Source organism: Chryseobacterium sp. KLBC 52, from assembly GCF_003347605.1.
GTDB lineage: Bacteria > Bacteroidota > Bacteroidia > Flavobacteriales > Weeksellaceae > Chryseobacterium.
The window spans coordinates 57672-139345 of record NZ_QDFZ01000017.1; the positions used below are offsets into that span (position 1 = coordinate 57672).

At 36.9% G+C, this 81674-nt stretch carries 68 protein-coding genes (1 of these 68 only partly in view); 36 read left to right on the forward strand and 32 right to left on the reverse strand.

Features of this window, described 5'->3' with window-relative positions; genetic code table 11:
* The 4 genes from DDF69_RS17330 to DDF69_RS17345 all read left to right on the forward strand — a co-directional run.
* On the forward strand, window positions 1–351 hold the final stretch of the coding sequence (locus DDF69_RS17330) for a polysaccharide deacetylase family protein (RefSeq protein WP_114821883.1). 519 nt of this gene lie to the left of the window's left edge; the window shows 351 of its 870 coding nt (coding positions 520–870); its start codon lies off the left edge, out of view; its stop codon occupies window positions 349–351.
* Between the two features lie 64 nt (window positions 352–415).
* Window positions 416–1075 (forward strand): YggS family pyridoxal phosphate-dependent enzyme, encoded by a 660-nt coding sequence (locus DDF69_RS17335; RefSeq protein ID WP_114821884.1) that lies wholly within the window; start codon window positions 416–418, stop codon window positions 1073–1075.
* 56 nt (window positions 1076–1131) lie between these two features.
* The gene (locus DDF69_RS17340; protein WP_114821885.1) at window positions 1132–2316 is read left to right on the forward strand and encodes a sigma-54-dependent transcriptional regulator; all 1185 of its coding nucleotides are present in this window, start codon (window positions 1132–1134) and stop codon (window positions 2314–2316) included.
* A gap of 101 nt (window positions 2317–2417) precedes the next feature.
* Window positions 2418–3779 carry an MATE family efflux transporter gene (locus DDF69_RS17345; RefSeq protein ID WP_114821886.1) on the forward strand — a complete coding sequence of 454 codons (1362 nt, stop codon included), beginning with the start codon at window positions 2418–2420 and terminating at the stop codon, window positions 3777–3779.
* A 164-nt stretch (window positions 3780–3943) separates the two neighbouring features.
* Here DDF69_RS17345 and DDF69_RS17350 read toward each other — a convergent pair whose 3' ends face one another.
* Window positions 3944–4447 carry a GNAT family N-acetyltransferase gene (locus DDF69_RS17350; protein WP_114821887.1) on the reverse strand — a complete coding sequence of 168 codons (504 nt, stop codon included), beginning with the start codon at window positions 4445–4447 and terminating at the stop codon, window positions 3944–3946.
* Window positions 4448–4788: 341 nt separating this feature from the next.
* Entirely contained in the window at window positions 4789–5352 is a 564-nt protein-coding gene (locus tag DDF69_RS17355) for a Crp/Fnr family transcriptional regulator (protein WP_114821888.1), read from the reverse strand.
* Between the two features lie 76 nt (window positions 5353–5428).
* Here DDF69_RS17355 and DDF69_RS17360 point away from each other — a divergent pair, with 76 nt between their 5' ends.
* The gene (locus tag DDF69_RS17360) at window positions 5429–6118 is read left to right on the forward strand and encodes an HAD family hydrolase (protein WP_114821889.1); all 690 of its coding nucleotides are present in this window, start codon (window positions 5429–5431) and stop codon (window positions 6116–6118) included.
* Window positions 6119–6254: 136 nt separating this feature from the next.
* Here DDF69_RS17360 and DDF69_RS17365 read toward each other — a convergent pair whose 3' ends face one another.
* The 3 genes from DDF69_RS17365 to era all read right to left on the reverse strand — a co-directional run bounded on the left by DDF69_RS17365 (window position 6255) and on the right by era (window position 10348).
* Window positions 6255–8657 carry a prolyl oligopeptidase family serine peptidase gene (locus tag DDF69_RS17365; RefSeq protein ID WP_114821890.1) on the reverse strand — a complete coding sequence of 801 codons (2403 nt, stop codon included), beginning with the start codon at window positions 8655–8657 and terminating at the stop codon, window positions 6255–6257.
* Window positions 8658–8975: 318 nt separating this feature from the next.
* On the reverse strand, window positions 8976–9404 hold the full coding sequence (locus DDF69_RS17370) for a DoxX family protein (RefSeq protein ID WP_114821891.1): 429 nt from the start codon (window positions 9402–9404) through the stop codon (window positions 8976–8978).
* Between the two features lie 68 nt (window positions 9405–9472).
* The gene (era, locus tag DDF69_RS17375; RefSeq protein WP_062670247.1) at window positions 9473–10348 is read right to left on the reverse strand and encodes a GTPase Era; all 876 of its coding nucleotides are present in this window, start codon (window positions 10346–10348) and stop codon (window positions 9473–9475) included.
* Between the two features lie 311 nt (window positions 10349–10659).
* On the opposite strand from era, the gene DDF69_RS17380 reads away from it, so the two are divergent.
* The 3 genes from DDF69_RS17380 to DDF69_RS17390 all read left to right on the forward strand — a co-directional run bounded on the left by DDF69_RS17380 (window position 10660) and on the right by DDF69_RS17390 (window position 12639).
* Window positions 10660–11223 carry a Crp/Fnr family transcriptional regulator gene (locus DDF69_RS17380; RefSeq protein ID WP_114821892.1) on the forward strand — a complete coding sequence of 188 codons (564 nt, stop codon included), beginning with the start codon at window positions 10660–10662 and terminating at the stop codon, window positions 11221–11223.
* Between the two features lie 232 nt (window positions 11224–11455).
* Window positions 11456–11788, forward strand: coding sequence for a DMT family transporter (locus tag DDF69_RS17385; RefSeq protein ID WP_089691156.1), 333 nt, complete (start codon window positions 11456–11458; stop codon window positions 11786–11788).
* Window positions 11789–11928: 140 nt separating this feature from the next.
* A complete protein-coding gene (locus DDF69_RS17390; RefSeq protein WP_114821893.1) occupies window positions 11929–12639 on the forward strand; it encodes a T9SS type A sorting domain-containing protein in 711 nt (236 codons plus the stop codon).
* Between the two features lie 57 nt (window positions 12640–12696).
* Here DDF69_RS17390 and DDF69_RS17395 read toward each other — a convergent pair whose 3' ends face one another.
* The 6 genes from DDF69_RS17395 to DDF69_RS17420 form a co-directional block, all read right to left on the reverse strand.
* A complete protein-coding gene (locus tag DDF69_RS17395) occupies window positions 12697–13464 on the reverse strand; it encodes a class I SAM-dependent methyltransferase (protein WP_114821894.1) in 768 nt (255 codons plus the stop codon).
* Window positions 13464–14273: a type I methionyl aminopeptidase gene (map, locus tag DDF69_RS17400; RefSeq protein WP_114821895.1), complete on the reverse strand. Its 810-nt coding sequence runs from the start codon at window positions 14271–14273 to the stop codon at window positions 13464–13466. Before map ends, DDF69_RS17395 begins: the two co-directional genes overlap by 1 nt.
* Before the next feature lie 157 nt (window positions 14274–14430).
* Window positions 14431–14862, reverse strand: coding sequence for a BT0820 family HAD-type phosphatase (locus DDF69_RS17405; protein ID WP_034696738.1), 432 nt, complete (start codon window positions 14860–14862; stop codon window positions 14431–14433).
* Window positions 14863–14961: 99 nt separating this feature from the next.
* On the reverse strand, window positions 14962–15939 hold the full coding sequence (locus DDF69_RS17410) for an acyl-ACP desaturase (RefSeq protein WP_034696739.1): 978 nt from the start codon (window positions 15937–15939) through the stop codon (window positions 14962–14964).
* A 150-nt stretch (window positions 15940–16089) separates the two neighbouring features.
* Window positions 16090–17631 (reverse strand): 2,3-bisphosphoglycerate-independent phosphoglycerate mutase, encoded by a 1542-nt coding sequence (gene gpmI, locus DDF69_RS17415; RefSeq protein ID WP_114821896.1) that lies wholly within the window; start codon window positions 17629–17631, stop codon window positions 16090–16092.
* A 151-nt stretch (window positions 17632–17782) separates the two neighbouring features.
* Complete coding sequence (locus DDF69_RS17420) at window positions 17783–18712, reverse strand: DUF2268 domain-containing putative Zn-dependent protease (protein WP_114821897.1); 930 nt, start codon at window positions 18710–18712, stop codon at window positions 17783–17785.
* Between the two features lie 165 nt (window positions 18713–18877).
* Between DDF69_RS17420 and DDF69_RS17425 the strand changes: the two genes are divergently transcribed.
* On the forward strand, window positions 18878–19201 hold the full coding sequence (locus DDF69_RS17425; protein ID WP_034696743.1) for a translation initiation factor: 324 nt from the start codon (window positions 18878–18880) through the stop codon (window positions 19199–19201).
* A 2-nt stretch (window positions 19202–19203) separates the two neighbouring features.
* On the opposite strand, the gene DDF69_RS17430 is transcribed toward DDF69_RS17425, so the two are convergent.
* Both DDF69_RS17430 and DDF69_RS17435 read right to left on the reverse strand, forming a co-directional pair.
* On the reverse strand, window positions 19204–20103 hold the full coding sequence (locus tag DDF69_RS17430) for a leucine-rich repeat domain-containing protein (RefSeq protein WP_114821898.1): 900 nt from the start codon (window positions 20101–20103) through the stop codon (window positions 19204–19206).
* 57 nt (window positions 20104–20160) lie between these two features.
* Complete coding sequence (locus DDF69_RS17435) at window positions 20161–22314, reverse strand: alkaline phosphatase PhoX (protein WP_114821899.1); 2154 nt, start codon at window positions 22312–22314, stop codon at window positions 20161–20163.
* Between the two features lie 435 nt (window positions 22315–22749).
* On the opposite strand from DDF69_RS17435, the gene DDF69_RS17440 reads away from it, so the two are divergent.
* Entirely contained in the window at window positions 22750–23160 is a 411-nt protein-coding gene (locus tag DDF69_RS17440) for a helix-turn-helix transcriptional regulator (protein ID WP_114821900.1), read from the forward strand.
* 253 nt (window positions 23161–23413) lie between these two features.
* Here the strand turns inward: DDF69_RS17440 and DDF69_RS17445 are convergent, their stop codons facing one another.
* The gene (locus DDF69_RS17445; RefSeq protein WP_114821901.1) at window positions 23414–25243 is read right to left on the reverse strand and encodes a cytochrome-c peroxidase; all 1830 of its coding nucleotides are present in this window, start codon (window positions 25241–25243) and stop codon (window positions 23414–23416) included.
* Window positions 25244–25576: 333 nt separating this feature from the next.
* Here DDF69_RS17445 and DDF69_RS17450 point away from each other — a divergent pair, with 333 nt between their 5' ends.
* Entirely contained in the window at window positions 25577–25957 is a 381-nt protein-coding gene (locus DDF69_RS17450) for a hypothetical protein (RefSeq protein WP_228412032.1), read from the forward strand.
* Window positions 25958–25978: 21 nt separating this feature from the next.
* The gene (locus tag DDF69_RS17455; RefSeq protein ID WP_114821902.1) at window positions 25979–26833 is read left to right on the forward strand and encodes a nucleoside phosphorylase; all 855 of its coding nucleotides are present in this window, start codon (window positions 25979–25981) and stop codon (window positions 26831–26833) included.
* A gap of 277 nt (window positions 26834–27110) precedes the next feature.
* Here the strand turns inward: DDF69_RS17455 and DDF69_RS17460 are convergent, their stop codons facing one another.
* Both DDF69_RS17460 and DDF69_RS17465 read right to left on the reverse strand, forming a co-directional pair.
* The gene (locus DDF69_RS17460; protein ID WP_114821903.1) at window positions 27111–27872 is read right to left on the reverse strand and encodes an NAD-binding protein; all 762 of its coding nucleotides are present in this window, start codon (window positions 27870–27872) and stop codon (window positions 27111–27113) included.
* Between the two features lie 52 nt (window positions 27873–27924).
* A complete protein-coding gene (locus DDF69_RS17465; protein WP_114821941.1) occupies window positions 27925–28482 on the reverse strand; it encodes a DNA-3-methyladenine glycosylase I in 558 nt (185 codons plus the stop codon).
* A gap of 139 nt (window positions 28483–28621) precedes the next feature.
* On the opposite strand from DDF69_RS17465, the gene DDF69_RS17470 reads away from it, so the two are divergent.
* Both DDF69_RS17470 and DDF69_RS17475 read left to right on the forward strand, forming a co-directional pair.
* Window positions 28622–28921 (forward strand): hypothetical protein, encoded by a 300-nt coding sequence (locus DDF69_RS17470; RefSeq protein ID WP_114821904.1) that lies wholly within the window; start codon window positions 28622–28624, stop codon window positions 28919–28921.
* A 120-nt stretch (window positions 28922–29041) separates the two neighbouring features.
* Entirely contained in the window at window positions 29042–29851 is an 810-nt protein-coding gene (locus DDF69_RS17475) for an enoyl-ACP reductase (RefSeq protein WP_034697597.1), read from the forward strand.
* Between the two features lie 176 nt (window positions 29852–30027).
* On the opposite strand, the gene DDF69_RS17480 is transcribed toward DDF69_RS17475, so the two are convergent.
* The 6 genes from DDF69_RS17480 to DDF69_RS17505 form a co-directional block, all read right to left on the reverse strand.
* Entirely contained in the window at window positions 30028–31467 is a 1440-nt protein-coding gene (locus DDF69_RS17480) for a glycoside hydrolase family 30 protein (RefSeq protein WP_114821905.1), read from the reverse strand.
* Window positions 31468–31509: 42 nt separating this feature from the next.
* Window positions 31510–32319, reverse strand: a complete 810-nt coding sequence (locus tag DDF69_RS17485) for a family 16 glycosylhydrolase (RefSeq protein WP_114821906.1) — start codon at window positions 32317–32319, stop codon at window positions 31510–31512.
* A 99-nt stretch (window positions 32320–32418) separates the two neighbouring features.
* On the reverse strand, window positions 32419–34641 hold the full coding sequence (locus tag DDF69_RS17490; protein ID WP_114821907.1) for a glycoside hydrolase family 3 N-terminal domain-containing protein: 2223 nt from the start codon (window positions 34639–34641) through the stop codon (window positions 32419–32421).
* Window positions 34642–34650: 9 nt separating this feature from the next.
* The gene (locus DDF69_RS17495) at window positions 34651–36075 is read right to left on the reverse strand and encodes a glycoside hydrolase family 30 protein (RefSeq protein ID WP_114821908.1); all 1425 of its coding nucleotides are present in this window, start codon (window positions 36073–36075) and stop codon (window positions 34651–34653) included.
* A gap of 3 nt (window positions 36076–36078) precedes the next feature.
* Complete coding sequence (locus tag DDF69_RS17500; RefSeq protein ID WP_114821942.1) at window positions 36079–37638, reverse strand: RagB/SusD family nutrient uptake outer membrane protein; 1560 nt, start codon at window positions 37636–37638, stop codon at window positions 36079–36081.
* Window positions 37639–37649: 11 nt separating this feature from the next.
* The gene (locus tag DDF69_RS17505; RefSeq protein ID WP_114821909.1) at window positions 37650–40571 is read right to left on the reverse strand and encodes a SusC/RagA family TonB-linked outer membrane protein; all 2922 of its coding nucleotides are present in this window, start codon (window positions 40569–40571) and stop codon (window positions 37650–37652) included.
* 176 nt (window positions 40572–40747) lie between these two features.
* Here DDF69_RS17505 and DDF69_RS17510 point away from each other — a divergent pair, with 176 nt between their 5' ends.
* The 8 genes from DDF69_RS17510 to DDF69_RS17545 all read left to right on the forward strand — a co-directional run bounded on the left by DDF69_RS17510 (window position 40748) and on the right by DDF69_RS17545 (window position 53166).
* Window positions 40748–41932 carry an MFS transporter gene (locus DDF69_RS17510; RefSeq protein ID WP_114821910.1) on the forward strand — a complete coding sequence of 395 codons (1185 nt, stop codon included), beginning with the start codon at window positions 40748–40750 and terminating at the stop codon, window positions 41930–41932.
* 16 nt (window positions 41933–41948) lie between these two features.
* Window positions 41949–42737, forward strand: coding sequence for an NUDIX hydrolase (locus DDF69_RS17515; RefSeq protein ID WP_114821911.1), 789 nt, complete (start codon window positions 41949–41951; stop codon window positions 42735–42737).
* A gap of 128 nt (window positions 42738–42865) precedes the next feature.
* Window positions 42866–44044, forward strand: a complete 1179-nt coding sequence (locus tag DDF69_RS17520; protein WP_114821912.1) for an acyl-CoA dehydrogenase family protein — start codon at window positions 42866–42868, stop codon at window positions 44042–44044.
* Between the two features lie 159 nt (window positions 44045–44203).
* On the forward strand, window positions 44204–46162 hold the full coding sequence (locus DDF69_RS17525) for a T9SS type A sorting domain-containing protein (RefSeq protein WP_114821913.1): 1959 nt from the start codon (window positions 44204–44206) through the stop codon (window positions 46160–46162).
* 294 nt (window positions 46163–46456) lie between these two features.
* A complete protein-coding gene (locus DDF69_RS17530) occupies window positions 46457–49252 on the forward strand; it encodes a TonB-dependent receptor plug domain-containing protein (RefSeq protein WP_114821914.1) in 2796 nt (931 codons plus the stop codon).
* A 21-nt stretch (window positions 49253–49273) separates the two neighbouring features.
* Entirely contained in the window at window positions 49274–50494 is a 1221-nt protein-coding gene (locus tag DDF69_RS17535) for a DUF4876 domain-containing protein (protein ID WP_114821915.1), read from the forward strand.
* 1 nt (window position 50495) lies between these two features.
* Window positions 50496–52010, forward strand: a complete 1515-nt coding sequence (locus DDF69_RS17540) for a DUF6850 family outer membrane beta-barrel protein (protein ID WP_114821916.1) — start codon at window positions 50496–50498, stop codon at window positions 52008–52010.
* 7 nt (window positions 52011–52017) lie between these two features.
* The gene (locus DDF69_RS17545) at window positions 52018–53166 is read left to right on the forward strand and encodes a cytochrome c peroxidase (RefSeq protein ID WP_114821917.1); all 1149 of its coding nucleotides are present in this window, start codon (window positions 52018–52020) and stop codon (window positions 53164–53166) included.
* An 88-nt stretch (window positions 53167–53254) separates the two neighbouring features.
* Here DDF69_RS17545 and DDF69_RS17550 read toward each other — a convergent pair whose 3' ends face one another.
* The 6 genes from DDF69_RS17550 to DDF69_RS17575 form a co-directional block, all read right to left on the reverse strand.
* On the reverse strand, window positions 53255–55618 hold the full coding sequence (locus tag DDF69_RS17550) for a patatin-like phospholipase family protein (RefSeq protein WP_114821918.1): 2364 nt from the start codon (window positions 55616–55618) through the stop codon (window positions 53255–53257).
* Window positions 55619–55787: 169 nt separating this feature from the next.
* Window positions 55788–58475 carry a PD-(D/E)XK nuclease family protein gene (locus DDF69_RS17555; RefSeq protein WP_114821919.1) on the reverse strand — a complete coding sequence of 896 codons (2688 nt, stop codon included), beginning with the start codon at window positions 58473–58475 and terminating at the stop codon, window positions 55788–55790.
* Window positions 58472–59008: a DUF922 domain-containing protein gene (locus tag DDF69_RS17560; RefSeq protein ID WP_114821920.1), complete on the reverse strand. Its 537-nt coding sequence runs from the start codon at window positions 59006–59008 to the stop codon at window positions 58472–58474. The genes DDF69_RS17555 and DDF69_RS17560 overlap by 4 nt, the downstream gene beginning before the upstream one ends.
* Window positions 59008–59412 carry a hypothetical protein gene (locus DDF69_RS17565; RefSeq protein ID WP_114821921.1) on the reverse strand — a complete coding sequence of 135 codons (405 nt, stop codon included), beginning with the start codon at window positions 59410–59412 and terminating at the stop codon, window positions 59008–59010. Before DDF69_RS17565 ends, DDF69_RS17560 begins: the two co-directional genes overlap by 1 nt.
* Window positions 59413–59474: 62 nt before the next feature.
* Entirely contained in the window at window positions 59475–60110 is a 636-nt protein-coding gene (gene rsmG / locus DDF69_RS17570; protein WP_114821922.1) for a 16S rRNA (guanine(527)-N(7))-methyltransferase RsmG, read from the reverse strand.
* A 98-nt stretch (window positions 60111–60208) separates the two neighbouring features.
* Window positions 60209–61546, reverse strand: coding sequence for a M20/M25/M40 family metallo-hydrolase (locus tag DDF69_RS17575; RefSeq protein WP_114821923.1), 1338 nt, complete (start codon window positions 61544–61546; stop codon window positions 60209–60211).
* A 312-nt stretch (window positions 61547–61858) separates the two neighbouring features.
* Between DDF69_RS17575 and DDF69_RS17580 the strand changes: the two genes are divergently transcribed.
* The 5 genes from DDF69_RS17580 to DDF69_RS17600 all read left to right on the forward strand — a co-directional run bounded on the left by DDF69_RS17580 (window position 61859) and on the right by DDF69_RS17600 (window position 67476).
* Complete coding sequence (locus tag DDF69_RS17580) at window positions 61859–63052, forward strand: pyridoxal phosphate-dependent aminotransferase (RefSeq protein ID WP_114821924.1); 1194 nt, start codon at window positions 61859–61861, stop codon at window positions 63050–63052.
* A gap of 34 nt (window positions 63053–63086) precedes the next feature.
* Complete coding sequence (locus tag DDF69_RS17585; RefSeq protein ID WP_114821925.1) at window positions 63087–66026, forward strand: M16 family metallopeptidase; 2940 nt, start codon at window positions 63087–63089, stop codon at window positions 66024–66026.
* 148 nt (window positions 66027–66174) lie between these two features.
* Complete coding sequence (locus tag DDF69_RS17590) at window positions 66175–66807, forward strand: peroxiredoxin (protein ID WP_034698496.1); 633 nt, start codon at window positions 66175–66177, stop codon at window positions 66805–66807.
* Window positions 66808–66919: 112 nt separating this feature from the next.
* Window positions 66920–67228, forward strand: a complete 309-nt coding sequence (locus DDF69_RS17595) for a thioredoxin family protein (RefSeq protein WP_034698499.1) — start codon at window positions 66920–66922, stop codon at window positions 67226–67228.
* Entirely contained in the window at window positions 67228–67476 is a 249-nt protein-coding gene (locus DDF69_RS17600) for a DUF6952 family protein (RefSeq protein WP_002980002.1), read from the forward strand. The genes DDF69_RS17595 and DDF69_RS17600 overlap by 1 nt, the downstream gene beginning before the upstream one ends.
* A gap of 684 nt (window positions 67477–68160) precedes the next feature.
* On the opposite strand, the gene DDF69_RS17605 is transcribed toward DDF69_RS17600, so the two are convergent.
* From DDF69_RS17605 to DDF69_RS17615, 3 genes are read right to left on the reverse strand one after another with little or no spacing between them, the layout of a single operon-like run.
* Window positions 68161–68850, reverse strand: coding sequence for a Bax inhibitor-1 family protein (locus DDF69_RS17605; RefSeq protein WP_114821926.1), 690 nt, complete (start codon window positions 68848–68850; stop codon window positions 68161–68163).
* Between the two features lie 37 nt (window positions 68851–68887).
* Window positions 68888–69325: a peptidylprolyl isomerase gene (locus tag DDF69_RS17610; RefSeq protein ID WP_228412034.1), complete on the reverse strand. Its 438-nt coding sequence runs from the start codon at window positions 69323–69325 to the stop codon at window positions 68888–68890.
* Window positions 69326–69372: 47 nt separating this feature from the next.
* Window positions 69373–70407 carry an acyl-CoA reductase gene (locus DDF69_RS17615; RefSeq protein WP_114821928.1) on the reverse strand — a complete coding sequence of 345 codons (1035 nt, stop codon included), beginning with the start codon at window positions 70405–70407 and terminating at the stop codon, window positions 69373–69375.
* Between the two features lie 59 nt (window positions 70408–70466).
* On the opposite strand from DDF69_RS17615, the gene DDF69_RS17620 reads away from it, so the two are divergent.
* The 8 genes from DDF69_RS17620 (at window position 70467) to DDF69_RS17655 (ending at window position 79849) form a co-directional block, all read left to right on the forward strand.
* Window positions 70467–70817 (forward strand): 4Fe-4S binding protein, encoded by a 351-nt coding sequence (locus DDF69_RS17620; protein ID WP_034698512.1) that lies wholly within the window; start codon window positions 70467–70469, stop codon window positions 70815–70817.
* Window positions 70818–70924: 107 nt separating this feature from the next.
* Complete coding sequence (serC, locus tag DDF69_RS17625) at window positions 70925–71989, forward strand: 3-phosphoserine/phosphohydroxythreonine transaminase (protein ID WP_114821929.1); 1065 nt, start codon at window positions 70925–70927, stop codon at window positions 71987–71989.
* A 108-nt stretch (window positions 71990–72097) separates the two neighbouring features.
* On the forward strand, window positions 72098–73063 hold the full coding sequence (locus tag DDF69_RS17630; protein WP_114821930.1) for a D-2-hydroxyacid dehydrogenase: 966 nt from the start codon (window positions 72098–72100) through the stop codon (window positions 73061–73063).
* 2 nt (window positions 73064–73065) lie between these two features.
* On the forward strand, window positions 73066–74310 hold the full coding sequence (locus DDF69_RS17635; protein WP_114821931.1) for a DUF1015 domain-containing protein: 1245 nt from the start codon (window positions 73066–73068) through the stop codon (window positions 74308–74310).
* Between the two features lie 54 nt (window positions 74311–74364).
* Complete coding sequence (locus tag DDF69_RS17640; protein WP_114821932.1) at window positions 74365–75768, forward strand: M28 family peptidase; 1404 nt, start codon at window positions 74365–74367, stop codon at window positions 75766–75768.
* Window positions 75769–75770: 2 nt separating this feature from the next.
* The gene (locus DDF69_RS17645; protein ID WP_114821933.1) at window positions 75771–77129 is read left to right on the forward strand and encodes a M28 family peptidase; all 1359 of its coding nucleotides are present in this window, start codon (window positions 75771–75773) and stop codon (window positions 77127–77129) included.
* Between the two features lie 3 nt (window positions 77130–77132).
* Complete coding sequence (locus tag DDF69_RS17650) at window positions 77133–78491, forward strand: M28 family peptidase (RefSeq protein WP_114821934.1); 1359 nt, start codon at window positions 77133–77135, stop codon at window positions 78489–78491.
* A 1127-nt stretch (window positions 78492–79618) separates the two neighbouring features.
* Complete coding sequence (locus tag DDF69_RS17655) at window positions 79619–79849, forward strand: hypothetical protein (protein WP_147367550.1); 231 nt, start codon at window positions 79619–79621, stop codon at window positions 79847–79849.
* Window positions 79850–80024: 175 nt separating this feature from the next.
* Here DDF69_RS17655 and DDF69_RS17660 read toward each other — a convergent pair whose 3' ends face one another.
* A complete protein-coding gene (locus DDF69_RS17660) occupies window positions 80025–80246 on the reverse strand; it encodes a hypothetical protein (RefSeq protein WP_114821936.1) in 222 nt (73 codons plus the stop codon).
* A 179-nt stretch (window positions 80247–80425) separates the two neighbouring features.
* Here DDF69_RS17660 and DDF69_RS17665 point away from each other — a divergent pair.
* Window positions 80426–81674 (forward strand): IS3 family transposase gene (locus tag DDF69_RS17665; protein WP_114820660.1). Its coding sequence is split into 2 segments (ribosomal slippage), with 1250 coding nucleotides annotated over them: window positions 80426–80753 and window positions 80753–81674; the frame shifts between segments, so codons are not numbered across the junction. This gene is flagged as partial in the annotation.

Consider the following 81674-nt stretch of genomic DNA (forward strand, 5'->3'; position numbering starts at 1 on the left):
TGGAGACTCAACAATATTAACGTAACAGATATCAAAAGCTCAACAGCTGCAGCAGATGGTCTTAAAAAAGCAGGTTACAAAGTAATTGGCTGGGATCTTGAATGGAGACCTTCTCAAAAAATGACTTTAAAAGGAAGTCATGAAGCCATGATCAAGAAAGTAGACAGTATTTTCCTGAACGACCTTGAGAAGACTTCAAGACACCTGGTATTCCTTACCCATGACCAGTATCTGAGAGATGCAGACTCTATCAATGAACTGGATATGTTTATTGAAAAATTGCAGAAGAGCAACAAGTTTGTCTTCAGAAAAATCTCTCAGTATCCCAAGATCAATGAGGTTTTGAATTAATAACCACTTCAGACCTGATATCACTACACTTTGAACATTCAGAGAATTTTCGGACATTTGTATTATGAGTATTAAAGAGAACTACAACGCTATAAAAAACCAGCTGCCATCCAATGTGCAGCTGGTTGCTGTTTCTAAAACCCATCCGGTTTCTGCAGTACAGGAAGTATATGATCTCGGGCAAAAGATTTTTGGAGAAAATAAAGTACAGGAGCTGATGGAAAAAGCCCCTCTCCTTCCTCAGGATATCCAATGGCATGTGATTGGTCATTTACAGACCAACAAAGTGAAGTACATTGCTCCTTTTATAGATACCATACAAAGTGTGGATTCTGAAAAATTATTGACAGAAATCAATAAAGAAGCAGGAAAACACAACAGGAAGATTAAAGTTCTCCTACAGGTAAAAATTGCGGCAGAAGAAAGTAAATTCGGACTTGAAATTTCTGAGGCAAAAGATCTCTTCCAACAATGTATTGCAGGCAATTTTCCCAATGTGGAAATGACTGGTTTAATGGGAATGGCAACATTCACCGATGACCAACAGCAGGTTAGAAATGAGTTTTCAACCCTTAAGAAGCTTTTTGATGAATTAAATCAACTAAAAACACTAAAGACCTTATCAATGGGAATGAGTGACGATTTCCCGATAGCGATCGAGTGTGGAGCTAACTCCGTGAGGGTTGGATCTGCCATTTTTGGGAGAAGAGACTACTCCAAATAGAATATTTAGGTACAGTTTTTGCTAATAATTGAAACAAAAAATTTAAATTTGCAACTATGCAAAAAATCCTTATAGTAGAAGACGAAAAAGCAATCTCGGGAGTACTTCACAGTATTCTTTCGGATGAACTCACCGATTATGAATTTGTTATTGCCGAAGATGGCCTTGAAGGTTACAAACAGGTAGAAAAAGAAGATTTCGCATTGGTGATTTCTGATATTAAAATGCCAAAGCTTTCAGGAACCGAGCTTTTGAAACAAAGTCTTGCCTTAAAACCAGAAACTACTTTTATCATGATCTCAGGACACGCAGACATCGATTCTGCTGTTTCCTGTTTGAAAGAGGGTGCATATGATTTTATTTCCAAACCCATTGATATCAACAGACTTATTACAAGTGTAAAAAATGCATTGGTGAAAGAAACCCTGAAGAAAGAAAATAAGAATCTTCAGACGGAAAATAAAACCTTAAAGAGAAAAGTAAGTAAGAAATACCAGATGATTGGTACTTCTCCTGCTCTGCAAAAGATTCAGGATATGATTGAAAAGGTAGCAGCTTCTGATGCGAGAGTTCTGATTACAGGACCCAACGGTGCGGGAAAAGAGCTGGTAGCTCATGCAATCCATAATCAGAGTGACCGTGCAAGAGGTCCTATGGTGGAGGTCAACTGTGCTGCTATTCCTTCTGAACTTATTGAATCTGAACTTTTCGGACACGTAAAAGGATCTTTTACCGGGGCTATTAAAGATAAACAGGGAAAATTTGAGCAGGCTAATGGTGGTACGATCTTCCTGGATGAGATTGGAGATATGAGCCTTATTGCTCAGGCTAAGGTATTGAGAGCACTTCAGGAAAGCAAAGTTTCTCCTGTGGGAAGTGATAAAGAAATTAAAGTTGACGTAAGAGTAATTGCGGCAACCAATAAAAATATGCAGAAAGAAATTGAGGAAGGAAAATTCAGAGAAGACCTTTACCACAGACTTTCTGTTATTGAAATCTATGTTCCACCGTTGGATGAAAGAAAAGAGGATATCAAATTATTGGTTGAGCATTTTTCGGGTATGATTGCTGATGAGCATGGTACTGCTGCGAAAAAGTTTGATGATAAAGCTATTGATGCTTTAAAAGCACTTTCGTGGACTGGAAATATCAGGGAGTTAAGGAATGTTGTCGAGAGGCTGATTATTCTTGGTGGAAACACTGTTTCCGAAGGTGACGTTGCAAGTTTTGTAAGGAAATAATACCTTATTATTTACCATATTATAAAAATTTGCAGTGTTACCACTGCAAATTTTTTTTTTGACCCTATTTGAATAATAAACTATATGAATCTTAAAATATTATGAACTTTTTAAACAAAAATTATACAAAAGAATGCCTGACTTTGGCTCTGCCTGTAATGCTTACTCAGGTGGGGCAAGTTTCAGTAAACTTATTTGATAATATTATTGTCGGTAAATTGTTGGGTGCTGATGCCCTGGCATCAGTTTCATTGGGAAACGCTGTGTTTTTCTCCATATTTGTATTAGCACTGGGCTTTTCATTTGCGATCCCGCCATTGGTTTCGGAAGCGCATTCAAAACAGGATCACGCTACAATCAATTCTGTGTTCAGCCACGGTTTTATTATCAATATGTCGGTTGGGATTATCCTGATGGTCATTCTCCTTTTAGGAATGCCGCTGCTCTATCATTCCGGACAACCCGCTAAGATTATTCCTGATACGGTAAGCTTTTTAAGCATCATGGTGATCAGTATGATTCCATTCATGGCATTTCAGACGCTTCGTGAAGTTTCTGAAGGTTTATCCTATACCATTGGAGTGACCAAAGCAACCATTATTGCCAATATCATCAATATTGCCTTAAACTATGTCTTCATCAAAGGACTTTGGGGAATTCCGGCAATGGGTGTAAAAGGATCTGCACTGGCTACTCTGATTTCCAGAATTTTCATGGTGGTTTTTCTTTATTTTGTTTTGGTGAAAGAAGAAAGAACAAGACGTTATATCAAAGATTTCTCTTTAAAAATTCAGGATTTCTCAAAGCAGATGTTTGATAAAATGGTGAGACTCGGATTACCTACAGCTTTACAGATGTTTTTTGAAGTAACCGCGTTTGCCGGAGCAGCATTTATCTGTGGACTGATTTCTGCTCACGATATTGCTTCTCACCAGATTGCTTTAAGCATGGCTTCATTTACCTTCAATTTATGTGTAGGATTCAGTGTTGCCTCTACGGTCATGATTGGTAGAAAACTGGGTGAACAGAATTTTGTGGAACTGAGAAAGGTAGGAATCAACAACCTGAAAATTGCCTTTATTTTTATGTGTATCTGCGGATTGGTATTTATTTTAGGCAGAAATATTCTTCCTACTTTCTTCACGAAAAAAGAAGAAGTAGAAGTTATTACCCTGGCTGCAAAACTGATGATCATCGCTGCTTTATTCCAACTTTCTGATGGAATTCAGGTAACCGCTTTGGGAATGCTGAGAGGGTTACAGGATGTGAAAATTCCTTCTATTTATACCTTCATTGCCTATTGGGTAATCACTATTCCTCTAGGATATTTCTTCTGTGTTACTTTGGAAATGGGTGCATTCGGAATGTGGATCGCACTGGGGCTGGGATTAACAGTCTCCGCTGTTTTCCTGGTGAAACGATTCCTGAATATGTCTGCAAAAAGAATTAAGCAGAATTCATAAAAGCAAAAAGCTGTTTCAATTTGATACAGCTTTTTTTATTCTTCTTAAAACAGAACATTGAATTATGTCCTTTCTCACATCTACAGGATTATGTGTATTTTCTAAACACCAATAGCACAAATTAATTCACAAATAGACACAAGGTATTTATTTTCATGTTCTATTTAATCTATCCTCTTCCCTAAAATCTTCAGACTTCTTTCAACACCATCCAGAATGGCTACATTAGGAAGACTTCCCCAATCTTCAAATCCAAAATGCCTGAATAGTTTTAAACTTGGCTCATTATGAAGGAAAATAAGCGCTACAAGGTTTTTTACTCCAAACTTTCCAGCGTTATCAATGCAATACTGAAGAATGATTTTCCCATATCCTTTGCCTCTTGAGGTTTCATCCAGATAAATGCTCACTTCTACCGTACCACTGTAAGCTGCTCTTTCATGGAATGAACTGAAGCTTACCCAACCAACGGTTTGCTTCTGGTCATCTTCAACTATCCAAAGAGGTCTTGTCTGAGAATTATGTTCTTCAAACCACTTTAACTTGCTTTCTACAGAGACTTCTTCCATATCTGCAGTGACCATTCTTGAAGCAATGGTTGAGTTGTAGATGGCTACGATTTTATTTAAATCTGCCAACTCAGCATTTCTGAATTTTAATTTTTCCATGAATATTAGATTCAACTAATTCTAATACAAAAATACAAAATTTTAAAAACACCCCTGTAGATTTCATCTATTTTATCCAAATTTTAATATTAAAACAGAAAAAACCCTTGAAATAACACCAACACTCAAATCTGTTTTAATGTTTTTGAATACGCAAAGGCGCAATAAGATTGAAAGCTAGAATATTTTTAAGGCGCAACGATTTTACCTCGCATAAAATTAAATTCTGATCATTTTATTGCTCGAGAATTATGCTGATTAAGATCGCTAGTGAAAAATCTGCGCAATCTCCTCAATCTGCGGGAAAAATTACCCTAATTCCATTAGCATATTCAACAAAATTATTTCAAATCTTTTAAAATTCTATTTAAACTTCTTACTGCAATTCCGAGATAGGCAGCCATATCTTCTTTGGAAATTTGAATATTTTGTTTAGACTGCATTTGAAGCAACTGTTTCAAAGTATGTTCTACCGTATAGAGTTGCTGATAGGATGCTCTGCTGGATGTATTAATAATCCGTTCTGCGAAAGACTCTAAAAGAAGATGGTTCAGCACAAGATCATTTTTAATCAAAGATTTAAAAGCAGGAATCTTTACAGCATATACGGTAACTTCCGAGAGTGCTTCAATGCTGCATAAGCAATTGATATTCTTGATAAGCTCCACTTCTCCTATTACCTCACCGCTTCCCAGAAATTCTACAATGTATTCTTTTCCATTCTCTTCCACGAAATAACATTTGACAATGCCTTCTTTAATCAGCATGACATGAGAAAGCTGATGATCCTGTACCAGTATTCTATCCCCTGCAGAGAAAGGTTTTACTATAATATCATCACTATCATTCTGCTTTTTATACAGTTCATCCAGATAGTTTAAAAATGTCCGATTCGTTCTTAGCATATTCACCCGGGACAAATGTCCTTTTCTTATTGACTTTTTATATTGAATTTTGCGGACAGAAAATTACAAAACAAAAATGAATAATCATATTACTACGATTGCCTTTGATGCAGATGACACGCTTTGGATCAACGAACCTTATTTTCAGGAAGCAGAAAAAGAATTCTGTATACTCCTTGAGAATTATCTTCCACAACATTCGGTATCACAGGAATTGTTTACAACAGAAATGCAGAATCTCCATCTGTATGGCTATGGAGTAAAAGGATTTATGCTGTGTATGATTGAAACCATCACTAGAGTTTCTAATAATACAGCTTCATTGGAATTAGTCAATAAAGCTATTATTCTTGGTCAGGAGCTTCTTCAGAAACCTATAGAATTATTGGATGGAGTTACCGAAACTCTTGAAAGTTTAAAAGGAAAATACAGACTGGTTGTGGCCACAAAAGGCGATTTGCTAGATCAGGAACGTAAACTGAAAAATTCAGGATTACAGGATTATTTTCATCATATTGAAATCATGAGTGACAAAAAAGAACACGACTACAAAAAGCTTTTGAAACATCTCGACTGCCAACCTGAAAACTTTCTGATGCTTGGAAATTCTATCAAATCTGATGTTCTGCCGGTATTAGAAATCGGTGGTTATGCTGCTCATATTCCTTATCATGTCACCTGGAGTCATGAACAGCATGATGTAAACCTTGAACATCCTAATTTTATAGAGCTTAAAAGTATTGATGAGATTTTGAAGCATCTTTAATTTTTAAAACCATTAAGTTTTATTAAGAGGATAAGATCATTAAGATGAGCTTCGCTTTAAGTTTTAATACAACTTCCTTATTATATTTTTTAATCAAAAAAAGAGACTGTTTATAGCAAACAGTCTCTTTTGTCATTTATTTCTTCAAACACTTTTCAAGGAACTGATCCTGTTCCCATAAAAGGTGTAAGATATTTTCTTTGGCCTGATAACCGTGGGCTTCTTTGGGAAGAAGAACCATTTTCACCGGAGCTCCAAGATTTTTCAGTGCCTGGAAGTATCTTTCCGTCTGCAATGTAAATGTTCCCGGATTATTATCTGCATCCCCATGAATCAGAAGAAGCGGTGTCTTCATTTTGTCTGCATGCATGAACGGAGACATTGTGTTGTAAATTTCCGGAACATCCCAATAATTTCTCTGCTCACTCTGGAATCCGAATGGTGTCAGCGTTCTGTTATAAGCACCACTTCTTGCAATTCCACAGGCAAAAAGGTTAGAATGGGTCAGAAGGTTTGCTGTCATAAATGCACCGTAGGAATGTCCTCCTACAGCCACTTTCTTTTTGTCGATATATCCTAAATGGTCTACCGCATCAATGGCAGCCGCTGCATTGGCTACGAGCTGAGGAATAAATGTATCATTAGGTTCTGTTTTTCCTTCTCCGATAATCGGGAAAGCAGCATCATCAAGAACAGCGTACCCTTTCGTCGTCCAGTATACAAAAGATCCGTAGTAAGGGAATGTAAAATCGTTAGGGTTTTGGGTATTCTGCCCTGCCGTATTTTTATCTTTATATTCTGTAGGATAAGCCCAAATTAACAGAGGAAGTTTCTCTTTTTTTGCTTTTCTGTCATAATTGGCAGGAAGATAAAGAGTTCCCGTTAACGTAACACCATCATTTCTTTTGTAAGTAATCACTTCTTTGTAAACATCTTTGATGCTTTCAAAAGGATTGGCAAAGTTGGTGACAGCTTCTGCTTTGCTGGATTTAATATTCTTTTTAAAGTAATTAGGATACAGGCTTGGTGACTGCTGAGTTGTAAGAATTTCACCTTTTGATGCATTAAGAATATCAATGATTTCTTCTTTACCATTTTTTAAATTCGAAGTGTAAAGTCTTTTCTTTTTCAGGGATTTTACATCCATTTCATCAATAAAAGGATGTTGTCCGTCTTTGGTAAACCCATCTCCTATCAGATAAGCTTTTCCACCTTTCATATCAATCACATATCTTCCGTATTGATTCTTCGTAGTGTTAAAGTTTCCGGGATCACTATAAACATCCTGGTAATTCCGGTCATCGAAAACTTTAGATTCTCCGTTGTTGAGATCCAGCAGATATGATTTTGTATTTCTTGTGTCATACCAGCCTTCAGAAACAATGGCATAATGATCATTAGTCCAGACTACGTCTCTATATCTTTGTTTTGTTTTGAAGAAGGATTTAGGAGATGCTGTAAACGGAGCTTCCCAGGTAAATATCTCATCTCTGAAATCTGCGCTTTTAGACTGATCTCCTCCATCCAAAGCTTCAGCAAAGGTAAGAGTGGCAGGAGCATCACTTCTCCATGCCATACTTCTTTTTCCGGTTCTTACAGAGGAGAATCCTTTTGGCATGATTTCATTCAAAGGAACATCATTTACTGTTTTTACAGTATTTCCTTTCATATCATAGACCAATGTTGCTGATGGAAATCTGCTGAGCGGCACTATGTAGGAGAATGGTTTTTTAATCACGGTAGCCAACAGGTAATTTCCGTCCGGAGAAAAACTTAAGCCGGCATACATATCCTGATCTTTCAGTTTCTTAAGATTTCCTGTAAGATCTACATTATAAATTTCAGAAGCAGTAAGGGTTTCAAAATTCTTTTCATCCTGAGGGTTCTTCAAAAGATCCTGATAGGTTCTGTTTTGAGAGACTTTACCATCAGCTGTAGAAACAATCGGACCTGTCGGAAGATCTTTGTCTGCATCTATAAGAGCGACTCTGTTTTGTGGAAGAGTTCTGATCAGAAAGTTTTGAGAGTCATTATACCAAATATAAGGCATTCCTAAGTTGGCGTTCAGATTATCGGCTGTAATTTTTTTGGCAGTTGCAGTTTCCATATCCACAATCCAAAGCTCCACTCCTTTAGCTGTTGTATTGGTAAATGCCAGTTTCTTTTCGTCCGGTGAAAAGGAGACGTAAGCAATTTTTGGATTGGAAGGCAGGTTTTTTACCTGAATCTCATTTTTATCATTGATCTTTCTAATCTTCAGATTATTTGAGTAGGTCATACTGCTTGAAATATTGGTTACCGGATTGATTCTCAGTCCGCCAAGTTTCATTTCATTCTGACTGAGATCTTCCAATGTTTTATATGTAGGGCGATAAGTAAACACTACCCAGTCTTTTTTACTGTTCATCAGAACACTTGGAGGTCTTTCATAATCTGCCAGTTTTAAAATCTCAGCAGAAGGTTTCTGATACGTAATATTTTCCTGTGCATCGTAAAAATTGAGAAATGCCAGAAGGCAAATAGTCAGTTTTATCTTCATATAAAATTCATTTTCTACGAATGTAGTGAATTTTAAAAGAATATTAACATTAAAATAAGACTCCTTTTGGTGTCATATTTATTTTTTGTTACATTGATCTTACAAATTAAAATAATATGAAAATTATCAAAGGTAAATTTAAAAAAGATCAACGGAGGAAGTGCTCCATTATGCGATTCAGGCTTTATGGCCTGCAGAGTAAGAGATGAAAACGGAGCCCTGATCTGGGAATGCTTACCTAACTGTAATTATTAATAACAGAAAAGGCACTCCATTTCCTGAAGTGCCTTGTTTATTTTATTTTATATTGTTGTAAACTTACCAATCTGAAGCTCTTTTTCTTCTTTCAATCATATGATCTACTGAAGCTTTTCCAGCTCCGATTACCATAAGCAAAAGATAAACGGAAAGATAGATAAGGCTCATTTCTCTTTTTTCGAATGGATCTGCTCCATGCACTACAAAACCTGCAATAATCATTGTAAAGATTAAAAATCCCAGAGCAACTCTTGTAAAAAGCCCCAATATGAGGAGTATTGAACAAACAAATTCAGCAAAAACCGTAAGGATCAATGACACCTGCGGTCCCAATCCCAGAAAATCAAAAAACTCGATTTTACCACCTGCCAGCAGCATCTGAAGTTTTGGAAAGCCATGAGAAAGCATGGCAAAACCTACAAACACTCTCACCACTAATAAAACAATATCTTTAGGTATTGAGCTTGAATTTGAATTATTATAGTTCATGTACTAAAAAATTTATACTAAGGTAGTAAAAAATCTTTTAATACAACGGGATTACAAGCTATTTTAGTCTATCTGTAACCGAAATTTTTAAGATCTCTATCGTTCTTTCGCCAGTCTTTTTTCACCTTTACAAAAAGGTTTAAATGAATTTTTTTGGTGAAAAACTTCTCAAGGTCTAATCTGGCTTCAGTTCCAACTTTTTTAATCGCTTCTCCTTTGTGCCCGATAATAATTCCTTTTTGGGTATCTCTTTCTACATAAATAATAGAGTCTATAAAGATAATTCCTTCTTTCTCCTTGAACTGTTCAGTCACAACTTCTACAGAGTAAGGAATCTCTTTATCATAGTTCAAAAGAATTTTCTCACGGATGGCCTCATTAACGAAAAATCTTTCAGGTTTATCTGTGTACTGGTCTTTATCGTAGTAAGGTGGATTCTCAGGAAGCAGAGATTTTATTTTAGGTAAAATAACTTCTGTATTGAAGGCATTCAATGCAGAGATAGGTAAAATTTCAGCCTTTGGAATTCTGGCATGCCAGTCTTCTACCAATTTTTCAAGACCTGCCTGGTCCGTCTGATCTACCTTATTTAGGAGAAGAAGTACAGGAACAGGGATTTTATTCAATTTATCAATTAAAAATTCTGATGGTTCTGCTTTATCGGTAACATCTACAATAAACAGGAAAACGTCAGCATCCTGCAAAGAGTCCTTTACAAAATCCATCATTTTCTCCTGCAGTCCGTATTTTGGATCCAATACTCCCGGAGTATCAGAAAATACAATCTGAAGATCATCTTCATTATAAATACCAAAAATTCTGTGGCGGGTTGTCTGAGCTTTCTGCGTTACAATCGCCAACTTCTCTCCCATCAATTGGTTAAGCAAGGTCGATTTTCCCGCATTGGGCTTTCCAACTATATTTACAAATCCAGCTTTGTGCATAAAAATAATATTACGAACTGCAAAGTTAGTAAAACAAAATTGGTCTTTACGGTTAATCTTGATTTTTAAAGAAAAAAGAGAGTTATATTGTGAAATACAGGATTGTAAAAGCTTAAACCACCCCGTCAAAAATTCTTTGAATTTTCGCCACCCCTCCAGAGGAGGGGAATTTTGCTCTTTCCTTTGTAATTTTGACGATAAATAAGTTGAATTCGGAATAATTTTATTACAATATTTCTAATAAAAAATATCTGATAATTTTGTATTGCATTACTTAAAACTGATATTTTTGACTATTAGAATTCATCTTTATGAATATAGACCAGATTCTTGATAAGGTTTACCTTCTTCCTGAGACCTCAAAAAACAGTTTAAAAGGGCATATCACCGAAGTTTCCCATCCTAAAGGCTTTTGTCTGATGGAAGCTGATAAAGTGATTCCTTATCTGTATTTTATAAGAAAAGGGATCGCACGCGCTTATTCTTCAACAGCTGACAATGATATTACTTTCTGGTTCGGAAGTGAGGGACAATGTATTCTCTCGATGAAAAGCTATGTAGAGGACAAACCTGGCTATGAAAGTATTGAGTTACTTGAAGACTGTGATCTGTACCGAATGGAAACGGAAAACCTAAGAAAACTGTTCAATGAAGATATCCATATTGCCAACTGGGGACGAAAGCTGGCAGAAGCAGAAATGATAAAATCTGAAGAACTGATTATTTCCAGGCAGTTCAAAACTTCTCTGGAACGTTATAAAGATATTATTAATTATCAGCCGGACTTACTTAAAAGAGTTCAGCTGGGGTATATTGCGTCGTATCTTGGGATTACTCAGGTAAGTTTGAGTAGAATACGGGCCGAAATCAAGTAGATTAAAAAATTCTTTGATCCTTAATTTATGTTTGGGCTAAAGCCAACGGAATGATCTTTTATATTATAAGCGGACTAAATTCCACTCCTATTGATCTGATGGCAGTCTCCTATTCAAATCCTCCAGCTTCCATCTTCCTTCCTTTACAACTATTCTCAATTTCATTTTTTAACAATTGTAAAATTTTTTCTCCTGTCAAATTCTGAAATTTGCAGTAGTAAAATTTTAAAAAATGAATTGGTTAATATTAGTTATCGCAGGATTATTTGAAGTTGCCTTCGCATCATGTCTGGGAAAGGCAAAAGAAACATCCGGAACTGAAATGTACCTTTGGTATGCAGGATTTCTGATCACAATGACAATCAGTATGCTTTTACTGATCAAAGCTACTCAAACTTTGCCTATTGGTACTGCTTATGCGGTATGGACGGGAATCGGAGCTGTGGGAACTGCCTTAATGGGAATTATATTCTTTAAGGATCCTGTAAGTTTCTGGAGAGTATTTTTTATTGTAACGCTTATTGGCTCTGTGGTAGGATTAAAGGCTGTTTCTTCCTCACATTAAAAAGCGCATAAATTTCTATCTATATTTAAAAATGGGAACCGTCTTCGTACTGAAGGCGGTTTTTTAAATCATTTTCAGGTTTTGATTTATTTGACAAGAAAAAGAAATTCTTTTATATCTTTACCGGAAACTTTTAATCTATGAAAAAAATTCTATTCCTTTTAGCAGGTGGTTTACTGACTGCCCAGCAAACCTCCGAATTGCTTTCCAACAACTGGTATATTTCCAAAATGGTAACAAGCAGCGGGCAGACTACCAATACACCTTTAATAGATAACGGAGTTCCCGCGACTACATTTAATTCGGCGGGAGGAACGAGCTATGTTATTAATTCCAGATATTACAACACTTCTATGATGGGTTTCGGGATTATGCCCGGAAGCAACAATCTGATCAAAACGTCAAACGCATGTACTCTTTTGTTCTATAACGGAGGAAATGCAGCGCCTGTGCGTGCCTATGATCAGAAAAACTGTGACATTTATGGCTTAGGAGCTTACGCCTCAATATACAGTTATCAGATCACAACCAACGGAAGTGTAAAGACTTTGGTGATTACAGATCCTTCGGGAAATAAAATCTACTATAACAATACTGACCAATTGAGCACTAAAGAAGCTGCTGCAGTAACGAAAAATTTCAAAGCATACCCTAACCCTGTAAAAGAAATTTTGCATCTTGAAAATATTGAGAAAAACCTTCCTCTTAAGATCTACGATTTGTCAGGAAAACTGGTGTTTGAAACCACAACTAACGGCAACAAAACATCACTTGATACTAGCAGTTTACAGAAAGGGCAATATATTGTAACGATAGAAAATTATAAGTCCTATCCTTTTGTCAAAGAATAAAAACAGAATATTTCATATATATAAAAAACCGTTTCAGTTATTGAAACGGTTTTTATCTTATTTTTTATAAACTACAGGTAAGATTTCATTATGTCTTATCCCGAATTTTTTTATTTCTTCTTCAGAGAATTTCTGTGAATAGAAGTTGGGGTCTATTTCGAAGCCTGCTTTTCTTAAGCGGTCAAAATAATCCATTCCATACCAACGAACATGATCGTACTGTCCGAAATGTTTCTGACGTTCTTTTGGGTCTTTTATCGTGAAGTCTTCGTAGGTTTTCTCCAACGAATTTTTCATCGGAACCTGAAGAATTCCCCATCCGCCAGGTTTCATTACCCTGTACAGCTCGCTCATTGCTTTGGCATCGTCTTCAATATGTTCCAGCACATGATTACAGAAAATGATATCAAAACTGTCATTTTCGAAAGGTAAATCCAGAATATCAGCTTTCACATCTACAATGGGAGAATAGAGGTCTGCTGAAATATAATTCAGGTTGCTCATTCTCTTGAACTTTCTCAAAAATTCCTGTTCGGGAGCAATATGCAGCACTTTATAATTTTTAATAAAAAAATCGGTTTCGTTCTGAAGATACAGCCACATCTGGCGGTGTCTTTCCAAACTCAACGTTCCGGGAGAAAGTGCATTTTCTCTTTGTTTTCCATATCCGTAGGGAAGGAATTTTCTGTAAGATCTTCCATCAATAGGATCAAAAAATTTGTCACCTTTGAAAAACTGATAAATAAGCGGTCTTGCCCAGATGCTCATTTTAATAAGCATAGGGCGTGGAATTTTATTCAGTAAAAGCTTCGTTACCTTTTTCATTAAAAATCCAGTTGGAACTGCTTTTCTTCATCACTTACAATCCCTAAAGCTTCGTATACATAATCAAATGTAGAAAGCAATACCGGCTTACCATTGATCACTGCTACATCATGCTCGAAGTGAGCAGATGGCATATTATCTAAAGTAGTTACTGTCCAGCCATCATTATGGAACTTTACTTTTTCAGTTCCCATGTTAACCATCGGCTCGATTGCAATGGCTAAACCATCTTTAATTACTTTTCCGCTTCCTTGTCTTCCATAGTTAGGAACTTGTGGATCTTCGTGCATTTTTCTACCCAATCCGTGTCCTACAAGCTCTCTTACTACTCCATATCCTTCTTTTTCACAATGTGTCTGGATGGCATGGGAGATATCTCCAATTCTTTTTCCTCTGACAACCTGCTCAATTCCTTTGTATAAAGATTCCTTGGTAACCTGCAATAATTTTTTAACCTCAGGTTTTACTTCCCCGATTTCAAAAGTATAGGCATGATCTCCTACGAAACCGTTAAGAATAACTCCACAGTCTACAGAAAGAACATCTCCTTCTTTCACTACATCTTTGTTTGGGAAACCATGAACTACCTGCTCATTCGGAGAGATACAAAGAGAGTTTGGAAATCCTCCGTATCCTAAGAATGCGGGTTCAGCACCATGATCTTTAATAAAATCATGAGCCAGTTTATCTAAATATAAGGTAGTAATCCCCGGTTTAATTTCTTTTGCCAACATTCCCAATGTTTTAGAAACCAGTCGGGCACTCTCCTTCATCAGACGTAATTCGTCTATCGTTTTTAATTGAATCATTGTTGTATAGATGTTAGATATTAGATGTCAGAAGCCAGCGTTATGCTTATTTTTACTTCCCATCATCTACTGAACTTTCTCCTATAAATTATAAAAGACCAAAAGCACTTGATATTAAAAAACTAACCTCTAATAGCAGGCTTCTAATTTCTATATTTTACCAAAAAAGTCCTTTTTTCTTTTCTTTTTTAAGTTTTGAATAAGCAAGAACTTCTTTTCCTTCAACGCGGAATTCTATTCTTTCCTGAATGATGTTGTAAATTTCGCCCCATCCCGGAAATCCTCCTAAGTTTCTGTCATCAATAAACCAATCTGCATCTAATTTTCTGGACTGATTTTCAGGATCAAAAACTTCTCCTTCAAAACTTGAGTTCACAGAATAGAATTCTATTCCATTTTTTTTACAAAATTCTACTGCTTCATCTAACGTTTTTCCGTGTCTGTAAGTCCAAAGTATCAATCTGAATCCTTCAGACTGAAGTCTTTTCAAAGTTTCGAATGCAAAAGTTTTCGGTTTTCCAATGGCCGGGTAAGCATCATCAACAATAGTCCCGTCAAAGTCAACAGCAATCTTTTTATTATTTAACATTTTGTTCTTTTTTTAGCTTTGCAAAGATAAGAAATAAAAAGAGTGCCAAAAAGAAAGGCACTCAATACTTTTATATTTTAAATAATAATAAAGATCTTATTAGCTTTTTACCCAGCTAAACTGGAACTGAAGATCCGGAGTAGAAACTCTGTCTGTGATCTTCTGCAGCCTTGCAGGAAGCTTCATCAGGTATTCCTGAGCTTTTTCTGCTTTTTCTGTAAGTCCTTTTACGTGCTCAATTTTCCATTCATCTAAAAGGTCTTTCATAATATTGATATAATCCTGACCTGTGTAGACCATACATCTTTGTGCTGCATCTGAGAAATGGCCCCAAAGTTCACCCGCTTTCTGTCCGGATTGTCTCATTAAGTGAGCAGGCATTACAATTTTCTTACGCATCATATCTTCAAAGGCAAGAATCATTTCTGAAGGGTCAACTTCAAGGATTTTTGCTACGAAATGTTTGTATGCTTTAGCATGTCTTGCTTCGTCTGCAGCAATAACCCCGCACATTTTTGCTAATTTTCCGTTTCCGGATTGTTTTGCCAATGTTCCAACTCTTCTGTGAGAGATATTGGTAGCGGTTTCCTGGAAGCTTGTATAAATGAAGTTTCTGTAGGGGTCCATACTTGTTCCCAGATCGAATCCGTCATTAATAAGGTATTGAGTCGTGATTTCCACTTCTCTCATGTTTACTCTTCCACACAGATAAAGATATTTGTTTAATAAATCTCCGTGTCTGTTTTCCTCAGCAGTCCATGCTCTTACCCAGTTGGCCCAGCCTACTTTTTCTTCCTGATTGATTCCGTCAACACCCATCAACCAGGACTCATAAGAAGGAAGTGCTTCTTCTGTGATACAGTCACCGATTAATGTTACAAAGAGATCGTAAGGCATTTCACGGGCAAAAGTCTGAATTTCTTCTAAGTCGTGTTTAAACTCATCGCTTGAAGGATCTGGTAAATAATCGGAAGGCTGCCAGATTTTTTCAATTGGCGTTAAAAATTTATCAAGAAAAGAACCTACTTCCTTTTCCAATAATCCCATTACTTCTTTCCTAACAAGCTTTTGATACATTTTACTATTCAGTTTTAATTTACAAAGATATGATTTATTTATTATTTAACGCATAATAAAGTATGCAAGTCATACCTTATCTGACATAAATCATAAAAAAAATGCCGCTACAAAAGCATAACGGCATTTTTTTAACAATATTATTGAATATTAATTAACCAAAACTTCTCCAGTCATTGCATCCGGTATTTCAACACCCATTACTTTAAGGATTGTAGGGGCTACATCACCCAGTTTTCCTGGTTTTAAATTCCATGTGTGGTCTTTATCCATAACGATAAAAGGAACCAGATTTGTAGAGTGCTGAGTATTTGGAGTTCCGTCCGGATTGATCATTACATCCGAGTTTCCGTGATCGGCAAGAATGAAAACAGCATATCCGTTTTCATAGGCAGCTGTAGCTACTTTTTCAATGCACTGATCTACCACCTCAGCGGCTTTTACAGCGGCTTCAAAAACACCTGTGTGTCCAACCATATCTGTATTGGCGAAATTCAAACAAACAAAATCAGCCGTTCCCTGCTCCAGTTCTGGCACGATAGCATTAGTAATATCATAGGCTGACATTTCCGGCTTCAGGTCATAGGTAGGAACGTCTTTCGGACTTGGGCAAAGAAGCCTTCTTTCTCCTGCAAATTCCTCCTCTCTTCCTCCTGAGAAGAAGAAAGTAACGTGCGGATATTTCTCTGTTTCTGCAATTCTGATCTGGGTTTTTCCATTTTTTTCAAGAATTTCGCCCATGGTTTCCGTCAGTACATTTTCATCAAAAACAACCTGTACATTCTGGAATGTTTTATCATAGTTTGTTAATGTGATGTAATACAGGTTCAGTTTCTTCATTCCAAATTCCGGGAAATCTTTCTGTGAAAGAACTTCTGTAATTTCTCTTCCTCTGTCTGTACGGAAATTGAAGCAGATCACCACATCATCTTCAATGATTCTTGCTACCGGTACTACATTTCCTGTAGCGGTAGTATTCATTAAAATAATAGGCTTCAGGAACTCATCGGTTACATTATTATCATAATACATCTTGATTGTTGCCAAAGCATCCGTTGTCTGTTCTCCTATCCCTTCTACAAGGGCACCGTACGCTAATTTTACGCGTTCCCATCTTTTATCTCTGTCCATGGCATAGTATCTTCCTACCACTGTTGCCAGCTTTCCGGTAGTGGCATCCATATGCTTCTGAAGTTCATCGATAAATCCTAATCCTGAATGCGGATCGCAGTCTCTACCATCGGTAAACGCATGAACAAAAACGTTCTCATTCAATCCGAATTCTTTTGCAGCGGTCAGTAATCCTTTTAAGTGATTGATATGGGAATGTACACCTCCATTGGAAACCAATCCGATAAAGTGTATTTTTTTATTTTCTCTTTTAGCATATTCAAAAGCATCCTGGATCACTTTTTCCTGCCCTAATGTTCCGTTTTCAACAGCCATATTCAGTTTTACCAGGTTTTGGTAAACGACTCTTCCGGCTCCCAGGTTCATGTGTCCCACTTCAGAATTTCCCATCTGTCCTGCTGGTAAACCTACAGCCAATCCACTTGCTTCAAGCGTAGTATGGGGAAATCTTTGGTAACAGCTGTCTATGAATGGTGTATTTGCTTTATCTATTGCAGAAACGTTGGGGTTTGTTCCCAATCCCCATCCGTCAAGAATGGCCAATATTGCTTTTTTCGACATTTTGTAAAACTTTTGTTAGACAAATTTACCTAATTTCCTATGAATAGAAGAATTTGAAGACTCGAATTTTATGGATTACTGATGATCAATTGATTGCTTTTGAAATTTTAACCTTGTCAAGGTTAATAATAATTACCCGCATTAATCCATTTTATTCTTTAAAAAAATCTTCGAATTTTATGTTTTTTTGCTTTGCATATTCTCTGATATACTGATCCAGAAAGCCACTCTCCTTAAGAAACAGAAGAGGATTCTGAATATGTAAGATATCGTCAATAGCTTTATGCTTATCTGACTGTTTATTAAAATAGGCCTCAGAAATCTTATATCCCATCCAATAGCCCAGATCGTTAGGCCTGTTATCTTTTTTACTGGTTCCGTACAGCCAGTCTGTAGGATCATTCTTCTTTAATACAGTTACAAATTCTTTATACAGTTTATCAGCATGGGCCTCTCCATATTGATAAAACGGGCTGTTATTGGTTTCTCCAGACACCAATTCACTGATAAAATCGGCACTTCCTTCGCTTAATGTGTATTTTAAAAGGTTATCAGTTCCTTTGATATCCTGTTGGAAATGAATCGTCTCATGGGAAACAAGTCCTGCAATACCATCCAGATTTTGAAGAGTTTCTGTACCGATCATAATTCCGTCTTTAGAAAATGTTCCTCCTGTATTAAACCTTCCGTATACAAAATATATTGGTGGAAATTTTGCCTGTGGATACCAGTATTTCAATGCGCTGTAAACAGCCCTGATTCTTTTTTCTTTCTGGTTGATTCCTGCCAGAACATGACGGCTTTTCAGATAGTCGTCTTTTCTCTTTTTCACCATGATATACAAAGAATCAGCATTGATTATGCGGTATTCCATAAAACCTTTTACGCCTTGAGATCCGTTGTTGATATAATCTCTAAAAGGGTTTTCTTTTGAGACATCCATTTTATCAAATGCTTTCCAGAACCGGTCTGTATCTTTAGTTTCGAAAACTGCGTTCAGGGGATCGGTGGAGAAATTTGTCTGTGCTTTTATAATTCCGGAAGCTAGAAGAAGACATGTAAAGATGTATCTGGTTTTCATATTAGTTTTTAAAGATATCTTATCAAACGGTTAAAAATATAAAAACTTATACAGAATCGAAATTAACTTGTATCAAATTTTTTGTGACCTTGACAGGGTTAAAAAAATTAAAATTTCGTTGATTATTCCCCTTCATTAATCAGTAAATCTTTTTAATTTTGCAGTATGGATTTACGAGATCAATTGAAGAATCTTTTTCCTGATCATGAAGAGCAGGATTTTGAGATGCCTGAAGAGCAATTCAAGCAGAAAGAGCCTTTGGTATGCAAATTTGAGAAAAAAGGAAGAAACGGTAAGCCTGTAACGATTGTTGAAGGCTGGGAAGGCAGTGAGGAAGACCTGAAAAAAATCTCAAAAAAAATAAAAACCACCTTGGGTATAGGCGGCTCTGAGAAGGATGGAACGATTATCATTCAAGGGGATAACCGTGATAAAATCATGAATATCCTTAAAGAAATGGGCTATAAAACCAAACGTGTTGGCGGATAGTTCTAGAAATAGATCTGGGTTCCCGACAGTAAGGTTTTTAAGTTTTCAATGGTAGATTTTTCTATAGGATTTCCTGTAAGAATCAATGTTTTCAGATTTTTAAGCTGTTTGATTTCTACAGGAATGTCTTTCAGATTATTGTTGGCCAGATTCATGCTGACAATATTTTTCAGCCCTTTTACTTTGGGCGATATTTCTGTGATATTATTTCCACTTACATTCAAAAATTCCAGATTCTTTGCTTTGAAAAGGTTTTCCGGAAGTTTCATAATAGCATTCTGTTGCAGTTCAAGATATTTTAAATTGTCAGGAAAAGACAAATTCCCAAGGTCATTGATCTGATTATCTGAAAGGTTGAGAAATTTCAGGTTTTTGATCTGATTAAGTCTGTCTGCAATAAAGCTGATCTGGTTTCCCTGAAGGTTTATTTCTTCCAGTGTGGGAATTTCCATAAGGGCTTCGGGAAAAGTGTTCAGATTATTGGCGTCAAAATGTACCACTTTAAGGTTCTGAAGTTTTGCAAGATTAGGATTAATACTTGTCAAACTGTTCAGATTCATTGAAAAAGTAGTCAGTTTCTTCAGATTGCTTACCTCATCCGGAATATATTTAATGCTGTTTTCATTCACATTTAAAATTTCCAGTTCTTTTAAGGTAAAGAGCTCATGATCCATTTTCTCAAGCTTATTGGCCATGATATTCAAAAAGAACAATGAATTCAGTTTTACGATCTGAGGAGGAATATTAAAAAGACCTTTCTCTCTGAAACTCATGCTGTAAACCGTTTTATCACTCCTTAAAGCCTCTTCAATATTGGTAAAAGTGGGATATTTCACCGGATCAATCTGTGCTTTGATCTGAGAAAGTGAGAGGATGGAAATCAATAAGAAAAGCTTTTTCATAAAAATAAAAGGTCTGCCAGCAACCCAAGCTGCCGACAGACAAGAATTATAAATAATTTATTTCTTTACAAGTTTAACTGTTTTCTGGAATCCTCCTTCAGCTTCAATATTTAAAACTAAAACTCGTGATCCTTCCAACTGCTGTGTGAAATCAAGGTCCAATACTTTGTTCGTTCCGTTGAATTTCTTTGTGTAAACGATTTTCCCATCCATGCTGTAAGCTGTTACAGAAATATCTTTCAATCCTTTTACAGAATTGATTTTTACGATTCCTGAAGTTGGGTTAGGTGCTACCGTTACTGTATTTTCTGCAGTTTTGGAATCAATAGTTCCCAAAGTACCTTCTGTTCCAAGGTTATTTTTAAGTGCAATGACAATCGTTGCTGATTTTCCTCTGTAATCAATTGTATTCCCTGTTGCATCTACATCTGTAGAGATTGTAGAATCCGGGTGTTGAATAGAGAAGAAACCAAATTTATGATCTGGTGTGAAAGTAAGACCTGTAGGCTCTGAACCTGCCGGCATAGAAGCAAACAATCTTACTTTAGGGTTGGCTTGTGTATGATCAGGAGCAATTACCCAGATATAGTTTTTTCCTCCGTCCTGAAGTACCCAAAGGTTTCCAAGTTCATCGAAAGTAAGGTTGTCATTTCCGTCTCCCCATGCTTCAGACTTCATTCCCTGAGCGGTATTGAAAGAATATACCGAAGAACCTCCTCCTACAAATGTTTCTACCTGAGAAGCCGTCGTTCCGTTATCCTGCAGACGATATACCCTGTCTAATCCTTTGGCTGTAAAATAGATTTTACCATCCAGCGGGCTGATATCAACATCCTCTACTCCATTAAATTTTGTTCCTCCCAAAGTCAGAGCATTGGTATTGGTATTATTCTGATCTGCTTTTTCTTTATTCGGAACCTGAATCCATGTTGCTGTAGTTCCTACCGGATCTCCTGCAGCCGTTAACCCCTGATCCAGTTTTAATACATAAAGGTTTCCTGAAGATAGATCATTAGGAGTATCCATTACATATTTGTACACCAGGTGAGTTCCACCGTCTTCTCCATAATAAGCTATAGTTCCTGCATTATTAATCACTACATTCTCATGATTCATGATGCCCATCTGCCATAGTTTTCCTTTGGTACCGTCAGCATTTTTAGAAATAACCTGTGCTGTAGCAGGATCAATTTCTACCAACCAACCGTAATCTTTGTGACCGTCATTGTTCACATCATTAGAAGTAACAGATTCTTCTGCCGTTACCACTGTTCCCCAAGGCGTAATTCCTCCTGAACAGTTTCTGATGGTTTGCACCAAACTTGGATCTGAGAAACTTACGGCTCTTGATTTTGTCAGCTGCCAAAGTTTTGAAGTCGCATTATAGTTAATTTCAGCCATGGTAACTCCTCCAGGATTCGTCTCATGGTTTACAGATAGATATCCATTGGTACTGCTTCCTGTTTTTGGAACATAAGCGGTAAAGTCATTCTGACCACCAACCAATCCTCCGCCTTCAGTATAGTTGTCTCCTTCTTTTAAAATCAGCTGGTATTTGTGTTCAGCAGGGAGAATTAATTTATTAGTCTGTGCTGTAGGAACAATGGAAGTAAAGCAGCTGATGTGTGTTCCGTTACAAGCTACAGGAATAGTTGTATTGGTGGTTGTTTTCAGATAAGCATCAATTCTTAAATCTGAACTGGTGGTACTTCTGTTGTGTAATTCAATAGAAAATCTGTTAACACCATTTACAAACTTGGATTTTGGAATAGAGAAAATGTTATAAACACTCTCTGCTGCCCCATCAATAGTAGTACTGGAGAAAGTATTGAATGTAACTGCACCTGCAGGCATATTATCTCTTACAACTTCTTCTCCGTTAAGGTACACAATGATACCATCGTCTCTCATTACTCCAAGTTCCATCGTATCGGAAAGTGTTGAAAGATCTACTGTAAAATCTTTAGCAAAATAAGCTGTCGTAAGCCCTGAATTGATGGTAGTAGTTACAGGATCTCCATATCCTAGCGGACCGTTTCCTACTGCCCATGTTGAAATGTCATACGTCTGAGCATTCCAACCGGCTGGCTGCGCCTGGTTGTTATCTTTATAGCTCCATGACGCATTCTTATTGAATATCAAGGTCTGCGCCTGAAGACCAGAACTGGCCAGTATAGCCAAAGCTCCCACTGTTAGTAGTTTTTTCTTCATTTTTTATTTGATTTATTAGACCTTGCAAAACTATTTTTTTAGAGCTTTTTCTCTGTTAATAGGATTTTAAATCTAAATCACCCAATATTAACTTATCAAAAACCTAATGTTAAGGGGATTAATTTTGTGTTAAGCGGTGAGGAGTTCGAGGGTTGGAGTGTGGGAGGGTTTTAGAGTGAGAGTGTTGAAGTTGCGGGATACAAATTGTGAGATGTGAAGTTTGGAATACGAGGTGCGAGGTTTTGGTTTGATGCATACATAATTTGGAATGAAGTGTAATTATTTTATTTATAGATTGATGGCAAGCACAATATATTCGACATAACAAATCTGTAAGAGAAAGGAAATTTTATTCAAAAACATGAGTATTTTAGAAGATAATTTATTTTAAAAACGAGCTTTATTCTTATCTCTTAAAACTTTATATTTGTTATTATGATTGACACAGCTATGCAAAACAAAAAAATACATCAGGGCAGAAATATTAAACGTTTCCGTGAAATGCTTGGTATCAAGCAGGAAGCTTTAGCTTTTGAATTAGGTGACGACTGGAATCAGAAGAAAATCTCTCTTTTGGAACAAAAAGAAGTTGTAGAGTCTGATGTTTTGGCGCAGGTAGCTCAAATTTTGAAGGTTCCGACAGAAGCTATTGAGAATTTTGATGAAGAACAAGCGATAAATATTATTTCTAATACAGCCTCTTTTGATAATTGTCAACAACCAGCCTTTTTTAATAACCAACCCACTTTCAATCCTCTTGACAAAATGGTTGAACTGTATGAGCGTATGCTAAAACAACAGCAGGAAATGATTGATAAGCTGGAAAAGCTGATTCAAAACAAATAAACAGACAGGTTGACCCAATCTGTAAAAATTTAGGCTACATTCTGAAACCTTCGTAGATCACATTTACACAAGTTTCAAAATTTAGCCTATTTTTATTAAAACCCTATCATTCCTACCGAATCTCAGCTCTCACAAACCCGAAATCCCGAATCTCTACACTCTCACTCTCACTCTCACTCTCACTCTCACTCTCACTCTCACTCTCAAACTCTCCCACACTCCAACCCTCAAACCCTCAAACCCCGTAACCCGCCTATTTCGCTTTACTCACATCCGTAAGAGCATTCAGAAAGGCAATGATCTGCTTTATTTCTGTTTCGGTAAGGTTTAATTTATCCGGTGCCAGCGTCTGGTTTTTCATTTTTAATCCCAATCCTTCTCCTCCTCCTTCATTATAAAAATCCAGAACTTCTTCTAAGGTATTGAAAGCTCCGTTATGGAAATACGGTTTGGTAAGGGCAATATTTCTCACCGTTACGGTTTTAAAAGAATAATCATAAATCCATGATTTTTCCTTTTTTACAGGGCTGTTTCCTCTTCCTAAATCCTGATCAAGCTCTACAGGAAGCTGTTTGATTGGCCTTGTAGTTATTCCCAGGACTTCAGATTCATTTTCATTAAAAAATGGAGGTACCAATCCGGAAAATGTGGGTGCAAAATGACAGGTTGCACAATTGGCTTTTCCCATAAAGAGGTTGAATCCTTTTTTGACATCATCGGAAACATTTTTTTCATTCCTCATAAAACGATCAAAATCGCTGTCAAACGAGTACAGGGAAGCCACATAAGAACTTAATGCTTTCGAGAAATTTTCTTTGCTGATTTTTCCATCCTTGAAGGCATTTCGGAATGCTTTTTTATACTCAGTTTTTGTTTTTAATTTCTGGATAATGCTTTCATAGCTGGTATTAAATTCCTGTTCATTATAAATAACATGCTCCGCCTGTTGTTCTAAATAGAAAGCACGAAGATCATAGAAAAACCTCTTGGCAAAAACAGCATTATATAAAGAGGGCGAATTTCTCAACACTGTTTTCCCTTCAACATTACTTTGTGATTTTGCTTTCAGATCTGTAAAGGCATTTTCCTGAAGGTGGCAGGTTGCACAGCTCATTTTCCCGTTACCACTTAAGTTCTGATCGTAGAAAATGGATTTTCCAAGGTTTCGGAGTTCAGGATTATCTTCAGAAGATTTCAATAAGGTATAAAAATAAGGATCCAAAAAATCACTGCTGAAAAAGTTTTTGTTTCCCACATTCCATCCTGAGAATTCTTTAAGGTCATCTGGTCTGCCATCCCATTTCCCGAACTCTTCGTATAAAGGCTGTACATATTTCTTATAAAACTCAATTCTGTCGAAAGTTTCAAAATCGGTATTCTTTGAAAGATAGCTGATAGCTTCTGTTAAAATCTGGTCAGCCTTTTCAGTATTATAATTTTTAAAATAAAGATCATCATTAATGTATTTCTGTATTCCTGCAAGAGCATGGCTTGTTTCCTCAGAAATATTCAGAGAACCAGGCGTATCAAAACCAGAAACCCCAAGGGAATAGATTCTGATCAGCTCTATACGCAAGGGCAATGTTTTGTTGTTGCCCTTGCTCAACCCATTTTTTAAAGCACTTAAATAAAAACCTGAATAGCTGTTATATAAAAAGGTGGTAATGGTTTTGATCTTTTCTTTCTCATTTTCTGCTTCCTCTGAAAATATAAGTTCATCAAGCACCTGCAATCCTTCCGGGGGAAGTGTATATGAAGATGTTCCAGCCGCCTCAATGTGAAACAAAGGTGCTGCGTTAAGATGGGTTTTGGTAAATTCAGGATAATGATAAGCGATATAGAATTCAACTTCTTTGAATGAATTTCTTGTACTGCTCAATGATTTTTGCAGTTCTTCCAGGGAAATACGGTCTTCGGAGAACTTATCAACATCTGATTTCAGCTGTTCAAGCTTGGTTTTAAAGTCGGACAACCCTTTATTGACAAATGTATTTTCACTTTCTTTTCCTTTATAAACAGGATTAAAAGACATTACTGCAAATCCTATCAGAAGGACGATTACAAGCAGTGGATAAGATCTCATGAATTTTTAGCGGCAAAAGTATTCATCTGATGTTATCTCAGTTTTAATAACAGATTAAATAATGTTTATATTTCTGATACAATATTTTTCACTAATTTTAAACCCCGAAATCAAATTCATTATTCTAAAGCGAACGGTTCTTCGAAATACCGGAAAATAATGGCGGGAGATTATTGGGAGAGGATTTTTTTAAATTAAATTCAACACATCAAAAAAACTAAATAGGAGTATGAAAACAAAACTATGGTTTGCTGTTATGGCAAGTTTCCTTTCTATGACGGCATTTTCCCAGAAAAAAAGCAGCCGGAAAGGTCAACCGGAAAACCTCAGGAAATGGCTGTATACGTAGAAAAAAGAGGATCTGATTATTATTTGGTCCGCCTGGAAAAAGATAAAAATATTCCCAATGTCTATGTACATTCCAATGGAGTAACCAAGCCTTATAAAAATTATTCTGATCTGAAAGATATTGTTACAGAGTTCCCCGGAATGATGACTTCCAACAATTCAACAAAGGAAGAACTGATTTCTATTCTTAAAAAAGAGGATCACTTCTACGAAATCACTTCACAGAGGAAAGATCCTAAAAACATTGAAAAGACGGTTATTACTGTATATGAGGTAATGAACGGCCAGAAAAGAATTGTAGAAGAATACAATGACATCTACGAGGTGATGGCATCTCCTTATAAAGAAGCCATTATGATTAATTAAAAAACAAAAAATATACATATTATGCTAAACAAACTTGCTGCCTCAGAACTTGTTCTGAATGAAGACGGAAGTGTATACCACCTAAATCTTTTACCTGAAGATATTGCTGACAAAATCATTCTTGTAGGTGATCCTGACAGAGTGGCAAAAGTTTCAAAATACTTTGATACTGTAGAAATCAAAAAAAATAAAAGAGAATTCTATACCCATACAGGAACACTTCGTGGAGAAAGAATTACCGTAATGTCTACCGGGATCGGAACTGAAAACATCGATATCGTGATGAACGAACTGGATGCTTTGGTGAACATTGATCTTCAAAACAAAGCATTCAAGACTGAGCACAAAGCGCTTGAGCTTTTCCGTATGGGAACTTGCGGAAGTGTAAACCCTGATGTACAGGTTGACAATATGCTGGTAACGCAGAATGTTGTAGGTTTAGACGGATTGATGCACTTCTACCAGGATTACAACTTCGAAAATGAGTTTTCTAAAAGCTTCATGGAAAAATTCCCTTACGAAAGAATCAAGCCGATGCTTTATTTCTCAGACTGGGCGGAAGAAATGGGAGCATACTACAAAGATGCCAAATACCACGGAAATACAGCTACATTCCCGGGATTTTACGCTCCACAGGGAAGACAGCTTCGTTTGAAAGCGGTAGATGATCAATTCCTTGAAACACTAAATGATCTTGGAATTACCAATTTCGAGATGGAAACTTCTGCCATCTATGCTCTTTCAAAATTATTAGGACACAAAGCCATTACGGTGAATAACGTGATTGCCAACAGAAGACGTGGAGAATTCTCTGCAGACCACCACGCTTCCGAGAAAAACCTTATTGAATGGGTATTGGAAAGAATTATTAAGTAATTATTTATTGATAATAAAGATAAAACCTCCGGAAGCAGATTCCGGAGGTTTTTTTTATTAGATTTTGGCTGAAGCCGATGGAATTTTATCTTTTTTGAAAACGGGCTAAAGCCCGTTGCTATTGAATTGTATCTTGCTGAAAATATTGATTCTTTCACGATGAATAAACTTACCACTCACCTTTCTCATTCTGTAGAGATCCAAATATAGAAGAGATTCCTGCGGAATGACATTGTCGTCAAAAGAAATTCTGCATGTAAAATAAATGAAACAACAATTACAAATGAAACGTTCTCGGATCCGGATACTGAAATACGTAATCCAGTTCTGAAACCAGCTTTGAAGACAGAACCTTCTTCCCTTTCACCTCAAATACTTCATCATCTTCAATATTTTTCTGTGCGTTAATCACCTGACTTTTTGCCGGATGAATGGGGGCGGTAACATTATATAGTTTCGATTCACTTTTCTGTTCAATCATTTCTGAGATAATCCCGCTGATATCAGCATAATGAATATGATTTACAGCGTGATCCAGATTTCCTACATTATACTTTTTCAGAAGTCTGTTACCTCCCATCAAACCGCCAAGTCTCAGAATATTGAGCTGCGGAAACTTATTTCTAAGCATTCTTTCCCCTGATACGTTCACTAATGGAACATCTTCCTCTGTAAATTCTTTGGCAATATCGGGGTAAACACCTGTAGAACTCATCAGAAACATCTGCCCTTTAAAATCACCGATAAAGGCTGACAAATTCTGAATTCTGTTATACAAAGAACTTACACAACAACTTTTTTCAGAAACAGGGATTGTAATAATCAAAGCGTCCATATTTTTTATTTCTTCCCATTTAGAAAGAGGTTCTGCCAGCTGATAATCCGGAAAAGAAGCTATCACAGCATGTATTCCTTTTGTACTCAGCTGATTTACTTTATTTTCGGTGGTTGTTGTCGCTGATAAAGCGTATTTTTCAGATAAGAAAGCAGCAAGTCTTTCTCCCAGCCATCCATAACCTATGATTCCTATTTTCTTCATATTTCAACAGAAGTTTTCATTTTTTTGATGATACAAAAATATCAATAAGTTATCATTTTCTGATAAAGCAGCTTTTTAAATGATCATTGACCATTCCTGTAGCCTGCATATGGGCATAAATAACTGTAGAACCAACAAATTTGAATCCTCTTTTTTTAAGGTCTTTGGAGATCAGATCAGAAATCTCTGTTGTCGCGGGAACATCAGACAATTTTTCGGGTTTGTTATCGATGGGCTTTCCGTCTACAAAACCCCAGATATAGCTGGAAAAGCTTCCAAACTCTTTCTGAATATCCATAAATCTTTGAGCGTTGGTAACCGCTGCCAGAATTTTAAGTCTGTTTCTGATAATTCCCTGATTATTCATCAATTCTTCAATCTTTTTGTCAGAATATGCTGCTACTTTTTTATAATCAAAATGATCAAAAGCGTTTCTGAAATTTTCTCTTTTGGATAAAATCGTATACCAGCTTAATCCGGCCTGAAAACTCTCAAGAATCAGGAATTCAAATATTGTTTCATCATCATAAACAGGTGTTCCCCACTCTGTATCATGATACTTTCTATAGAGGTCGTCTTTTTCACACCAGCCACAGCGGATAGTTTCCATAATTATCATATTTTATAGGTTAAAGTTACTACTGATTTTGAAAAATATAACAAAACATTATGAAAAGTTTAACAATGACCTTCAGTTTTAGGAATGGTTATTGTTTAATTACTTATACCAAATTAAAATTTATACTATTATGAACAATTCAGAGTACAACAAAGCGGAAAATGCAGTAAACAATGTAGAAAATTCTTTACAGAATGCAACAGACAAAGCCAAATGGAAAATCGATGAATTGGCAGATAAGGCTAAAGATTATATCAATGAGAAGAGGAATAATGATCAGGAAGCGAGCCAGGAAGACTGGCTGGATAGGGTAAAAGCTAATGTATCCGATGCCTGGGAGGATATTAAGGATAAAGCAGATGAAGCATGGGAAAAAACCAAAGATGCAGCGGAGGATGTAAAGGCAGAATGGAATAAGAAAACCAATTAGTAATTCAGTCATATAAATATTTTCAATAAAATGGAGTCTTAAATTGATAAGGCTCCATTTTTTATTATGCCATAAGCACAATTATTGTTACATTTGTAGTATAATAAACATTAAAAAATTATGTCATACGGTTTACTTAAAGGCAAAAAGGGAATTATTTTTGGAGCCCTTAATGAACAATCTATCGCATGGAAAGTTGCTGAAAGATGCCATGAGGAAGGTGCTGAATTCATTTTATCTAACGCTCCTATTGCTTTGAGAATGGGAGAACTTAATGGTTTAGCAGAAAAAACAGGTTCTGAAGTAATAGGTGCTGATGCTACTTCTATAGAAGATCTTGAAAAACTTTTTGATGCCGCTGTTGCAAAATTTGGAAAAATCGACTTTATCCTTCACTCTATCGGAATGTCTATCAACGTAAGAAAAGGAAAACACTATACAGAAATGAATTACGACTGGTTGGAAAAAGGCTGGGATATTTCCGCTGTTTCTTTCCATAAAGTAATGCGTGTAGCTTGGGAAAAAGACTGTATGAACGAATGGGGAAGTATTTTGGCCCTTACTTATATTGCAGCTCAGAGAACATTCCCGGACTACAATGATATGTCTGATAACAAAGCGTATCTGGAAAGTATTGCAAGAACTTTCGGAAACTATTGGGGTGAAAGAAAAGTACGTGTAAATACAGTTTCTCAGTCTCCAACAATGACTACTGCCGGTAGTGGTGTGAAAGGTTTCGGAGGATTCCTTGGATATGCAGAAGATATGTCTCCACTAGGAAATGCTACAGCTCTTGAATGTGCAGACTACTGCGTAACTTTATTCTCTGATCTTACGAAGAAAGTAACGATGCAGAACCTTTTCCATGATGGAGGTTTCAGCAGCTCAGGAGTTACTCAGAAAGTAATCAGCAAGTATGATGCTGAATAATCATCATTCCTGAAAAAATAGCGAACCGACAAAGTTTCGCTCACAATAAATAAAACTCATGAAAAACTTCATGAGTTTTTTGTTTGTATCATCTTGATAATTATCCTTATAAATAAATCCGGCGGCCTCGAAGAGGCCGCCGGAACTGTCAAAAATAATATTAAATTAATATGAATTTATAAAATTACAGTCTGTATAGAGTGTGCGGGCGCATTCAGCTTGGCAGCCATTCCTTCTATCCATAGATTGGTTTCAATATCATTGTCTGAATCGTTCATGATAACGGTTACCAACTGTCCGTTTTCATTCATAAATGCGGAAGACGTCAAAGCTGCTCTGTTGGAAGAACTTCCAATTCTCTGGGCATTCGGCTTAATGTATTTAGAGACATGTCCTATATAATAGTATTCATACGTATAGAACACCTCTCCTGTTTTGGTGTCAGCAATAATTGGGGCAAAGCAGAAATTTCCTTTGTGATTAGGTCCTCCGGTTTCATCCAATAGAATATTCCAGTCAGTCCATAAAGCATTTCCTTTATTGAAGTCGTTCAGCATATTTTTGCTGTACAGTTCTCCGAGGCTTACATCATATATTTTATCCATATTGAACTGTTCTTTGCATCCTTCGGTAAAAGCCAGGAATTTATCCGGAAAAGCTCTGTGTGTTTCTGCTAAGTTGTCAAAAAGCTGGGTTTTGTTATTCCATGTTTCGTACCAGTGATAACCGATACCATGGGCGTATTTTGAGGTTTCCGGATCACTTAAAGTGGTGGTTGCTCTCTGATAGATCAAGTCTCTGTTGTGGTCCCAGATCATTACTTTTTTATCTTTATATCCGTTCTTCCAAAGCGTTGGACCGAGATTCTTTTTCAGGAACTCTCCTTCTTCTTCAGCAGTATAAATACATGATTCCCAGCTTTGGGTAGCCATGGGTTCGTTCTGAACGGTTAATCCCCAGATATTAATCCCTCTCTTTTCATATTCTTTGATGAATTTGATATAATAATCTGCCCAGGTCTGGTAATACTGATTTTCCAATCTTCCGCCTTTATACAAGCTTTTATTTGATTTCATCCATGCTGGCGGGCTCCATGGAGAGAAATAAAAGGTAAAATTATTCCCAATGGCTTTCTGAGCTTCTTTAATCATCGGGATTTTATACTTTTCATCATGAGCTACATTAAAAGTCTTTAACGAAGTATCATTATCCTCTACATAGGTATAAGAATCACTGGAAAAGTCACAGGAATTCATATTGGTACGAACAACGGTGTATCCCAATCCGTTTTTTCCGAAATAAGCATCCAGAATTTCTTTCTGCTTATTCTTTGGCATTTTATAAAAAGTCTCTGCTGAGGCATCTGTAATCGCCCCGCCAATTCCTATCAGTTTCTGATATTTAAAATGGGGAGCTACAAAAATACAGGCATCCGTTTCTTTAGGCTGTCCGAACTGTTCAAATGTAACTGCTCCTTTATCCACCATCTTCTCATTTGCTTTTGAGTTGGTAAGGACCACTTTAGCTGTTTTTCCTGCATTTTTTTTCCAATAATTCTGAGCATTGATATTGATGGCAATGCCTACTACAAAACAACTTACAATTAGTTTTCTCATGATTTTTTTTCTGTTTCCGGACCCATTCGGTCCTCATTTTCATTATTTATTTTGATAAACTCTTACGTAATCTATATAATACTTCTGTGGAAAAACCTCATCATCAATGCCTTCTTTTCCACCCCAAAATCCTCCTACAGCAAGATTTAAAATGATAAAGTAAGGTCTGTCGAAAGGCCATGCTTCATTCTTTTTCTCTTTATTTTCGTAGGTGAAAAATTTCTTATCATCTATATAAACATCTATTTTTTCCGGTGTCCAGTCTGCTTTATAGACATGGAACTTTTCGCTTGCATCCTTCACAAACAAGGTATCTGTTTTCTGTGTTCCCTGAATATGATTGTATTTTTTGGTATGAACGGATGCATGAATATAGCCTTGGTGATAGCCGACATGTTCCATGATATCCAGTTCACCATCATCCGGCCATTTCTTCATATTTTCACTCATCATCCAGATAGCAGGCCAGGTTCCACGGCCTTTAGGAAGTTTTGCCCTGACTTCTACTGTACCATATTGAAAAGCAAATTTTCCTTTGGTTAAAAGTCTTGCAGAGGTATACTTATTGTTTTCCCAATTTTCTTTTTTAGCTTCAATAATGAGATTTCCCTTTTCCATTCTGGCGTTCTCAAGTCTGTTTTTTGTATAAAACTGAGCTTCTTCATTTCCAAAACCGCTTCCTCCGGTATCATAATTCCATTTTAATGAATCCGGAAGTCCTTTGCCATTAAATTCATCATTCCAGATCAGTGTTCTACGGGAATCTGGCTTGTTTGAAGCACAGTTGAAAGCAGAAAGAAAGAATATTCCTATTACACAGGTACTTATTGTATTTCTGAATTTGATTTTCATGTGTATTAAGTTTTGGCTAAAGCCGTTCTTTTTATATTTTCGTAAGTGGGCTTCCTTCGTCCATGCTCAGGATTATAACCCACTCCTATTGAATTCAATTTATTTCGTCCAGGTAATTCTTTTGGTCTGAACATGTTGAGAATCCGTACCGACCATAATATCAAATTCCCCGCCTTCCCAGTCAAAATTCAAGTTATCATCGAAGAATTTCAAATCTTCCGGTGTTAATTTAAAATCGATCTTCTTACTTTCTCGTTTTTTGATGAATATTTTCTGGAAGCCTTTCAGTTCTTTTACGGGTCTTACTACTTTTCCAAACAAATCTCTGATATACAGCTGTACCACTTCTTCCCCGTCATATTTTCCTGCATTGGAAACAGTAACACTGATGTTCAGCGTCTGATTTCCTGTAAGGTTTGTGGAACTTAGAACCATATCAGAATATTTGAAATCAGTATAGCTTAAGCCATATCCAAACGGATATTTCGGATCATTATCAAGATCTATATAGGCTGAAACATAGTTTCTGTCTGTATTATTTTTTGCCGGTCTTCCTGTATTATAATGATTGTAATAGACAGGAATCTGACCTTCAGTTCTCGGAAACGTCATTGGAAGTTTCCCTCCTGGATTCACCGTGCCGAACATAATATCTGCAATAGAGTTCCCCGCTTCTGTTCCCAGCCACCATGTATACATAATGGCAGGAATATTATCTGATGCCCAGTTGAAAATTAAAGGTCTTCCTGCATTGATCATAAGAATGATAGGTTTACCTGTTTTGGCAATTTCTTTTAACAAATCTTCCTGAACACCTGTAAATCCGATATTACTTCTGCTTTTTGCTTCTCCGCTCATCGCATGGCCTTCTCCCAGCGTCATGATGACAACATCTGCTTTTTTTGCCGTTTCTATGGCTTCAGCAAACTGGCCTTTATCCTGATCATCCACATTGCAGCCTTTTGCATATAATAAGGTAGAATTTTTATCCAGCTGGTTTTTAATTCCGTCAAATTGCGAAACAATTCTTTGATTATCATCTTTGAAAGCAACAGACCAGAAACCGTGATTAGCTACTGTTTCTTTACCAAAAGGGCCAATCAGAGCCACTGTTTTTGTCGTTTTTGAAAGCGGGAGAATATTTCCCTGGTTTTTAAGAAGAACGATACTTTTTGATCCGAATTCTCTCCCAAATTTTCTGTTTTCCTGATTATCGGTCTGTTCTTTCTGTCTTTTCTCATTACTGAACCTGTAAGGATCATCGAAAAGACCCATTTCGAATTTCTTGGTTAAAATTCTTCCCGTTGCGTCATCTACGAGTTTAGGATCTACTTTTCCTTCTTTAACCAATTTGGGAAGTTCTGCCATATAAACACGGCTTTCCATATCCATATCGCTTCCGCCCTGTATTGCTCTTTCAGCAGCCTCAGCACCATCTTTAGCATAACCATGAGGAACCATTTCTCCGATGCTTCCCCAATCTGACACGACAAAACCTTTATAATTCCATTTTCCTTTTAAAAGGTTTCTCTGAATATATTGATTGGCTGTCGCAGGAATTCCGTTAATATCATTGAAAGAATTCATGAAAGTGGCCACTCCTGCTTCTGCTGCCGCTTTGAATGGTGGAAGATACGTTTCATTCAATTGTCGGAGACTCATATCTACAGAATTGTAATCTCTTCCGCCTACAGCGGCTCCGTAGGCAGCAAAGTGTTTTGCACAGGCCATTACCGCATCAAGACTTCCCAAGCCTCGGCCCTGAAATCCTTTAATTCTGGCTAAACCTATTTTTGTTCCAAGATAAGTGTCTTCTCCTGAACCTTCCATTACTCTTCCCCATCTTGGATCTCTGGCAATGTCTACCATCGGAGCAAACGTCCAGTGAATACCGTAAGCGGCAGCTTCTGTTGCGGCAATTCTTTCTGATTTTTCAATCATGGCCAGATCCCAACTTGCCGCCTGTCCAAGATTGACAGGGAATGTGGTACGATAGCCATGGATAACATCCTGCCCGAACAATAAAGGAATTTTCAGTCTGGACTGCATCGCCAGCTTCTGAAAAGCTCTGGTTTCTTCAGAACCTGCTACATTCAGCATGGAACCTACTTTTCCTTTTTTAATTTCTTCTAAAACAGCAGCTGAATTGGAGTGCTGTGGTCCTGTGGCATATTCAAAGCCGCTATATTGTACCATCTGTCCGACCTTTTCTTCCAAAGTCATTTTAGACAATAGCTCTGCTACTTTCTGATCAATGGTCTTTTGTCCGTAAGCATTCAATCCCAATGCAGAAAATGCCAGTAAGAAATAAACTCTTTTCATAGTATCCAATTAAAAAATATAGGTTGCTGTAGAACGTCCTGAAATTGTTACTGCAGCGGATTTGCCGGCAAATTTAATATTAAAATTCTCATCTGCCTGATTATCGTTCTGTACAATTAAAACTATTTTCCCAAATTGAGTCTTAAAAGCAGCCGTTGAAAGTTTATCCGTCTGCGTGGAAGCGATGCGCTGAGAACCTGCAGGAATAAATTTTGAAGCGTGTGCAATAATATAGTAGGACACATTTCTGGTGAAATTCTCACTGTCGGAAACCGTTATGGCTCCTTTACATTCTGTACATCCGCCATCTGTATGAGGGGCAAATTTCGGATCGTTGGCAAGATTCCATTCCAAAGCTGTTTTACTCCAGTTTCTCATAGAACCAATAATTACATTTTTTGTATGCCAGTTCAGATCTTCGGTAAAAGTTCCTTTTGAACCTGTCCACTGCTCGGTAAAATATAAGTTTTTATCAGGGAAAGCATCATGTACTGTACTTAAAGCAGAAATATCTCCTTCGTACAGATGAAAAGCAGATCCATCTATATATTGATTGGCTTCAGAATCTTTTAAAATATCAATCGCATATTCAGGTTTGTTGCAATTGTGATCATACACCACAATTTTAGTAGTGATTCCGTTGGCTTTAAAAACCGGACCAAGATGGTTCTTAATAAAATCTCCCTGCTGCTCAGACGGCATATACAAACTTGGATTATTTCCAGGATGTAAAGGTTCATTCTGAGGAGTTACAGCATCAATGGTGATCCCGTTTTTTTTCATTCCCTGGATGTATTTTACAAAATATTGAGCATACGTCCCATAGAATTCAGGTTTTAAACTTCCTCCTTTTGACTTTCCATTATCCTTCATCCAAACCGGAGCAGACCATGGGGCAGCAATGATTTTAACAGAAGGATTGATTGCCAGAATCTCTTTCAACATTCCAATCAAAGCTTTGTCTTTTGAAAGACTGAATTTTGAAAGCGAAGGATCAATCTGCCCTTCAGGAAGATCATCATATGAAAACACTTCACCATCAAGATCAGATGCGCCTATGCTTACTCTTAAATAACTGATGGATATTGAATTTTTATCATTTCCAAAAAGTTCGTGAAGCAGCGCTTTTCTTTTGAAAGGTGACAACCGGTTGATTACCTCAACGCTTCCTCCTGTTAATGTATAGCCAAAGCCGTCAACATATTGAAACTTTTGAGTATCGTCAATTTCAATATTCTGAAAGCTGTTGGCATTGTTTACAAATTTAACGGAAGTCTGCTGTTGTAATTTTACACTTTCATCCCCTTTGGTAAGCCAGTACTGCACTTCGTTTCCTTTATTGGATGTCACTGACGTACATGATAAAGGAAAAAGGGCCACACCACTAAGTAGTGCGGCACCTCTAAAGAAACTATATAAGTTGTGAAACTTCATATTTTAGTAACCAGGATTTTGTTTTAAAACTGTATTCGGCAATTCATTGAACGGAATGGGAAGAATTTCATTTTTATTAGCCTTAAATCCTTTAAATGCAAGTACTGATGGGGCATCTCCCCATCTGACAAGGTCAAACCATCTGTGCCCTTCTCCTGCAAGCTCTCTTCTTCTTTCATCTTTAATAGCCTGTAAAGAAACAGGAACTGATGATAGGCCAACTCTTGCTCTTACTGCATCTAATAAAGCCTGGGCTCTTGCTCCTGAAGCTCCTAAAGCTTCAGCTTCCATCAGATAAGTATCCGCCAATCTGATGGCGATATAATTTTGTCTGAAATTCAGTTCAGGAGGCCCCGGAAGCGATGTTTTTAAAGCGTTTGTAGGTAAATACTTGTTAAGGAAATATCCGGTATCTGCAAAAGCAGGAGCATAAGTAACCTTACCTTCTGTCACCAATTTTTTTGCATTGAAAACGGTAACGTCCAGTCTTGGATCTCCCTGCATAAAAGTGACAAAGTTCTCTGTTACGGTATTAAATGCCCAGCCTGAATAGATATCCGGAGCATTATTATTTGGAATATTTTTTAATGAATAAGAACGAGGTCCTACCATCACATTGATAGAGTTTCCTTCGTCTTTTCCCTGCCCCCAGAATCCCCAGTCAGAACTTCCTTTATTGGTATGCATTACTTCAAGGATAGATTCTGATAAGAATTTGTATTTATTTGGATCCTGATCAGTTTCCAAGGCAACTTTAAATAAATCTGCATAATTTGCCACAAGTTTGTAGCCATACTGACTGGTTCCTCCTGGTATACCATTTACTTCAGCAAATTGAGCGGCGGCCTGAGGCATTTTTTTATCATAAAGATAAATTTTACCTAAAATAGCTCTGGCCGTTCCCTGCGTGATTCTCCCCTTATCACTGATACTCGGCGTCATCATAAGGTCTGGAATAGCAGCAACAATATCGCTTTCTATCTGTGCATAAACATCACTTGGCTTGGCCTGTGGAACGTTCCAATAATTATCATCAAACTTTATGGTATTAAGAATCAAAGGAATATTTCCAAACATTCTTAGTAATTCAAAATAATATAAAGAACGAAGAACTTTAGCTTCTGCGATATATCTTTTTTTAAGATCCTCATTCATATTTGCCCCCGGAACTCTTTCTATTAAAAGATTAGCACGTGCGACTCCCTGATAGTAATCCCTCCAGTAGCTGGCTGGCATTGTATTGGGATTGATCATATAGTTATTCATTCCCTGGATACCCGCTCCGTCATTGGAATTTCCCCCACCGGAATAAAAATCATCAGACCCCGCATTAAAGAAAGTAACGGTATTTTCAAATCCAGCCGAATACTTTCTTAAAGGATCATATACGGAAATCAATGCACTGAAAGACTGCTGCTCATTCTGAAAATACAAATCTGTATTAAAAGATCCTGAATTCTTTACATCATCCAGATAGGAATCACTACAACCGATATTGGTAAAACTCAGACCTGTCAGCAACGCTACGGCAAGTCCTTTATATATTAATTTTTTATTTTTCATTTTGTTGGTCATTAAAATTGAATATTAGCTCCTATAAGGAATGTTCTGGCTTGTGGATAATATGCTCTGTCTACACCGATAATATCCTGCTCAGAATTATTTCTTCCCGCAATTTCAGGGTCATATCCTGTATATTTTGTAAAAGTAACCAGGTTCTCTCCTGTGATGTACAGTCTTACCTTGCTCATTCCAAAACGTTTTGTAACATCCTGAGGAATAGTATATCCTAGCTGAACAATTTTCAGACGCACATAATCTCCTTTCTGAAGGTAATAATTTGACATCCATGAATAGTTGTGGTTAGAATCATTGCGGGTAAGTCTTGGATTATCATTGGTAGATCCTTCACCTGTCCATCTGTCCAGGATTCTTGTCTGGTAATTCGCATCAGGAATATCCAGTCTTCTTAACCCCTGGAAAATCTTGTTACCAGCCTGCCCTTGTGCAAACATCATCAGGTCAAAATTCTTATAGCTCATATTCACGGTAAGTCCAAAAGTATATTTTGGGATAGAGCTTCCTAGGTTTACTTTATCATTGTCATCAATTTTACCATCTCCATTATTATCCTGCCAGATAAAGTCCCCAGGTTTTGCATCGGGTAATAATTTTACACCATTGGCATTTACATAATTGTCAATTTGTGCCTGATTCTGGAAAACCCCACTATATGTTTGCCCGTAAAATGATCCGTAGGGCTGCCCTACTGCTACTCTGGATACCGCTCCCATGGTTTGGAAAGAAGCCAGGTTGAAGTATTCAATATCATCCTCTAGTCTAAGAACTTTATTTTTTATAGTTGCGAAGTTACCATTAACCGAAATGCTGAAATCCTCCCAATTTTTCTTGTAGCCAAGTTCAAGTTCAACCCCTGAGTTTTCCATATCTCCTACATTTGCCCAAGGTGAAACAGGAACTCCTACATAACCAGGGATATTGATTTGTCTAAGAATATCTGTTGTTTTCTTTTTGTACCAGTCTGCGGTAAGAGTAAAATTGGTGAATAATTTCAAATCTGCAGCAATATTCAGCTGGCTGGTCTGCTCCCACTTCAAATTAGGATTTTCCAGAGTACTTTTCGCATACCCAATGATAATATTATTACTGGAGTTGGTATAATTACTACCGGAAACCATGAAACTTGCAAATCTGAAGTTATCCATTTCGTCATTCCCTAACACTCCGTAACCTCCTCTTAATTTTAAGTTATTTACCACTTTATTCTCCGGCCAGAAGTTTTCTTTATGAACATTCCACCCTAATGACATAGATGGGAAAGTTCCCCAGTGTTGATTGGTAGCAAATTTTGAAGAACCATCTCTACGGATCGTTCCTGTAAATAAGTATTTATCTGCGTAATCATAAATGATTCTACCAAAATAAGATGCTTTACGGGTCTCGATTCCGTCCCATCCTTTTGCTGTGATATTTTCTCTGGGAATATCAAAGTTGAAGGAAGCATCCTGCCAGTTATCAATAGGAAGGTTACTGTAAGTCAAACTGGCACCGCCCGCAATGTTGTATCGGTAAACACCCTGCCCAACCATAATATTGATGTTGTGATCACCAAACTTATTCTGATAGGTCAATGTATTTTCCATGCTCCATTCGAACTTATTTTCGTCCACCTTATTCAAACTGTTAAAACCAGTATTATTAAAATTTGGACTTAAATAATATTTCGGTGTAAAAGAGCGGCTTCCCCAATAGGATTTCTTACCATTTAAACTTGTTTTGAAGGTGAAGTGATCAAGAAACTTAAGCTCTGCAAAAACATTCCCCACAAAATCATCAGACCAGTTATAATTGCCTTGTTGTATGTGACGGAAAGCCTGCGGATTGGTCATCTCGTTATTTACATATGGGGAAATTCCGTAAGGACGTCCCTCAGAATCACGGATGATATAAGGATTACTATAACCATTCGAATCTACCATTGACCAATCTGTCACGACAACCGGGGTGATAGGGTCCAGGTTAACGGCTGAAGCCAAAGGTCCTCCGAATTCTTCGTTTGCACTTATTCCCTGAGATTTCACATGGGTATAGGCAAAGGTTTGCCCTATGGTCAGGTAATCCGTAACTTTATGGGTTGAGTTGAATCTTGCGTTGATTCTTTTGTAGTAAGAAATATCACTCAATACAATACCAGACTGATCAAAATATCCGAATGATGTATAGTAGGTTGATTTTTCATTACCACCCGTAATGCTTACTTCGTGAGACGATTTTTCACCTGTTCCGAAAATAGCATCCTGCCAGTTGGTTCCTTTTCCAAATGATTCAGGATTAGTAAATCTGAGTGCTTGTCCATCATTAACAAAGCCTTCATTAATAATTTTAGCATATTGTGTAGCATCCAGAAGATCCAGCTTTTTTGAGGCATTTGAAAAACCGTAAAAACCATTATAAGACAAAGTCAGTTTTCCTTTTTTCCCTTTTTTGGTTGTTACCAGTATTACCCCTTTTGCAGCAGAGACCCCGTAGATCGCAGAGGAAGCACCATCTTTTAGCACTTCAATACTTTCAATATCCGACTGGTTAAGCCATCCGATATTGTCTACTACAATACCGTCTACTACCCATAACGGACTGTTACTTCCCGCTCCAAAACTGGTAATTCCTCTTACACGTACAGTAGCAGCAGCACCGGGCTGTCCTGAATTGGTAACAACAGAAACACCAGCTGCCCTGCCTTGTAAAACCTGTTCCGGCTTACCAGACGGAATATTTTCTATATCGCTGGCTTTAATACTCGCGATAGCTCCCGTTACGTTACTCTTTTTCTGAGTACCATAACCGATAACTACCACTTCGTCTATTTTGTTTTCTTTCGCAAGTGTGTCCTTCGCCTTGGTGGTCTGGGCACTGAAGTTGGCCGTAAAATAGAGGACGGCAACCACTCCTACGCTTCTTGATATTCTTACATTCATATACAGTTATTGTTTAATTCTCAAATTGAGACAATAAAAATATATTTTTTTTTAATTAATTAACATTCTATTCATAAATATTTTAATTTTTCTTTTATTTTTCAGGGTTAGAAGCCCTATCTTCGCATCAATATTTCATAAAATATCATAAAAAATTAATAAAGTTATCTCCCAAAATGATCGTCAAGTCCTCCAAAATTTCTCTCCCGTTAAAACTTACCTTTCTCATTTTTTCAATGGTTTTAAACTGCATGGGCCTTGTGATTCTGCAGTTGTCAGAAGAGAAAATCACCTATGGAGAACTGGGGCTTTTAGAATCTTTTAAAGATCTGCCCATTGCTTTTATTTCACTTTTTGCCGTGAGCTTTATCAACAAAACCGGTCCTAAAAAAGCATTGATTCTGGCCCTGGCTATTGTCGGATTCTGTTCCTGTCTTCTTCCTTTTGTAAAGGTCTTCTGGTTTTATAAACTGTGGTTTGCTATTATAGGAGCCTGTTTCGCTATTGGTAAAATCTGTGTTTTTGGGATTATAAGGAATAATATTTCAGATGAAAAATCCCTCGCAAAGACGATGAATAATGTAGAGGCCTCTTTTATGATCGGAATTTTCGTAGTGAATACAGGTTTTGGATGGGTGATTTCCAGTCAGTATTCAGAATTCTGGAAGTTTGGTTTCTTGCTGATTGCTTTATTATCAGTATTTACCATTTTTCTGCTTTCAAAGATAGAAATAGTAGAGTCAAAGCCTATGGAAAGCAAAAGTATTCTCTCAGAACTATCAGGATTTACCTCACCTGCAGTAGCTTTGTTTTTAGGAGTGGTCTTTTTTATCGTCTTTGTAGAACAAGGATTCAATTCATGGCTTCCTTCTTTTTATAAAAACCACCTGAAAGTCAATTCTTTTTTTGCGCTTCAGGCTACCTCTTTTCTATCCATTTTTTCTTATGCCGGACGAACGGTTACTGCCAATATTATCAAAAGGTTTTCATTACCCAGGTATTATATTACTTGTATGGCATTTATTATTACTTTACTGATCATTATACTGGGGATACAGTATTTTGATTCCGAAGATTCGAGATTCTTACTTTTTTTATTTCCGGTTATTGGCTTGTTCCTTTCGCCCCTCTACCCAGTGATCAACTCAAGAATGATTGCGCAGGTAGATAAAGATAAGATCAATCTTTTCACCTCTCTTATTGTTATTTTTTCTTCTCTGGGCAGCTCTGTAAGCTCTATTATTATGGCTGTTCTGTTTGAAAAGCAATTGTTGAATTATTATCCATTATACATCTTATCTTCTGTAATTCTGCTTTTTGTGATTAGTTTTATATATTTTACTGTCACAAATAGAAAATAGTTTTATTTTTACTCCCATGAAAATTAAAGACACAAAAAGTAAAGAAACGCTACAGGAACTCATTGACACGAAAGATTTCGTAGCGCATATTTCCGTTGACTGCACCATATTCGGCTTTCATAATAACATTCTGAAAGTTTTGCTTTTAAAATATCATGACCTGGATCTGTGGTCACTTCCTGGTGGTTTTGTTTTCAATGACGAAGACCTTCGGGAAGCTGCTGAAAGGGTTTTGTTTGAAAGGACCCATCTTAAAGGATTATTTTTGAAACAGTTTCACACTTTTGGAAGAATAGACCGTACAGAAAACAATGTACATCAGATTCTCCTTAAAAATAAAGGAATAACCGTTCCTGAAGATCACTGGATTTTCCAGCGGTTCGTTACAGTAGGATACTGCAGCCTTATCGATTTTTCACTGACTGACACTTTTCCTGACGCTTTTAATGAAAGCTGTGAATGGTTTGAGGTCAACAATCTGCCTAAAATGGCATTCGACCATGACAGAATTATAGAGACAGGCCTTGAATACCTGAGAATGAATATCAATACAGAGGTTGCAGCCAGTAACCTGCTTCCGGAAAAATTTACCATGAAAGATCTTCAGGCTCTTTATGAAACTATTTTAGGACAGAAATTCAGAAGAAATAATTTTCAGCGAAAGATTTTAAGTTTAAATATTCTGGACAGAATGGAAAAACTATATGACGGCTCGGCCAATAAAGCCCCTTATCTGTATAAATTTAAAACTAAAGTTCATAATTCTACCAATCAGTATCCTATCTCTAATGATGAGGAGTCATAAAAATATAAATTTAACTAAAATCATAAACAAAGTAGCAGTAGCCCTCTGAAAATCAATAGCAAAACAAGTTTTTAAAAAAATTTTCAAGACATCACGAAAAATGTTACTTTTAACCAAATCAAAAAATCATGTCATATTATCCTCTTACAAGCATCCCTGATTATTATGGAATTGATGCTTTACTTACTGAAGAACATAAACTCATCCGCCAATCTGTAAGAGACTGGGTGGAAAGTTTTGTAATGCCGCAGATAGATCAGGCCGCTCAAAATCATACAGATATTCCTAATCTTATGAGAGAATTGGGGAAAATCGGAGCGTTAGGACCTTATATCCCGGTTGAGTATGGCGGTTCAGGATTAGACCAGATTTCTTATGGTCTGATTATGCAGGAGTTGGAAAGAGGAGATTCTGCAGTACGTTCTGCAGCTTCGGTACAAAGTTCATTGGTGATGTTCCCTATCAACGAATTCGGTTCTGAGGAGCAAAAAAAGAAATATCTTCCGAAACTTGCTGCCGGAGAAATGATCGGATCTTTTGGATTGACTGAACCTAATCATGGTTCCGATCCGGGTTCTATGGAAACTTATTTTAAAGATATGGGAGATCATTATCTTTTAAATGGGGCTAAAATGTGGATCACCAACTCTCCTTTATGCGACATCGCTGTAGTGTGGGCAAAAAATGAGGAAGGAAAAGTACAGGGATTAATCGTTGAAAGAGGAATGGAGGGTTTCACCACTCCTGAAACTCACAATAAATGGAGTTTGAGAGCTTCCAAAACCGGAGAACTTGTATTTAATGATGTAAAAGTTCCGAAAGAAAACCTTCTTCCCGGAGTAACAGGATTAAAAGGACCTTTATCTTGTCTGAACTCTGCTAGATATGGAATTTCATGGGGAGTCATTGGTGCTGCTATTGACTGTTACTGTACTGCTGTTCAGTATTCTAAAGAAAGAAAACAGTTTGGAAAACCAATTGGTTCTTACCAGCTTCAACAGAAAAAACTGGCTGAATTCCTGACAGAGATTACAAAAGCTCAGTTATTATGTCTTCAGCTAGGAAATCTTAAAAATGCCCACAAGGCAACGCCTGCTCAGATCTCTATGGCTAAACGTAATAACGTACATATGGCCATTGAAATCGCCAGAGAATCCAGACAGATCCTTGGAGGTATGGGAATCATGGGTGAATTCCCAATGATGAGACACGCTGCAAATCTTGAGTCTGTAATTACTTATGAAGGAACGCATGATGTTCACTTGCTAATCACCGGATTGGATATTACGGGAATCAACGCTTTCTAAAAAAGATAAAAATATAAATAGAGAGTCTGGCCAATGGTCAGACTCTTTTATTTTACTCACTTTGCAGAGAATTTATATTCAATGAATAATTATTGATATCATAAAGTTTTTGTGATTTTATTAAAATTATTACTTTAATACCACATAAAAACAAACAATATGAGAAAAATTACAACTTTTTTATTAACTCTTACCGCTTCACTTTACTTTGCACAGCAGGCTGGTGATGTTGTAAGTGCCGAACAGAAACTGGATTTAACTCCTCAGGGAGTCATTAATTTTATCGCCGGTAATCTGGGTGATCAGAATACTCCGGAATTTGCCAACTACTTGAACAGCTTCAATCTTGGGCTGAAAGGTTACAAAATCACTTATTACACCAAAAATGAAAACAATGTCCTTGTAAAAGCTACAGGACTATTGATGTACCCTAACGTACCCTTCAAACTCTCAACAGTAGTATCCGATCACGGAACAACAGACAGCAGGCATAATGTTCCTTCTAATTTCAAAGGAGCTTTAACCGCTGGATTTGTTGTTGAGCTTTCCTATGTACTCAACGGATATATTTTGATGGCACCCGATTACGTTGGGATGGGAACTGGGGACGGAACTCACCCTTATGTAGATTACGCCACAGAAGCAGGTGCCACCATAGATTTTATAACCGCCGCGAATAAAGTATTGGCACAGCTGAATATTAAACGTTATGACGAATATTTCTTAGCCGGATATTCTCAGGGCGCTCATGCTGCGATGTCTACCTTAAAAAGATTAAGCATTTCAAATCCCAATAATATAAAATTTAAATATGCCTACATGGGTGACGGGCCGTATGATTTCTCAGGAGTAACTTTAAATAAAGGAGTTCTGGAAAAAGATATCTACCCTTTCACCTCATTCCTGGCCAATGTCCTTCATACCTGCAACAATACGGGATATAAAACCTATAATAATGACATCTCAGAAGTTATTTCTGCAGAATATCTCGATAAATACAACTATCATGTCGTTCAGGATAACGGCGGACTTTTGTGGGGCCCTGTTATATGGAGAAAGCTGTTTACCACCAACTTCGTCAATGATGTCACCAACAATCCAAACAATAAGCTCAGGCTGTGTATGAAACCTAAGGATGTCTATGACTGGTATAATAAAACACCTATGACATTAGGCCATTCAACCATAGATTTAGCGATCCCGCCTGAAAATACTTCTAAAACCATTGATGTTCAGCGTGGCTATTATCCATGGTGGGATCTGAATAAGTATAAGCTGGATTCTTTTTATTGGGGACCACTGGGCCATGTGGGAGGAATTCTTCCCTTTACATTAGCTTCCAATGCTAAATTCAATACGCTGCGAAGCGGTGGGCTTCTAAATGAATGGGCTATTGCAGGATCAATTTTCGGTAAACAATCAGCTGAGAAAATATCTGAAAAATCTTCCCTTCTTTCTTCACAGATCAAACCGGATTTAGGCAACATGCAACTTGTTGAAATTACAGATTTCAATAAAGAAAAAGCCCAGAGCAGAACGGCCGGTAACCAAAATTTATCAACTTTAAAAGACGGAGTTTATTTATTGAAAGTATCAGAAAACAATGAAAATAAAATCATTCCATACATCAAAAGCACACCTCAGGAAGTTACCGAAAACGAAATTGTACAATCTGTGACTGCATCGGTTTTGCAATTAAAAATAGATCAGGAAGAACTTACTGCAGTGAATATTTTTGATGAAAACAAAACCCTGATCAGAAGTATTTCCCAAAAACAATATCGTGAAACCGGAGGAATCAATGTTCAGGAGCTGGAAAACAAAAACTATACGTTTGAAGTGGTTACTCCTTACTACAATCTTCAGTTCAGTAAAGCGGTGGGTGGAACAATATCATCAGAAAACAGTACTGATATCTATGTTCAAAGACAGCAAATTGTAGCTAAATCCGGCAATGAAATTAAAAGCATTAGTATTTACAGCATTTCCGGTGCTCTGATTGTTCAGCAGGAAGTAAACAAACCAGTATTTGAATCCAGAAACCTGGAATCGGGAATATATCTGGTGCAGATAACTCTTTCTAATGGAAAAACTATTAATAAGAAAGTAAAACTATAAATCAATCACTCCTCTATATCTTTATTTCAAGTTAATTTTTGGCACTTCAGCAATGAAGTGCTTTTTTATGGATGAATAACTCCACTAAAAATAATTGGAGATAAATTTCATCTAAAAACATTTAAAATTACGTAATCCATTATTGTTTATCAGTTTACAGCATCCATTTTAAATTTTCATCAAAAATTATATCAAAATAACATAAATGATTCTTGTCATTTATTTTGAATTATTCTAAATAAAATTAGTAAACTTACATTGAGGACGCTACTTTTGCCGAAAGAATAATGCCAGATGGTACATCATGACTCCCGCTTTCCTTTGAGGCTTCGATTTTTCAGTTTTCTTATTTTTATCATTACGATGACAGCCGTAAAGGCACAAAACTTCCAATTCACCATCACTTTTGAAATAAAGAGTCTTGATTCAAACTTAATCAATGGCTCTGAAATCAGGATCTACAATGAAGAAAATTCCTATTCAGTTTCTACGAATGAAAAAGGAATAGCAGTAATTCCATTGATTCCCGGAAAATATAAAACAGAAGTCTGGAAAAATGAAATCCTTGAATATTCCGGTAAAATATCTATATCGAAGACAGAAACATTTATTTTACCCATTCAGGAGAAACTCAACACGATCGAAGAAGTGGTGATTACCGCCAAAGAAGGAAAAGGCCTTACCTCTTCCTCCATTATTAATCAGCGGGCTATGCAGCATTTGCAGCCGTCAAGTTTTTCCGATCTTCTGGAACTTCTCCCAGGGGGAAGATCCAATGATCCGGTTCTTAATCAGGCCAACAAAATCAGTCTCCGTGAAACCGGAAGGCCTGGTACTGATTACAATACTTCTTCCATGGGAACTACCTTTCTGGTGGATGGTGCTCCTTTAAATTCTACTGCTAATCTTCAGTATTCCTATGATTTTTTAGACAAAACCAATAACGGACTGAAGCGAAGGCTTACTGTAAACAGTGGTGTTGATATGCGAACCATTTCTACAGATCAGATTGAAAGTGTGGAAGTGCTCCGTGGAATTCCTTCCGTAGTCTATGGAAATCTGACTTCAGGAATTGTAAAAATCACCAACAAATCCGGATATACAAGATGGAAAGCAAGATTCAAAGCAGATGGTTACAGCAAACTCTTTGCAGTGAGCAAAGGTTTTGAAAATAAAGAAAAAGATCTGAAAATCAATACAGGACTGGATTATCTGAATGCAAAGACCGATCCAAGAGACCGATTGGAAAGCTATAAAAGAATCACCGCCCATCTTGGTATCATTAAAGAAAAAAAATATGATCATGGAACGGCAAAATGGCAAAGCAATCTCAGCTACACAGGCTCATTGGACGGTTCAAAATCTGATCCGGATATCGATTTGTCCGAACTCAATTCTTATGAAGTGAATAACCATTTCCTAAGCCTTTCCAATATATTCAATTATACTAAAAATGAACCGTCATTCTACCGCTCCACTGAAATTCAGGCAACGATTAACCAAAGATTTGACAAAATAAAACAAACCAAGTTTATCCAGCTTGAAAATGCAACGGCCTTTCCCCTATCCACAACTGTAGGAGAATATGATGGTTACTATCCTGAACCACGCTACATTTCAAATTATACAGTAGACGGAAAACCTCTTGATCTGTTTGTTAAAATGATTAATAATTTTCAGCTTAATTCCCAATCGATGACGCATGAGTTCAATGCAGGATTCGATTGGCAAATGAGCAAAAACTGGGGGAAAGGACAATTATTTGATATCTACAGACCTATTGATCCTAAAGCTACCTTCAGACCGCGTGCGTATCGTGATATTACTGCTTACATGACTTCTGCATTGTTTCTGGAGTCTATCAACTCATTGAATGCGGGTAAACACAAGCTTACACTTGCCCTAGGATTAAGAGGAAACACCATGATGAATTTACCTTCTTCTTTCAAGATGAACGGAAAGTGGTATGCAGATCCCAGAGCCAATTTTCAATGGGAACTTCCCTCTTTTGAGTTGATGCACAAAAAGACAGCCATAGCTTTAACCTTAGGATATGGTAAGCAAAGTCTGTTTCCCGACCTCAATCTCTTATATCCGGAGCTTATTTATAAAGATATCCAACAGTTAAATTATTTTCACAACAATCCAAACTACAGAAGAATCAATTATAAAACATTGATTTATAATCCGCAAAATCCAAACTTAGAACCGGCTATGAATGAAAAATTTGAAGCAAGAGTAGATTTCAGCCTCGGCGCACATCAGCTGTCTGTGACGGTTTTCAAAGAAAATATGCGTAATGCATTCCGTTCTATGAATGAATATGCTCTGTATCAGTATAAAAAATATGATACTTCAGGGCTGAATCATGATGCCATCACTTCCCCGCCGGACGTGAATACACTTCCCTATCATACAGTGAATGAAAACTTTCTCTATACGACTCAGCGAAATGGCAGCAAAGTAGATAAAGAAGGGATTGAATTTCAATATTCTTCCAACAGAATTCCCGTGATCAACACAAGGTTTACATTAAACGGAGCCTGGTTCCGGACAAAATATGGAAACAGTCTGCCCGTATACAGAGGACGAGATTTACTGATCAACGGAAGACCTTACCCTTATCTTGGATTATATGAAGGGATGGAACCCAATTCGGTGAATGAAGTTTTGAATACCAATCTGATGCTGGATACTTATATTCCCCGTCTGGATCTTGTTTTTTCTTCATCATTCCAGTTTTCCTGGTATTCTACGAGACAAATTCTTCCTATGAGCGGAATTCCAAGTCATTATGTGGATCAGAATGGCACTGTTCTCCCCTATAATCCGGATTCAGTAAAAGGAACTCTTCTGGAAAGCCTGATCATTGCTCAGAATGAGGATGTATACAATGCCACCAGAAGACCTATGGAAATGAATCTCAATCTGAAAGTAACCAAAAGCTTCAGAAATAAATCAGTGATCGTTTCCATGTTTGCCAACCGATTATTCAGTTATTATACGCCTTACAATATCAACGGATTTACCATCAACAGAAAAGGAGCTTATGATTCTTATTTCGGAATGGAAATCAATTTCAACTTATAAACAATTTTAATTCAATAAATTATGTTAAAACATGTATTAAGAACACTGTTCGTATTGTGTGCAGCTTTTGCCATTACAGCCTGTTCTTCAGATTCCAATGAAGCTTCGGAAGCAAAAACCTCATTAAAGCTGGAACTTAAAGTAGTTCCTGACCATATTCAGGTTAAAGAATATAAAAATATTACGATCAGCTTCAAAGAGTTAAACTCCGGATTTACGATTACTCAGGAACTTAAAAATAACAATATTTTGCAGGTTGTTCTTCCTTCTGGAACGTATAACATTACTGCAGAAGGAAGCATTGTATATGGTGACAACTCCGGATCGGTAGAATCTAAAGTTGCCGGTGTACAAAACGGAATCGTTATCAATGGTAATGAAACCAGCAAAACGCTGGATCTCTCTTTGAAATCTGGTAACAGCAGTGATCTAATCTTAGAAGAAGTCTTCTTTACCGGAACAAAAACACCACAGGGAGCCATGTATTTCGGTGATCAGTATTTTAAAATCACCAATAATACAGATAAGACCTTGTACGCAGACGGTATGCTACTAATCCAATCCAGTTTTATGACCAATGAAAAGCAGGATTACAGCCCGAATATCATGGGAACTACTCTATCTGCAGGTGCTATCATCAGAATTCCGGGAGATGGAACCATGTATCCCGTAAAAGCCGGAGAATCTATTATTATTGCAGAAGATGCTATTAATCATAAAGATTTTAATCCTTCTTCTATTAATCTATCCAATGCCAATTTCCAGATTTTCAAGGAAGACTCAGATGATATCGATAATCCTTCTGTTCCGAAAATGGTGAATGTTTTTGATAAAATGGTGATTCATACCCAAGGATATTACGCGTATGCATTGGCACGTATGCCTCAGGGAATGACTAATGAAGCTTTGATTACTCAAAACTCTTATACTTACACATATAACCTTACGATTGGCGGTGATATATATCCTATGGACGGAACCGCTGTTAAAATCCCCAATGAATGGATTACAGATGCCATTAATTTAAGTGTACAGGATTCATTCCAATGGCTGGTAACGTCACCTTCTTTGGATATGGGATGGACTTCCGTGACTACTTTTGACGGAGATAAAAACCGTTTCGGAAAAGCTGTCCGCAGAAAAGTGGCAGGAAAAACAATGGATGGTAAAAATATCCTTAAAGATACCAACAACTCCACTACAGACTTTGAACATGGTGTAAAGCCATCTTTATTCAATTAAAATGAAATATTTTCTTTCCATATCGATCCTGCTCTTCTCCTTTTCAGGGATAAAAATGCATGCCCAGATCAATGACACTATCACAGAGAAAGTACGCGAAGAATACAGCTTTCAAAGGCTTATCAAAAGCAGTCTTACCCTCAATCCAGCCAGTTATGCAGGAGCAAGGAAGCACAGCATCACAACCTTTACTATATTGACAGAAAAAAGCAACACTCCCAATCAGCTGCAGCAAAAAGGAAAAGGAAAAAACTTATGGGGCGCAGAAGTGTACAGCTTACAGAAGCTTGATGATAAAACATCAGTCTGGGGAAATGCTTCTTACACACAAGGGAAAAATAAGCAGGTGATATGGAATGAAAATTCAGATTATGACCTGATCTACCCTTATGTAGCTGCAGACAGCGTGGGTGGTGATATGAAATTTGAAAACTATAGTTTTTCAGGAGGGTATTCTAAAAAAATCAATACCTATACTTTAGGAATTGAAGGAAGTTACCAGGCAACATTGAGTTACAGAGATGCAGATCCGCGACCGAAAAATACTGCCGCTCATTTTTCTCTGGCAATGGGAGCTGATAAGCTTATGTTCCAGAAATTCAGAGTCGGAGCTCATGTACATGCTGAAAAATATACTCAAAAACATTATCTGAGCTTTGTCAGCAATCAGGGATATCCTATGATTTATAATATGAGCGGACTGGGAAATTACAACGAGCTGCTTTCCGGAAAACTTCGTCAGGCCTATTACGAAGGCTGGTCTTACGGAGGAGGTTTACAGATCTTTGAAGCAGACAACAGAAACTGGTATCTGAATATAGGTCTTAAAAAGTTTAATCTTGATAAATTATTGACAGAATACGCGGACCTCAATGCCTCAAAAATTGATGAACAGCAGCTTACCTTTTCAGCCGCAAAATTCTTTGATTCAGGGAAAACAGTCTGGGGAATTTCTGCAGAAGGAAACAGTACGGAAAGAAGAGGAACTGAAAATCTCTTTCTGAACGAGAACTCAAGAAATTATATACAGATTGGAAGTGTGGAAAAATACAACCATAAGATCAATACTATTATTTTCAAAGGACTTATACAGATGGGCAACGAAAAGGCAAAATCGTCTCTGCTTCCCTTCTTTGGATGGATTCAGGAAAAAGAAAAGTACAGTAGCCCACTATCAAGAATAGAATTAAGTAAGCTTATATACGGAGCAGATTATCAATGGCTGAAAACTTTCGAAAATTTACAAACACTGTCTGTTATAGCAGGACTTTCAGCAACCAATGTCTATCAAAAAGATGCGCTTTTCAATAATTCCGGAAAACCGTCCATCAATACGATGCTTCAGGAAAACTATGCCTTCCAGTCTTCGAATTTCTGGCAGGCAAAACTTGATATTCATTTTCATTTTAACTTCCCTGTCGTGAAAAATGCTTTCGTAGGAGGCAAGATGATTTACAGTAATTTTAACAATGGCAGCGATACTTTGTTTGCTATCAGTATAGGAAGTATTTTTTAAACATATGATGATAAAATTTTCAGATATTAAATTAGCCGTTGTTCTTGGAGGAATTTCCTTGTTTTTTATGCAACACACCCTCCAAAAGTACAAGGTAGATTATGGAGAGGCTGTAGAACAATATAAAAAGTCCATAAAATACTGGCCCAAACCTGCAGTAGATGCAGATGTCAACTGGAAAGAATTTGAAGCCATAGAATGGGATTCCAATTATTATGACACACAGGAACTTCCTGAAGTAATGCTTGGGAAAAAACTGTTTTTTGATCCTAAACTGTCACAATCCAGCCAGGTATCCTGCAGCAGCTGTCATAACCCGGAACTGGGTTGGGCAGACGGTCAGGAAGTGGCGCTGGGAACCGATCATTTGCAGGGAAAAAGGAATACACAGTCGCTTTTCAATATTGCAGACCGCCAGTCCTATTTCTGGGACGGAAGAGCCAAAACATTGGAAGAACAGCTTGTAGGACCTATTTCTGCTCATAACGAAATGAATATGAAACCGGAAAAGCTGGCCAGAAAACTTTCAAAATTTAAAGAATATAAAAAGCTTTTCAAAGAAGTCTATCAAACTGATAAGATTACCTTTGATAAAATCGCCAAAGCACTGTCTACTTTTCAAAGGACCATCAGAAGCCAGCCCAGCAAACTGGATAAGTTCATCAAAGGGGATTATAAAGCAATGAGTGATCAAGAAATCTACGGAATGCATCTGTTCCGTACCAAGGCAAGGTGCATGAACTGTCACTACGGAAAAAACCTTACAGACGAATCTTTCCACAACATAGGACTCACCTATTACAAACGGGAATATGAAGATCTTGGCCTCTATCATTTCACTAAGAATTCTGATGATACAGGTAAATTTAAAACTCCTTCCCTGAGAGATCTTGATTACACTGCCCCATGGATGCATAACGGACTGATGGATGATATGCACGGCATTGTCAGTTTATACAACAGCGGCATGCAGATGATTAACCCTACTCCGGAAGAAAAGAAAGCCGATCCTAACTTTCCGGTTACGGATCATCTGATAAAACCTTTACGTCTGAATGAGCAGGAAATAGATGCTATTGTAGCATTTTTAAAAAGCATGTCAGGAAGCTATTACAAAATGCCAAGACCGGAAATCCCAAGAAAACAGATTAAATAATTGATTCTATAAACAGTAAATCCTTTTATCTGAATAGTACTTTAGATAAAAGGATTTTTACTATCTTCTAAATTGATAAAAGTTTTGTTTAAAATTTGAAGCCGATACTGAAATAGATCCTTGAAAAATCAAGTTGGCTGTTTCTGGAAATATTCAGACCAATAGGACCAATGAGAGATTCATAGCCAAGGTTTAAACCGTACCCAAACATATCAAAACTGTCATTAAAAGGAGAAAGCTCTTCACTTACCTTTCCATAACTGAACGAAGGAGTAAGGTATAGTCTTTTCATAATTCTGTACTGAAATGCCACCGAAGCCTTAGCCACCGAAGTCATCGGAAGCTCTTTCTGACGAAGCCCATTGAATTCTGGGCTTAGCAGATCATAATTATATTCGCTTCCTCCCAGATTATATTTTTGATTCAAAAACAGATAGGGAACCTGATCTTCTTTCTTTGATCCAAAGCTTGTCCCCAGAAACACATTAGCTTTTACCGTCAGTCTTCTTGTGATGGGATGGAAAAAGTTCTCATTTAAGGTGAATGAAACAAGGTTTTTAGGTTCGGAATAGTAAGATTCTTTCGGGTTAAGGATCTGATACAGGAGAGGCTGTACAACGTTCAGATCATAAAGTTCATACTGATCTCCATAATAAAATCTTGTACTTACCTGCAGATGATTCCCCCTTGTTGTAAAATATCTTTTATTAAGATTGTTCTGCTCAAACTTAAGGAAAGTATTAAAATTACTATGGTTATACAGCTTTTTACTGTAATTATCTACTTTCGACTGGTCTACTTTATCCAGTAAGCTGTACATTCTTTCCGTACTGAATTCTGTTCCCAATGATATATAAGCGTTGGGGTTGATATTATAATTCAGCGCAATCTTTCCGGTTATATTACGGTACATATGGTTAGGAAAACGATCACCTCCATCTTCATTTACATCATACAACCTGAAGTTCAGGTCATTACTTTTAAGATGAACAATCTTAGCCTCCAGATCCAGCCATAGACGCTCTCCGCTATCCAGGAACTGCTGGTAAGCAAGTTTCGCTTTGAAACGTTCGGAAATATCTACTGTTGCCAGAAATCTTGATCGGTTCAGGAGAATATTTCTGTACGTATAATTGACAATAATTCCTACAGACTGTTCTGTATCATAGTGCAACGCAAGTTTAAATGCCCCTTTTTTCGCTCTTTTCACAAATACATTCATCACAAGACCATCGTTTACATTGGTGTAGGTATAATACACTTTAACGTACTGACGCATTCCAAAAACGCGGTCTATAGCTTCATTAACGGTTTTTGCATCGTAATACTTCCCTTCCGTAAGCCCCATCTGCTTTTTCAATACTTCGATTTCAGCCGCATCAGTAATAGGCGTTCCGTCTTCTTCGTTAAAAGTGAATTTTGTGGTAGGCAGTTTTACCTCTTCAATCATCGTATGCTCATATGTAATTCCGGCTTTTCGCTGCGCTTCTGCAAGAGCTACAAACTCAGGAAGATGTTTTCTCGCTTCAATCTCTCCTATTTTGATAATCTTTCTGTATCTGGCAAAATCCTTCGTGGTAATCTCTCCCAAAGGATCTACAAAGTCTACAAGAATATTGGAGAATTCTTTTTGATGCTTAAAGTCTTCCACGGAACGGATGGCATGAGTCTGATAAATCATCTTCATCGGGTTTTCAATCTCCTTTTTCGTAAAAAGCCTGAATCCGGTATAGCCTCCAATAACAAAATCAGCACCCATCTCACGAACTTCATTAGCTGGATAATTACGGTCCAAACCGCCATCTACCAAAAGCTTTCCATCGATATAAACAGGAGCAAACGCAGCAGGAATGGCCAGTGTAGAACGAATAGCCAACGGTAATGATCCTTCTTTCTGCATTACCAGACCTCCGTTTTCAATATCGGAAGAAGTAAGCTGCACAGGAATTCTCAGTTTGCTGAAATCATTAATATGTTTGGCATTGAAAGTAAGGGTATTAAGAACCTCTCCCATGTACTGACCTTCTATATAAGAACTTGGAAGAGTGGGAAATCCTTTGACAACAGGAAACTCAAGGATATACTTGTCGTATTCGTCTTTTTCACTGATATTGACTTTATTATAAGGAATTTTATTACTTAAAATCCTGTTCCAGTCCATTTTATAGATCGTATGTTTCAACTGGTCAGCATTATAACCCATTGCATATAAGCCTCCCAGAATTCCTCCCATACTGGTTCCAGTGATATAATCTACTTTTATTCCCAATGAATCAATCATTTTCAGAATTCCGATATGGGCAAACCCTTTTGCACCGCCACCACTGAGGGCAAGACCAAATTTAGTATCCTTCGTTACATTCTGAAGGGCCATATTCAGAGAATCATTCTTTTGCTGAGATTTGATAATAAGAGAAAAAGCAATAGCTAAAAATATCAGGATCTTTTTCATTGGTGCTGCTTAATGTATCTGATTTAAACTTTAAAAGTTTTTAATAAGTAATAAAGATACACAAAAAGTTACCTGATTTTAACACTGCATGGTATGAAGTAAACAATTCTAACCCAGCTTATTTATTAAGAATAAACAGAGAGAAAAAATCTACTAAGACTAAAAATTTTTAATATGTTTTTATCGTTTCCACGAAATTGATATCCGGATTCAGGATTTCAAGAATAAGACTTTTAACTGATTTCATCGCATCATCAATATTTCCTTTATCAAACTGTAAGGAAACCATTCCCTTCTTAGCATCTGCAAAGCTCCATATTCCTGTTTCAATCGGGAATCCCCAAAACTCAGGAAGATGCTGAACAACGTAATGATAGATACAAAGCTGAAGTGCCTGTTTTCTGTCGCTGTTATGAAAATATTCATCTACATTATCCTGATCAATCTTTACATTGAGGTTTTTAATTTTCGCTGTTTTGTAATCAATAATTCTTAGAGTACCATTCAGCCTGTCAATCCGGTCAATGAATCCGAAGAAAGAAATTTTATCATTTCCATCAAGAGGAAAATCTATATTTTCGAACCTTCTTTCAATATCAATAATCTCCAGTTTATTGCCCTGCCTTATGAGTTCAAGATCATGATTCAATACATTTTCAATCACCTTTTTAGCAATAGCCTTATGGATATAATTCATCCCTTTTTCATAGAATTCCGGCTGGTGTTTCAGTTTTTCAATAGCAATATTGATATATTCATCTACCGCTTTAACTGAATTCTTTAAATCACTTTCTTTTAAAACCTTACCCTTCAATACCTCATACACTTCTTGAAGTGAATAATGAACCAGATTTCCGTAATTTTTTATCGACAGTTCTTCTTCAATTTCATCCGTTTCCGAAGTGTTTAAAATCTTGGAAAGGTAAAAATCAATCGGATTGTAAAGATAACTCGTCAGGTGGGAAGCAGATACTTTTTCCTTCCATTTTTGAAGACGCTCCTGCACAATTTGTGTCTTGGAAATTTCTATCGGTTTGGTGGCAATAGGCTCTGAAGAATTTTCAATAATGAGATGTTCGATCTCATGAGAACTTTCCATTTCGATCTGGGTAATGAAACGGCTCTTCTCTCCGGTATTGACTCCGGAACTTAAGGCATTGTATAGTAAATGTACATTCTTCGCATCCTGAATCAGTCTGTAAAAGTGATAGGCATAAATGCTGTCATTTTCAAGAAAAGTATGAAGATCAAAGAACCTTCGGATATCAAAAGGAATATAGGTATTCTGAGAGTTTCCAAGCGGAAGTTTTCCTTCGTTGACGGAAAGCAGAATAACGTTTTCAAAGTTCAGAAGACGCGTTTCCAGTAATCCCATTATCTGAAGCCCTCTCAGAGGCTCTCCCTGAAAGTCAATACTCTCAGAATTGATATGCTGGTTGATCAGAATTTCCAGCGTTTCCATTTTAATTTCAATATTGTAGGGAGTCAGCTGGTTTTTGATGATTCTGAATGCATTTTCAAAGTGAGAGACATTCTCATACTGGATATCATCTATTTCAAGCCATTTTACCTGCTGGCAGAACTCAATAAGCATATCCAGGTAACCGTTGGTTCCTGTTGCTTTCTGAAGAAGACCATAATAAGACAGACCGCTCAGCAGTTCATGTAAAAGTTTCCTGGAAATATAAACAATATTCCGCTCTTCTACTTTGGCTTTAAACTCATTGATAATCTGCTCATCTTCTACAGATTTTGGTAGTTCTTCCAAAATGGGGAAAACATCTCTGTAATAATAAGACAGTTTGTTTTTTTCCAATTGTTTCTGCAGGTAGAAAAGACGTTTCACCGCATTGGAGAAAGATAAATTTTTCAACGGGAATCCCATTGTAATATTCAAATTATCAACGCCATGCATCACATCAAGACTGGCCGGAAGAAGATTTTCATCCAGCAGTACTACCGCCGTATTGGAGTAAGTTTTATTATTGATCTCTTTAAAGATCTCAGGCAGTACTTTGGTCTGGGTTACATTCCCGGACACTTCGTATACCTTAATTTTTTTAGGTTGGTTAAAATCGTCTTCTATCCATTGGAAAGCTCTGTTATCATCAAATTCTTTCCAGGTTTTATGATTTCTCAGAAATTTTCCGGCTTCCTGTCTTTCATCATTGAAATAATAGCGGTCTGCCTGAAAGAAACACTGCGCTTTATTCCACTGCAAAAGGCTTCTTACAAGCTTTTCTTCTACCGGAGTAAAGGCATTGAAACCACAAAAAACAAATTCTTCTTTGGTGTTTTTCGCAAAATCAACAATCCTGGCTTTAGCCGCCTCGTGAATCATTCCGGAAGTTGCCCAGTTTCTCTCCTGCAGTCTCTCCTTGAGCACAGGAAGAAAAACGTTCATATTCTGCCAGAAATTAAGAAACTTTTTTCTTGGGACATCATCATCTTCTCCAAGGTCCTGAGCCCATTCTTTGATCCTTTCCTCATCAAACATATACTGCAGAACTGCCTGATCACTATCCGAAAACTTGAGAATATCATCCCAATCTTTCTGTAAGGTGGGAAACCACTTTAGAAAATCGGAAAAATCATCTCTGGGGATAAGGTTCAGGCTTCGGTACACATCAAAAGAGAAAAGCCACAGCGGAATTCCCTGAATAGTCTGATGGTCCGCTATTTTATTGATAAGCTCCTCGATGGTAAAAAAGTTAGGAAGAAACCCTGAATAGTTATTTTCCTCCAGAATCTGTCGGATAAACACAATGGGACGTTTTCCGGGCAGAATGATATTAAACGCAGAAAGGTCAGTGTTTTGTGCCAGCAGTTCGTGAATGATCTTATTGAGGAATTTCAAAGGGTTTTATAGCTTTTTAAGTTGTCAAGTTGTTCAGAAATTGACTGATTATATTCGGTTTGTTTTTCTTTATCGATTCCATGGCGGGTTTCCCTGTCATAGGCCATCTGGAAGTTTTTATAATCAACGGATATCCCGTCATAAATAGATTGGAAATATTTATTATAATCTCCGGAATTTTTAATTCTCTCCGCAACTGCTTTTCTGAATTTTCTCACAAATAATTCTGCAATATCAAAATGCTTTTGCTCATGAAGAAGAATATAGTCATCCATTTTTTTAACATCTTTCCATGATTTATCTTCATGAAAAAGTGTTTTAATGGTAATTGTAACCGGCGCCTTCGGATTCGAAGATTTTTCAGCATAAAACTCCCAGCCACAATGGGTGTAAGCCGCTACATCAGGATTCTTTTTCTTGTTAACCGGGCTTTTAAAGTTCTCCCATGTTAATTTTTTGCCTTCTTCCCAGATAATTTTCTGTCCGGATACAGCCTGTGTTGCCAATAAACATAATACAAAAGTCAATCTCATTATTCCACTACAATTGTTTTGGTAATCCAGTTATTTCCTCCATTCCAGAATTTAAAAGTATAAGTTCCTTTTCTCTGAGGGCTGAAGTTGATTTTATTTGCACCCACGTAATTCCCCTGCGTACAAGGTCCGTTGGTGATATATTTGTAAGAAGTAACCGTTCTTTCCAGATTGGTATTGTAAACATAATCATATCCGTAAAAACCCTCACAATGAGACGGATAAGTGGAATACGTTTTGATGCTCTGTATGGCAAAAACATCCATGGTATCATTGACAATTTTGACACTGTCTATTTTGATTTTACCAATAGATTCAATGGTATGATAGTCATCATCATTACACGAAACCAGAAGCACGCTAAACACGAATACTGAAAATCCAATATTTAAAAGTTTTTTCATAACCTTTACTTTTCTGATTATTAACAAATATTAGCAAAAATTATTCCTTATTTACATAAAAATCAGGAATTAAAATTACCTTTTGATACATAAACTACTTTCTTCGTATCAAAAAACTCTTCATCAAAATAGTGTTTAAGATTGAAAATTTCACATTTAAGTCCGGCAAGTTCTTCTGCGAGATCGCCTCCTTTCAAATATAAAATTCCGTTATGTTTAGGGTTAAACTGTTCTTTTTCAAATTTCCCTTTCAGCCATCTTAAAAATTCCGGCATTTGAGTTACCGCTCTGCTGACTACAAAATGGAATTTTTCTTTAAGCTTTTCTGCTCTTCCATGGATAGCTGTTACATTGGTCAATCCTACTCTGTCTGCTACAGCCTGTACCACACTGATTTTCTTACCAATAGAATCGATCAGAGTAAATTCTACCTCAGGAAAGAGGATCGCTAAAGGGATACCTGGAAAACCACCTCCTGTTCCAATATCCAAAACTTTGGTTCCCGGGGCAAATTCCATCACTTTTGCAATTCCCAACGAGTGTAGAATATGCTTTTCATACAGTGATTCCATATCTTTTCTGGAAATTACATTGATCTTTTCATTCCATTCATTATACAGATTTTCCAGTTTTCCGAACTGTTCTTTCTGTTTTTCAGTAAGATCCGGGAAATATTTTAATAGTAACGATGCAGACATGTGAATTATTATAAAACGCAAAAATAAGTTTTATTTCTCTTGTATTCAAATCTACTTTTCCTGATCCGGCTGTAAATTCTGGTTTCCAGCACAATCCATCACTTTGCAATTCCTGGTATAACAGGGACACTCAGATTTCCTGACGGGCTTACGCTCTGTACAGCAAAAATATAATTGTCTTTCGAAAGCGGAATTTTCATAGAAAGTCCAGTGGTAAATATTTTTTTCTGCCATACCGCACTGTCCGTTTCTCTTGCCAGCACATAATATCCTGCGGGGATTCCGGATTTTGGTTTTTCCCAATGTAAAGTTGTTGAATTTGTCAGCTCTTTCACATCCATTTCAACTTTCTCCGGTTTCGAGGTAGATTTTGCAAGACTTGCCAACACGGCAACATTGGCTGCGACATTCTTTTTCAGGTATTTAAAATCTATAAACTCGGGAAGATCACCATACTGCTTATTGTTTTCAATTCTTATGTCCTGATGCTGATGATCGTAATTTTCATAATATTCAGTCAGTCTAACAGAAGGAAATCCGTTATTCACAAAGCTGGTGTGATCTCCTCCACGCAAAAATCTGTCATTCCTATAGATCAGTTTAATCTCCAATCCTTTGACATATTGTTCTGTAATTTCTTTGATATAACGAGCCAGCTGCCTGGATTCACTATCATTTTCAAAACCAAGATTTCTGATAGTCATTGCTTTTTTATCCAGATCTTTGTAAGGCAGACCTTCGCTGAATACACGAAGGATACGGGTATTGATTTCTCCCGTTTCTCCTGCTTTGGGATTACCGATCATATCATTGTTCAGAACCGCTTCCAGCTGTCCATTTTCTCTTTTAATTTTCCCGGCCAATTGCTTGGAGCCTAACAAAGATTGTTCTTCTCCCGAAAAGGCCACAAAAATGATAGATGCCGGAAACGAAGATTTGCTCAGTATTCTGGCAGATTCTATCACAGCACTTACTCCACTCCCGTCATCATTGGCACCAGGCGCTTTGGAAGTTCTGTTCATCATATCCGTTACCCTGGAATCCAGATGTCCTCCGATCAGAAAAATTCTCTTGTCATTCGGATCTGTTCCTTTCAGAAAAGCAACAGCATTTCCAAGATTTACAGGTTGGTCAATTCGTTTTCCATCCGGCTGAACGTCTTCGTGCTGCAGATACACTTCCATTCTTCCACCCGAATTTTTAGCATAATCATTGAATTTTTTGATCACCCAATTCCTTGCTGCACCTATTCCATGCTTAGAATCATCTATCGAACTCAAGGTATGCCGGGTTTCAAAACTCACCAACTTTCCGATATATGATTTTAATGAATCTTCATTCACCTGCGAGACATATTTTTTCACTTCGTCATCTTTTAACTGCTTCTGAGAAAAAACAGTACAGGAAATCAGTAATAAAAAAACGGAATATTTCATAGGACGGATCTTAGATTGTTTAAAGATACAAAACCCTACGCTGTAAAATCATTCCTTATAAGAATTTATTCCAATCTCTTTCAATAGATTTAGTGCCATTTTCAACATTTCCCGCATTGAATATCTTCTTCGCCGAATTAAGTTTTTTTGTTAAAATAAGATTAAAATCAGTCTTATACATCAAAAGAAAAGATTTTTATAACCTAAAAGAAGATTTGACTAAAACCTGACAAAAATCTTTAAAGTCCCCCTACTTTTATTACCTACACACCACGTTTTTATTATATATTTGTTAAAATTCAAAAAAATACAATGGATAAACTTTCAGATAGAGTAAAAAGATTAGGATACTCCCAGACATTTGTAATGTCTAACAAAGCCAGAGAAATGAAAGCCAGCGGAATAGATGTGATTAGCTTAACTCTTGGCGAACCGGATTTCGATGTTCCGGACAATATCAAACAGGCAGCATTCGATGCCATCAATCAAAATTACAGCCACTATTCTCCTGTTCCGGGATTTCTGGAACTGCGTGAGGCTATTGCATATAAATTAAAAAGAGATAATAACCTGGAATACAAACCTACCCAGATTTGTGTTTCCAATGGAGCTAAGCAGGCTATTATCAATGTTCTGGCAGCTATTATCAATGATGGCGATGAAGTTTTGCTTCCTGCACCTTATTGGGTAAGCTATGATGAAATGGTAAAAATGATGGGTGGAACTTCTGTAATGCTTCCTACGTCTTATGTTACCGATTTCAAAGTGACTGCTGAACAACTTGAAGAAGCAATTACAGAGAAAACCAAAGCCGTTCTTTTCAGCTCACCATGTAATCCTTCAGGAGGATATTATACGTATGACGAATTAAAATCAATCGCCAAAGTAATTGCCAAATACCCTCAGATAACGATCATTTCTGATGAGATTTACGAATATATCAATTATGAAACGAAAACCACTTCAATTGCTCAGTTTCCCGAAGTATATGAACAGACAGCCGTAATCAACGGAATGTCAAAAGCATTCGCGATGACCGGATGGAGAATCGGGTATTCTGCATGTCCGGAGTGGCTGGCAAAAGCTTGTGAAAAAGTACAGGGACAGATGACCAGCGGAGCCAATACCGTAGCACAGAGAGCTTCTATTGTTGCCCTGAAAACAGATTCTTCCGAATACAGATATATGATTGATGCTTTCAAAAAAAGAAGAGATCTTGTCTACGAACTGATCAAAGAAATCCCAGGATTCAAAGTGGTCCTTCCAAAGGCTGCCTTCTATTTCTTCCCGGATATTTCGTATTATATCGGAAAAACTCTTAATGGTACCGAAATTAAAAACTCTGATGACTTTGCCATGTTCATCCTGGAAAATGCTCATGTCGGATGTGTAGGCGGATTCTCTTTTGGAAGTCCGGAATGTATCAGATTCTCTTATGCTGCTTCTGAAGAAGATTTAAGAGAGGCAATGAAACGAATTAAAGATTTATTGGAGAAATTCAATTAACAAACTAATAACCCCCAAATAAAACACGACAGCAATGAATCTGTTAAAAAAACTAACCATCGCGACAAGTATTGCCGCTGCAAGTTTCACAGGATATGCTTTTGGCCAGGATTTCCAGTGGAAAGAAGCTACTTCCAATGGCTACAAGTATAAATATGTAACCAATGACCCAACTTCCGCAAGGTATTACACTTTGAAAAACGGATTAACTGTTATTCTGAGTCCTACCAATAAAGACCCGAGAATACAAACGTATATTGCAACAAAAGCCGGAAGCAAAACCGATCCTGCAGACCACACAGGTCTTGCCCACTATCTGGAGCACATGCTTTTCAAAGGAACCAACCAGTTTGGATCTAAAGACTGGGCAAAAGAAAAACCTCTTTTGGACCAAATTGATGCTCTTTACGAAAAGTACAACCAGACCAAGGATGAAGCCAAAAGAAAAGAGATCTACAAAGAAATTGACAGGGTTTCCGGAGAGGCAGCAAAATTTGCAATCGCAAATGAATACGATAAAATGATGGCTGGTATGGGAGCTGACGGTACCAATGCCTTCACTTCTTTTGAACAAACAGTGTACACGGAAGATGTGCCTGCCAATGTTCTTGACAAATTTCTTGCTGTACAGGCAGAAAGATTCAGGGAACCGGTTCTGAGACTTTTCCACACGGAGCTTGAAGCGGTATATGAAGAAAAAAACAGATCTCTTGATGATGACGGAGATAAAGTTTTCGATACCATGTTTGCCAACCTTTTCCCTAACAACAATTATGGAAAGCAAACCACCATCGGAACCATTGAACACCTGAAAAACCCTTCTCTGCATGCTATCAGAGAATATTATAACAATTATTACGTTCCGAATAACATGGGAATCATCATGTCCGGAGATTTTAATCCGGATGAAGTGATTGCAAAAATTGATAAGGCGTTCTCCTATATGAAGCCTAAAGCCATTCCTGAATATAAAGTAGGACAGGAAAAACCTATTACTACTCCGGTTGTAAAAGAAGTGGTAGGACCGAATCCTGAAAATGTAATGCTTGGTTTCAGATTTCCGGGAGCTTCTACCAAAGATGCCAGAATGCTGAACCTTGTTGGAAATATGCTTACCAATGGACAAGCCGGGTTAATCGACCTTGACCTGGTAAAAAAACAGAAATTACTGGGTGCGTACGCTGGGTCTTATGCATTGAAAGATTATTCCGTTTTACTTTTACAGGGTAAACCCACTGAAGGACAATCTCTGGATGAAGTAAAAAACCTTCTTCTTCAGGAAATTGACAAATTAAGAAAGGGTGATTTTTCTGATGATCTTATCCAGTCTATCGTCAACAACGAGAAGAAAGGTATTATTCAGAAAGATGAAAAATATTCGTCAAGAGCAAGTATCCTGATGGATGAATTCACTTCGGATATTGACCACAAAACATCGCTGGAATATGTGGACGAAATTTCAAAACTGACGAAAAAAGATATCATGGATTTTGTATCCAAATATCTTCAGAACAATAACTACGTTGCCGTTTACAAAAGAAAAGGAGAAGATAAGAGCATTGTAAAAGTTGACAAACCAACCATTACACCGGTTTCCGTGAACAGAGAAGACCAGTCTCCTTTCCTTAAGAAGATTGATGAAATGCCTGAAAACCCTATCGCTCCGGTATGGTTGAATTATGACAAAGACATCGCTAAAAACAAATTAGCTGCTGTAGATGTACTTTCTGTAAAAAATACGGACAATGCTTTGTTCAGAATGTATTATCACTTTGATTCAGGAAAATGGAACAACAAAATCCTTCCATTGGCAGCAGAATATCTTCAGTATTTAGGAACGAAAGACAAATCTTCTGAAATCATCAGTAAGGAATTCTACAAACTTGCTTCAAGCTTCAATGTAAGTGCAGGAAACGAGGAAACTTACGTATCACTGGAAGGTTTAAACGAAAACTTTGATAAAACCATTTCTTTATTTGAAGATTTAATCAAAAACTGCCAGGCAGACCAGGCTGCTCTTGATGCTTACAAAGTTAGGTTGAAGAAAGCCAGAGCGAACGCAAAACAGAATAAAGGAGTCATCATGTCCGGGTTGAGAAGTTATGCTCAATATGGCCCTCAGAATCCTTTCAACAACGTACTAAGCGATGCTGAACTTGATGCATTAAAAGCAGAAGACTTAATTAATGTTCTTCATGATTTGTTCAATTTCAAGCACAAAGTATTGTATTATGGACCAAAATCAGGAAATGATGTGGTAGCAGCTTTGAAACCTGTCCACAAACTTCCTGCCACCCTGAAAGATCTTCCTAAGTCTAAAACTTTCGCTCAGATTCCAACTGATAAAAACAAGGTTTTATTTGCTCATTATGATATGGTACAGGCAGAAGTATTCTGGGTAAGAAATTCTGATCCGTACAATGCATCCACTACTCCGACGGTAAGTTTATTCAACAACTATTTCGGAGGCGGAATGGGATCTATTGTATTCCAGACGATCAGAGAATCAAAAGCACTGGCTTATTCTACCTATTCTTATTTTGCCCTTCCAAGTAAGAAAACAGACAAAGACATGGTGATGGCTTATGTAGGAACGCAGGCAGACAAATTCAATGAGTCTACAACAGCTATGAATGAGCTTTTGACTACTCTTCCGAAATCTGAGCAGTTATTTGAAACAGCGAAAAGCGGATTGAAAAAATCAATTGCTTCTGAAAGAATTACTCAGGATGGAATCATCTTCTCTTATCTGAAATCTCAAAAGCTTGGAAACAACTTTGATATGAGAAAAAATGTTTATGAACAGGCACCAAAACTGTCTTTCACAGACATCAACTCATTCCATGATAAGGAAATGAAAAACAAGAACTACACCTACTGCCTTGTGGCTTCTCAAGACAAAGTGAATGAGGCCGATATGCAGAAATTAGGCGAAGTGAAAAAACTTAATTTAACTGAAATATTTGGTTATTAAAATAAACAAAAAGCCCTGATATCAGGGCTTTTTTATTTAACAACACACCAAAAACAATTATAGATTTTATTTATCGATTTTAGTTTGTTCGATAGATGAATCTTTCATATATTTGCATAAGAAATTTAAATATAAAAACAGAAAAATTATGTCTTTAGTAGGAAAAAAATTCCCAAATTTAACAATTGACGCAATGTCTGAAATGGGTGACGATTTAAGAATCAACATCCTTGATGAAGCAGTAAACAACCAGCAAAAAGTTCTTTTATTCTGGTACCCTAAAGATTTCACTTTCGTATGCCCTACTGAGCTTCACGCTTTCCAGGAGGCTTTAGGTGAATTCGAAAAAAGAAACACTAAAGTAATCGGTGCATCTTGTGATACTAACGAAGTACACTTCGCTTGGTTGAACACACCAAAAGATAACGGAGGAATTGAAGGAGTAACTTACCCACTTTTAGCTGATACTCACAGACAATTGGCTAACACATTGGGAATTGTTGATCAGGACTTCGAATACGATGAAGATGGAAATGAAGTTTTCACAGGTTCTAACGTAACTTACAGAGCAACTTACCTTATCGATGAAACTGGAAAAATCTTCCACGAAGCGGTAAACGATATGCCTCTAGGAAGAAACGTAAAAGAATTCTTAAGATTAATCGACGCTTACACCCACGTACAAAAGCACGGTGAAGTATGCCCTGCAAACTGGGAAGAAGGAAAAGATGCTATGAAAGCTGACAGAACTTCTACAGCAGAATACTTAGCGAAGAACTAATATAATGTGTTAATTTGAAAATGAGATAATTGGAGAATTATCAAAAGTTATCTCATTTTCTTTTTACAAAGCATTGACACATTTTCAAATTAACAAATTTCAAATTACAATCATGTACACAGAATTAACCGAAGATACATTACAAAATATAGTGAACGACAATGAAAAAGTAGTTGTTCAGTATGGCGCAACATGGTGCGGAAACTGCAGAATCATGAAGCCGAAATTCAAAAAATTAGCCTCTGAAAATGATTCTATCCCATTTTTATATGTTGATGCCGAAAAGCTTCCTGAAAGCAGAAAATTAGCAAAAGTAGACAACTTACCTACTTTCGCCATCTTTAAAAACGGAGAACTAGTGAACCAGGTTCAATCTAACCAGGCAGAAAGTTTAATTAACCTTTTTAATGAATTAGCATAATGAAATTACCCGTAATCAGACAGTTTTATCAGAATCAGACTCCTGAAAATCTTGAAAAGACTTTAGAAGTACTGGAAAGCTTCTGCGAATTCAGAGGAACAAGTGAAGAAGATCTGAATGTTGCAGGAGAATTGATCACCAACATCTGTGGAGCTCTGGAAGTTCACGCTAATGTACAAAACGGAATGAGCGAGAAAGATGCTTTAAACTCTTTTGCTCAGAAGGTTTTAGGATCAATTGACAAATAACTTCTTTCGATTATTTTTAATCAAAGACTGTAAAAACACAAACTATACAATACCTGAGGTTTTCCTCATTACTATACTTTTTTCTATTCTTTAAGAATCTTTTCTTTCAACTTAAAATGTACTTCAAAGGACTTTAACCGGTCACATGAGGCTGGAAGTTGTATGAAAAATTGTAAAGGATAACCCATTAAAATCCCGGTGATATTTTCATCAGGATTTTTTGGTTTTGGTTTAAAACACTAATAACACAAATGTTTTTCACAAATTTCACAAATATTAAAATTCGTTTTTAAAAAAAAATATACGCAATCATCCGTGTCAATCTGTGGAATCAGTGGGATACATATAAGTTTCGGCTAAAGCCGTTGGAAAAGATTCATTTAAAATAAACGGGCTAAAGCCCGTTCCTATTGATATTATTGAATTCGTGTTATTCGTGAAATCATTAGTGACATTTGTGTTTAATTTTTTAAAAACCACAAGTACCACAAATAAATTACACACAATTATCTGTGTCAATCTCTGAAATCTGTGGTTAAAAACAAACTAAAACCATTCCTATTGAATTCGTGTTATCCGTGAAATCATTAGTGACATTTGTGTTTAAATTTTGCATTTAAATAATAAAAAAATCCCGATGAAGAATCACCGGGACTATATTTTAAAGCTAAGACAACTTATCAATTAGCTTCTTCTATTCATCAAAATACTCAGAATATACCAGAATAAAAGCATAATCGAAGCAAAAAGCTGCAATGCCGCTCCTACATACTGATTCGTTCCAAATGAATCCTTTAATTTACTTGTCTGATAAAGAATAGTAACACATGCTAAAAGCACCATACCTACCGAGAACCACAATCCAAGGTTAAAACCGAAGATCATTCCCGCTACAATCAGTCCAATGGAAATAAATCCACCGATTACAATGAAGTTTCTCAGGAAGGAAAAATCTCTTTTAGAAGTGAATGCTACCGCAGAAATACCTGCAAACATAGCAACCGTTAATGTAGCAGCCTGAAAAATAACATTGGCTCCTCCTTCAATATTGGTCGCAATAAAAAGCAGCGGCATAAAAATAATCGCTTCCAGCAAGATGTAAAATCCTAATCCTAAATATTGGGTAGATTTACTTTGTGAAAGTGACCACTTGGAAGCTAAAACAGAAGCCAGCCAGAAAACCCCGATAATCAGCAGCCAGATGTATCTCTGACCGAACATCATGGCAATCAATTCTACAGGAACAGTTTTTAATAGTATCGTTTCAACTCCAATAAATGCAAGAATCGATAAAGCAACATGCAAATACGTCTTCTTGTAAAAATTCGCCTTCTCCACGTCCGAAGAATGAGCGACTAAAACATCTGTCATCATAGTTAATATTTTTTTAGTTAATCGAAAACAATTTCATCTATTTCGCAGGCAAAACACCCAGGATTTTACCATCATCTTCAAATACTGCTGTAATGGCCTCTTTCGAAGATGATTCTCCTGCATACTTATATTTAATACTTGGATGATTAGTACCGTCCATCGTTTTATAATACCCCGCTTTTAAAATTTCAAGCTTTTTATTGGGATCAATACCTTCTTTGACCTTCTTAAGAACATCATCCGTAACAATTTCCTTTACCTTATCAGAAAGTAATCCATTAATGGCTGTACGGTCAGAAGCCTGCAAAGCCTCAACAAACTTAAGGAAGTTATCATTGTATACACTAACCTTCTCCTTACTTATACTGGCCTGCTGTTCTTTTTTGGGACTGTTTTCAACCTTTGCACCTGTTATCTTCTGTGCAAAAATCAGCTGTCCGCCCACAAGAGCAAGTCCCAGCAATAATTTTTTCATAATATTCATTTTTGTTCTGGTGAAATAAGTGATGGAAGATACGAAAATCAGACCAGTTCTAAAAATTTCATTGTATCTACATTATCTGCATACGTATCAAGGCCTGGATTTTGAGCTTCACCAAAAGAAATAGCATTCAGTCCCAGCTCTTCCTTTGCTACTACACACTGAATATTTTCTTCATTTTCTGCGATAAAACTTTTCACTTCATCCAACGATTCATATCTGCTGAAATTGATTACAGAAAGCGGACTGAAGAGTTTGTCATCCTCTTTCAGCATTACAAAATTATTATCCCAGAATTTATCCTGATTCAAAAGATAAACCGCTCTGTTATAATCATAATTGTTAGCATATTTATTATGATTGATAATATCCTGGAAGCCTAAGAAGTTTTCAAACAACCTGTCAATTACAAAATCCTGAGGAATGAAAATTCTCGTCACATTTCTGCACCCTAATCCAAAATACTGGAAGATATCTTTTGCCAGAAGCTGCAGTTCCTCATTCGTTTCATCCCCTTTCAACACTGCAACAGAAGTTCTGTTCTTACGGATAATATTCAAATGATTTTTAAAATAATACTCCAGATATCTTGCTGTATTATTACTTCCTGTAGCAATAACGGCATCAAAATTTTCTAATTTTTCAACAAATTCAAACGCTACATTCTCATTGGAAAACTCATTCCACTTCTTTAACAAAAACGGAATCATATACTTATCCTTTGAAGACAGCTTAATGACAGGAATGTGATTACTTAAAACAACAGACATGACATCATGAAGCCCTACCAAAGGAATATTTCCAGCTAAAATAAGTCCAACTCTTTTAGAAATTTTAGAGATTGAATAATTTCCAAGCCAGTTTTTGATATTTTCTTCAGTCAGAAGATCTGTCCATTGCTGCAAAGCAAATTTCTGATTATCAATAGTAAACCATGGATTTTCTATTTCTGATCTTTTTAATAATAATTCAATATCAGAATCATCTTCATTGTGATCTTCCGGTTTCTTCGCTAAAAACGCTTTTATATAACCACTTAATTTAATAAGTCCTAAAACTTGATTTTCGGTATTCATAATTACTTTAAAATTGGGTAAAATTTTGTAATTTTGTGCAAATTTAAAAAAAATTAGCGATGGCTATTAAAATAACTGATGAATGCATTAACTGTGGGGCTTGCGAACCGGAATGCCCAAACAATGCAATATATGAAGGAGCTGTAGATTGGAAAGCTTCTGACGGTACGGCTCTTCAAGGTACAATTACGATGCCGTCGGGACTTACTGTAGATGCCAATTCACCACAGGAACCTGTAAGTGATGATGTATACTTCATTGTAACAGATAAATGTACAGAATGTAAAGGATTCCACGAAGAACCTCAGTGTGCAGCGGTATGCCCTGTAGACTGCTGTGTGCCGGATGAAGATCATGTAGAATCTGAAGAAGCTCTTCTTAATAAAAAAGCATTCTTACACGGCGAATAAAAAATTCCGTCTCATCATCTGTGAGGCGGTTTTTTTAACCCAAAATCCAATTAAATCAAAATAAAGCAGAAGGATATTCATTCCCAAAGCACCCAAAAAATAAAAATATGAACAAAAAGCACAACTTCAGCGCAGGACCATGTATTTTACCACAGGAGGTATTTGAAAAATCAGCACAGGCTATCCTTGATTTTAACGGTATTGGATTGTCACTTCTTGAAATTTCTCACAGAAGCAAGGATTTTGTTGCGGTAATGGACGAAGCGCGTGCCATTGTAAAAAGATTGATGAATCTTGGTGATGATTATGAAGTACTTTATTTAGGTGGTGGTGCCAGCCTGCAGTTTGCAATGGTTCCTTACAACCTGATGAAAGTAGGAGGAAAAGCAGCTTACCTGGATACAGGAACATGGGCAGCCGGAGCTATTAAAGAAGCAAAAAAAGTAGGAACAGTGGATGTAGTAGGTTCTTCAAAAGAAGAAAACTATTCTTTTATTCCTAAAGATTATATGGTAGGTGCAGAATACGATTATTTCCACTGCACTTCCAACAACACCATTTATGGAACTCAAATGAAATCTTTCCCTGAAGTGGATACACTGATGGTATGTGATATGAGTTCTGATATTTTCTCAAGACAACTTGATTTCTCTAAATTTGACCTGATCTATGCCGGAGCTCAGAAAAATATGGGCCCTGCTGGTGTTACTCTAGTGGTCATCAAAAAAGAAATCCTTGGTAAAACAGGAAGAGAAAACATGTTCTCTATCCTGGATTATTCTCAGCATATTGCTAAAGAATCTATGTACAATACCCCACCGGTATTTCCTGTATATGCTTCTTTACTTACCCTTCAGTATCTTGAAAGAAACGGAGGTATTGCTGCTGCAGAACAAAGAAACGAAGCTAAAGCTAAGCTTTTATACGACGAAATCGACAGCAATCCGTTATTCGAAACTTTCTGTGTAAAAGAAGACCGTTCACTCATGAATGTTTCTTTCAAAATTACAGACGAAAGCAAGAAAGAAGAGTTCGACAACGCATGGAAAGCTGCAGGCATCAGCGGATTAAACGGACACAGAAGCCTTGGCGGATACAGAGCGAGTTTATACAATGCCTTACCTATCGAAAGTGTACAGGTTTTGGTGGATGTAATGAAGTCAATAAAATAGCTTATATTAGGCGACCGAAAAATAGAAGGATATCAGACAAAAGATGTCAGATAACAGAACTCAAAATCTAACTTCTGACATCTTCAATCTAACATCATACAATAACTCATGAAAGTTTTAGCAAACGACGGAATTTCAAAAGCAGGAGAAAATACTCTAAAAGAAGCCGGAATTGAAATTCTGGACAATAGAGTGGCTCAGGATCACGTTATTAATTTTATCAACGATAATAATGTGGACGTTCTTCTGGTAAGAAGTGCAACGAAAGTAAGACAGGATCTGATTGATGCATGCCCGGGCCTTAAGGTTATCGGAAGAGGCGGTATCGGAATGGACAATATTGATGTAGAATATGCCAAAAGTAAAGGCATCAAAGTCATCAATACGCCTACAGCATCTTCAAAATCAGTGGCAGAACTGGTTTTCGGACACTTTATTTCATTGGCAAGATTCCTTCACGAATCGAACAGATTGATGCCTCTGGAAGGAGAAACTCATTTCAACGCCATGAAAAAGTCATTCAGCAATGCGTATGAACTTTCAGGAAAAACATTGGGAGTAATCGGCTTTGGAAGCATTGGTCAGGAAGTTATAAAGATTGGAATTGCTTTAGGAATGAAAGTAACCGTTCTGACAAGAAGCCCGAAGACAGAAGTTCTTACGCTGAACTTCTTCAACGGACAGTCTGTGAACTTTGAAATCACTTCCACCAATGATATGGATGCATTCCTTAAAGATGCAGATTTCATCAGTATCAATACGCCGAAAACGAATGAGTATATTATAGACACCCCTCAGTTTGAGAAAATGAAAGATGGGGTCTATATTGTAAATACTGCAAGAGGAGGTGTCATCAACGAAGTGACCCTTATCGATTTTATCGAGTCAGGAAAAGTAGCCGGAGCTGCACTGGATGTTTTTGAAAACGAACCCAACCCGGAACTGCCTTTATTGATGAACCCTGCATTATCACTTTCCCCTCACGTAGGCGGCAATACAGTAGATGCGCAGGAGAAAATCGGTATCGAACTTGCAGAACAAATTATTAAGCTACAAAAAGAAACTATAAGATAAATATGCCTGTTTTTAAACCTTTCCGTGGAATAAGACCTCATAGAGACTTTGAGAGTACTTTCCCTACCCATCCACTGGATAATTTCACCCAGGAAGAGATCGCAGAGAAGGCTCAAGTTGAAAATACTTACATCAATATGATTAAACCTTATGTTGTAAGTAAATCTAAAGATATTGACCGGAACCTTCGAAAGATCCGTTCTACATTTGAAGAACTTCTGGAAGAAAAGAAATTGGTCCAGGATAATTCAGCCTACTATCTTTATGAGCAGATCTATCCCAACAAACAGATGTTCAGAGGACTTCTGGGATTGGCAAGTATTGAAGATTTCTGGAATGGGAAAATCAAAAGACACGAAAGTACCATTCCTCAAAAAAAGGAAAAACTGGCTCATTACCTTGAAAAAGTAAACCTACAGGCTGAACCTGTACTTCTTACCTATCCTGCCAATTCAAAAATTGAATTGCTGATGAATCATGAGGAAAAAAATGTTCCTATCTTCAATCATGTCGATTCTATGGGGATCAGACATAAAATCTGGAGAATAGATAACCGCCTTAAGCTACAACAGTTTAAAGAAGTGATTGATCAGATTGATTCGTTTTATATTGCTGACGGACACCACAGAATCGGTTCCACAGCAATCAATGCAAAATACCATAAGGAGAAAAACAAAAAGCATAATGGTACAGAGCATTACAACTTTGTATACAGTTTCATTGTTTCCAACCAGTCTATAAAGATTCATGATTACAACAGAATCTTACATGACCTGAATGGTATTTCTCCGGCAGATTTCCTGAAAGAACTTGAGAAATATTTCCTTATTCACGAAAAAGGAGAAGCATCATACTATCCTTCTCAAAAATTCCATATTTCAATGTATATGGATGGGAAGTTCTACTCTCTTCACGTGAAACACGATCTTCGTTCCAAAGAAATGTCTCTGGATAATCTTGATCACCATCTTTTGGATAAATATATTTTCAAAAACATTCTGAAAATTGAAGATCCGGACAGCTCTGAACTTATTTCTTATGTAAAAGGAACTTCCAATATCAATGGAATCAATCTTTTAAAAGAAAAAGTAGACAACGGTGAAGGTAAAGTTGGTTTTGGAATTTATCCTGTAAGTTTTAATGACATGATTAAAATTTCAGACTTAAAATTAAGCATGCCTCCGAAATGTACATTTATTGAGCCAAAATTGATTACAGCCCTTTTAATGTACGATATGAAACCTTAATAAATTACTATTTTTTCCCTACTTTTATCAACGGAAAAGATAAGTAAATAATAAATGAAAAAAATATTCATTATACTTCCACTCTTTTTGAGTGGATTTTTATTTTCTCAGAAAAAACCACAAAAAGGCCCTGCAAAAAAAGGTACTGTTGCCAGATTTAATTATCATGATGAATTCAGAAAAATTTCAGATGAAATTATGACAAACGGTACTGCTTACGATAATCTCGGAGAACTCACCAAAAGAATCGGTCCGCGTTTCAGTGCAACTCCCGGTTATACCAAATCTGTAGAATGGGCTGAAAAAAAATTCAAGGAAATTGGGATTAATATGATCTGGAGGCAGGAAGCCAAAGCTCCGGTCTGGATCAGAGGAAAAGAATCCTTACAGATCAAAGCAGGAAATGGAGATTGGAAAAATATCAGAATGCTTTCTTTCGGAAATTCTGAAGGAACAGGCGGAAAAGACCTGGTAGGTGAAATCGTTTTAATCAATTCCACATCAGAACTTAATACCATGTCACTGGGGCAGTTAAAAGACAAAATAGTTTTTGTGAATGTTCCTATGGACCCGAAAATTATCAATACCAGTGACTCTTATTTACAGAGTGCAAAATCAAAATTAATTTCCGCTTCTGTGATTGCTAAAACAGGAGCAAAAGCATTAATTATAAGATCACTGACCACTGCTAGTGACGATACTCCTCATGCCAAAATGATTTACTACGAACCAGATGATAAAATTAAAATTCCGGCTTTATCAATTGGAGTAAGATCTGCAGATGAGCTGGAAAAAACATTGAAAAAACAGAAAGTGACTGCGAAAATCAACATGACTGCAGAATCAAAAGGTGACACTACCAATCCCAATATCATTGCTGAAATTGGAGGCAAAAAAGATTCAAAAGTAATTGTTTTAGGGGCTCAGCTGGATTCGTGGGACATTGGTGAAGGTGCAGTAGATGACGGAACAGGGGTTGTGCAGTGTATTGAAGTGTTAAGAACCCTGAAAGCACTTGGATATGAAAACAACCATACGATCCGCGTAGTTTTGTATGCCAACAGTGAAAACGGAGGCCAGGGCCGTGAGATGTATGCTGCGTACGTAAAAAAGAAAGACGAAAAACATATATTTGCTTTAGGAACCGATGCCGGAGGCTATTCTCCCCGAGGGTTTTCCCTGGATATGTCTCCTCAAAGAAGAAGACTCGTGTATCCGTGGAAAGAATATTTTCTTCCTTATGGCGTTTATGATTTTGACCAGACAGAAGCCATTCAGGATATTTCACCTTTAAAAAAACTGGATATCCCTCTAGCAGAGCTTGTAGTAGATACCCAGAGATATTTTGATTATCACCACTCAGAACTGGATACTTTTGACAAAGTGAACAAAAGAGAACTTCTTCTCGGAGCTGTCGCCATCACACAGATGATTTTTATGGTTGATAAAAACTGGTAACAATGAAAAAGATAGCAGGAACAACATTATTACTTTTCGGTATGGCCGTTTTGGGCCAGACTAAAGATGATTCCATCCAATTCAAAAGAATTTCCACTGAAATTCTGAACAACGGTCAAGGATACAATGAACTGAGAGAACTTACCAAAACAATAGGCAACCGTTTAAGCGGTTCCGAAGCCTACGAGAAATCCGTACAATGGGCTGCCCAAAAGCTTCGTGATGCAGGAGCCGATAAAGTGTGGCTTCAGGAAGTGATGATCCCGGTTTGGGTAAGAGGAAAAGAATCCTTGCACATCAAAACATCCAACGGAAAATGGAAAAGTATCAAAATGCTTTCCCTTGGAAACTCTGAGGGAACGGGCGGAAAAGATGTTTCCGGAGAAATCATCATGGTAAAATCACTGGAAGAATATGATCAACTTCCCGCTGAAAAAGTGAAAGATAAAATTGTGTTTTTCAACTATCCTTTTAATCAGGGAAATGTACAGACATTCATTTCTTATCGTGATGCAAATCCCTACAGAAGAACTGCCGCTTCATTAACGGCTAAAAAAGGAGGAAAATTTGCCATTGTCAGGTCTCTTTCCTCTGCTTTCGATGATGTTCCACACACAGGAAACATGCGTTATGACGAAAATATTTCCAAAATACCAGCCGTAACAATCGGAAATACATCAGCTGATGAACTTGAAACAGTATTAAAAAATCAGAAAGTCACCGCAAAGCTTAATTCCAACTGCGGGATGAAGGGAGAAAAGCTTTCCCATTCTGTGATTGGAGAAATTACCGGTAAAAAAGACCAAAGTGTTATTGTTGTTGGTGGACATTTAGATTCATGGGATGTTGGAGAAGGTGCTCATGATGACGGAGCCGGCATTGTTCAAAGTATTGAGGTCTTAAGAACCTTTAAAAAATTAGGTATTCAGAATAATCATACCATTCGCGCCGTTTGTTTTGCCAACGAAGAAAATGGCACAAAAGGCGGAAAACAATATGGTAAAGTTGCCAAAGAAAACAACGAAAAACATCTATTTGCTATAGAATCGGATGCAGGAGGATTTTCACCACGGGGAATTTCCCTGGAAATGAACGAGCCTCAAAGAAACCAGATCAAAAGCTGGATAAATCTTTTTTTACCTTATGGCGCTTACAATTTTGAAGGTAAATATTCCGGATCAGATATCGCCTCACTTCATGAAATGGGAGTTCCCACTGCTGAACTGGTTCCGGATCCGCAACGCTATTTCGATATCCACCATACCGAAGAAGACACTTTTGAAAAAGTCAACCGAAGAGAGCTATTGCTTGGTTCTGCGGTGATGACACAACTTATTTATATGATTGATAAAAATTGGTAAACAATGAAAAAGATATTAGGAACTTCATTATTGCTTTTTGGAATGGTCGCTTTCGGCCAGTCTAAAGAAGATTCTATCCAGTTCAGAAAAATCTCAACAGAAATTCTGAACAACGGAAAAGGATACACAGAGCTTAGAGAGCTTACAAAAAACATAGGCCACCGTTTAAGCGGTTCTGAAGCCTATGAAAAGTCTGTAAAGTGGGCTGAACAAAAACTTCGTGATGCAGGCGCTGATAAAGTATGGCTTCAGGAGGTCATGATTCCGGTCTGGGAAAGAGGAAAAGAATCTCTGAACATCCGGACTTCCAACGGAAAATGGAAAAGCCTTAAAATGCTTTCCCTTGGAAATTCTGAAGGAACCGGAGGGAAAGATGTTTCAGGAGAAATTATCATGGTAAAATCGATGGAAGAATATGACAAGCTTCCGGCTGAAAAAGTGAAAGATAAAATTGTATTCTTCAATTATGCGTTCAGCCAGTCATTTGTAGAGACTTTCAAAGCCTATGGTGATGCTGCAAAATACAGAACGACGGCAGCTTCTTTAACCGCTAAAAAAGGAGGAAAATTCGCCATCGTAAGATCTCTGTCTTCTGCTTTTGATGATGTGCCTCACACCGGAGCAATGCGCTATGAAGACAAAGTTTCCAAAATCCCTGCGGTAGCCATCGGAAGCACAACTGCAGATGAACTGGAAGCTTTACTGAAAAGCCAGAAAGTCACGGCAAAACTGAATTCCAACTGTGGAATGAAAGGAGAAAAACTCTCCCATTCTGTGATCGGGGAAATCACCGGTAAAAAAGATCAAAGTATTATCGTTGTCGGTGGACATCTTGATTCCTGGGATGTAGGTGAAGGCGCTCATGATGACGGAGCCGGAATTGTACAGAGTATTGAAGTATTAAGAACCTTTAAAAAGTTAGGTATTCCGAACAACCACACCATCAGAGTGGTTTGCTTCGCTAATGAAGAAAACGGCGTAAAAGGCGGAATTCAATATGGTAAAACCGTAAAAGAGAAAAACGAAAAACATCTTTTTGCTATTGAAACAGATGCCGGAGGTTTTGCACCGAGAGGTATTGCCCTGGATATGGATGATGCGAAAAGAAATCAGATTAAAAGCTGGTCGAATTTATTTCTTCCCTACGGAGTTTACAATTTTGAAGAGCGGTTTTCAGGAACAGATCTTTATCCGCTTCACGATATGGGAATTCCAGCTGCTGAGCTGATGCCGGATTCGCAGCGATATTTCGATATTCACCACACAGAAGAAGATACTTTTGAAAAGGTCAACCGAAGAGAGCTTTTATTGGGAGCTACCGCTTTAACCCAGATTATTTATATGATCGATAAAAACTGGTAAAATACGAAACCGTCTTCTAAAGGCGGTTTTTTTATTTTAATAGGAATGACTCATTAGCTTATAATGAATTTCACCGTATTTTCTTAGTGACATTTGTGAAAAGATATTGGTGGTATTTGTGTTTCTTACGATTAAACACAAATTACACGAATGATTTCACAAATAACACAAATTCAATAGGAATGAGATTTAACCGAAACTTAAAATTTTTATAACCACGGATTCCACAGATTGACACGGATGATTGCGTATATATATTTGTGTTATTTGTGAAGGAATATTGGTGTTACTTGTGGTTTTTAAAATTAAACACAAATTACACGAATGATTTCACGAATAATACAAATTTAATAATATCAATAGAAATGGGCTTTAGCCCGTTTATTTTAAATGAATCTCTTCCAATGGCTTTAGCCGAAACTTATATGTATCCCACTGATTCCACAGATTGACACGGATCCTGATGATATCATCATCTTACGATCAGTAATTACCCATTCAATGATCTTTAAAATCTTTCTGATTCATTTTTAAAATATTCTGGAATGGTATCAATTTACAGAATTATAATTTCTCCGAAATATTTTCTGCGTAATAAATTATTCCCTGCCAAAAACAGAAAATTTTTCTTCGTTTAAGGAAATAACAGATGAAAACACGCTTCACTACAGGTTTCGCTAATCCCGTGAAACAATGTGTTAATCGTAAAAGCAGAACTTTGGCATGAAATTAGCATGTAAGTTATTGAGAAAAAATTAAAAAAACACTAAGGATGAGAAAAGAGGTTTTCTGTGGATTTTCAGTTTTTCCACTGATTCAAGTTCATATCTAGTATATGAATCCTTTTTTTTCTACGATGCCGTAAAAGATACGGGCTCGTGATTAATTAACCCCCGTTAGTTTTTCACAGCAGTTTTGCACCCGTATCTGACTGGTATCACAATAAGCAAGAATCATTTATTGGTTCAAAAAAAACAAAAATATCCCGGACTTTTAGCCCGGTGTTATGATATAAATAAATGGCAAAGTCATCGTGAACCTTAGCCCAGTAAAAGAATGTATTCTTTTTACCGTGATGAGTGCGCCTTTATCCTATTAATTAATGTATAACCCTTAAAATATTAGTAATGATGAGAGCCTTTTTTGAAATGATTTTTAAGAGAAATGAAGATGCTGCAAAATTGCATATATGGAGCCTAATGCTGGTGTTAAGTTTTGCTGCATTTTCTGTATTGGTATACGCCTTAGAACCAAGCTTTAACAGCTTAATTATATACCTGACGGCGTTTGCCGCTTATATCGGGTTTGGCCTTGTATTCATCAGTTCCTTAGCCGGAACGAGTATGAAGAAAAGATAACAGAATATATAACTTTTCAATTTATTTTACTGAGAAAACCGCCCTGTTTTGGGGTGGTTTTTGTTTACGATCCTGCTCTATTAATATTAATAATTTTATTTAGTAGTGCCCACAAAAAAAGCCACCCCATCCGGAGCAGCTTCCGATAACAAAGTTATCTTAACATCGTAAAAACTTATTCTTTAAACAGATCCTTCATCATTTCTTCGAGGATCTTTTCTGTTTCTTCTTCAATCATTTTTCCTGACTTTTCAACCAGTTCTTCTCTGAAAGGTTCACAACAGGCTTTTATTCCAAAACCTTCGTCAGTTTTTACAAATTCCGGATGCATGCCGTGTTCTTCGCATACTTCGGATTCTATTTCTGTCTTTATCTGGTCGTAATTCAGGTTAAACATATTCTTTTATTTTGTTCTTTTAAGTGCATGATAAAGATAGAAGTAATAAAGCCTTGCCGAAATCCGTATTTCTACGGTATTTACACAAACAAAAAACCGACCTTTTCAAGACGGCTATTTTAATATAATGTCTCGTCCTGAAAAAGGTTGACTAAAAAACCATAAAATTAGTCACCCTTATGAATCTAAAAAAAACATCGTCCCCTGTCCAAGAATACAGTGAGGCATTCAAACGACAAGTTGTCTCTGAATATGAACGGGGATTATATACAAAATCCCAATTGCAAACTCGATACAATATTCGGGGTAATTCATGCATTTCAAGTTGGTTAATAAAATATGGTAACTTTACTTATGAAAAACAATTAAGTAAAGGCAGACCTATGAAAGATCCACAGAAACAAAAGATTAAAGAGCTTGAAGCTGCTTTATCCAAAAAGGAAGAAGAGCTCAAAGTGTTTAAGAGATTTATAGAAATCGCAGAGCGTGAGTTGAAGATTGAAATTGTAAAAAAGTCTGGTTCCAATCAATCCAGGAAATAAGGCCGTATACAAATCTTTCACTGGAAGATATCTGCCGATTGTTTGGATACAGTAAACAAGCTTATTATAAAAGGAAGAAACAGCCTGATTCTATCAATAATCAAAAAAGGATTATAGAACTGGTATTATCAATTCGTAAGAAGATGCCTAAAATAGGGACTCGAAAACTTTATGTATTACTTAAAAATGATTTTTCAAAAGAGGATCTTCGTATAGGAAGAGATCGGCTATTTCAACTTTTAAGATCGAATTATCTTTTAATTCCCAGAAGACACAGTTATTTTAAAACAACCAATTCCAGACATTGGATGAAGAAATACCCGAATATTATTAAAGAAAAGGAGTTGAAATGTTCAGAAAAAGTTTGGGTTGCAGATATTACCTATCTGAAGACTAAAGAGAAAAATTATTATCTTCATTTGATTACCGATGCCTATTCAAAGAAAATTGTAGGATATGAACTAAGTGATAATTTACAGACTGCCTCCACATTGAAAGCATTAAAACAAGCCATAAAGAACAGGGTGTATAAACATTCTTTAATTCATCATTCAGACAGAGGATTGCAGTATTGTAGTAAAGAATATACTGAAACGTTAAGGAAAAGTGATATTCTTATCAGTATGACCGAGAACTCGGATCCTTATGAGAATGCTGTAGCAGAGAGGGTAAACGGCATTCTGAAATATGAGTTTGGATTGATTGATACTTTTGAAAACTTTAAGAATCTCTCACAGCAGCTTGATCAATCAATTTATTATTATAATAATTTAAGACCTCATTTTTCCCTAAATTATAACATCCCTAGCCAAGTGCATATGAAAAATAACGTGAAATTAAAAACATACAAAAAACAAAATCAGAATAGGAAAATTCCTACTCTGAT

Bases quoted from the DNA above. Each gene is read 5' to 3' on its own strand.
- DDF69_RS17410 (WP_034696739.1), bottom strand. From the start codon at position 15,939: ATGTATCAAAAGCTTGTTAGGAAAGAAGTAATGGGATTATTGGAAAAG.
- era (WP_062670247.1), bottom strand. From the start codon at position 10,348: ATGCACAAAGCTGGATTTGTAAATATAGTTGGAAAGCCCAATGCGGGA.
- DDF69_RS17545 (WP_114821917.1), top strand. From the start codon at position 52,018: ATGATAAAATTTTCAGATATTAAATTAGCCGTTGTTCTTGGAGGAATT.
- DDF69_RS17640 (WP_114821932.1), top strand. From the start codon at position 74,365: ATGAAAAAAATATTCATTATACTTCCACTCTTTTTGAGTGGATTTTTA.
- DDF69_RS17480 (WP_114821905.1), bottom strand. From the start codon at position 31,467: ATGAGAAAACTAATTGTAAGTTGTTTTGTAGTAGGCATTGCCATCAAT.
- DDF69_RS17510 (WP_114821910.1), top strand. From the start codon at position 40,748: ATGATCGTCAAGTCCTCCAAAATTTCTCTCCCGTTAAAACTTACCTTT.
- DDF69_RS17650 (WP_114821934.1), top strand. From the start codon at position 77,133: ATGAAAAAGATATTAGGAACTTCATTATTGCTTTTTGGAATGGTCGCT.
- DDF69_RS17635 (WP_114821931.1), top strand. From the start codon at position 73,066: ATGCCTGTTTTTAAACCTTTCCGTGGAATAAGACCTCATAGAGACTTT.
- DDF69_RS17485 (WP_114821906.1), bottom strand. From the start codon at position 32,319: ATGAAAATCAAATTCAGAAATACAATAAGTACCTGTGTAATAGGAATA.
- DDF69_RS17455 (WP_114821902.1), top strand. From the start codon at position 25,979: ATGCTAAACAAACTTGCTGCCTCAGAACTTGTTCTGAATGAAGACGGA.
- DDF69_RS17335 (WP_114821884.1), top strand. From the start codon at position 416: ATGAGTATTAAAGAGAACTACAACGCTATAAAAAACCAGCTGCCATCC.
- DDF69_RS17460 (WP_114821903.1), bottom strand. From the start codon at position 27,872: ATGAAGAAAATAGGAATCATAGGTTATGGATGGCTGGGAGAAAGACTT.
- DDF69_RS17660 (WP_114821936.1), bottom strand. From the start codon at position 80,246: ATGTTTAACCTGAATTACGACCAGATAAAGACAGAAATAGAATCCGAA.
- DDF69_RS17525 (WP_114821913.1), top strand. From the start codon at position 44,204: ATGAGAAAAATTACAACTTTTTTATTAACTCTTACCGCTTCACTTTAC.
- DDF69_RS17465 (WP_114821941.1), bottom strand. From the start codon at position 28,482: ATGGAAACTATCCGCTGTGGCTGGTGTGAAAAAGACGACCTCTATAGA.
- DDF69_RS17550 (WP_114821918.1), bottom strand. From the start codon at position 55,618: ATGAAAAAGATCCTGATATTTTTAGCTATTGCTTTTTCTCTTATTATC.
- DDF69_RS17595 (WP_034698499.1), top strand. From the start codon at position 66,920: ATGTACACAGAATTAACCGAAGATACATTACAAAATATAGTGAACGAC.
- DDF69_RS17360 (WP_114821889.1), top strand. From the start codon at position 5,429: ATGAATAATCATATTACTACGATTGCCTTTGATGCAGATGACACGCTT.
- DDF69_RS17585 (WP_114821925.1), top strand. From the start codon at position 63,087: ATGAATCTGTTAAAAAAACTAACCATCGCGACAAGTATTGCCGCTGCA.
- DDF69_RS17380 (WP_114821892.1), top strand. From the start codon at position 10,660: ATGAATATAGACCAGATTCTTGATAAGGTTTACCTTCTTCCTGAGACC.
- DDF69_RS17435 (WP_114821899.1), bottom strand. From the start codon at position 22,314: ATGAAGAAAAAACTACTAACAGTGGGAGCTTTGGCTATACTGGCCAGT.
- DDF69_RS17610 (WP_228412034.1), bottom strand. From the start codon at position 69,325: ATGAAAAAATTATTGCTGGGACTTGCTCTTGTGGGCGGACAGCTGATT.
- DDF69_RS17520 (WP_114821912.1), top strand. From the start codon at position 42,866: ATGTCATATTATCCTCTTACAAGCATCCCTGATTATTATGGAATTGAT.
- DDF69_RS17345 (WP_114821886.1), top strand. From the start codon at position 2,418: ATGAACTTTTTAAACAAAAATTATACAAAAGAATGCCTGACTTTGGCT.
- DDF69_RS17340 (WP_114821885.1), top strand. From the start codon at position 1,132: ATGCAAAAAATCCTTATAGTAGAAGACGAAAAAGCAATCTCGGGAGTA.
- DDF69_RS17385 (WP_089691156.1), top strand. From the start codon at position 11,456: ATGAATTGGTTAATATTAGTTATCGCAGGATTATTTGAAGTTGCCTTC.
- DDF69_RS17505 (WP_114821909.1), bottom strand. From the start codon at position 40,571: ATGAATGTAAGAATATCAAGAAGCGTAGGAGTGGTTGCCGTCCTCTAT.
- DDF69_RS17370 (WP_114821891.1), bottom strand. From the start codon at position 9,404: ATGAACTATAATAATTCAAATTCAAGCTCAATACCTAAAGATATTGTT.
- DDF69_RS17530 (WP_114821914.1), top strand. From the start codon at position 46,457: ATGGTACATCATGACTCCCGCTTTCCTTTGAGGCTTCGATTTTTCAGT.
- rsmG (WP_114821922.1), bottom strand. From the start codon at position 60,110: ATGTCTGCATCGTTACTATTAAAATATTTCCCGGATCTTACTGAAAAA.
- DDF69_RS17655 (WP_147367550.1), top strand. From the start codon at position 79,619: ATGATGAGAGCCTTTTTTGAAATGATTTTTAAGAGAAATGAAGATGCT.
- DDF69_RS17500 (WP_114821942.1), bottom strand. From the start codon at position 37,638: ATGAAAAATAAAAAATTAATATATAAAGGACTTGCCGTAGCGTTGCTG.
- DDF69_RS17490 (WP_114821907.1), bottom strand. From the start codon at position 34,641: ATGAAAAGAGTTTATTTCTTACTGGCATTTTCTGCATTGGGATTGAAT.
- DDF69_RS17450 (WP_228412032.1), top strand. From the start codon at position 25,577: ATGGCTGTATACGTAGAAAAAAGAGGATCTGATTATTATTTGGTCCGC.
- gpmI (WP_114821896.1), bottom strand. From the start codon at position 17,631: ATGTCGAAAAAAGCAATATTGGCCATTCTTGACGGATGGGGATTGGGA.
- serC (WP_114821929.1), top strand. From the start codon at position 70,925: ATGAACAAAAAGCACAACTTCAGCGCAGGACCATGTATTTTACCACAG.
- DDF69_RS17540 (WP_114821916.1), top strand. From the start codon at position 50,496: ATGAAATATTTTCTTTCCATATCGATCCTGCTCTTCTCCTTTTCAGGG.
- DDF69_RS17430 (WP_114821898.1), bottom strand. From the start codon at position 20,103: ATGAAAAAGCTTTTCTTATTGATTTCCATCCTCTCACTTTCTCAGATC.
- DDF69_RS17350 (WP_114821887.1), bottom strand. From the start codon at position 4,447: ATGGAAAAATTAAAATTCAGAAATGCTGAGTTGGCAGATTTAAATAAA.
- DDF69_RS17565 (WP_114821921.1), bottom strand. From the start codon at position 59,412: ATGAAAAAACTTTTAAATATTGGATTTTCAGTATTCGTGTTTAGCGTG.
- DDF69_RS17420 (WP_114821897.1), bottom strand. From the start codon at position 18,712: ATGAAAACCAGATACATCTTTACATGTCTTCTTCTAGCTTCCGGAATT.
- DDF69_RS17405 (WP_034696738.1), bottom strand. From the start codon at position 14,862: ATGTTAAATAATAAAAAGATTGCTGTTGACTTTGACGGGACTATTGTT.
- DDF69_RS17615 (WP_114821928.1), bottom strand. From the start codon at position 70,407: ATGAATACCGAAAATCAAGTTTTAGGACTTATTAAATTAAGTGGTTAT.
- DDF69_RS17390 (WP_114821893.1), top strand. From the start codon at position 11,929: ATGAAAAAAATTCTATTCCTTTTAGCAGGTGGTTTACTGACTGCCCAG.
- DDF69_RS17365 (WP_114821890.1), bottom strand. From the start codon at position 8,657: ATGAAGATAAAACTGACTATTTGCCTTCTGGCATTTCTCAATTTTTAC.
- DDF69_RS17355 (WP_114821888.1), bottom strand. From the start codon at position 5,352: ATGCTAAGAACGAATCGGACATTTTTAAACTATCTGGATGAACTGTAT.
- DDF69_RS17600 (WP_002980002.1), top strand. From the start codon at position 67,228: ATGAAATTACCCGTAATCAGACAGTTTTATCAGAATCAGACTCCTGAA.
- map (WP_114821895.1), bottom strand. From the start codon at position 14,273: ATGATTCAATTAAAAACGATAGACGAATTACGTCTGATGAAGGAGAGT.
- DDF69_RS17475 (WP_034697597.1), top strand. From the start codon at position 29,042: ATGTCATACGGTTTACTTAAAGGCAAAAAGGGAATTATTTTTGGAGCC.
- DDF69_RS17620 (WP_034698512.1), top strand. From the start codon at position 70,467: ATGGCTATTAAAATAACTGATGAATGCATTAACTGTGGGGCTTGCGAA.
- DDF69_RS17590 (WP_034698496.1), top strand. From the start codon at position 66,175: ATGTCTTTAGTAGGAAAAAAATTCCCAAATTTAACAATTGACGCAATG.
- DDF69_RS17645 (WP_114821933.1), top strand. From the start codon at position 75,771: ATGAAAAAGATAGCAGGAACAACATTATTACTTTTCGGTATGGCCGTT.
- DDF69_RS17575 (WP_114821923.1), bottom strand. From the start codon at position 61,546: ATGAAATATTCCGTTTTTTTATTACTGATTTCCTGTACTGTTTTTTCT.
- DDF69_RS17560 (WP_114821920.1), bottom strand. From the start codon at position 59,008: ATGAGATTGACTTTTGTATTATGTTTATTGGCAACACAGGCTGTATCC.
- DDF69_RS17495 (WP_114821908.1), bottom strand. From the start codon at position 36,075: ATGAAGTTTCACAACTTATATAGTTTCTTTAGAGGTGCCGCACTACTT.
- DDF69_RS17470 (WP_114821904.1), top strand. From the start codon at position 28,622: ATGAACAATTCAGAGTACAACAAAGCGGAAAATGCAGTAAACAATGTA.
- DDF69_RS17440 (WP_114821900.1), top strand. From the start codon at position 22,750: ATGATTGACACAGCTATGCAAAACAAAAAAATACATCAGGGCAGAAAT.
- DDF69_RS17580 (WP_114821924.1), top strand. From the start codon at position 61,859: ATGGATAAACTTTCAGATAGAGTAAAAAGATTAGGATACTCCCAGACA.
- DDF69_RS17445 (WP_114821901.1), bottom strand. From the start codon at position 25,243: ATGAGATCTTATCCACTGCTTGTAATCGTCCTTCTGATAGGATTTGCA.
- DDF69_RS17395 (WP_114821894.1), bottom strand. From the start codon at position 13,464: ATGAAAAAGGTAACGAAGCTTTTACTGAATAAAATTCCACGCCCTATG.
- DDF69_RS17535 (WP_114821915.1), top strand. From the start codon at position 49,274: ATGTTAAAACATGTATTAAGAACACTGTTCGTATTGTGTGCAGCTTTT.
- DDF69_RS17630 (WP_114821930.1), top strand. From the start codon at position 72,098: ATGAAAGTTTTAGCAAACGACGGAATTTCAAAAGCAGGAGAAAATACT.
- DDF69_RS17605 (WP_114821926.1), bottom strand. From the start codon at position 68,850: ATGATGACAGATGTTTTAGTCGCTCATTCTTCGGACGTGGAGAAGGCG.
- DDF69_RS17425 (WP_034696743.1), top strand. From the start codon at position 18,878: ATGGATTTACGAGATCAATTGAAGAATCTTTTTCCTGATCATGAAGAG.
- DDF69_RS17515 (WP_114821911.1), top strand. From the start codon at position 41,949: ATGAAAATTAAAGACACAAAAAGTAAAGAAACGCTACAGGAACTCATT.